Origin of the sequence: Kitasatospora sp. MAA4 (assembly GCF_029893355.1) — a bacterium.
Classification (GTDB): domain Bacteria; phylum Actinomycetota; class Actinomycetes; order Streptomycetales; family Streptomycetaceae; genus Kitasatospora.
The window spans coordinates 1-113,325 of the sequence record NZ_JARZAI010000026.1 but is presented as its reverse complement, the minus strand read 5'-3'; the positions used below and the strand labels follow the sequence as shown (position 1 = coordinate 113,325).

Genomic DNA, 113,325 nt, shown 5'->3' with positions numbered 1-113,325 from the left:
CGGCGCCCTTTTTGGGGCCCCGGCCCCGGCGGCCCCGGGTTTGGGCCCCGCTGGGAACCGCCCCCCCCTCGGGGGGGGCCCGGGGGGTTCCCCCCCCCCGGCCCCCCGCCACGTCCCGCCGTCCTGCCTAGTCCAGCGCCTGCGCGAGGTCGGCGACCAGGTCGGCGGCCGACTCGATGCCCACCGAGACCCGCACCAGGTCGGCCGGCACCTCCAGCGCCGAGCCCGCCACCGAGGCGTGGGTCATCCGGCCCGGGTGCTCGATCAGCGACTCCACGCCACCCAGCGACTCACCCAGCGTGAACAGCTTGGCGCGGTTGCAGACCTCCACCGCCGCCTCCTCGCCACCGGCGACCCGGAACGAGACCATCCCGCCGAAGGCCTTCATCTGCTTGGCGGCGATCTCGTGGTTCGGGTGCTCGGCCAGGCCCGGGTAGAACACCTGGGTGACCTTCGGGTGCCGGGTCAGCAGCGCCACGATCTCCTCGGCGTTGGAGGTGTGACGGTCCATCCGGACGCCCAGCGTCTTGATGCCGCGCATCACCAGCCACGCGTCGAACGGGCCGGAGACCGCGCCCATCGCGTTCTGGTGGTAGGCCAGTTCCTCACCGAGACCGGCGTCGGCCGCCACCAGGGCGCCGCCGACCACGTCCGAGTGGCCGCCCATGTACTTGGTGGTGGAGTGCACGACCACGTCCGCACCCAGCGCCAGCGGCTGCTGGAGGTACGGGCTGGCGAAGGTGTTGTCCACCACCAGCAGCGCGTTCGCGTCGTGCGCGATCTGCGCGACGGCGGCGATGTCGGTGATGCCGAGCAGCGGGTTGCTCGGGGTCTCCACCCAGACGGCCTTGGTGTTCGGGCGCAGCGCCTCGCGCACCTTGGCCGGGTGCTGGGTGTCGGCGACCGAGAACTCCACGCCCCACCGGCTCAGCACCTTGGCGAAGAGCCGGAAGGTGCCGCCGTAGGCGTCGTTCGGGATGACGATGTGGTCGCCGGGCTGCAGCACGGTACGCAGCAGGGTGTCCTCGGCCGCCAGACCGGAGGCGAAGGCCAGGCCGCGCCGGCCGCCCTCCAGTGCCGCGAGGCACTCCTCCAGCGCCGAGCGGGTCGGGTTGGCCGAACGGCTGTACTCGTAGCCGTCGCGCAGGCCGCCGACGCCGTCCTGCTTGTACGTGGATACCTGGTAGATCGGAGGGACGACGGCCCCGGTCCGGGGGTCTGCTTCCTGACCCGCATGGATGGCGATGGTCTCGAAGCCCTGGGGAGACTGGTGCTGGTGCTCGCTCATGGCACCTGAGCGTAGTGGCAGCACCGAATTCCGGCGCCCGGGTCGTCGGGGAACGCGACCCGCGAGCCGTGGAATCTCCCGTCGACGTGCGGTGTTGACGAAACCATGCTGTTCAACCGCCACAAGACCGAGCTCGTCACCGCCGACCAGGCCCTGCCCGGCCGGACGGCGCCCGCCTTCACGCTGACCGAGCCGCACACCGTGCTCGGCACCCCGCTCACCGGGCCGTACCCCGCCGGGCTGGAGATCGCCGACTTCGGCCTCGGCTGCTTCTGGGGCGCCGAGCGGACGTTCTGGAAGCTCCCCGGCGTCTGGACCACCCTGGTCGGCTACCAGGGCGGCCACTCGCCGAACCCGACATACGAGGAGGTGTGCAGCGGCCGGACCGGGCACACCGAGGCCGTCCGGGTGGTCTACGACCCGGCCCTGATCAGCTACGAGACCCTGCTGAAGACCTTCTGGGAGGCGCACAACCCCACCGAGGGCTTCCGCCAGGGCAACGACGTCGGCACCCAGTACCGCTCCGCCGTCTACACCCACTCCGCTGCCCAGCTGGCCGCCGCCGAAGCCACCCGCGACGCCTTCCAGCCCGCCCTCACCGCGCTGGGCCTCGGCCCGATCACCACCGAGGTCGCCCCGGCCGGCCCCTTCTTCCCCGCCGAGCCCTACCACCAGCAGTACCTGTCCGACGCCAAGAACCCCGGCGGCTACTGCGGCCTCGGCGGCACCGGCGCGAGCTGCCCGATCGGCGTCGCGAGGACGGACAGCTGACAGTCCCGTCCAGTCCCGTCAGATCCCGGTGCGCTCCACCGGGATCCACAACTGCGCGTCCGACTCCGACCAGTCCTTCGACGGCCGGGTGCGCAGGATCTCCGGCCCCGGCCGGGTGGCGTACGGGTTGGACGGGAACCACTGCGTGAACACGTCCCGCCACATCTCCTGCAAGGCCCGCGGATACGGCCCGGTGCTCTCGAAGACCGCCCAGGTGCCCGCCGGGACGGTCACCGACTCCAGGTCCTCGGGGACGTCCGCGTTGCTCACCACCGCGTGCCAGTAGTCGAGTTCGGCCCCCTCCTCACGGCTGTCGGTGACGTACACGATCGCCGAGACGATCCCCTCCGGCTCCTGGTCGGACAGCCGCGCGATCCGCCCCACGGTCTCCGGTCCGACGCTCTGGATGTGCGCGGCGATGGCCGGGTTCACCCCCTCGTGGACCTGCGGGACGCGCGCCACCTTCCCGACGACACGGAACTCTTCCTTCTCCACGATCCGGTACCTCATGGTGGTGCTCCCCTCGACGACGAGACGGAAGGACATCCGGGGCTGCGACTGCAACGCCGCACCGGTCCGCCGGGCCTCACCCGGCCCGACCCCGTGCACCGCACGGAACGCCCGCGCGAACGCCTCGCCCGACCCGTACCCGTACCGCGTCGCGACCTCCAGCAGCGTCCGCTCGCTCCCGAGCACCTCGGCCCCCGCGACGGTCAGCCGCCTGCGCCGGATGTACTCCGACAGCGGGACCCCCGCCAGCGCCGTGAACAGCCGCCGCAGGTGGTACTCGGACGTGAGGGCGATGCGGGCCAACTCGGCCGCCTCGATCTGCTGGTCGAGGTTGCGCTCGATGTGGTCCATGGCCAGGTTCAGCCGTTCCAGCACCCCGGGTCTCCTTCCCTTGTGATCACCAATCTAGGAAGGACCCACCCTGCCGCACCCGACATCCCGTGCCCACTTCTGTCGGGTGACCTAGAAAAGAAGCGTGCAGTGGACAGTTCGGCCGCGCGGTTCCTGAAGGACGACAGCGCCGGCCTGCGGCTGCTGATGGACGCCGTCGACCTGCTCGCCACCGACCCCAGGCCCGAAGGCTCCGCCCCCTACGGCTCCCCCGACCTGCGCCGCATGCACGTCGGCCCGTACCGGGTCATGTACGAGATCACCGAACACACCGTCACCATCGTCGTCCTACACCTCGGCCGCCTCGCCTAACGGGTTGCCGACGGGGGGCATGCCGCAGGGGGCGGCAGCCGTGGATCGGCTGCCGCCCCCTGCGGGGTGTCTCGCTGCTACGGCTTCGCGAAGTAGCCGAAGGCGTCGACGACGGCGTGGGTGTGGCCGCTGTGGTTGTAGACGTCGACCTGGCCGTTGGCGCCCAGGCCCGTGGTCACCAGGTTTGGAACCGTCTGACCGGCCGCGAAGTTGACGCTCGACGTACCCGGGCGGGCACCGCCGTCGGGGTAGACGGCGAGGAAGCCGGGCAGGTCGGGCTCGGTAGCCGTCACGTTCAGGACCGCACCCGTCGCGGACGCCGGGATACCGGCCGTGCCGGCCACCTGCACGGGCAGCACGCTGTCCGTACCGATCGGCGTGCCGGCGCCGTTGCGGGTGTCCACCAGGCGGCTGGGCACGATCGGGGTGAACGCGCCCTGGGCGGTGAGGTCGTAGTAGCCAACCACGTCGGCCACCGCGTCGGTGTTCCCGTTGGCGTTGCTGATCCAGACCTCGCCACCATGGATCGGCACGATCACCTGGTTGGCCGCGGTCTCGCCCGCGGCGAAGTTGAGGCTGGAGGTGTCCCGGCTGTAGTTGTTGATGGTCGCGGTGAGGAAGCTCGGCTGGTCCGCGTCGGTCGCGGTGAGGTTGAGCACCACGGCGTCGACGTTGGCGGGCAGACCGAGCTGGGCCGGGATCGGGAAGTGGACCCATCCGGCCGGGCCGATCTTGGCGGCCGTTCCCGTCCCCTGCCCGGTGCGGGTGTCCAAGACCCGGGTGGGCGTCACGGAGGTGAAGCGGTCGCGGGGGAGAGAGCTGTAGTAGCCGACGATGTCGGCGACCAGGTCGACCGTGCCGCTGTTGTTGTAGATCTTGATCGACCCGTCGGCCCCGATCGGAACGGTGACCAGGTGGGCGGCGTTCTGACCGGCGACGAAGTTGCTGTTCGAGGTAATCGGCCGGGACTGGCCCGACGGGTAGGCGCTGAGGAAGCTGGAGTCGGTCGGGTCCACCGCGGTGAGGTTGAGGACGACGGCCGTCGCCTGCCACACGGCGGGCGACGATGTGCCACCGGAGATGTTCAGGCTGAGCACGCCGCCGGGGCCGAGCCGCTTGGCCGGCGCGCCGAGCCCGATCCGGGTGTCCAGGATGCGCCCGCTGCTCGCGCTGAAGTACCCGGGCTGGTAGGCGACGGTCACCGGCTGGGTCACCGTGTTCGTCCCGCCCGCGCTGTCCTTCACGGTCGCGCTGACCTGGTAGGTACCGGGAGCGGCGTAGATGTGGGAGCAGTCGCCGAGTTGGCCGTTGCAAACCGCCGGGGCGCTGCCGTCACCGAAGTCGACCTGCCGGGAGACGATCGGCCACGAGCCGGTCGACTTGGACGGATCGGCGGTGTAGCTCAGCGGACGGCCACCATCGGTCGGCGCGACGGACAGGACGGCGTGCGGCGGGCCGGGGTCGCCTACCACCACGGTCCCGTCGTCGACGGCCGACATCCGGCTACCGAGGTTGTCGGTGACGGTCACCATCGGCTCGAAGTTGCCGCGGGACGTGTAGACGTGGGAGACCTTCGGCGAGGACGACGTCACAACCGGCGTACCGTCGCCGAAGTCGAACGCGTAGGACGTCGACGTCGGTGTCCACTGGTTGGTGGCGGAGGCCGTCAGGTTGACTGTGAGCGGGTAGGCGCCCTGAGTCTGGTCGCCGGTCAGCCCGGCCGCGGTCAGGCCCTGCCGCTCGTGCGCACCCCGGTCGCGGTATCCGCCCCCGGTGCCGGTGTTCGGCGTCTGGGGGTCGTCCACGGCGGGGGTGCCGTCGATGTCCGTGGCGAGTTCGCCTGGCGCGTTGGCGTCGGCGGAGTCGACGGCCGGCGAGCCGGCCATCAAGGCACCCCACTGGGACAGCGGGTCCGCGGTGCTGTCATGCGCGCCCTGGCCGGTGGCCTGCTGGAAGGCGGCCTGGGTCGGGTAGACCGCGTTGTTCCAGCGGTAGGGGGCTGCCCCGGCGAGCGGGTGGAAGATGTTGTAGTCGGCCGTGGTGCCGGAGACGGCCGCCGCGGCGACCGTCAGGCCGACGGTGCTGCCAGCGGAACACTTGGCGTCGGGAGCGGCGACGTTGTTCTCGACGGTGGAGCCGGTGGACACCCCCAGCAGGCTGATCCCGAGGTCGCAGCCGTTCGACATGGTGTTGCTGGTGACCACGGTGCCGGGAGCATCGGTGGCGAGCACCGCACCCTGACTCGGGGTGCTGAACTGGTTGGTGGTGATGACCGTGCCCGGGACGCCGGTGTCCACCTGGATCGCCGGACCGCTGGTGGGGTCGACATCGGAGAAGTTGTTGCGGCTCACTGTGACGCCGGACGTCGCACCGCTGAGCCCGACGGCGACGTCCGGCCCCGTGCCCTCCTGAGGGATCGAGTCGTGGTCGATGGTGACCCGCGAGGAGTCACTCACCTGGATGCCCCCGGCGCGCCCGTCGACCTCCAGGTCGCGGACCACCACGTCATGGGCACCGCTCACGGTGATCGCGGGCCCGCTGCCGGACAAGGGCTGGATGACCGAGCTAAGCTCGTCCGTTCCGGGATAGGCGCTGGTGAAGACGATCGGCTGCTGCGGTGCCCCCGATCGCGTGATGGTGACGTGCTCGTTGAACTGGCTGTTACGCATGAAGACGGTCTGACCGGGCATCACGACATTGGCCGCCGCGGAGACCGTGCAGTACGGCAGGGCGTCCGTGCCCGTTCCGGTGTCGGAGCAGGCGACGGTGTTGTCGACGAACAGGGTGGTCGCGTCCGCGGCTGCCGCGGGGACCAAGGGGAGGCCGACTCCCAGAACGGTGGCGCAGGCCACGGTGGAAACGGCGAATGGACGAAGGCGCATCTCGGTACTGTCCCCCAGGGCTTCACTGCGCCCGGGCTCCCGGACGGGAGGCTTCCGCAGCGCGAGCAGCAGTATTCCCGAACGCGTTCGAGTCCCCGCACGCACCCCCCGCCATGATCACGTTAGATCGCGCTGCCGGCATCCGACGGTGCCGCGTTTCTGCAACGAGCGTGGGAGAAACGGCGCGGAGTCGACTCGACCTCGAACTCGAAGCTGTCGCCCTCCGGGTCGTACTGGGTCTGCGCGGACTCCCAGGTGGCCTGGGTCAGTTCGACGCCGGGGACGCCGCTGAGCAGCGCAACAGCGTTGCCACCGGGGTCGACCTCGCAGCCCGGGAAGTGCCTGCGGCCTGGTGTCAGATGAGGCGGCTGGTGGCCAGTGGGCGGGCGCGTTCGGCCAGTTCTCGGACGTAGGGGTTGCGGCTGTGCGGCTGGACGGCGGAGAGCATCGCACGGAAGCGGTCGCCGGCGCGGCCGGACTGGACGTGCGGATAATCATCAAGGGCGAGCTGCCAGGACTGGACGGCTTCCTCCAGGCGCCCGGCCTCCAACTTCCCCTCGGCAATCATCCCTTAGGCGGCAGGCCGGATCTCCGCCAGGATCGCTTCCGCTCCCTGGTCGAGGAGCCGTCCCCCCACCAGCACGCCCAGATTCTCCGGCTCGGACAGCGGGCCCGAGAGGCGTGCGTCGACCTGCTTCGACCCGTCCAGCGAAGTGACCTGCGCGTGCAGGGTGAGCACCCCGTCAACCGCCTTGGCGTACGCGCCGATCGGCACCGAGCACCCGCCGTGCAGCTCGGCGAGCATCGCCCGCTCGGCCCGCACCTCGGCGTCCGTCAGCAGGTCCCCGGCGGTGGCCAGGATCTCCCTAGCCGACTCGTTGTCCGCACGGATCTGGATACCCAGCGCGCCCTGCCCCGGGCTCGGCGGGAACCGGTCGAGCGGCAGCAGCTCGCCGATCGCGTCGTCCAGGCCGAGCCGCTTGAGACCGGCCGCAGCCAGCACCACGGCGTCCAGGTTCATCGTCCTGAGCTTGTTCAGGCGGGGCGGGACGTTGCCGCGGATCGGCACGAACACCAGGTCCGGCCGCGCGTGGCGGAGTTGGGCGATGCGGCGGGCCGCCGAGGTGCCGATCCGCGCGCCGTGCGGCAGGTCGGCGAGCGTGGAGCCGCACAGTGCGTCCCGTACGTCCTCGCGGCCGGGCGGGGGCAGCAGGGCCAGGCCCGACGGGTTACTGGTCGGCAGGTCCTTCAGCGAGTGGACGATCACGTCCGCCTCGCCCCGCGCCAACGCGGCTTCCTGCTCGCTGGAGAACGCACTGCCGCCGCTGCTGGCCGACACGGTCGGCAGGGCCGACTTCCGGTCCCGGTCGCCGCCCTCCAGGATCACCTGATGGCGGAAGGTGACCTCGGGGAAGCGCTCCCGCAGCGGCGCCAAGAACTCCTTCACCTGGGCTTTCGCGAGTTGACTGGCCCGCGATCCGACGACCAACGTCCGCATTCCCCAACTCCCGGCATCTGACGAAATGTTGAGCGCATGCTACTCGAACACGACGCGCCCGCTTTCCGACCTTTTGTCGGAAACTGAGGGCATGCCAAAGGGGGCGGCAACCGACCCACGGCTGCCGCCCCCTTCCGAGTTTCTCGCTACTACGGCTTCGCGAAGTAGCCGAAGGCGTCGACGACGGCGTGGGTGTGGCCGCTGTGGTTGTAGACGTCGACCTGGCCGTTGGCGCCCAGGCCCGTGGTCACCAGGTTCGGAACCGTCTGCCCGGCCGAGAAGTTGACGCTCGACGTGCCGGGGCGGGCGCCGCCGTCGGGGTAGACGGCGAGGAAGCCGGGCAGGTCGGGCTCGGTAGCCGTGACGTTCAGGACTGCACCCGTCGCGGACGCCGGGATGCCGGCGGTGCCGGCCACCTGCACGGGCAGCGCGCTGTCCGTACCGATCGGTGTGCCGGCGCCGTTGCGGGTGTCCACCAGGCGGTTGGGGGTGATCGGGGTGAACAGGCTGTCCGCGGTGGGGTCGTAGTAGCCGACCAGGTCGGCCACCGCGTCGGTGTTCCCGTTGGCGTTGTTGATCCAGACCTCGCCGCCCTCGAGCGGCACGATCACCTGGTTGGCCGCAGTCTCGCCCGCGCGGAAGTTGAGGCTGGAGCCGCCGGCACTGGTGGCGAGAAAGCTCGCCTGGTCCGCGTCGGTCGCGGTGAGGTTGAGCACCACGGCGTCGACGTTGGCGGGGAGCCCGAGCTGGGCCGGGAGCTTGAAGTGGACCGATCCGGACGGGCCGATCTTGGCGGCCGTGCCAGTGCCCTGCCCGATACGGGTGTCCAGGACCCGGGTGGGCGTCACCGAGGTGAAGCGGTCACGGGGGACCACGGGGTAGGAGACGGGGGCGGGGGTGTAGTAGCCGACAACGTCGGCGACCAGGTCGACCGTGCCACTGTTGTTGTAGATCTTGATCGAGCCGTCGGCCCCGATCGGGACGGTGACCAGGTGGGCGGCGTCCTGTCCGGCGACAAAGTTGCTGTTCGAGGTGGTCGGCCGGGACTGGCCGGACGGGTAGGCGGTGAGGAAGCTGGAGTCGGTCGGGGCCACTGCGGTGAGGTTGAGGACGACGGCGGTGGCATCGCTCTCGATCTCCGGCGTCGTGCCGTTCGGCGCGGCGCCGGAGATGTTCAGGCTGAGTTCGCCGCCGGGGCCCAGCCGCTTGGCCGGCGCGCCGAGCCCGATTCGGGTGTCCAGGATGCGCTGCTGCCACGAGGAGTAGTAGCTCGGCTGGTAGGCGGCGGTCACGGACTGGGTCACCGTGCCGGTCCCGCCCGCGCTGTCCGTCACGGTCGCGCTGACCTGGTAGGTGCCGGGAGCGGCATAGGTGTGGGTGCAGGAGCCGGTCAGGTCGGTGCAGGTCGCCGGGGCACTGCCGTCACCGAAGTCGACGCGCTGGGAGACGATCGGCCACGAGCCCGCCGACTTGGACGGGTCGGCGGTGTAGGTCAGCGGACGGGCGCTGGACGTCGGAGTGACGGACAGGACAGCGTGCGGCGGGCCGGGGTCGCCCACTACCACGGGCCCGTGGTCTGTAGCCGACATCCGGCTACCGAGGCTGTCCGTGACGGTCACCATCGGCTCGAAACGGCCGCGCGACGTGTAGACGTGAGCGACCTTCGGCGAGGACGAGGTGACGACCGGCGTACCGTCCCCGAAGTCGAACGCGTAGGACGTCGACGTCGGCTTCCACTGGTTGGTGGCGGACGCCGTCAGGTTGACCGTCATCGGGTAGGCGCCCTGGTGCAGGTCGACGGCCAGCTGCACGTCGGTCAGGCCCTGCAGCTCGCGCGCGCCGCGGTCACGGTATCCGCTCCCGGTGCCGGTGTTCGGCTGCTGGAGGTCGTCCACGGCGGGGGTGCCGTCGATGTCCGTGGCGAGTTCACCCGGCGCGGACTCGTCGGCGGAGTCGATGGCGGGCGAGCCGGCCCCGTACCCATCCCCGCCGGGCAGGATCAGCGGGTCCGCGGTGCTGTCGTGCGTGCCCTGGCCGGTGGCCTGCTGGAACGCGGCCTGCGTCGGGTAGACCGCGTTGTTCCAGCGGTACGGCGATCCCCCGGCAAGCGGGTGGAAGACGTTGTAGTCGGCGGTGGTGCCGACCGCCGAGGCCGCGGAGACCGTCAGGCCAACGGTGCTGCCGGCCGTACAGGCACCGGTTGAACCGTCGGAGGAGGCAACGTTGTTCTCGACGGTGGAGCCGGTGGACGCCCCCTGCAGGCTGATCCCGAGGTCGCAGCCGTTGAGCACGCTGTTGCTGGTGACGATGGTGCCGGGCGCGTCGGTCGCGAGCACCGCGCCCTGACGCGGGGTGCTGATGAAGTTCGTGGTGATCACCGTGCCCGGGATGCCGGCGTCCACCTGGATCACCGGCCCGCTGGTGAGGTCGCTGTCTCCGATGATGTTGCGGCTCACCGTGACGCCGGACGTCGCACCGCTGAGCCGGACGGCGGGGTCCGTGCCGGAGCTGCTTTGAACGATGATGGTGTGGTCGATGGTGATCCGCGAGGAGTCGCTCACCTGGAGGCCCCCGTCGTACGCCGCGACGCTCAGATCGCGGATCACCACGTCGTGAGCGCCACTCACGGTGACCGCGGGCCCGGTGTGGGCGATGGTCGCGGCCGCGGGATCGACGGACGCGCCGTACTGGTCGGTCCCGGGGTAGGCGCTGGTGAAGACGATCGGCTGCTGCGGCGTTCCCGACCGGGTGATGCTGACGCGCTCGTTGTAGGAGCCGCGGCGGACGAAGACGGTCTGACCGGGCATCACGACATTGGCCGCCGCGGAGACCGTGCAGTACGGCAGGGCGTCCGCACCCGTCCCGGTGTCGGAGCAGGCGACGGTGTTGTCGACGTACAGCGTGGTCGCGTCCGCGGCTGCCGCGGGGACCAGGGGGAGGCCGACTCCCAGAACAGTGGCGCAGGCCACGGTGGATACGGCGAACGGGCGAAGGCGCATCTCGGTACTGTCCCCCCAGACTTCACGCGCCCGGGCTCCCGGACGGGAGGCTTCAGCGGCGCGAGCAGCAGTATTCCCCCACGCGCCAGAGCCCCCGCACGCACCCCCACCGAGTCGACGCCTACAGCGCGCTGCCGGCCTTCCAGTCGGCCCAGCTCAGGTTCCAGTCGCTCAGGCCGTTGGCCGGATCGACCGTGCGGTCACCGGAGTTGCGCACCTCGACCACGTCGCCGACCATCGAGCTCCGGTAGAACTTCGCGCCGTCGGTGCCCGGGTCGCCGGCGCCCTTGACGTCGCGCAGGGCTATGCAGCCGTGGCTGGTGTTGGCGTTGCCGAAGGCCGAGGCGGCGGACCAGTAGTTGCCGTGGATGAACGTGCCCGAGGCGGTCAGCCGCTGGGCGTGCGGGACGTCGGGGATGTTGTACTCGTCGCCGAGGCCGACCGTGGCGGAGTCCATCTTGGTCTGCTGGTACTGCTCGGAGATCACCATCTTCCCGGCCCAGGTGCGGTGTTCGGGCGCTCCGCCGATCACCTTGTAGGTCGCGGTGACCTGGCCGTCGGTGGTGACGGTCAGGGTGTCGGCGCTCAGGTCGGCGACGCTGGTCTGGCTGCGGCCGATGGTGAAGTCCACGTCCTTGGACTGGGTGCCGTAGACGCCCTTCGCCCCCTGGACGTCCTTCAGCCGCAGCTTGAGGGTGACCTTGGTACCCGCTGCCCAGTACTGCTCGGGGCGGAAGTCCAGCCGGGTGCTGGAGTACCAGTGGCCGACGACCTCCACGCCCGGGTCCGCCACGACGGTGATCGCCTGCTGGACCGCCTTGCGGTCGGTGACCGGGGTGTTGAAGGTGATCGAGACCGGCATCCCGACGCCGACCGTACTGCCGTCCTCCGGGGTGAAGTAGCCGACGAAGGTGTTGGCGGGGGCGGCGGTGGTGAAGCTCGTGTTCGCGTCGGCCTGGAGCTTGTCCCTGTCGGACGCGACGGCGGCGACGGTGTACCTGGTGCCGCTGCTGAGCGGCGCGGTGGAGGCCCAGCTCGTCCCGTCGGGGGCGAGCCGGCCGGCTATCTCCTGGCCGGCCGCGTCGGCGACCTTGACCGAGCCGAGCGTGCCGGACTCCACCGCGACCTGGACGGGAGCGGTGAAGGCGGCGTTCGCGGTGCCGTCGACCGGGGTGACGGTGATCTTCGCGGCGGAGGTCTTCGGGGCGGAGGCCTTCTGACCGCCGCCACCGTCGTTGCACGCGGCCAGCAACAGCACCGGCGCGCCGAGCAGTCCGGCCAACACACCGCGCCGGCTCCACATCCCATGCTGTTCCCGTGCCGTCACGTCGTGGTCTCCCGGTAGCTCGCGAAGGGGCATTACGGACAGAGGGACGCAATCTGGTGCGAAACCGGTTCCATAAAGAGGTTCAGATCGTACGAGATGATGAGAGATAGCGCCAAAAATGGACATACCGCCCAGCCGGCAGAGCGGCGGAGCGGTATGTCGAACAAGGACGGCGCGGAGACTACTCGACCTCGAACTCGAAGCTGTCGTCCTCCGGGTCGAACTCGGTCTGCGCGGACTCCCAGGTGGCCTGGGTCAGTTCGATGCCGGGGACGTCGCCGAGCAGCGCCACCGGGTCGATGAAGTGGGCGAGCGAACCCGAGGGGTCCACCTCGATCGCCTCGACGGACTGGGCGCGCTCCTCGTCGTCGAGGTACTCGTCGGCCTCGACCTGGGCGAGCGCGGCCGCCTTGAGCGCACCCTCGTCGGTGATCTCGGCGATCAGCTCGATGCTGAGGCGGACGTAGCGGGGGGCATCGGAAGCTTCGGTGCTGGTCATGGAGCGAGCGTAGGGGAGAACCACGCCGCGGCCCAACCCGGCCGGGAGCGCGTCGGCCAACGGCGAGGGCCGGTCCCGGGAACCGGGACCGGCCCTGCCCGCTCCGCCCAGCTCCCCCACCCGGGAGCCGCGGAGCCGCGCCATGACGGCGCGAGGTGCCGTGCGGGTCGTCGCACCCTGTGCACCCGGCCGGAGCCGACAGGGTCGGGACGACGACGACCCCCACGAGGGGCCCCTCCAGCGCGTCGAAGGCCTGGAGGGAACACAGTCCGCCGGTTCAGGGCCGGCGCCCGTGCGTCCGCGCGGGGGGCGGAACCGGGGAGCCGCCCCCGGTCACCGCCACCCTCACGTTCGGCGTTTCTGCCGTTGACCCCTACGATGCCCGACCGTTGTTAACCACGTGATGCCGACAGGTGACGCCGGTGTACCAGTTCGTCAGCTGACGAACGTTTCCCACCTGGCGACCACCTGGCGACCACCTGACGGGGACTCAGTGCGCGCTGCGGTCCGCCATGAAGGCGAGCAGGTCCTGCCGGGTGACGATGCCCTGCGGCTTGCCCTCGACCAGCACTACCGCGGCGTCGGCCTTCTCCAGCACGCTCACCAGACCGGTCACCGAGCCGCCCGAACCGACCACCGGCAGCGGCTTGGACATGTGCTTCTCCAGCGCGTCGGTCAGCTGGGCGCCGCCGCTGATGAGGCCGGCCAGCAGGTCGCGCTCGGCCACCGCACCGATCACCTCGCCCGCCATGATGTCCGGATGCCCGGCGCCCGGGGAGACCACCGGCATCTGCGAGACGCCGAAGTCGCGCAGCACCTGCACGGCCTCGCCGACCGTCTCGTTGGGGTGCATGTGGACGAACTGCGGGGTGCCCTCGTGCGCGATGGCGTCCTTGCGGGCCAGCACCTGGCCGATGGTCGCCTCGTCCTCGGCGGCGGGCAGGAAGCCGTAGTCGGCCATCCAGTCGTCGTTGAAGATCTTGGAGAGGTAGCCGCGGCCGCCGTCCGGGAGCAGCACCACGACGATGTCGTCCGGGCCGAGCCTGCGGGCGACCTCCAGTGCGGCCACCACGGCCATCCCGCAGGAGCCGCCGACCAGCAGGCCCTCCTCGCGGGCGAGGCGGCGGGTCATCTGGAAGGAGTCCTTGTCGGAGACCGCGATGATCTCGTCGGCCACCGTGCGGTCGTACGCGGTCGGCCAGAAGTCCTCGCCGACGCCCTCGACCAGGTACGGGCGGCCGGTGCCGCCGGAGTAGACCGAGCCCTCCGGGTCCGCGCCGATGACCTGCACCGCGCCGCCCGAGGCGTCCTTCAGGAAGCGCCCGGTGCCGGAGATGGTGCCGCCCGTGCCGACGCCCGCGACGAAGTGGGTGATCTTGCCGTCGGTCTGCTCCCAGAGCTCGGGACCGGTGGTGGCGTAGTGCGCGGCGGGGTTCTCCGGGTTGGAGTACTGGTCCGGCTTCCAGGCGTTCGGCGTCTCCTTCACCAGGCGGTCGGAGACGTTGTAGTACGAGTCCGGGTGCTCGGGGGCGACCGCGGTCGGGCAGACCACGACCTCGGCGCCGTACGCCCGCAGCGTGTTGATCTTGTCAGTGGAGACCTTGTCCGGGCAGACGAAGATGCAGTGGTAGCCCTTCTGCTGCGCGACGATCGCCAGCCCCACGCCCGTGTTGCCGGAGGTCGGCTCGACGATGGTGCCGCCGGGCTTGAGAGCGCCGGACGCCTCGGCGGCCTCGATCATGCGCATCGCGATGCGGTCCTTGGCCGAGCCACCGGGGTTGAAGTACTCCACCTTGGCCAGCACCGTGGCGGTGATCCCTTCGGTGACCTTGTTGAGCTTCACCAGCGGGGTGTTGCCGACCAGGTCGATGATCGATTCTTGGTACCGCACGGGGGTCCTCCCGGTTTGTGGCCATGCAGGGCTTTTCAGAGGGTCAAGCCTTCGGTGAGTCAAGCCTATGGCTCCGGATGGCCGATGCATCCCGATAGCGTGAAGGTGTCAGCGGGTATGCACGCAGAGAGACGGGCCCGCGCGGCGCGGGAGACCGGTCGGCTACGAAGGGGGTTGCCGGATGCCAGGGGCGCAGCATTCGAGGGCGCGGGCCGCCCGGCGGATCGCCACGGCGGCGGCGTACGGCGGCGGTGGGATCGGCCTGCTGGGGGTGGGGCTGGCCGGCGTGCTGATCACGGAGAGCCGGCTGGCGATCCGCGCGGTCGGCATCCTGGAGGGCAGTCCGCCGCGGGCGGACGGCGTGTACGGGGAGGACTTCGCCGATCCGGCCGTGCGGCAGGAGCCCCTGGTGCTGGCCTTCCTCGGCGACTCGACGGCGGCCGGACTGGGCGTGCGGCGGGTCCGCGAGACGCCGGGGGCGCTGCTCGCCGCCGGGCTGGCCTCGGTCGCCGAGCGGCCGGTGCGACTCGTCAACGTGGCGGTGTCGGGCGCTCGTTCGGACGATCTTGAGCGGCAGGTGCGGCTCGTCCTGGCAGCCCGTCCGGCGGTGGCCGTGATCATGGTCGGGGCGAACGACGTCACCCGGCACAGCCCGGCCGCGCAGTCGGTGCGCCAGCTGCGCGAGGCGGTCCAGGAGCTGCGGGCGATCGACTGCGAGGTGGTGGTCGGCACCTGCCCGGATCTGGGGACGATCAAGCCGGTGCGGCCGCCGCTGCGCTGGGTGGCCCGGCGGGTCAGCCGGCAGCTGGCGGCCGCGCAGACCATCGCGACGGTGGAGGCCGGCGGCCGTACGGTGTCGCTGGGCTCACTGCTCGGCCCGGAGTTCGCGGCACGCCCGGAGATGTTCGCCTCCGACCGGTTCCACCCCTCCGCCCAGGGCTACGCGACCGCGGCGATGGCCATGCTGCCCTCGCTCTGCGCGGCCCTGGACCTGTGGCCGGAGGCGGCCGAGCAGGAGCCGACCCGCCGCGAGGCGGTGCTGCCGATGGCGATGGCCGCTGCCCGGGCCGCCGGGCAGTCCGGCACCGAGGTGGCGGCGGCCGGCCCCGGCGGGACCGGGCGGTGGGCCCTGGTCAAGCACCGGCTGCGGCTCGCGCTGCCGTCGACCGAAACCAGCGCAGCAGACACCACCGAACCCGCACCCGAACCCACTCCCGAACCCGCATCCGGGACCGGCCCCGAGGCCGCCCGGCCGGCCGCGTCGGCGAACTCACACGCGGCGCCGGATGACGCACGGGCTACTTGGGAGTAACTTCCTCTCCGTAGCGAACCACCCCCATCCGACATCCAGGGAGCCGTCATGCCCGAAGCCGTCATCGTCAGCGCCGCCCGTTCGCCGATCGGCCGGGCCTTCAAGGGCTCGCTGAAGGACGTCCGCCCGGACGACCTGACCGCCCACATCATCGCCACCGCGCTCGCCAAGGTGCCGCAGCTGGACCCGCGCGACATCGACGACCTGATGCTGGGCTGCGGCCTGCCCGGCGGCGAGCAGGGGCACAACCTGGCCCGCATCGTCGCCGTGCAGATGGGCATGGACCACCTGCCGGGCTGCACCGTCACCCGCTACTGCTCCTCCTCGCTGCAGACCACGCGGATGGCACTGCACGCGATCAAGGCGGGCGAGGGCGACGTCTTCATCTCGGCCGGCGTCGAGACCGTGTCGCGCTCGATCAACGGCACCTCGGACGGCATGCCGGGCACCCAGAACCCGTTCTTCGCCGACGCGGTGGCCCGCACCGCCCAGCGCGCCGAGCAGGGTGGCGGGGAGTGGCACGACCCGCGCGCCGACGGCCTGGTCCCGGACGCGTACATCGCGATGGGCCAGACCGCGGAGAACCTGGCCGCCCTCAAGGGCGTCACCCGGGCCGACCAGGACGAGTTCGGCGTGCGCTCGCAGAACCTCGCCGAGGCGGCCATCAAGTCCGGCTTCTGGGAGCGCGAGATCACCCCGGTGACCACGCCGGACGGCACGGTGGTCTCGACCGACGACGGCCCGCGCGCCGGGGTGACCCTGGAGGCCGTCTCCGGCCTGAAGCCGGTCTTCCGCCCCGACGGCACGGTGACCGCGGGCAACTGCTGCCCGCTGAACGACGGCGCGGCCGCCCTGGTGATCATGTCCGACACCAAGGCCCGCGAGCTGGGCATCACGCCGCTGGCCCGGGTGGTCTCCACCGGCGTCTCCGGCCTCTCCCCCGAGATCATGGGCTACGGGCCGGTCGAGGCCTCCCGCCAGGCCCTCAAGCGGGCCGGGCTGACCATCGGCGACATCGACCTGGTCGAGATCAACGAGGCCTTCGCGGCCCAGGTCATCCCGTCCTACCGCGACCTGGGCGTCGACCTGGACAAGCTGAACGTCAACGGCGGCGCCATCGCGGTCGGCCACCCCTTCGGGATGACCGGCGCGCGGATCACCACCACACTGATCAACTCGCTTCAGTGGCACGACAAGCAGTTCGGCCTGGAGACGATGTGCGTCGGCGGCGGCCAGGGCATGGCGATGGTCATCGAGCGGCTCAGCTGAGTCACAGCAGCCGAGCCGCAGCAGAGCGGGTACGGGCGGACACGGTGGGTTGAACTCCCCTCCCCCCACCACCCGTTCGGCGTGACAGAGGGTAAATGAGGGCCGGATCACACCGCTTGGGCGATCCGGCCCTCCTCTCGTCCCCAAAAGCGGCTTTTCTCCACGCCGCGCAATCGCCCAACTGCGCAGCGTACAACAGGAGACCCGCTAGATTTTTGGACAATGACGGACGTCACAGACAATTCGGACATCTTCCTCTGCAGTCACAGCCCCCCATGCGGCAGGGTGGAGATGTTCCCCTGTTCCACTCCGCGCAAGGAGTACGTTCCGTGAGCGCCGTGTACATCGCCCTGCTGCTGGTCCTGATCGCCGTGTCGTCAGCTGTCCTCGTCCGTGTACGCGGTCTCTCCCGCCAGTTCGACGAAATCCGGACCGCCGCCGCGGTCCCCGCCGCCGCCTCCACCGTGGACGAGGCGGCGATACGCCGCGCCGTCACCGAGGCGCTCGCCGCCGACCGCGAGCGCGAGATCGTCGAGGCGCGGGCGTTCTGGGCGGAGCAGGAGGCCCGCGCGGCCGAGGACGAGCCGCTGCTCGACACGCCGTTCGCCGGCCCCGTCGAGCCGGGCGTCGACCTGGGCGGCCTCGGCAGCCTGCACGGGCTCGGCCCGGTGGAGAACTGGCCGGTCTTCTTCCCGCGCCCGATCGGCCCGGAGGACGCCGCGGACAGCGCCGGCACCATGGACCCGGAGTTCGGCGAGGCGCTGCGCTCGGCGCTGGAGGACCTGATCAGCGACAGCGGCTCGCTGGGCGCCTCCGGCGGCCACCCGGTGATGGGCGGCGGGGCACCGGTCGGCTCGGCGCCCGGCGAGACGGGCGGCGCCGGCGAGGCGCGCGCCCGCCGCGAGGCCGACCTGCTGGCCACCGGCCTGGACGCCGGGCTGCTCGACCCGGAGCCGGCCGCGGAGGCCGAGCCGGTGGTCGCGCCCGACCCGCGCCGGCACCCCTCGCACCCCGACTTCGTGCCCAGCCAGACCCCGTCCCGCGAGTGGACCGACACCAAGCTGACCGCGCTGGCCGAGGAGGGCGTCGCGCTCACCGACGTCCGCCCGGGCCCGCTGGGCACCCTGGACGTCTACGCCTTCGCGGACGGCACCACGCTCTGCGTGGCCCCCGGCGACCGGGAGGCCGCCTACCGGCTGATCGACGCGGTCCGGGCCGGCGAGGACGTCCGGCTGCTGGGCGGCTCGCGCTTCTCCGGCTCGTACTCGCTGACCTTCTCCACCGACGAGGAGGCCGTCTACGTACTGGCCGACCGCGTGGTGGCCAGCATCTGACAGGGCCTGGCCGGCCCTACCCGCAGAGTTCCCCGACGGCGCCCACCGCCGCGACCGCTCCCGCCAGGAGCTCGGCCGCGGTGGACCGGGCGCCGTCCGTCGTCGGGACCACGTTGCCGCCGGCCCTGGCGGCCAGCGCGGCCGCCAGGTCGTGGCCGGCCACCGCGAGCTGGTCGCCGACGGCGAACGGGCCGGCGGCGGGCAGCTCGCGCGGCGCCGCGTCCGCGCCCTCCTCCAGCAGCTGCGCGGCGGCCGCCAGTTCACGGGCCAGCGCCAGGCCGGCGGCGGCCCGTGAGGCGTGTCCGGGGACGGCGCCGAGCAGTCGGCTCTGCGGCATCGAGCGGAAACGATCCGCCAGGCGGTCGACGGCTTCCAGCAGGGTGGTGTCTTCGGGCATACCGCGAGGGTAACCGTCAGTCGTCGCCGCGCAGGATCGCGATCAGCCGCAGCATCTCCAGGTAGATCCAGACCAGCGACAGGGTGAGCCCGAAGGCCGCCCGCCAGGACTCGCGCTGCGGGGCACCGCCCCGGATCGCCTCCTCGATCGACGCGAAGTCGAGCGAGAGGAAGAACGCGCCGAGGCCGACCCCGACGATGCCGACCAGGATGCCCAGCGGACCCGAGTTGAGCCCCATCGAGGCACCGAACATCGAGGCCACCACGTTGAGCAGCATCAGCAGCAGGAACCCGATGGCGACCGCGCTGCCGATCCGGGTGTAGCGGGCGGTGACCCGGATCCGGCCGCTGCGGTAGGCGATCAGCATCCCCGCGAAGACCGCGGCGGTGCCCAGCACCGCCTGGATCGCGATGCCCGGCCAGACGGTGTTGAAGACGTGGGTGACGGCCCCGAGGAAGAAGCCCTCCAGGGCCGCGTAGAGCAGGATCAGCGGCGGGCTGACGCTGCGGCGGAAGCTGATCACCAGTCCGACCGCGAACGCCCCCAGCGCGGCCGCCAGGGCCACCGTGAGGCCGGCCTCCGGCAGGGCGAACCAGGCGACGGCGCCGGCGGCCAGCAGCGTGAGCAGGGTCAGGCCGGTCCGGGCGACCACGTCGTCCATCGTCATCCGGCCGGTGTCCAGCGGGCCCGCCGAGGGGGCCTGGTACAGCTGCTCCAGCTGGTCGGCGGTGAGCCGGCTGCCGTACGGGTGCTGCGCCCAGGGCTGCCGGCCGTAGCCGGCGGGCTGCTGCCGCGGTGTGCCGAAGCCGGCGTAGCCGGTCCCGCGGGTGAAGGACCCGTCCCGCGAGAAGACCGGGTTGCTGCTCCTCATGACTCTTTCCTCCCAGGGCGGCACGTCACCACCCGGGGTCCAACAGTAATGTGTTGGCAAAGGAAAGGTCGTACGCCGCGAGGATGATCCGGCGCGGGCCGAATTCGGGCAGCAGGAAACGCCGGATCGGAGAAGGTGAAATGCGGCGTGCAGCAGGTGTGGTGACGTCGCGCTGTTCAGGTGACGCGGCCCCTCGGGACCTTGGTGCCCGGAGCCGGACTCGAACCGGCACGGCCTAAGGCCAAGCAGTTTTAAGCTGCCCGTGTCTGCGTTCCACCATCCGGGCGTGAACCGCTCCACCCCCTGTGCGGGGCACCCCCGAGCCTAGTCGTCCCGGTCCCCCTTGCGCATGCTCATAGGCATGGAAGTTGTCATGTTTCCTTGCCATCTGACGAACAGTTTGCGATCTGGCCACACTGCCGCAAAGATCCGGCCACGGTAGTACATGACCGATCGATCGACCGGTGCTGACGGACCATCAAGAACCAGAAAAAGCCCCGGGCCCGATGGTCTTCCCATCGGGCCCGGGGCCGCTGTCCTGCTGCTGTACTCCGCCCGGTCGCACGGCCGGCTGAGCACCACGGAGGTCGTGGTCCGGCGACGCTGCCGGGCGGAGAGCCTCCGACTCACACCCCGGCGATCACCACCGGGGTCAGTCGCTTACTTGCTGGTGGCGAGTTCCTTGTCCGCGGCAGCCTCTGCAGGCTTGGCCTCGACCGGCTTCGGAGCGGGACCGGCGGCCTCCTGGAAGGCGCCGAACGGCTTCTCCATCTCCGAGAGGCCGACGACCTCGCGCTTGAGGAACATCGCCAGCGTCCAGTCGGTGAAGACCCGGACCTTGCGGTTCATGGTCGGCACCCGGCTGCCGTGGTACAGGCGGTGGAACCACCAGGCCGGACGGCCCTTCAGCTTGTACTTGCCGAAGAGGATCGCCACACCCTTGTGCAGGCCGAGACCGGCCACCGCACCGAGGTTCTTGTGCTTGTACTCCTTCTGCGGGAAGCCCCGCATGCCGGAGATCACGTTGTCGGCGAGCTGCACCGCCTGACGCACCGCATGCTGGGCGTTCGGCGGGCACCAGGCGCCCTCGCCGACGGCGAGGTCCGGCACCTGGGCGTTGTCGCCGGCGGACCAGACGTAGTCGAAGCCCTGGACCTGGAGGGTCGCGGCGGTGTCGACGTGGCCACGCGGGCCCAGCGGCAGGCCGAAGTGGTTCAGCACCGGGTTGGGCTTGACGCCGGCCGTCCACACGATGGTGGAGGCGTCGGCCTCGACGCCGTTCTTCAGCACGACGTGCTGGTCGACGCAGGAGTCCATCGAGGTCTCGATGTAGATCTCGATGTTGCGCTCTTCGAGCTTCTCCTTGGTCCACAGACCGAGGTCCGGGCCCATCTCCGGGAGGATCCGGTTGGCCGCCTCGACCAGGATGAACCGCATGTCATCCCGGCTGACGGTCTTGTAGATCTTCGCGGCGTCGCGCGCCATGTCCTCGACCTCGGCGATGGTCTCGACGCCGGCGAAGCCGCCGCCGATGACCACGAAGGTGAGGGCCTTGCGGCGGACGTCCTGGTCCGCCGTGGACTCGGCCTTGTCCAGCTGGGCGAGAACGTGGTTGCGGAGGCTGATCGCCTCTTCCACGGTCTTCATCCCGATGCCGTGCTCCGCCAGACCCGGGATCGGGAAGGTGCGGGAGACCGAACCGGTCGCGACGACGAGGTAGTCGAAGGGCAGTTCGTAGGAGTCGCCGGCCGGCGGCGCGATGGTGGCGACCTTGCGGGCGTGGTCCACGCCGGTCACATGACCGGTGAGCACCTCCGCCTTCTTCAGGGCGCTGCGCAGCGGCGCGACGAGGTTGCGAGGCGCGACGTTGCCGCCGGCCGCCTCGGGAAGGAAGGGCAGGTACGTCATGTACGACCGCGGGTCGACGACCGTGACGGTCGCCTCTCCGTAACGCATCTTCTTGAGGATGCGCATCGCGGCATACAGGCCGACGTAACCACCGCCGACAATGAGGATGCGAGGACGCTCCGTGGTGCTCATATCCGAAAGTATCCAGCACCCCTCGGAGCGCCCTGCGTGAGGCCCGTCACAGGCGTCTGGACACCCCGTGCTACACTACGCGGCCCCGAAACCGGGCAGCCGGACGCAGCTGCGGGTCGACCACCGACCGATGCGGATGTTTGGATTCCGGCGCCCCCGTTGAGCAGCAACGATCCATGCGGCATCAGGGTTCCCGCGCATCATTTCGATTCCACCGGCCGATCCGGAGCCTGACCTGGGATCCATCGACCGGTCTCCCTCGGTGACCTTCACTCCCGCAATCCGGACGGACCGGACAGCGGACCGCGAGAAATCCGCGCCAGTTCATGTGAAGAAATTCACGAACTTTCTCGCGGCCCCCCTCGCGGCGACCGGTCCCGAGGGCGCGAAACGCCTCTCGGGGCCGGTCGTGTAAGCACCTTGTGGCCTCAGGAGGCTGTACTCCAGGCGATGCCGTCGAGGATGTCGTGCTCACTGACGACCAGCTCGGCGGCGCCGGTCCGCTCCATGATCGAGAGCAGCACCAGGGCGCCCGCCGCGATCACGTCGACCCGCCCGGGGTGCATCACGGGGATGGCCGCGCGCTCGTCGTGCGTGGAGCTGAGCAGCCGACCGGTGACCTCGCGGACCTGCTCCAGGGTGATCCGGGCGTGGTGCACCGCCTCGGAGTCGTACGCGGGCAGCTCGAGCGCCATGGCGGCCACCGTGGTGGCCGTGCCCGCCAGGCCGACCAGCGTGGCGGCCTCGGTCAGCGGCACCACCTCGGCGGCCTGGTTCAGCGCCGCCTTGATGTCGGCCTTGGCGGCTGAGATCTGACCGAGCGTGGGGATCTCGGTCCCGGCGAAGTGCCGTTCCGTCAGGCGCACGCAGCCGATGTCCACCGAGCGGGCGGCCTGCACCTCGTCGGTGCCCAGCACGAACTCGGTCGAGCCGCCGCCCAGGTCGAAGACCAGGTACGGCGCGGCGAAGGGACCGCCGGCCAGCTCCTTGGTGGCACCGGCGAAGGAGAGCCGGGCCTCGTCGTCCCCGGTCACCACCTCGGGCTCGACGCCCAGGATCTCCTTCACGCCGCGGGTGAACTCCGCGCTGTTCTCGGCGTCCCGGGAGGCGCTGGTGGCGACGAAGCGGGTCCGCTCCGGCCCGATCCCGTGCTCGGCGATGACCGCGGCGTACTCGCGGCAGGCCGCGAAGGTGCGCTCCAGCGCCTCGGGGGCCAGCCGGCCGGTGCGGTCGACGTCCTGGCCGAGCCGGACGATCAGCATCCGCCGGTCCAGGTCGGTGATGGCACCGGTGGACGGGTCGAGCTCGGCGATCAGCAGGCGGATCGAGTTGGTCCCGCAGTCGATCGCGGCCACCCGGGTGCTCGTCACTTCTCCTCCTCCTGCTCGGCCTGCTCAGCCTGCCGCTTGGCGGCCCGCTCCTGCGCTTTGCGCTGCTTGGCGGCGATCACGGCGTCGTGGTCCACGACCTTCTCCCGCTGCCGCTCCAGCACCTCGGCGCTCGCGGCGACCTCCTCCTCGCTCACGCACGGCCCCTTGCGCCACCACTCCGGCAGCATCGCCAGCGCCTCGTCACCGAGCGGGTTGACGCCGGGTCCGGCGGCCAGCGAGTGGCCGACCAGCACGTGCAGGCACTTCACCCGGTCCGGCATCCCGCCGGCCGAGGGGAAGCCCTCCAGCACCTCGATGGCGTCGCGCCGGGCGATGTAGTCCTCGTGCGCCCGCTGGTAGCCGGCGGCCAGCTCGGGGTCCTCGGCGAGCCGGGCCGTCTGGTCCTTCATCACCCCGTCCGCCTCCAGGGTGCCGATCAGCGAGGCGGCCTTGGGGCAGGTCAGGTAGTAGAGGGTCGGGAACGGGGTGCCGTCGGGCAGCCGGGGCGCGGTCTCGACGACGTCCGGGTTGCCGCAGGGGCAGCGGTGGGCGACGGCCCGGGTGCCGCGCGGGACGCGGCCGAGCTGGGCCGCGACGGCGGCGAGGTCGCGGTCGGCGACCGGCGGGGTGGGGTCAGTGGTCATGAGGGTGCTGTCTTCTCAGGGGGCGGGGGCGGGGACGGGAGCAGGGGCCGCGGCAGCGGGCGCGGTGTCGGCCGCGTCGACGGAGTCCCAGACGACGGAGTACCAGGGCTTGGACGCCTTGGCGGCCTGCGAGCCGCCGGGAGCCGCGAGCGGCCTGGCGGCGGCCGAGGGCGACGGGTCGACGGAGACGAACGGGGTCTCGCCGGGGAGCGCGTAGTGCAGGCGCTCGCGGGCCTGCGCCTTGACGTAGCTGGGGTCCTGCCAGCGGGCCCGTTCCCTGGTCAGCTGCTCCACCTGCTGCCTGGCCTGATCGGCCTTGACGCGCTGGTCGGCGATGTCCGAGCGCTGGGAGAGGAACTGACGGGTCGGGTAGGCCAGGATCGCCACCAGCGAGCAGAGCACCAGGACGAGCACGGTGGCCCGACTGGTGAAGCGCGGCCGTACGGTCAGACCCGGGAACTTCCAGCCTGCCATCGTCTCTGGTACCCCTCCGGTCGGCCGAGCTGAGCGGGGCCGTGGTCCGCCGCAGTGCGCCGGTGCCCCGGCGTCCACCCTACGGGGTGGGCGGCGGGGCACCGGTCAGGCGTGCGCGGGAGGGGATCAGCCCTCGTGGCGGAAGCGCGGGAAGGCCGCGCGGCCCGCGTACTCGGCGGCGTCGTCGAGGATCTCCTCGATGCGCAGCAGCTGGTTGTACTTGGCGGTGCGGTCGGTGCGGGCCGGCGCGCCGGCCTTGATCTGGCCGCAGTTGGTGGCGACGGCGAGGTCGGCGATGGTGACGTCCTCGGTCTCGCCGGAGCGGTGCGACATCATGCAGCGGAAGCCGTTGCGCTGGGCCAGCTCGACGGCGTCCAGGGTCTCGGTCAGCGAACCGATCTGGTTCACCTTCACCAGCAGCGCGTTGGCGGTGCCGGTCTCGATGCCCTTGGCGAGGCGGACCGGGTTGGTGACGAACAGGTCGTCACCAACCAGCTGGACCTTGTCGCCCAGCTCGTCCGTCATGGCCTTCCAACCGTCCCAGTCCTGCTCGTCCAGCGGGTCCTCGATGGAGACCAGCGGGTACGAGGCGACCAGGTCGGCGTAGTACGCGATCAGCTCGGCCGAGGAGAGCGCCTTGCCCTCGAACTGGTAGGCGCCGTCCTTGTAGAACTCCGAGGCGGCGACGTCCAGCGCGAGCGCGACGTCCTTGCCCGGGGTGTAGCCGGCCTTCTTGATGGCCTCGACGATGAGGTCGAGCGCCTCGCGGTTGCTGTCCAGGTTCGGGGCGAAGCCGCCCTCGTCGCCCAGGCCGGTGGAGAGGCCGCGCTCCTTCAGCACGCCCTTGAGCGTGTGGTAGACCTCGGCGCCGCAGCGGACGGCCTCGGAGAAGGACTCCGCGCCGATCGGGGCGATCATGAACTCCTGGATGTCGACGTTGGAGTCGGCGTGCGACCCACCGTTGAGGATGTTCATCATCGGGACGGGCAGCACGTGCGCGTTCGGGCCGCCGAGGTAGCGGAACAGCGGCAGGTCGCTGGCCTCGGAGGCGGCGTGCGCGACGGCGAGCGAGACGCCCAGGATCGCGTTGGCGCCCAGCGAGGACTTGTCCGGGGTCGCGTCCAGGTCCAGCATCGCCTGGTCGATCAGGCGCTGCTCGGTCGCGTCGTAGCCGATCAGCTCCGGGCCGATCTGCTCGATGACGGCGAGGACGGCCTTCTCCACGCCCTTGCCGAAGTAGCGGCTCTTGTCACCGTCGCGAAGCTCCAGCGCCTCGAAGGCACCGGTGGAGGCGCCCGACGGAACGGCGGCACGGCCGGTGCTGCCGTCGTCGAGGCCGACCTCGACCTCGACCGTGGGGTTGCCACGGGAGTCGAGGATCTCGCGGGCTACGACGACATCAATGGACGGCACGAGGCATCTCCTAGGCGAAGCGGTCCTGCGGACGTGGGAAACGGGATCGTTACGACCAGAGCCTAACCGCACCCGGGGTCGGGGCCACCCGGACCCGGGGCGCGTCTCAGCACGTGGCGGCGTACTCGCCGGTAGTTCACCTTCTGCGGCGCGCCACGGGCGGGGCGATCCGGGGTCGCCCCACCCGCGATGGCGGTCCGTCAGCCGAGGTGCAGGACCTGGCCCGGGAAGATCAGGTCCGGGTTCTGGCCGACGGTGGAGTGGTTGCCGCTGTAGACCGACTGCCAGCCGCCGGCCACGTGCTGGGCCTGGGCGATGGTGGACAGGGTGTCACCGGTGCGGACCGTGTAGGCCTGGCCGACGGCGGCCGGACCGACCGGGGCCGCGGGAGCAGCCGGGGCGGGGTGGGCGATGTACTGGTCGGCCTGAGGCCTCGCCGGCCTGGCCGGCTTCGCGGGCCTGGCGGGCCTGGCCGGCTTGGAGGGCTTCGCCGCGGGAGCCGCCGGGGCTGCCGGGGCCGCCTCCGAGCTCGTGGTGTCGACCGAGGCGGGCGCGCCGCCGGAGGTCAGCCCGGCCTTGACCGAGCAGACCGGCCAGGCGCCCGGGCCCTGAGAGGACAGCACCTTCTCGGCGACGGAGATCTGCTGCGCCCGGGTGGCCTGGTTGGCCTGCCCCGCGTACTGGGTGCCGCCGTACGCGGCCCAGGTGGAGGAGGTGAACTGGAGGCCGCCGTAGAAGCCGTTGCCGGTGTTGATGGACCAGTTGCCGGAGCTCTCGCAGTCGGCAACCCTGTCCCAGGTGGAGGCCGCTGCGGCATGCGCGCCGGTGGCGGTCAGGAGCGGCAGCGCCAGTCCGACACCGGCCACGCCGGCGACGGCGATGGCCTTCTCGGTCTGGGTGCGACGGCGATGACGGCCGGTGCCTGCAAACAGCATGAAGGTGTCCCTCTCCGCACGCCTGCGAGGTGAGCTGTCGGGTTCGGACCGGGAGGTGGCCCGGCCGCGCTGGGCGCGGCTTCACCCCAAGCCGTGGGGAACGGCAGAAAAACCTGGGTCCCCCGCCCCTGCCCAGGGGTTGACTCGGTGTCCCGGTGCACGGCGGGCAGGATTCGGCGTTCCGCGCGCGGGGTTCGCAGGTGCGAACTCCACGGAGGGTAGGCAGATAGCCACACCAATCACAAGCTCATATCGCGCACATCACACCAGAATTACGGTCCGTCATTGATCGCCTACCAACGGAGGCTGTTTGTCCGAGTTGATGCGCTTTCATGCCGTCGCCCGAGCAGCTGAATTCGACACGCTCGACACGCCGTCAGGCGGTGGCCGACGCCTTTTCAGGAGTGAACTCGACCGGGAGTTCCCGCAGGCCGCGCATGATCAGACCACCGCGCCAGCGCAATTCCCCGGCGCTCGCGGAGAGCTGGATGTCCGGCAGCCGGGTGAGCAGCGTGGCGAGGGCCGCCTGCCCTTCCAGGCGGGCCAGCGGGGCGCCGATGCAGTAGTGGATCCCGTGCCCGAAGCCCAGGTGCGGATTGTCGGCGCGGGCCAGGTCGAGGGTGTTCTCGGCGGCGAACCGGGCCGGGTCGCGGTCGGCCGCGGCCAGCACCACCAGCACCGGATCACCGACCGGGATGTCCACCTCGCCGATCCGCAGCGGCGCCACCGCGAACCGCCAGGTGGCCAGCTCCACCGGACCGTCGTAGCGCAGCAGTTCCTCGACGGCGGTGGCCAGCAGGCCGCTCTCGCCGCGGGCGAGGGAGTCCTGCAGCAGCGCCCGCTGCTCGGGGTGGCGCAGCAGCGCGTACATCCCGTTGCCGATCAGGTTGACCGTCGTCTCGAAGCCGGCGAAGAGCAGGATGAAGGCCATCGCCGCGGCCTCGTTCTCGGTGAGGTGCTCGCCGTGGTCGCTGGCCCGGATCAGGCCGGAGATCAGGTCGTCGCCCAGGTCAGCCCGCTTGCGGTGGATCAGCTCCGCCAGGTACGTCCGCATCCGCTTCACCGCGCGGGCCACCCCGCCGCGCGGGCCGCCGCCGTGGCGGATCATCATGCCCGCCCAGTCCCGGAAGTCGTCCTGGTCCTCCGGCGGGACGCCCAGCAGGTCGCAGATCGCGTAGATGGGCAGCGGGAAGGCGAACTCGTGGATCAGGTCGGCCGAGCCGCGCGCGGCGAAGTCGGAGATCAGCCGGTCGGTCAGCTGCTGCACCCGGGGCTGGAACTCGGCCACCCGGCCCGGGGTGAACGCCTTCGAGACGAGTCGGCGCAGCCGGGTGTGGTCGGGCGGGTCGATGTTCAGCAGGTGCGTCATCAGGTCGGCGCTGCGCTCGCCCGGGATCCCCACCCGGCCGGTGCGGTGCGCCTGCCCGCTGTGGTGCGACGGGTTCTTGGAGAGCCGGCCGTCCGCGAGCGCCTGGCGTGCGTCGGCGTACCGGGTCACCAACCAGGCGTCGACCCCGCTCGGGAGCGTGGTGCGGTGCACCGGGGAGTGCTCGCGCAACCAGGCGTACGCCGGGTAGGGATCGGCGGCGAACTCCCAGGTGAAGAGGTCGGGCCTGGAAGGCTGCTGGTGAGTGGTCTGGGGCTGGTCCGGCATGTCCCGACCGTATCCGGTCCGCGCGAGGAGTGAGTCTGGTCACCTGGGGGGTAATCCCTGTTTGCGGAGGGTCGCGGCGCGCCTACGATCCTCCGATACGCGGACGCCGTGCGGTGGCGTCCAAGGGAGGAGCGGGCCATGCGGGTAGCCGGGGCAGTGGTGGTCATCGCGGTACTGACCGGCGGCGACGGGGCGGGACCGGCTCGCCGGTTCGTCGCCGCGGGCGCCGCGGGCCTGCTGGTCGCCGATCCGCACCCGGGGGTGGCCGAGGACCTCGCGACCGCCCTGGACCGTCCCGGCTGCCCGGTGATCGGCGTCAGCAGTGACATCCACCAGCCCAGCGACATCGCCGCGCTGGTGGACACCGCCGAGAAGCACCTCGGACCGATCGACCTGTTCTGCGTGGCCGGCCCGGACGGCGAGCGGATCGTCGCGCTGGCAGAACTGCCCGGCCACCTGCACCGGCTCGCCGAGCTGCTCGAACCGCTCAGCCAGGCGATCGCCGAGGTCCTCCCGCAGCAGCGGACGGCCTCCTCGCAGGCCGCGGTGGAGCGCAGGGCCTCCTAGGAGGCGTGGCCCTCCGCCGCGCGGACGGCGTCGCGGTAGCCGCGAGCGGCCGCGCGCAGCGCCGCGTCCGGGTCCACTCCCGCGTCGTGCGCGCGCTGCACGACGGCCAGCAGCAGCCGGCCCGCGGCGGCCTCGTCCAGCTCGGCCGGCAGCGCGTACGGGGCGTCCGGGACGGCGTCGAAGCCCGCCCGGCGCACCCGCGAGACCAGCTTGGCCGCGTACGCCAGCGCGGGCAGCCCGGCCGGCACGCCGTCGAGCACGGAGTCCCGGTCCTGCTTCTCCGCCGCCTTGAGCGTCTCCCAGTTGGCCTCCACCTCGGCGGTGGTGTCCGCTTCGGAGTCGCCGAAGACGTGCGGGTGGCGGTACATCAGCTTCTCCACGATGTCCCCGGCCACCTCGTCGATGGAGAACGGGTCCTCCGCGTGCTCCTCGGCGATCCGGGCGTGGAAGAAGACCTGGAGCAGCACGTCGCCGAGCTCCTCACGCAGCGTCTGGCGGTCGCCCTCCTCGATCGCCTCGACCAGCTCGAACGCCTCCTCCACCAGGTACTTCACCAGCGTGGCGTGGGTCTGCTCGGCGTCCCAGGGGCAGCCGCCGGGCGAGCGCAGCCGGTCCATCACCGCCACCAGGTCCAGCAGCCGGGCACCCGGCAGGTCGTAGGAGCCGGGCAGCAGTTCGATCTCGGGGACGCTGCCGGCCTGCTCGACCGCGAGGCGGGCCAGTGCGTCGGTCAGCCCCGGGTCGCCGTCCGGGCTGCCCAGCCAGAGCAGCGGCGCCCGCTCGACCAGCAGCCGGGCCAGCGCGGGCGCGGTGCCGCGCTCGATCAGCTCGACCGCCACCCCGGCCCGGGCCAGCGCAGGCAGTTGCGGGTGCCCGGGGTCGGCCGCGAGCACCAGCGGAGCGCTGCGCAGCGCCTCCCAGGCGGGCCAGCTCAGCAGGCCGGGGGCGACGCGGTGGGTGGTGGTGAGCAGGGTGAGTCCGGAGGTGTCCACGGTTCGAATTTACCGCGCGGGGGGCAGCCTCGGCCGAGCTGTCCGCGGACAGTACGGTGGCCGACATGCGGACGAGGGAGCGGACCAGGCGGTCCTGGGTGATGGGTGTGCTGTTCCTGGTCGCGGGGGCCGGCGCGCTGGCCTTCTGCCTGCACAACCTGGCGTACGAGCTGCACCTGGCCGGGAAGTCCGGCGAGTTCCACACGGTGGGCTGCCGGAGCGTCGGGAGCGGCAAGAGCAGGACCACCACCTGCTACGGCACGTTCCGCTCGGACGACGGGCGCGTGGTCGACCAGGACGCCGCGATGGACGCCCCGCTGACCTCGCGGCTGGACTTCCCCGTCCAGTGGGAAGCCCCGCGCACGTACCACGAGGTGAGCCCGACCGTGGACTCGCTGTCGCTGGGGCTGGCGCTCGAATCGGTGGCGTTCGGCACGATCGGCGTGCTGGCGATCGCCCCGTTTCCGCGAGGCGGCGTGCCCTCCCGCACCACCCGGCGCGCGGGGTGGGTGGGTGCGGTCGGCGGACTCGGCGGGCTCGGGATGTTCGGGCTCGCGCTGCTGGCGTCAGCGTGGAGTTGACCCCACCGGCTCTCAGGCGGCCGGCGCGGTCGGCGGGAGCCAGGCGGCGCTGGGCCCGTTCAGCATGGCGTGCTGGTCGTCCCAACTGCCGTAGCGCGGGTTGACGCTGACCTTCAGCTCGGTGGCGGACTGCGCCAGCAGCTGGCTCAGGGCCGCGTTGCCCTGGGGGGTGCCGAGTTGCTGGCCCGTCAGCCCGGCCAGCTTCTGCATGCCGAGCCACTGCTGGTAGAACGCGTCGATCTGCTCGGTCGGCACCTGCTGCTTCACCAGCAGCGTCTGGTCGAGCGCGGGCTCCCCGCCCAGGGCCAGGGCCTCCGCCTGGCGGGCCTGGGCGACCTCGGTGGCGGAGACCGACTGGCCGTGGGTGGCGAGCGCGTGGTCCACCACCAGGCCCATCACCATCTGCGTGACGGTGGACTGGGCCAGGTCGGCCGGCTCCTGGTACGAGGCGGCGGGCTGGGCGGCGCCCTCGCTGCGGACCTCGGCCATCCGGGCCTGCAGCGCGGAGACGGTGATCTTGTCCTGGCCGACCACGGCAGCGGCGCCCGGATGCGACACCCCGCCGCAGGCGCTGAGCACGACGGCGGCCACCAGGGCGCCGACGGCGGGGACGGTACGACGGAGGACGGAGCTGCTGCGGATCACGCGGGGCCTCCCGGGGGCGCAAACGCTGTGACGACTCGTTGCTCTGGGTATCTCCTGACGGACCTGAGGATAGGGAGGCTGACGGGTCGTTGCCCAGACCCGGGACCGAACGGGTCACCCGAACGGGTCACCCGTACGGGCGCAGCCGGGGATCGGGCCAGCTACCGGTGCGCGGGTCCAGCGGCTGCGGGCCGGTCCGGCGGTGGTGCTGGAGCTGGTCCAGGTGCTGGCGCAGCCGGCTGACGTCGGGGTGGTGCGGGCCGAGCCGGGGTTCGCGGTCGAAGAGCAGCGCCAGCAGCCACTCCCAGGCCCCGTCGGTGTCGCCGGCGCCGGCCAGCAGCAGGCCGATCCGCTCGCGCAGGTCGAAGCAGCGGGCCGGGTCGGTGTCCAGGCCCGCCTCCAGCCGGGCGGTGTGACCGGCCAGCAGCGCGCGGTACTCGGCCAGCGCCTCCGGGGCGCGGCCGAGCTGCTCCAGGCAGCCGGCGGCCTTGCGCCGGTGGTCCAGGGCCTGCGGGTCGTGCGGCCCGCCCTCGGCGGCGGCGACGGTGGCGAGCAGCTGGTACTCCGGCAGCGCGGCGCGGTACTGGCGCTCCTGGAGCAGCGTGCGGGCGTAGATCGTGCGCAGTGTGCGGACCAGCGGCGCCCGGTCGCCGTGCTCGGCCCGGGCGAGCGGAAGCAGCCGGGCGGCCAGGTCGATCACCTCGGCGTAGCGGTGCGCCGCGAGGAGGTCGGAGACCTCGCCGCAGGCCGCCGCGAGGTCGGTGGTCGCTGCGGGCCGCGGCGGTACGAGGCCGGGCGGCGGGGTGGCCGCCGGAGGGAGCGGCGGCATGGCCGGCGCGGGGACGGCGGCGTACGGCGGCGGCGCCGGCTGCGCGCTCGGTGGCGCGGGCAGCGGGTGGTGCGGGTGGCGGTAGGGCGCCGTCGGGTCCGGCAGTGGACCGGGTCGCGGCGCGCCGGAGCCGCTCGGCGGGGGCAGCAGCGGGAGCAGCCGCCGGTGCACCGCCTGGGCGTCGGCGGGCCGGTCCGCGGGCCGCTTGGCCAGCAGGTCGAGTACCAGCGCCTCCAGTACGGCCGGCACTTCGGGCCGCAACCGCCGCAGCGGCACCGGCGGTTCGTCCACCTGGCGGCGCAGCACGCCGAGCGCGGTGGGCGCCCGGAACGGCTCCTCGCCGGCGAGCATCTCGTGCAGCAGGCAGCCGAGCGCGTACAGGTCGCTGCGCGGGTCGACGGCGCCGGAGAGCGCCTGCTCGGGCGCCATGTAGGACGGGCTGCCGATCGGCACGCCGGTCATCGTCAGCCGGGTGTGCTCGCGGTCCAGCGCGGTCGCGATGCCGAGGTCCAGGACCACCACCCGGCCGTCCTCACGGACCATCACATTGCTGGGCTTCAGGTCGCGGTGGACCACCGGGACGGCGTGCACCACCGAGAGCGCGGCGCAGATCTGGGCGGCCACCGCGACCGCCCACTCGATCGGGAACGGGCTCTCCTCGGCGATCAGGTCGCCGAGGCTGACCCCGGGGACCCGCTGCATGACCAGGTAGAGCTCGCCGGCGTCCTCGCCCGCGTCGAAGACGGTGACCAGGCCCGGGTGGTCCATCGCGGCGGTGATCCGGCACTCGCGCAGGAAGCGGCGGCGCAGGTCCTCGCGGCCCTCCCGGACGTCCGCGGCTTCGGCGGCAAGCAGCAGGTCGGTGCGGAGCAGCTTGACGGCCACCCGGCGGTCGAGCCGCTCGTCGTAGCCGGCCCAGACCTGGCCCATGCCGCCGTGGCCGATCTTCTCGGCCAGCCGGTAGCGCCCGTCGATCACCCGGGCCCCGGTCATCGGCCGCCGCCGCCCTCGGCCTGCCGGCGCAGCAGCTCGCCGAGCTGCTGGAGCTCGTCGACCGGCTGTTGCGGCTGTTGCGGCTGGTAGCCCGGGTAGCCCGCCATCGGGTAGTACGGCGGCGCCACCGGCACGACCGGCGCGCCCCAGACCGCCCGACGGTCCATCAGCAGGAAGTGCACCGGCGGCACGAAGATCAGCACCACCATCGTGCCCATGCCGATGCCGTTGGCCACCACCTGCCGCTTGTCCTGGCCCGCGATCACCCCGCAGACCATCATCAGCGCGAGCAGGCACCCGAAGACGACCACGGCCGCGACGTCCACGCCCCTGCGGCGCCGCCGGGCGAGCAGCAGCGCGGGGACGAATCCGAGCAGTCCGGCGGTCACTACCGGGAGCAGACTGAGCAGCACCTTGGCCGGGACGCCGAACGGGCCCGGCGGCACCCGCGGTTGACCGGGCGGCGGCCCGAACTGCTCCGGGTAGTGGCCTGCCATGGGTTCGCGCTCCCGTGCGGGTGGTGGTGGACGAGTCGACACCGTACCGCGCCCGGGTCAACGAGGCGTCAGATCCCCCTCGGCCAGTCCGTCGGTGAGGCCCTGGGCCAGTCGGCGGCCCAGTTCGCCGGCCCGGCGCAGCTCCGTCTCGAACGCGGCGACCCGGCGGAACGCCTCGCCCAGCTCCTGCTGGCGCTCGATCGGCAGCCTGGGCAGCTGCACCCGGCGCACGTCCAGCCGGGCGGTGGTGGAGGCGTGGCTGCTGGCCCGGCGGCTGCCGGCCGTGGAGCGCAGACGGCCGGCCACGAACTCGGGGTCGAGCACGGCGGGATCGGGCCGCAGCAGGTGCAGCTGACGGCCGAGCGCCACGCCGTCGGTCCGGTCGCCGGGCCGGACCACCACGGCCACCCCAGCGCCGAGGACGGGGGTCAGCACGTCGCCGGGCCGGGTCAGCACCAGGTCCGCGGCGGGATCGGCCAGCTGGGCGGGCGGCCGGTCGGCCGTCAGCTCCTGCTCCGTCAGCACCGGGACGCCGCCCGCCGCACCGTCGTCGGCCGGCCGGGTGGCCGGGCCCTGGCCGGAGGAGTGCACCTCCAGCGCCCCGGCCCGGACCAGCTCGCCGATGGTGATCATGGGTGCAGCCGTCCGCTCGGCGGGCTCGGCGACCGGGGGCAGCGCCTCGTCCAGGCCGGCCAGCCCGGTCAGCACCTCGGCCAGCCGTCCGTGCAGGTGCTCCAGCGCGGCGGCGCCGCCGACCGGCGTGGCGGGCGGCAGGTGGCGGGCCGGGGAGAGGTCGGTCTCGTCGTCCAGCAGGTCGATGGCGTCCAGCACCCGGTGCACGCCGGGCCGGTCGGCCGGGGTCGGGCCGCCGGTCCGGGCGGCGCCGTCGAAGGCCTGCCAGGTCTCCAGGACGGTGCGGCGCAGCTCGGGCCAGCCGATCCGGTCGCGGCCCCCGGACGCCGCGGTGGCGCTCTGGGCAGCGGCCGGCTGGGTGGCGGTGGCGTCGAGCAGCAGCAGCCGCCGGGGGGCCGCCGCCTGGTCCTGCGGGTCGGGGCGGCGCAGCAGCCACAGGTGCAGCGGCACGCCGTACGGCGGCGCGACGCCGGCCGGCAGCGCGACCACCGCGCGCAGCGCGCCCGAGCGCAGCAGCTCGGCGCGCAGCCGCCGCCCGGCCCGCCGGGAGGCCACCGTGGGCGGCAGCAGCAGGGCGGTCAGGCCGCCGGGGCGGGTGTGCGCCAGGCAGTGCAGCAGCCAGGCGAGTTCGGACTCTGCGCGGGGCGGCACCTGGTCGAAGAGCCAGCGCGAGTCGTAGCGCAACTCGTCGTGGCCCCAGTCGCGTTCGTTGTACGGGGGCTGGCAGAGCACTGCGTCGGCGAGCAGCCCGGGGTGGGCGTCGGCGCGCAGGCTGTCGCCGGTGCCCAACTCCAGCGCCAGCGGTCCCGGGGTGGCCGCGGGGGTGTGCAGGGCCAGCCGGAGCAGGGCCACCGCGGCCAGCACCGGGTCCAGCTCCTGGCCATACCGGACGGTGTCGGCGGGGAGCGCCAGCAGCAGGGCGCCGAGACCGCACGCGGGGTCAAGGACACTGCGCAGGTCGCCGTGCAGGTGCGGCTCGGCAGCGGCCAGCGCGGCCAGCAGGGCGGCGGCCTCCGGTGGAGTCGGGCTGACCTGACGGGAGTTGGCCTCGGCATAGCGGGTCAGCAGCTGCTCGTAGCCGGCCGCCGCACCGTGCTCGGCGGCCAGCCGAGCGAGCACCCGGGCCAGCTCCAGCTGGGTGCTGCCGTAAAGCGTGGGCAGCGAGAGCAGGGCCGCGCCGGGCGGGCCAAGGGTCGCGGCGGACAGCTCGGCCAGGGCTCGGGGCAGCGCGAGCGCGAGCCGGGTGTCGGGCTCGTCCGCCAACTCCCTCCAGCGCTCGGGCGCGCGGTGCAGCAGGAGCAGGAAGGCCCCGGCGGGCAGCAGCAGGGCGGCGGGATGCGAGGCGGCGTCGCGCAGTGCCTCCAGCTGCTGCCAGGCCCGTTCCAGCAGCGGGAGTTCGACGATCTTGCCCTGTCCGCGCAGCCAGGACTCGACCCGGTCGAGCGCGAAGGTGGGGCTGGCCTCGGTGCCGCCGACCGGCTGCGGGAAGTCGGGGTGGCGGCGGCGCCAGTTGCTGACCGCCGCCCGTCCGACTCCGGCGAGCCTGGCGATCTCGACGGCGGTCACCTCGGGACTCTCCGACATGGACGGCTCCTCCTGTGAACGGTCTGTGACCGCACAGCATAGCCAGCCGCCCTGCCGTTCAGCGTTCACACGTGAACAGAGACGTTTCGCATTTTCCTGTTGACAGCGTTCACAGTCACTGATGTGATGGAGCCATCGCACCGGGCAGCAGCCGCCGCCCCGGGGAGCGCCAGAGAGCAAGGGATTCCGCCATGCGCATCACCACCAACCGCCGCCGCACCTCCGCGACCCTGCTGGCCGGAGCCGTGCTGATCGCCCTGGCCACCACGGCCTGCGGCCCGACCACCACCGGCTCGGTCTCCACCCAGCCCAAGCAGTCGGCCGCCGCCGGCGCGGCGGGCAGCGCGAAGCCGGCCGGTGGCGGCAGCAAGACCCCGACCGTCGCCAAGGTCGGCGACACCATCGCCCTCAAGGGGCAGGAGAGCGGCTCATCGGCCGACGTCACGGTGGTCAAGGTGGTCGACAACGCCCAGAGCTCGGACGACTACTCCAAGCCGGCCGACGGCAAGCGCTGGATCGCCATCCAGTTCCGGATCAAGGACACCGGCACCGCGGCCTACAGCGACGCCCCGGAGAACGGCACCACCGTGCTGGACGACCAGGGCCAGTCCTACAACTCGGTGGTCGCCGACACCACGGCCGGCCAGAGCTTCGCCGTCCCCGCCAACATCGCCGCCGGGGACAGCGCGCTCGGCTTCATCACCTTCGAGGTCCCGCAGGCCGCCAAGCTCGACAAGGTGCAGTTCACCCTCGACAGCGGCTTCGCCGACCAGACCGGCCAGTGGAAGCTCTCCTGAGCTACTTCCTGGCGCCGGCCCCCGCCAGCTCCTCGAACATCGTCCCGAGGAACGTCCCGCACCAGGCGAGCAGTTCGCGCCCGACCACCGGCTTGCCGCCGATCCGCGCGGTGGCCGGACGGGGCACCAGCACCTGCTGGGTGCTGCCCTTCACCTGGCTGCGCGGGTAGAGCCGGTTCAACCGCAGCTGCTGCGACTCGCGCAGGTCCACCGGCCCGAAGCGGACGTTGGCGCCCTGCAGGGTGATGTCCGAGACCCCGCAGCGGCGGGCGAAGAGACGCAGCGCCGCGACCATCAGCAGGTTCTCCACCGGCTCCGGCAACTTCCCGTAGCGGTCAGCCAGTTCGGCCCGGACCTGGTCGATGTCCGACTCCGAGTTGACCGCCGCGATCGAGCGGTAGGCCTGCAACCGCAGCCGCTCCCCCGGCGCGTAGTCGTGCGGTACGTGGGCGTCGACCGGGAGCTCGATCTTGACCTCCAGCGGCTCCTCCTCCGGCAGCCCCTCACCGGAGAGCGACTCCCGGAACTCGGCCACCGCCTCACCGACCATCCGCATGTAGAGGTCGAAGCCGACCCCCGCGATGTGCCCGGACTGCTCACCGCCGAGCAGGTTGCCCGCCCCGCGGATCTCCAGGTCCTTCATCGCGACGTACATGCCCGCACCCATCTCGGTGTGCTGGGCGATGGTGGCCAGCCGCTCGTGGGCGGTCTCGGTGAGCGGCTTCTCCGGCGGGTACAGCATGTAGGCGTAGCCGCGCTCCCGGCCACGGCCCACCCGGCCGCGCAGCTGGTGCAGTTGGGAGAGGCCGAAGGTGTCGCCGCGCTCGACGATGAGGGTGTTGGCGTTGGAGATGTCGATGCCCGACTCCACGATGGTGGTGGAGACCAGCACGTCGAACTCCTTCTCCCAGAAGTCCACCACCACCTTCTCCAGCAGGGTCTCGCCCATCTGCCCGTGCGCGGTGGCGATGCGGGCCTCGGGGACCAGCTCCTTGAGCTTGGCGGCCGCCCGGTCGATCGACTCGACCCGGTTGTGGATGTAGAACACCTGGCCCTCGCGCAGGAGTTCACGCCGGATCGCAGCCGAGATCTGCTTCTCGTCGTACGGGCCGACGAAGGTCAGCACCGGGTGCCGCTCCTCGGGCGGGGTGGTGATGGTGGACATCTCCCGGATGCCGGTGACCGCCATCTCCAGGGTGCGCGGGATCGGCGTCGCGGACATCGTCAGCACGTCCACGTTGGCCCGCAGCTTCTTCAGCTGCTCCTTGTGCTCGACGCCGAAGCGCTGCTCCTCGTCCACGATGACCAGGCCCAGATCCTTGAACCTGGTCTCGGCGGAGAAGAGCCGGTGGGTGCCGATCACCACGTCCACCGAGCCGTCCCGCAGCCCCTCCAGGACGGCCTTCGCCTCGCTGTCGCTCTGGAACCGCGACAGCGCCTTCACGATCACCGGGAAGTTGGCGTAGCGCTCGGCGAAGGTCGAGAAGTGCTGCTGCACGAGCAGCGTGGTGGGCACCAGGACGGCCACCTGCTTGCCGTCCTGGACCGCCTTGAAGGCCGCCCGCACAGCGATCTCGGTCTTGCCGTAGCCGACGTCGCCGCAGATCAGCCGGTCCATCGGGACCGACTTCTCCATGTCCGCCTTGACCTCGGCGATGGTGGTCAGCTGGTCGGGCGTCTCCGCGTACGGGAAGGCGTCCTCGAGCTCGCGCTGCCACGGGGTGTCCGCGCCGAAGGTGTGGCCGGGGGCCGCCATCCGGGCCGAGTAAAGCTTGATCAGGTCGGCGGCGATCTCGCGCACCGCCTTCTTGGCGCGCTGCTTGGTCTTCGCCCAGTCCGCGCCGCCGAGCCGGTGCAGCGTCGGGGCCTCGCCGCCGACGTACTTGGTCACCTGGTCCAGCTGGTCGGTCGGCACGAAGAGCCGGTCGCCGGGGTGGCCCTTCTTCGCGGGGGCGTACTCCAGCACCAGGTACTCGCGGGTGGCGCCCTGCACGGTGCGCTGCACCATCTCCACGTACCGGCCCACGCCGTGCGCCTCGTGGACGACGAAGTCGCCGGCCGCCAGCGCGAGCGGGTCGATCGCGTTGCGGCGGCGCGAGGGCATCCGGCGCATGTCCTTGGTGGAGGACTTCTGGCCGGACAGGTCGGTCTCGGTGATCACGGTCAGCAGGTTCGTCTCGTCGACGAAGCCGTGCTCGATCGAGCCGCAGGAGACGTAGACCACGTCCCGGGTCGGCGGTTCGGTCAGGTCCGCCACCAGCCGGGCCGGGATGCCCTCGTTGCCGAGCACCTCGGCGAGCCGGGACGCGGGCCCCTGGCCCTCCGTCACCATCACGACCCGCCAGTCGGCGGCCAGCCGCTCCTTGGCGTCCGCGATCGCCCGTGCGGTGTCGCCGCGGTAGGCCTCGACCGCGCGCATGCCCAGGGTGAGGGTGTTGGCGTCGAACTCCAGCATCGAGGTGAGTTCGGAGTCGCTGGTGGCGAACGGGCTGACCGACCACCAGGGCAGCCCGATCCCCTGCGCGTGCTCGCGCACGTCGGCGAGCGAGCGCAGCGAGGCGGCCGAGACGTCGATCTGCTCGACATCGATCGGACGGGCGCCGCCGGAGGCCGCCGCCACCCAGGAGGCGTGCAGGAACTCCTGACTGGTCGCCACCAGGTCGGCGGCCCGGGTGCGGACCCGCTCGGGGTCGCAGACCACCGCGACGCTGCCGGCCGGCAGCACGTCGAGCAGCAGCTCCATGTCGTCCACCAGCACCGGGGCGAGCGACTCCATGCCCTCGACCGCGATGCCCTGGGCGATCCTGTCCAGGATCTCGGCCAGCTCCGGGTGCTGGACGGCCAGTTCGGCGGCCCGGCCGCGCACCTCGTCGGTCAGCAGCAGCTCACGGCAGGGCGGCGCCCAGAGCCCGTGCTGGGCGATCTCCAGCGAACGCTGGTCGGCCACCTTGAAGTAGCGGATCTCCTCGACCTCGTCGCCCCAGAACTCCACCCGCAGCGGGTGCTCCTCGGTCGGCGGGAAGACGTCCAGGATGCCGCCGCGCACCGCGAACTCGCCGCGCTTCTCGACCAGTTCGACCCGCGAGTAGGCGGCCGCGGCGAGCCGCCGGGCGACCGACTCCAGGTCGTGCGTCTCGGTGCGCTGCAACGCCACCGGCTCCAGCTCGGCGAGCCCCTTGACCTGCGGCTGGAGCACCGAGCGGACCGGCGCCACGATCACCTGGACCGGCCCGGCCGCCGGGTCGTCGGCCCTGGGGTGGACGATCCGGCGCAGCACCGCGAGCCGGCGGCCCACCGTGTCGGAGCGCGGCGACAGGCGCTCGTGCGGGAGCGTCTCCCAGGCGGGGTACTCGGCGACGGCGTCCGGCGGCAGCAGCGAGCGCAGCGAGGCGGCCAGATCCTCGGCCTCCCGCCCGGTCGCGGTCACGGCCAGCACCGGGCGGCCGCGCTCGGCGCCGACGGCCGCCAGCGAACGGGCCAGCGCGGCGATGACGAACGGCCGGGCCGCGGGCGGGCCGACCAGGTCCAGGTGCGGACGGTGGCCGGTCGCCGCCGCCTCGATCGCCTCGGCGAGGGCGGCGTCCCGTGCGACGACATCGAGCAGTCCGGTCAGGCTCATGGAGTCTTCTTCGTCCCGTTGCTTCCAGGCGGAGCCCCCGGCACCGGTGGGTCGTTCAGCGGCCGGGCAGCTTGATGGGCCCGGCACGCGGTGCGAGGGGCCGGGTCAAGGTCCCAGCGTACGCCGCGCGACCCACCCGCACGCGGCCAACCACGTCCGTGCCGCCCACCCGCTCCGAGCCCGGAAGATCGATCGTCAAGAAGTGGACACACTCCTGTCACTGCCTGTCCATGGACAGCGCGCACCATGGTTCTTGTGCACGCCGCTCCAACCGTGGGGGATGGACTGGTGTGCCGATCGCGCTCCGATGGGGGTCGGGGTGCGAGGCCGGGCGACCCTGGGTGGGGGCGCCCGCCCAAGCGTCGGGAGTCGTGGCGCCCTTTTGCGGAGGGCGCCACGGGTCCTGCGCCCCGAGACTTCTTCTTCAGGTGCGGCGGCGGCCGACCGTGTTGGGCAGGCTGTCCAGCTCGGTGCCGTCGTCGATGATCACGATCTTCGGAATGATCGCCGTCGCGTCCTCGGGCGCCACCGGACGCGGGGCGTCCTGCGGCGGCGCAGGCGGCGCGGGCGGCGGGGCCACCGGGCGCGGCGGCACCTGCGGGGCGGCCGGGGCCGTAGCGGCCACCGGGCCGGGGTTCAGCAGCGCGGTCCGCGGGTCGGCGGGACGCTCGTCCTCCGGCACCGCGGCGTCCAGCAGGCCCTGCGGCAGGCGCAGCACGGTGGTCGGCGCGTCCTGCGAGCGGACCGGCACGGGCACCTCGCCGGTGTCGGCCTCCGACGCGACGGGCTCCGCGGCAACGGGCTCCGCGGCGACGGGCTCCGCCGCAGGCGCGGCGACCGGGCCGTCGATGCCCGGCTCGATCATCCCGACTGCCTTGCCGGTCAGCGAGGCCAGCGTCCCCTTGATGTGGTCCAGGTGCGTCTGCACCGTCTCCTGGCGCTTCTCGAACTCGGCGCGGTCCCGGGCGATCTCCGCGTTGATCCGCTCGACCTCCCGGCGGGCCTGGTCGAGCAGCTGGTCGGCCTTGGCCTGCGCGTCGGTGTCGGTCTGCTTGATCAGCCCCAACACGCTCTCCCGGTACTGCTCGGCCTCGCGCAGCCGGCGCTCGGCGGCCACCGAGAACGTGGCCTCCTCGGCCACCGCGGCCGCCTCCTCGACGGCGAACCGCTCGTCGGCCTCCCGGCGCAGCTCGGCCAGCCGCACCTCGGCGCGCTCGCCGGCCTCGGCGGCCTCCACCCGGATCTTGGCGGCCTCGCCGGTGGCGGCGTCCCGCAGGGCGCGGGAGTCGCGGTCGGCCTCGCCGCGCAGCTTCTCGGCCTCGGCACGGGTGCGCTCGTCGGTGCGCCGGGCGGCCAGGTCGGCCTCGGTGCGGGTGGTCTCGGCGTACTCGGTGGCGGCCTTGCCGAGCGCCTGCCCGGCCTCGTACACGGTGTCGCGGGTGTCCTCGGCGAAGCGCTCCGCCTTGTCCCGGACGGCCTGCGCCTCGTTCTCGGCCATCGCCATCAGGGCGAGCGCCTGCTCGCTGAGGACCGCGTAGTCGGGCGCGGGCGCGTCGGCAGCGCTCTGCACGGTCTCGGCGAGCTGGATCTCCAGCGCGCGGATGTGCGCGCCCAGCATGCTCAGCCGCTGCCAGGCCTCGTCACGCTGCGCGGTCAGGGACAGCAGGGCGTGGTCGACCTGCTCGGGCGCGTACCCGCGCCGGGCAGCGGTGAAGCCGTACGACGGGACGGCGTCGCTCATGGGCTCTTTTTCCCCTCAGTGGCTCTGGGCGGCTGACTCGGGCGGTGCGGGTCGCAGGGACTCGCGGGCGTTTCCCGGATTGGTCCTCTTGACCTATTTTGCGCAGATCATCTGGAAAGCCCAAGGAAGCGACACCACCCGACGCCCCCGGCGGCCCCGCGTCGGTGGACGCGGGGCCGCCGGAAATCAACGGCGGGCTACAGCAGGCCGTCCCAGAACTGTTCCAGGAGGACCGCCCACCAGGTGTCGGGCCCCTGGAGGGCAGCCGGGTCGATCGCGGCCAGCTCGGCCTGGAAGTCGGTGGTCCAACGCCCGGCCTGATCCGGGGTCAGTCCGTAGCGCAGCGGCCACATCCGACCGAGCAGGGCGAGCGACCGGACGAACTCCGGCACACCACTGTTGACGAAGCGGGGCTGCTCCCCGGTTCCGTCGAGTTCCACCGCGACCACCGCGGCTGTGCCGTACTGCACACAGAGCTGTCGGCCGTAGTCGTTGCCGAGCACGAGATAGCCGCCCGCCTCCGGCCCCGCCGGCAGGCCGCGCTCGGCCGCCAGCTCGGCCAGCGTCGGGATCGGCCGGCCCTCCTGGGCCTGCGCCCAGAAGAACGGCCCGAAGCTGATCGGCAGGCCCGCCCACATCAGGGTCTGCGCCACCACCTCGGGCACGCCCTGGCGGGAGACCGCGCGCTGCTCGTAGCGGAACACGCCCGGGCCGAAGAACTGCGCCAGCTCGGCGCCGAGCTGCTGCGGCGGGACGGCCGGCAGCTGCGGGACGGCGCCCGGCGGCGGCAGCGGCACCCGGACCGGGCGCGGGCGCTGCGGACCGGCGGCCAGCTGGTGCAGCTCGTCCAGGTGGTTCAGCAGCTGGGCCATGCCGGTCTGCCGGGCGTGGTGCTCACGGCCGTACGGCGCCGTGTGGGTGACCCGGACGTTCGGCCAGGAGGTCCGGACCAGGCGCGCGCAGTAGCCGCCGGGCAGGTCGCAGCACTCCAGCTCGGTGTGCAGCTCCAGGACCTGCTCGGGCGGCACGCCGAGCCGGCGCAGCTCCTGGAGGATCTTCCACTCCGGGTGCGGGGTGCCGGGCTCGCTGCGCTGCATCACCTTCTGCTCGGAGCCGTCCGGGGCGCGGTAGCTGAGCACCGCGAGGTAGCCCGGGCCGACGGTGGGCACCCCGGGCGGGACGGGCGCGCCCTGCGGCGGCAGCCCGGGCACCGGCGCCGCGGCACCGGGCAGACCGGGAGCGGGCTGACCGGGGACGGGCTGGCCGGGAGCGCCCGGTCCCTGCGGGATGGCGGACGCGAGCTGGGTGGCGGCCTGCGCGACCCCGGCCGCGGCCGGGCTCGGAGCCGCAGCCCCCGAACGGGAGATCACGGCCCGGCTGGTGGCGGCGTCGGCCAGGTCGGCCGCGCCCTGCGCGGGAGCCGGTGCGGCCGGCGGTGCGGCCGGGCCGCGCAGACCCGCCGGCGGCGGAGGCGGCGGGACGCTGCCCGCGCTGCGGCCCAGGCCGACCCCGTGCTGCGGGGCGTTCTCGGCGCTGTTGCCCGCGTGCAGCAGGCCGCCCGGCGGGGGCGGCGGAGCGACCGACCCGCCGCGGCCGCCGGCGACCGGCGCGGGCGGGGGCTGGCCGGGCCCGCCGCGCAGACCCGCCGGCGGCGGGGGCGGCGGGGCGCTGCCCGCGCTGCGGCCGAGGCCGACCGCAGGAGCGCCCGGACCCTGCGGCGCACCGGGCAGGCCCATCAGGCCGGGGACGCCGTCCGGGGAGGCCATCATGGTCGGCGCGTAGTCGATGGACGGCGCAGCGGCCGCGGCCTCGGCGGGCGGGGCCGGCGCAAGCGGGGCGTCCGGCGCGCCGGGCAGGCCCATCAGGCCGGGCACGCCGTCCGGCGGCGCCAGCATGGTCGGCGCGTAGCCGCCGACCGGGGCGGGCGGCGGTGGCGGTGTGGGCGACGGTGGTGCGGGCGTCGGTGCGGGCGGCGGGGTGGCCGACGGCCCGAGCGACGACACGAACGGCGGCGCGGGCGCGGCGAACTCGTCGGCCAGGTGGTAGCCCTCGGGCAGCGCCACCGTGGCGCCCTCGGGGAACACCGCGGGAGCGGGCGCGGGCGCGGCGGGCGGCGGCGCCTGCGGCGGCCAGTGCGAGGGCGGCGGCGCGAGCATGGTCGGCCCGTCACCGGCCGGCCGGTCGGAGAGCGGCGGCGCGGTGAGCTGCACTGGCTCGACGGGCGCCGGGGCAGGAGCGGGTGCGGGCGCGGGCTCGCCCAGCCGGGCCGCCTCGGCGGCGATCGCCGCGGCACCCGCCTCCTGCAACCACTGCGGCGGGCTGAGCAGGAACGAGGTCGCCTCGGCCGGAGCCGGCGCCGGCTTCGCACTCTCTGCCGGACGCCCGTACGTCTCCTCGTAGCGGCGGACCACCTCGTTGACCGGCAGCGCCGGCCAGAGCGTGCCGGCCCCGCTGTCCCGGGCGATCACCAGCTTGACCGCGCCGCCGTCCGAGGACGGTCCGCCGGCCCGGTCCTCGGCCCAGCAGACGAACCCCAGGTCGAACTCCCGTACCCGGACCTCGCGCTGCTGGAACGGCGGCACGCCGCCGTTGATCCAGTCGGTCGCCAGGTCCTGTGCCTGCGCGTACGTCACCATGCCCGGCCTGCCTCCACCGTTGAGCCGCCCTCGTCCTCTATGCCCGTCACGCCGGACCCATCACGACACCGGCACCGCACGGGCGAACCCGCCGTCGACCATCAGCTCCGCCACCGTCTCCAGCTCCGGCGGGCTGCCGGCCAGCCGGAGCAGGAAGTCGTCGAAGTCGTTCCCGCAGCGCAGCAGCAACCGCTGCACCCGGTCCGCGGGCTCCTCGGCCCCACCGGTGTCGCGCGCGTCGTCGTACAGGCAGAACCAGACCGAACCCAGGTCCGCCCCGCGCACCTTGAGCGCGACGATGCCGCCCTGCGCGTACGCGATGCCGAGGTAGTCCTTGGTCAGGTGGTCGCGCAGGCACTTGTTGGCGTAGACGAGGTCGTCGACCCCGTACTCCTCGCTGAGCGTCAGGAACGGCTGGTCGAGCAGCAGTCCGAGCTCGGTGTCCAGCGCCACGCCGACCGGTCCGCGGCCGCCGGCCAGCTTGAGGAAGGAGCGGTACTGCCCGGGCAACCGGTAGCCGAGCCGCTCCTCGGCGGCCTGCAGCAGGTCCTCGCCGACGGTGACCTGCTCGGCGCCCTCCTTGGAGAGCGAGAAGTGCACCGCCCGCCGGTCCTGCAGCGGGCGGGTGCCGCGACGGGAGTGGTCGGCGCTGGAGCGGGCCAGGCCGCCGTGGTGCCGCAGCAGGGCCTTGACCTCGACCGGCACCAGCTCCATCCGGCGCCAGCCGGGGGCCGCGCCGCCGACCGCGTGGTGCCAGGTCCAGCCGGGCGGGGTGGCCACCGCGGACTCCAGGTCGGCCCAGAGCTCGTGGCCCTGGCTGAACAGCGCGGCATTGGCCGAGACGTAGTCGGTCAACCGCAGCTCGTCCACGCCGAAGCCCTCGGGCGGATCGGCGACCTCGGCCGCGGCACGGGCGTAGGGGCCGAAGTCCGGGTGGCCCTGTTCGTCCACCCGCACCCCCGCCGGGTACATCGCCGCGCGCACCGGATCGGGAAACTGCACCACCTGGCCCGCGTAGGCCGCGTTGGGCGCGGCAGCGGCGCCGGGCCGACCTGTCGTCATCTGGGAGCCCCCACTGGCTGAAGCGGAATTGCTAGCACCAGGGTATGTGGTCGGGCCCGTCCGCGGTCCCCCCACCCGGTGGTTGACAGGGCCTCGCGCAGGGCCTCGCGCAGGGCCTCGCGCGCAGCGCCGTCCGCAAGCCGCTTCGCACGCCCGTTCGCAGGGCTAAGTGAGGAACTCCCGGCCGGAGTTGTGTACAAGCCGTGGAGTCGGCGATCCTGCTGTACACCCCCGGGTACCCCGGCTCGCCAGTTGTCCGAGTCGTTTGGCAGGCTGGCCCCGGAACCCGAGACCGAAGGAGCAGCCGTGGACATCCGTCAGCCGACCGCGCCCCCGGCCGTCCCCGCTCCCACTCCCGTCCCCCCGCCGCTGGGTGCACCGCTGCTGCGCCATCACCGGGACAGCCTGCTGCCGGCGGTGGCCGCCGCCCTCTCGCTGCGCGGCGGGGACGTCCAGACGATGGCCGGCCGCAAGGCCGACCAGCAGCCCGAGTTGCACCCGCTGATCGGCGAGTTCCTGGACCGGCTGCCGATCGAGCAGCGCGAGCGCTTCACCGGCCGGTGCCCGGAGGCCGTGCTGCTGTCGAAGTACCTGACCGAGGTGGACGCCGGGCGCTCCAAGCGCGCCGCCAAGAAGCCGCTGTCCCTGCACGACGCCCGCAAGGCCCTCAAGGGGGCCAAGTTGACGACCGTGCGGATCCGCGAGGAGGACGACCCGGCGCACGGGACGCACGCACCGCCGTGCCGCTCCTGCCTGCCGCTGCTCGACCACCTCACCGTGCAGAGCGTCGCGGTCGCCCAGCGCTCCTGACCTGCCGCTGACCGGCCGAGCGCCGACCGCACCCGCACACGTCCCGTCCCCCGAGCCCGGAGTACGTCCTGAACCCGACCGCCACCACCGCTCCCCCGCGCTCCCAGCCGCGGTTCTCCGCCGACGTGGCGGCCGCGCTCAAGCAGGCCGGCTGGCACCCGGGCCGCTGGGAGATCCGCCGGGCCGAGGAGTGGGCCGACCAGCTGGTCGCGCACGGCTCCCCGGCAGGCGTCCAGCACGCGGTCTTCCCGGCGGCCGTGGAGGCCTGGGCCGAGTTCGGCGGGCTCTCCTTCGACCTGTCCGGGGCCGGGCGCCAGGTGGCCAGGACGCCGTTCCTGCTCGACCCGCTCTGCGGGCTGCACCAGCCGCGCACGCTGGCCGACCTGGGCCGGGCGCTGGACTGCCGGGTCGCGCCGCTCGGCGAGGAGCTCTACGGCCAGGCGCTGCTGGCCATCGACGAGACGGGACGGGTCTTCAGCCTGGACCACACCGGCGAGTGGTTCCTCGGCAGCGACATCGACCAGGCGGTCAGCACCCTGCTGCTCGGCACCCTGCCCGAACGCCTGCGCACCGTCGCCGATCCGCTCTGACGGCCCCTCAAGGAGCGCTTCAGGTCAGCCGATCCGTGGAGACCGCCAGCCGGGACGGCAGCAGCGCCTCCACCCGGTAGCCGCCGTCCTGCTCGGGCCCGGCCAGGAAGCTGCCGCCCAGCGCGAGCACCCGCTCGCGCATCCCGACCAGCCCGTTGCCGCCGCTGGGCAGCTTCACCTGCTCGGCGACGCCCGGGCAGTCGTTCAGCACCGCCACCCGGAAACCGTTGGGCAGGTACGCCAGCAGCACCGAGACCCGCGCGCCGCCGGCGTGCTTGTGCGCGTTGGTCAGCCCCTCCTGGACCACCCGGTACGCGGTCTGCTCGGCGTCCCCCCGGTACGGACGCCGGGTCCCGCTGACGGTGAGCGACACGGTCATCCCGGCCGCCTTCGACTGGTCGACCAGCCGCGGCAGCTCGGCCAGCACGGACGGCGCCTCGACCGCCGGGTCCTCGTTCATCCGCAGCACCCCGAGGATCTCGCGCAGCTCGTTCAGCGCCTGCCGCCCGGTGTCGGCCATCAGCTTGGCGCTCTGCGCCGCCTTCTCCGGGTCCTTGGCGACGATCCGCTCCAGCGCGCCGGCGTGCACCACCATCAGGCTCACCCGGTGCGCCACCACGTCGTGCATCTCCCGGGCGATCCGGGTGCGCTCCTCCAGACGGGCCCGGCGGGCGCGCTCGCGGGCCTGCTCGGCGAGCAGGTCCAGCTCGGCCTCCAGCCCGTGCGCGCGGTCCTTCAGCGACTCGACCAGTCGGCGCCGGGCCCCGATGTAGAGCCCGGTGACCACCGGCGGCACGGTCAGGCCGACCGCCACCAGCACCGCGATCAGCACGAAGACCCAGGTCGCCGGCAGCGGCTCGCCGGGTTTGGGCTCGATGGTGAGCAGCGAGAAGAGCACCATCCCGAGGGTCTCCACGAAGACCACCGAGGAGAGCACCAGCACCCGCCCGCGCCGGGACGGCCAGGTCCAGGTGGCCGCCAGCGTGTAGAGCGAGACCACCAGCAGCACGATCCCGAACAGCCCGGGCACCAGGGCCATCGACACCAGCACCGGCACCGCCGGCCAGCGCCGCCGCACCAGCAGCGACCCGCCGCCCAGCGCGCCGATCACCATGGCCGGCACGACCGCCGCCGCGCCCAGGTGCAGGCGGGCGCCGAAGAACGAGGAGGCGCCCACCGCGCACTCCAGTGCGGCCAGCGCGGCCAGGACTCCGTCGAGGAGCGCGCTTCGCCGCCGCTCCCACCACCACAAGCCGCGGGCCGACGCGCCCTCCCCTGGCGACATGCTCATGGGGGACAGCCTAAGCGAGCCGCCCCTCCCGCCCCACCGAGTTCTTCCGACCGGGGCAACCCCACCCGGCCGACTTCTGTCCGGCATCCGGCCACTGCCACGGTCCAGACCACCGTCCGACCTATATTGGTCCGGTCGGACAGCGCGGTCCGTCGTTGCCGAACCCCACCTTCCCAGGGAGCCAGCCGTGACCGCTCAGGTCCCCACCTCGGCCGACCACCCGAGTGCCGATCCGGCCGCCGACAATGCCGCCCTGCGCGCCGACATCCGCAGACTCGGCGACCTGCTCGGCGAGACGCTGGTCCGCCAGGAGGGCCAGGAGCTCCTCGACCTGGTCGAACAGGTACGCCGGCTGACCCGCACGGACGGCGAGGCCGCCGCGCGGCTGCTCGCGGAGATCGACCTGGAGACCGCGGCCAAGCTCGTCCGCGCCTTCTCCACCTACTTCCACCTCGCCAACGTCACCGAACAGGTCCACCGCGGCCGCGAGTTCGCCACCCGCCGGGCCCGCGAGGGCTCGCTGCTGGCGCAGACCGCCGACCAGCTCGCCGACGCGGACCCCAAGCACCTCGCGGACACCCTGGCCAACCTGGCGGTCCGCCCGGTCTTCACCGCGCACCCCACCGAGGCGGCCCGCCGCAGCGTGCTCAACAAGCTCCGCCGGATCGGCGAGCTGCTGGAGCGCATCCACCGCGAGCACGTCGCCTCCGGCCTCTCCGTCTCCGACCCGGTGCGGCACTCCTCGGCCAAGCGCTCGGCCGACCGCCGGCTCGCCGAGGTGATCGACCTGCTCTGGCAGACCGACGAGCTGCGGATCGCCCGTCCCGAGCCCACCGACGAGGCCCGCAACGCCGTCTACTACCTGGACGAGCTCTACCGCGAGGCCGTCCCCGAGGTGCTGGAGGAGCTGCACGAGGAGCTGGCCCGGGTCGGCCTGGCGCTGCCCGACGGCGTCCGCCCGCTGACCTTCGGCAGCTGGATCGGCGGCGACCGGGACGGCAACCCCAACGTCACCCCGCAGGTCACCTGGGACGTCCTCAACCTCCAGCACGAGTACGGCATCAAGGACGCCCTGGACGCCGTCGACGACCTGCGCAACTCGCTCTCCACCTCGGTCCGCCTGGCCGGCGCCTCGGCCGAGCTGCTCAGCTCGCTGGACGCCGACCTCACGCTGCTGCCCGAACTCAGCCCGCGCTACAAGCGGATGAACGCCGAGGAGCCGTACCGCCTGAAGGCCACCTGCGTCCGGCTCAAGCTGGAGAACACCCGCGAGCGCCTCGCCAACGGCACCCCGCACGTGCCCGGCCGCGACTACCTCGGCACCCGCGGGCTGATCTCCGACCTCAAGCTCATCCAGGACTCGCTGCGCGGCCACCGCGGCGAGCTGATCGCCGACGGCCGGCTCGCCCGGGCGATCCGCACGGTCGAGGCGTTCGGCCTCCAGCTGGCCACCATGGACGTCCGCGAGCACGCCGAGGCGCACCACCACGCGCTCGGCCAGCTCTTCGACCGGCTCGGCGAGGAGGCCTGGCGCTACGCCGACATGCCGCGCGAGTACCGGCAGAAGCTGCTCGCCAAGGAGCTGCGCTCGCGCCGCCCGCTGGCGCCCACCCCGGCCCCGCTGGACGCCGCCGGCACCAAGACGCTGGGCGTCTTCAACACCATCCGCGAGGGCTTCGAGCGGTTCGGCGACGAGATCGTCGAGAGCTACATCATCTCGATGTGCCAGGGCGCGGACGACGTCTTCGCCGCCACCGTGCTGGCCCGCGAGGCCGGCCTGATCGACCTGCACGCCGGGATCGCCACCATCGGCATCGTGCCGCTGCTGGAGACCACCGACGAGCTCCAGCAGGCCGACCGGATCCTCGACGAGATGCTCTCCGACCCGTCCTACCGCCTGCTGGTCTCGCTGCGCGGGGACGTCCAGGAGGTCATGCTCGGCTACTCGGACTCCTCCAAGTTCGGCGGCATCACCACCTCCCAGTGGGAGATCCACCGCGCCCAGCGCCGACTGCGCGACGTGGCCCACCGCTACGGCATCCGGCTGCGGCTCTTCCACGGCCGCGGTGGCACGGTCGGCCGCGGCGGCGGCCCCTCGCACGAGGCGATCCTCGCCCAGCCCTGGGGCACCCTGGAGGGCGAGATCAAGGTGACCGAGCAGGGCGAGGTGATCTCCGACAAGTACCTGCTCCCCTCGCTCGCCCGGGAGAACCTGGAGCTGACCCTCTCCGCCACGCTGGCTGCCTCCGCGCTGCACACCTCGCCGCGCCAGGCCCCCGAGGAGCTGGCCCGCTGGGACGCCGCGATGGACCAGGTCTCCGAGGCGGCGCACACCGCCTACCGAGCGCTGGTCGAGCAGGAGGACCTGCCGAAGTACTTCTTCGCGGCCACCCCGGTCGACCAGCTCGCCTCGCTGCACCTGGGCTCGCGCCCGTCCCGCCGCCCGGACTCCGGCGCGGGCCTGGACGGCCTGCGGGCCATCCCGTGGGTCTTCGGCTGGACCCAGTCCCGCCAGATCGTCCCCGGCTGGTACGGCGTCGGCTCCGGCCTGGCCGCCGCCCGCGAGGCGGGCCTGGGCGACGTGATGGACGAGATGCACGGCAGCTGGCACTTCTTCCGGAACTTCCTGTCCAACGTCGCGATGACGCTGGCCAAGACCGACCTGCGGATCGCCCGGCACTACGTCGAGACCCTGGTGCCGGACGAGCTGCGCCACGTGTTCGACCAGATCACCGCCGAGCACGACCTCACCCTCAAGGAAGTGCTCCGCCTCACCGGTGAGAGCGAACTCCTGGAGTCGAACGACGTGTTGAAGCAGACCTTCACGGTCCGCGACGCCTACCTGGACCCGATCTCCTACCTCCAGGTGGCGCTGCTCCGCCGCCAGCGCGAGGACGTCGCGGCGGGCCTGCCCGAGGACCCGCTGCGCGCCCGCGCGCTGCTGCTGACCGTCAACGGCATCGCCGCCGGCCTGCGCAACACCGGCTGACCGGAAGGCGGTACGACGGTGGCGGCCCCGGGTGGGCCGCCACCGTCGTACCGCCGGTCAGAAGCCGGTCAGCAGCCGGAGAAGTCGCCCTCGCGGACGCCCGCCACGAACGCCCGCCACGCCTCGGCGCGGAACACCAGCGCCGGCCCGTGCGGATCCTTGGAATCGCGCACCGGCAGCACCCCGGCGAAGCCGTCGGCCACCTCGACGCAGTCGTTGTTGTTCCCCCCGCTGAAGCTGGACTTGCGCCACCGCGCACCACTCAGGTCGTACTGTTCAGCACCCATCTCTGTACTCCTTCGCCACCGAGCGAATCAGGGCCAGGGCCGCCTCCGGCGGCAGAGCGGCGGCCCGAGCAAGATCGTAGGCCGCTTCACAGCGCTTCACCACCGCCGGTTCGTCCAGCAGTTGGCCGCTGTCCACGCTCTCGGCATAGCCCACCGGCGGCGCGTCCTCGAAGGTCATCAGCATCAGGCTGCCGTCCATCAGGGCGTGCGCCCCGGCGGAGAACGGCAGCACCTGGATCAGCACCCGGTCCCGCTCGGCGACTTCGGCGAGATGGTCCAGCTGGCGGGCCATCGCCGCCCTGCCGCCGACCGGGCGCCGAAGCACTCCCTCGTCCAGGATCGTCCAGTACTCCGGCGCGTCCGGCCCCTGGAGCAGCCGCGCCCGCTCCAGCCGGTTGCGTACCCAGTCCTCCGTGTCCTCCGCCGACTGGAACGGCCGCGCCGCGCGGGTCACCGCCCGGGCGTACTCCTCGGTCTGCAACAGGCCCGGCACGAGCAGTGGCGAGAACTGGCAGATCGTCGACGCCCGCGCCTGCAACTCCGCAGCCTCGGCGAAGTAGGACGCGAACGGCGACTTGTTGATCAGCTCCTTGCACATCCGCCCGAGCAGCCCGCCCGTCGCCAACACCTGGTCGATCCGCTCGGCCAGGTCCAGTTGCGGCTTGCGCGAGGCGTTCTCGATCTGGCCGATGTACGCGCCGGAGCAGAACACCCGCCGCCCCAGGTCGTCCTGCGACATCCCGACGGCCTCCCGGCAGCGCTTCAGCTCCGTGCCGAAGAACTCCCAGCCGATCCTGAACCGTCCGTACCCCTTGGCCGCACCGCCGTTGCTCATGGCATGGCTCCTCTGCACCGCAGAACCGCTGCTGCCCGCTCTCGTTGCAGCGAGCGTAAGCACACCCAGCGGCCCGTGGGCACAGAACGCAACTATTCACCCGCAAAGAGTGACCCTGCGTCAGTGTGCGGCGGGCTTGCCCTTGTGGCGGCGCTTCAGCCAGAGCGCGCCGCCGCCGCCGGCGACCAGCAGGCCGCCACCGACCGCGAACAGGCCCGCGTCGCCGCCCAGGTTGCCGATGAAGCTGCCGGCGAGCACGGTGGCGGTCGGTCCACCCTGCGCGGTGGCCGAGGGCGAGACCTGCGGGGTGTCGGCCAGCTGGGCGCTGACCGCGCTCACCTCCGGGTCCGCCCGGTGCCCGCGGCCGGAGCCGCGCGAGCCGCCCGTCCCGGCCATCGCGACCCGGGTGGTGCTGGCCGAGGCGGAGGGCGAGGGCGTCGGCGAGGTGGGGCAGCCGCTGGGTTCGGCCGTGGCGGACGGCGTCGGGACGGGAGAGCCGGAGCGCGCGGCCGAGGCCGCCTCGGAGGGCGAGTCGCTCGGCGCCGGCGGGCAGGACGGCGAGGCGGTGGCCGTGGCGGACGGCGGTGGGACGGCCGGCAGCGAACCGCCGGCGGCCGGACCCCCGGGTGCATCGCTGGGACCGGGCGCCGAGGGCGGCGGCGCGGGGGCCGTGACGGTGGCCTGGCCGCCCGCGCCGGAGGGCGAGGGGCTCGCCGAGGGGAGCGCGTCGGCGGCCGCGAACGACGCTCCCGCCAGCAGGGCCCCACTGATCGTCAGCAGCCAACCCCCGGCCGTCCAGGCCGTACGCCACCGCAACTGCCCTGCGCCCACCAGCGCCCCCATCTCCCAAAGTCCGGCTTGACCGTACCCGATCCGCAGGGACCGCCGGCCATCGGATCAGGGGCTGCGGGGAAGAGTTGTACGACTGTTGTCACACCCGTCACAGGGAACGCAGAGCCTCAGGTGTTGTAGGTGCCCTGGGCCCGTTCCAGGCCCTCCGACAGCAGCGCCTCGACCGCGTCGGCCGACCGGTCCACGAACCAGTCGAGCTCCTTGCGCTCGGCCGAGGAGAAGTCCTTGAGGACAAAGTCCGCGACCTCCATCCGGCCCGGCGGACGGCCCACGCCGCAGCGCACCCGGTAGTAGCCGGGGCCGAGCGACTTGGTGATCGACTTCAGGCCGTTGTGGCCGTTGTCGCCGCCGCCGAGCTTGAGCCGCAGGGTCGCGTAGTCGATGTCCAGCTCGTCGTGGACCGCCACGATCGCGCTGGTGGGCGCCTTGTAGAAGTCGCGCAGCGCGGTCACCGGGCCGCCCGAGAGGTTCATGAAGGTCATGGGCTTTGTGAGAACCACCCGCTGCCCGGCCAACCGGCCCTCGGCGATCTGGGCCCGGCTCTTGTGGGTCTTGAACTTCGCCCCGATCCGCTGGGCCAACAGGTCGACGACCATGAACCCGATGTTGTGCCGGTTGCGGGCGTAGCCCTCCCCCGGGTTGCCCAGACCGGCGATCAGCCAGGGCCCTGTGTACTCGTCGTCACTCACGCGTCCTCCTCCTGCGGCTCACCGACATCATCCCGGACGTGCCGCTGCCCCGGCTCCCACCACAAGGGGGGAGCCGGGGCAGCGGCAGGTCACACCGGGACTCAGGCGCTCGCGGCCTCGTCCGCGGCCTCGGCGTCCGCGTCGGCCTGCGAGGCCTGGGCGCCGATGACCTGCAGCACGACGGTGTCGGCCTCGACACCCAGCTTGGTGCCCTTGGGGAGGACGATGTCACCGGCGAGGATGGAGGCACCGGCCTCCAGGCCCTGGATCGAGACCGTGACGGACTCGGGCAGGTGGGTGGCCTCGGCCTCGACCGGGAGGTTGTTCAGGACGTGCTCGACCAGGTTGCCGCCCGGGGCCAGCTCGCCCTCGGTCAGCACCGGGATCTCGACCGAGACGGTCTCGCCGCGCTTCACCAGCAGCAGGTCGACGTGCTCGATCGAACGCTTGATGGCCTCACGCTGGACGGCCTTCGGCAGGACGAACTCGTCCTTGCCCTCGATCGGGACGACCAGCAGGGCGTTCGGGGTCTTGAGCGCCATCATCAGGGCGTGGCTCGGCAGGTTCAGGTGAACCGGAGCGTGGCCGTGACCGTAGACGACACCGGGGACGAAGCCGGCGCGGCGTGCACGACGGGCGGCACCCTTGCCGAACTCGTTGCGGGGCTCGGCGGCAAGGCGGATCTCGGACACGACTGCACTCCTCGTGGGACTGACGCGGGGGTGCAGCACTCGTACGGTGGTCATACGAGGCCCGGAAAGCCAGAAGCCGCCGGGACCACACCCTCAAGAATGTTGGGGGGGTCGCTCGGCGGCGGACGACTCTGCCGACAACCGGTCGTCCCGGCTGCGGCAGCGCGTCGATCACGGAGGCTGGCACCCGAATGGGCGCACGGCTTCCCTCGCCGAGCAGTCTCACGAGTCTAACCGCACCAGTCGTCAACCGTGAAATCGGCCCCGCTCCGTACCCCCCACAGGGAGCAAGGAGCGGGGCCGATCTGACGATGGGTCAGTCGATCAGTGCACGCCCTCGAAGAGGCTGGTGACCGAGCCCTCCTCGAAGACCTCGCGGATCGCGGCGGCGATCGACGGGGCGATGGAGAGCGTGGTGACCTTGTCGAGCTGCAGCTCGGCGGGGGTCGGCAGGGTGTTGGTGAAGACGAACTCGCTCACCCGGGAGTTCTTCAGCCGGTCCGCGGCGGGGCCGGAGAGCACACCGTGGGTGGCGGCCACGATGACGTCCGCGGCGCCGTTCTCGAAGAGCGCGTCGGCGGCGGCGCAGATCGTGCCGGCCGTGTCGATCATGTCGTCGACCAGGACGCAGACCCGGCCCTTGACGTCACCGACCACCTCGGCGGAGAGGATGGTGTTGGCCTGGCTGGTGTCGCGGCGCTTGTGGATGATCGCCAGCGGCGCGTCCAGGCGGTCGCACCACTGGTCGGCGACCTTCACCCGGCCGGCGTCCGGCGAGACGATGGTCAGCTTGTCGCGGTCGACCCGCTCACCGACGTAGTCGCAGAGCATCGGCAGCGCGAACAGGTGGTCCACCGGGCCGGAGAAGAAGCCCTGGATCTGCGCGGTGTGCAGGTCCACGGCCATGATCCGGTCGGCGCCGGCCTGGGCCAGCAGGTCGGCGACCAGGCGGGCCGAGATGGGCTCGCGGCCGAGGTGCTTCTTGTCCTGCCGGGCGTACCCGTAGAAGGGCAGGATCGCGGTGATGCTCCGGGCGGAGGCCCGCTTCAGAGCATCGATCATGATCAACTGCTCCATGATCCACTGATTGATGGGAGCCGTGTGGCTCTGCATCACGAAGCAGTCCGCACCACGGGCGGAGTCCAGGAAGCGGACGTAGATCTCTCCGTTGGCGAAGTCGTACGCCTTGGTCGGGACGAGTTCGGTGCCCAGGGCCGCGGCAACCTCCTTCGCCAGCTCGGGGTGGGCACGGCCGGAGAAGAGCTTCAGTTTCTTCTCACCCGACGTCGTGATCCCGCTCACTGCACCGTCTCCTCGTGTTGCTGCCGCACGGACCCGGCGCGCCGCACCCGGGCAGCGAGGCCGCCCGGGCCGGTGGTCGACGGGGATTGGGGTACGCCTCGTCTCGCGGGCTACAGCCCCACGGCGCACGTATGTACACCAGGTTACGCGCCCGCTCGGAAAGCGTCCGTCCCGGGACCGCTGCTCGGGTGCCCCGCCGGTCGGCTCAGGCCTCCTGGGCCCCACCGAGCGCATCGGCCGCGGCCTGCGCCGACACCGTGCCGGGGCGCTTGCGCTCCACCCAGCCCTCGATGTTGCGCTGCGGCGCGCGGCTCACGCCGAGTGCGCCGGCGGGCACGTCCTGGCTGATCACCGAGCCGCCGGCGGTGTAAGCGCCGTCACCCACCGTGACCGGTGCCACCAGCATGTTGTCCACGCCGATCCGGGCGTGCGCCCCGATCACCGTGCGGTTCTTGTTCACACCGTCCCAGTTGGCGGTGACGGTGGCCGCGCCGATGTTCGCGCCCTCGCCGATCTCGGCGTCACCCATGTACGACAGGTGCGGCACCTTGGCGCCGGCGCCGATCTGCGACTTCTTGATCTCGACGAACGTCCCGACCTTCGCCTTGACCCCGACCTTCACGCCGCCGCGCAGGTAGGCGTACGGGCCCACGGTCGCGCCCTCGGCGATCTCCGCGCGGTCCGCCGTGGTGTTGGTCACATGCGCCCCGGCGCCCACCACGGTGTCGGTGAGGGTGCAGTTCGGGCCCACCTCGCAGCCCTCGCCCAGCTGGGTGGCGCCGTGCAGCTGGGTGTTCGGCAGCACCACCGCGTCCGGCCGGTAGCCGACCTCGACGTCGAACCAGGTGGTCGCCGGGTCCACCACGGTGACGCCCGCGCGCATCGCGCGCTCCACCAGGCGGGCGTTCAGCAGCCGGCGGGCCTCGGCCAGCTGGACCCGGTCGTTGATGCCCAGGATGTCGCGGTAGTCCGCGGCCACCACGGCGCCGACCCGGTGGCCGGAGGTGCGCAGGATCTCCAGGGTGTCGGTGAGGTACTCCTCGCCCTGGGCGTTGTCGGTACCGAGCCGGCCCAGCGCCTCGGCCAGCAGCTTGCCCTCGAAGGCGTAGACGCCCGAGTTGATCTCGGTGATCGCGCGCTGGGCGTCGGTGGCGTCCTTGTGCTCGACGATCGCGGTGACCGCGCCGCCCGCGGCGTCGCGCAGGATCCGGCCGTACCCGGTCGGGTCCGGCACCTCGGCGGTCAGCACGGTGACGCCGTTGCCCTCGACGGCGTGCCGCTCGGCCAGCGCGCTCAGGGTGGCGCCGGTGAGCAGCGGGGTGTCGCCGGAGGTGACGATGACCGTGCCGTCCAGCGCCGTCCCGTCGGCGGCCAGTGCCTCCAGCGCGAAGCGCACGGCGTGCCCGGTGCCGTTCTGCTCCGGCTGCACGGCGGTCAGCACGCCTGCGTTCGTCGCCGCCAGGTGCTCCACGACCAGCTCCCGCTGGTGGCCCACCACGACCACCAGGCGGCGCGGCGCCAGCTCCTCGGCGGCGCTCACCACATGGCCCAGCAGGCTCCGCCCGCAGACCGGGTGCAGCACCTTGGGCAGCGCCTTCGACTTCATCCGGGAGCCCTCACCGGCGGCGAGCACGACGACGGCGGCGGGGGAGTTGACACTCACTCGGGAGGCTCCTTGTGGGATGGCCGAAAGGCGGGGAGGGTCAGGTGCGCGGCTCCACACGCCGCACTCGGACCAGCACAGAGAATAACCGCGACGGACCTGGGCGATGACACCAAGCCGCTCCGGGAATCCGGCCGACCCGAACCCGAGCGGTGAAAGCCGGGGCTCTGACGGCCCCGGCCCCACGTGACACGCTCCGCCGGTTGGATTCGAACCAACACTGCAAGGCTTCAAAGGCCTGCGGGCTGCCGATTACCCCACGGCGGACAGCTGCTCAGACCATACCGGAGACGCACCCCGGCTGGGTATTGACTCCCGCGCCCCCGCGCGAGGCCTCTACCACCCCTGCGGCAGCTCGCCGCCTTCGCGCCGCACTTCCCATTCGGCTTGCACAGAACCTACGATGCCGTAAGTTACGCAATCGTAGGCCAGTCCGCTCTGTCCAGATTCCTCCCTCAAGGGACCCTTATGACCATGCAGGCCAGCGAAGCGCGTCCCGACGCCACACCTGTCCCCGAGTCCGTCGCCGGTTCCGTACCCGCCTCGCAGGTCTCCGCCACGCGCGGCGGGGAGAAGCAGGGTCCCGCCGAGCGGATCGCCCTCGGCCTCTTCATCGCCGTCCCGTTCCTGGCCCTGCTCGCCGCCGTCCCGGTGGCCTGGGGCTGGGGTCTCGGCTGGACCGATCTGGCGATCGCGGCGGTCATGTACTTCACCGCCTGCCACGGCATCACCGTCGGCTTCCACCGCTTCTTCACGCACCGCTCCTTCAAGACCAACCGCGCCCTGAAGATCGCCCTGGCGGTGGCCGGCAGCCTGGCCATCGAGGGCCCGCTGGTGCGCTGGGTGGCCGACCACCGCAAGCACCACAAGTTCTCCGACAAGGAGGGCGACCCGCACTCGCCCTGGCGCTACGGCGAGACGCTGCCCGCCCTGCTCAAGGGCCTGTGGTGGGCGCACATGGGGTGGCTCTTCGACGAGGAGCAGACGCCGCAGCACATCTACGCGCCCGACCTGATCAAGGACCCCGACATCCGGGCCGTCTCCCGGCTGTTCTGGCTCTGGACCACGATCTCGATGCTGCTGCCGCCGCTGGTCGGCGGGTTGGTCAGCATGTCCTGGCAGGGTGCGCTGACCGCCTTCTTCTGGGGCTCGCTGGTGCGGGTCGCGCTGCTGCACCACGTGACCTGGTCGATCAACTCGATCTGCCACGCGATGGGCGAGCGCCCCTTCAAGTCCCGCGACCGCTCGGGCAACGTGTGGTGGCTGGCGGTGCTCTCCTGCGGCGAGTCCTGGCACAACCTGCACCACGCGGACCCGACCTCGGCCCGGCACGGCGTGCTGCGCGGACAGGTGGACTCCTCGGCCCGGCTGATCCGCTGGTTCGAGCAGGCCGGGTGGGCGCGGGACGTCCGCTGGCCCGACGCCGAGCGCATCGACGCCCGCCGCACCGCATGACCCGGCGACTACAGCATGATGGAGGGGTGAACGGGAGCAACGGAGACACCGCAGACGGCCATCGCCCGCCCTCACCTACCGGGGCGGGTCCGAGCTCCGCCGCCGGCTCCGGTGCGCCCGCCGCACCGGCCCGCGGACGCACCGGCCGGGTCCGGATGACCGGCAAGCAGCGCCGCGAGCAGTTGCTGGACATCGGGCGCTCGGTCTTCGCCGAGCGGGGCTACGACGGCACCTCGGTGGAGGAGATCGCCGAGCGGGCCGGGGTCTCCAAGCCGGTGGTGTACGAGCACTTCGGCGGCAAGGAGGGGCTCTACGCGGTGGTGGTCGACCGCGAGATGCAGTTGCTGCTCGACATGGTGACGGGGGCGCTCACCGGCGGACACTCGCGGGAGCTGCTGGAGCAGGCCGCCTTCGCGCTGATGGACTACATCGACACCTCGACCGACGGCTTCAAGATCCTGGTCCGGGACTCGCCGGTCGCCCAGGCCACCGGCACCTTCGCCTCGCTGATCAGCGACATCGCCACCCAGGTCGAGGACATCCTCGGCCTGGAGTTCAAGGCCCGGGGCTTCGACGCCCGCCTCGCCCCGATGTACTCGCAGATGCTGGTCGGCATGGTGGCCCTGACCGGCCAGTGGTGGCTGGAGGTGCGCAAGCCCCAGAAGTCCGAGGTGGCGGCGCACCTGGTGAACCTGGCCTGGCACGGCCTGGAGGGCATGGAACGGCACCCGAAGCTGGTCGGCGACCGAAAGAACTGATCATTCGTTCATTCGGTCATTCGTTCTCCGAGAGTTTTCTCGATGTCAAGAGGCTTCATATCGACAGAACCACCGATACACTGATCGACATGGAGGACGAGGTCGACCGCCTGGTCGCAGCATGGCGCCGTGAGCGCCCCGACCTCGACGTGCAACCACTCCAGGTGCTCAGCCGGGTCAGCCGGCTCGCCCGCCACCTGGACCGGGCCCGCCGTGCCGCGTTCGCCGAGCACGGTCTGGAGCCCTGGGAGTTCGACGTCCTGACGGCCCTTCGACGGGCCGGCGAGCCCTATCAGCTCTCCCCCGGGCAGCTGCTCACCCAGACCCTGGTCACCTCCGGCACGATGACCAACCGGATCGACCGGCTGGCCGGCAAGGATCTGGTCCAGCGACTGCCCGACCCGGACGACCGGCGCGGCGTGCTGGTCCGCCTCACCGAGACCGGCCAGGAACGGGCCGACCAGGCGCTGGCCGGCCTGCTCGCGCACGAACGGGAGCTGCTCTCCCAGCTCACCGGCGGCCAGCAGAACGAGCTCGCGGGGCTGCTGCGGCAGCTTGTCGCACCGTTCGACAACATCCCGGGCTAGTTTTTCTGGTCGGCCGCCGGCTCCTGCGACTGCGGCTCGGCCGGGCCGATGCCCGCTCGGCGGGCCAGCGCGACGGCGGCCAGCGTGGAGTGCACGCCCAGCTTCCCCAGGACGTTCTGCATGTGGGTCCGCACGGTGTGCGGCGACAGGTACAGCCGCTCGGCCACGGCCTGCCGCCCGAGGCCGGCCACCATGCAGCGCAGCACCTGCTTCTCACGCGGGGTGAGCGTCTCGATCAGCCGCTCGCTCTCCGTCCGGTCCCGCCGTGCGGTGGTCAACTCCCGCACCACGCCGGTGAGAAGAGCCGGTGGCAAATGGGTCTCACCGCGCAGCACGCCGCGCAGCACGGCCAGCAGCCGGGTCAGCGAGCTCTCCTTGGCCACCCAGCCCGCCGCGCCCGCGTAGAGGGCGCGGACGGCCCGGCGCGGATCGTCCTCGGCCGCGAGCACCACCGCGCGCAGGCCCGGGTAGGCGTGGCAGGCGCGACCGATCAGGGCGATGCCGTCGGGCTCGCGCGGCTCGGCAGCCGACTTCGACGCCCTGCCCGCCTGCACCGGAATGGCCTGATGACTCGTCACCACTGCCGGAGCGAGCGCCCGTTGAGGCGCAAGTAAGCTACCGGACCGACGCGGCGCCGGAACCACTCCGGCGGTGCGGCGCAGCACGGACGGCGCGGCTTCGGCTTCGGCCGCCGGACGGGGCCTGCGCGCCGGACCGACGGCTGGGCCGCCGGCCCCGAGGTCCGCGTCGACCAGCAGGACGTCGAACGGGCGGCCCTCCGCGAGCGCGCGCTCCAGGGCGATCTCGGCGGCGGACACGCTCCCGGCCGCTCCGACGTCGATCTCCGGCTCGGCGGAGAGCGCCGTGGCGAGCGCCTCGGCGAAGATGCGGTGGTCGTCGACCACCAGGACGCGGATCCGTCCCATCGCGGTGTCCCCCCTGCTCCGGCACCGGCCCCCACCGCTACCCGGTTCAGGGTACGGGTAGGGCAAGTGGCAGGGCGGGGGTTTTGCCTAATTCGGCCTGTTTCGGCGTCAACCCACCCGGCGCGATCCGGCGGAGGCCTGCGCGGTGAAGCTGCGCGGCGCGACGTATCCGGCCGCCGCGAAGGCGCCCTCCACCGCCGCCGCCACCGCACTGGTCCGCTCCTGCGGGACCAGGGCGATGATCGAGCCGCCGAAGCCGCCGCCGGTCATCCGCGCCCCGAGCGCCCCCGCCTCGACGGCCACCGCGACGGCGAGGTCGGTCTCTGGGCAGGAGACGCCGTAGTCGTCGCGCAGCGAGGCGTGCCCGGCGGTCAGCACCGGGCCGAGCGCGGCGAAGTCCCCCGCGTCCAGCAGCGCCACCGCCCGCAGCACGCGGGCGTTCTCGCTCACCACGTGCCGGACCAGCGGGCCGAGTTCGGCCGGCAGCCGGTCCAGCGCGGCGGGCAGGGTGTCGGCCGTCAGCTCGCGCAGGGCGGGCAGGTCGAGCAGGGCGGCGGCCCGTTCGCAGCCGGCCCGCAGCGCGGCGTAGGCGCCGTCCCCGAGGTCGTGCTTGACCCGGGTGTCGATCACCAGCAGCCGCAGCCCCTGCGCCGCCAGGTCGAACGGGACCTGGCGCTGCGCCAGGTCCCGGGTGTCCAGGAACAGCGCCGCGCCCTCGGTGCAGCAGGCCGAGGCCATCTGGTCCATCACACCGCACGGGACGCCGACGAAGTCGTTCTCGGCCCGCTGCGCGATCAGCGCCGACTGCTGCTGGTCCAGCGGGAGTTCGTACAGGTCGCGGTAGGCCGCGATGACCGAGCACTCCAGCGCGGCGGAGGACGAGAGCCCGCCGCCGCTCGGCACGTCGCTGTCGAAGTACAGGTCGGCGCCGCCCACTTGGTGGCCCGACTCGTTCAACGCCCAGTCGTTCAATGCCCAGACCGCGCCGGCCGGATACGCCGCCCAGCCGGCCACCGCGCCGGGCTTGAGGTCGGCCACCACGAGATCGGTGACCCGCCCGTCGCCCTGCGCGCTGTACAGCCGCAGCCGACCGTCCTCGCGGCGCCGGGCGCTGGCCAGCACCACCTGCGCAAGGGCGATCGGCAGGACGAACCCGTCGTTGTAGTCGGTGTGTTCACCGATCAGGTTGACCCGACCCGGCGCCGCCCACACCCCGGTGGGGGCGGCGCCGAAGACCTGCTCGAACTCCGTTGTCACGTGGCCCTCTTCAAAGTCGCCGGGCCGTACTCGGCCCGGCCGTCGGCTACTTCGCCCTGGTGGCGAACGCCCAGGCGTCCGCCACGATGGCGTCCAGTTCGGGGCGCTTGGGCGTCCAGCCCAGCGCCTGGTGGGCGCGCTCCGCGGAGGCGACCAGCACCGCCGGGTCGCCCGGACGGCGCTCGGCGGTGACCACCGGGATCTCCCGGCCGGTCACCCGCTTGACCGACTCGATCACCTCGCGGACCGAGAAGCCGCTGCCGTTGCCCAGGTTGCAGATCAGGTGCTCGCCGGACGTCGCCGCGTCCAGCGCCAGCAGGTGGGCCTCGGCGAGGTCGGCGACGTGGATGTAGTCGCGGATGCAGGTGCCGTCGGGGGTCGGGTAGTCGTCCCCGAAGACCGAGATGTGCGGGCGCTGCCCGAGCGCGGCCTGGAAGACCAGCGGGATCAGGTGCGACTCGGGGTCGTGCCGCTCGCCGTAGGCGCCGTACGCGCCGGCCACGTTGAAGTAGCGCAGGCTGACTGCGGCCAGGCCGTGCGCGATCGCCTCGCTGGTGATCAGGTGGTCGACGGCCAGCTTGGTGGCGCCGTAGGTGTTGGTCGGGGAGGTGCGCGCGGTCTCGGCGATCGGCACCGACTCCGGCTCGCCGTAGACGGCGGCGGTGGAGGAGAAGACCAGCTTGCGCACGCCGGCCTTGCGCATCGCGCTGATCAGCTCCAGCGAGCCGGCCACGTTGTTGCGCCAGTACTTCTCCGGGTCGGCGACCGACTCGCCGACCTGCGAGGAGGCCGCGAAGTGCAGCACGCCGTCGAAGGACGCGTCCAGCACGTCGGCGGCGTCCTGGATCCGGCCGCGGACGAACTCGGCACCCGCCGGGACGCCCTCCCGGAAGCCCGTGCAGAGGTCGTCCAGCACGGTGACCTGGTGTCCCGCCTCCAACAGGTGCGCGGCGACGACACTGCCGACGTAACCGGCACCGCCGGTGACCAGGTACTTGCTCATGGTGCAACCTCCCGCAGGCGCTGCGCCGCCGCTTCGGGCGACACATCGTTGACGAACGCGTCCATGCCGGATTCGACCCCGGCCAGGAACTTCAGCTTGCCTACGGTACGACGGATCGAGAACAGCTCCAGATGCAGTGCCAGCTCCTCCCCGTCCGGCCGGGGAGCCTGGTGCCAGGCCGCGATGTACGGGGTCGGCGGGGCCTGCTCGCCGAACAGCCGGTCGAAGCGGCCCAGCAGGTCGAGGTAGAGCCCGGGGAACTCGGCGCGCTCGGCCTCGGTGAGGGCGGTCAGGTCGGCCACCCGGCGGTTCGGGTAGAGGTGCACCTCGTAGGGCCAGCGGGCCGCGTACGGCACGAACGCCGTCCAGTACTCACCGGCCGCCACCACCCGTACGGGGTCGGCCAGCTCGGCCGCCAGCAGGTCCTCGAAGAGGTTGCGCCCGGTCTCGGCCCGGTGCCGTCCCGCCTGCTCGATCATCTTGGCGGTGCGCGGGGTGACGAACGGGAAGGCGTAGATCTGGCCGTGCGGGTGGGCCAGCGTCACCCCGATCTCGACGCCGCGGTTCTCGAAGCAGAAGACCTGCCGGACGTCCGGCAGGGCCGAGAGCTCGGCCGTCCGATCCGTCCAGGCGTCCAGCACCAGGCGGGCCTTGGCCTCGGTCAGGCCGGCGAACGAGGCGTCGTGCTCGGAGGTGTAGCAGACCACCTCGCAGCGGCCCACCCCCGGCCGTCCCAGGTGCAACGGCTCGTCCAGGCCCGGGACATGGGCGGCCGCGTCGGTGGCCAGCGACGGGAAGCGGTTCTCGAAGACCACCACGTCGTAGTCGGCGGCCGGGATCTCGCTGAGCCTGCCGTCCCGGGAGGGGCAGAGCGGGCACTCGTCCGCAGGGGGGTGGTAGATCCGGCCCTGCCGGTGCGCCGCCACGGTGACCCAGTCACCGAGTACCGGGTCGCGGCGGATCTCGGCCAGGCTCGCGGCCGGCTCCAACGGGCGCCGGTCCGGCGCGTCCCGCAGCGGGACGGCCTCGTCCCGGTCGTAGTAGATCAGCTCGCGACCGTCCGCCAGCTTGGTCGTGGTCTTCCGCACAGTCTCCGCCTCCGGTGAACCGTCCGCCGTCCGCCGTGGTGTTCGTCGGGGGCAGCTTCCGACATAATCGAACATTACTCACCAGCAGTCAACAGTTTGGCACGCTCAGGAGCAGGAAAATAGGCAGCAAAAAGGGCGGATGCGTGTGCGCACCCGCCCTTGACGGCCTCCCGCGGGCCCGTGCGGCCCCCTGGGCCTGCCCGATTGCCCCCGCTCGCTCCCCCGCCCCTCCGGCTACTCGCCGGCCAGCCGGGCCAGCAGGCCGGTCCGGGCCGCCACCGCGGCCGCCTCCAGCCTGGTCCGCGCGCCCAGCTTCATCAGCACCCGCTGCACGTGCGTACGGGCCGTGCTGGGCGCTATCGCCATGCCGGCGGCGATCTCCTGGGTGTCCTGCCCCTCCGCGATCCGGGCCAGCACCTGGAGCTCACGGCGGGTGAGCACGCCGAGCAGGCGCAGCGCCTCGTCGTCGGGCTCACGCACCGGATGCAGCAACCGCTCGAAGGCGGCCTGCAGGACCTCCACCGCGACCGCCGCCTCCCCGGCCCGCGCACGGCCGATCGCCCGGTCCACCACCTCGATGCGCTCGTCACTGCGCACGTAGCCGGCCGCCCCCGCCGCGAAGGCGTTCGCCACCCCGCGCAGATCGTCCACCGGCCCCAGCACCACCACGGCGACCTCGGGACGCTCCTGCCGCAGCCTGCGCACCGGCGCGAACACCCCGGCGGCGCCGGGGCGGGCGACGCCCAGCAGGCAGACCTCCGGGCGCCGCTGCACCACCAGGTCGGCCGCCGCAGCCGCCGGGCTGCCCACCGCCAGCACCCGATGGCCGCGCACCTGCAGCGCGGCGGCCAGCGCCTCAGCCAGCAACCGGTGATCGTCGACCACCACGAGCCGCACGCCCACGGCGTCCTCCCCCGTACCCCGGCGCGGCACCTCGCCGCGCGCCGCGGACCGCGCGCCGCGTACCAGCCCTGCACCACAGCAGTATTGACGCCCCATCACAGCGCATCAGTCCCCCGCCCCGCTACCTCTGGGACCCGCCGGGGCACAACAAAAAAGACCCTCGCCGTGATGGCGAGGGTCTTTTCCAGTGGAGCCCCCATGCGGAATCGAACCGCAGACCTTCTCCTTACCATGGAGACGCTCTACCGACTGAGCTATAGGGGCGAACTGGCCGAACGAGGAAGACATTACATGGTCATCGGCCGGATTGGGAAATCGATGTCCACCGCGCGGCGCACGCCCCCCGCCCCGGCCCGCGCCTCCCCTGCTAGGTGGCGGGATCGCCGCTCACCACCGGTGCGCCGCGGCGCCCGGCACCGGCCGGCCGATCCACCGTCAGGTCCGCCCCGCAGGTCTCCGGCAGCGCGCACAGGCAGGACGCCGAGGCCACCCCGAGCACCGCCAGGTACCAGCCGACCGGCGTCGCCGTGCCGTACGTCTCGGTGATCCTGGTCGCCAGCAGCGGCGCGGTGGCGCCGCCCACCACACCCCCGAGGTTGTAGGTCAGAGCAGCCCCGGTGTACCGCACCCGGGTGGGGAAGAGCTCCGGCAGGAACGCCCCCATCGGACCGAGCAGCACGCCCAGCAGCGCGGACGACCCGAGCAGCGCGAGCAGCATCAGCGAGGCGCGCAGGCTCTCCAGCAGCGGGAACACCGCCAGCGACCAGCCCGCCGCCAGCACCGTGCCCAGCAGGACCGTACGCCGCCGCCCCCAGCGGTCCGACCAGCCCGCCGAGAGCCAGACGGCCAGCGCCCCGGACGGCGCGGCGAGCAGCTGGAGCGAGAGCATCAGCGTCCGATCCACGCCCAACTCCCCCGTGGTGTACGCGAGGGCGTAGGTGTTGCTGAGATAGAAGAGCGCGTAGCCGAAGGAGAGCGCGCCACTACCGAGCAGCACCGGGCGCCAGTGGTCGCGCAGCACCTCCAGCACCGGCACCGCCGGCCGCTCCTCCACCTCGGCGGCGCACACCGCGAACACCGGCGTCTCGGAGATCCGCAGCCGCACGAACAGACCCACCACGACCAGCAGTAGCGAGCCCAGGAACGGCAGCCGCCACCCCCAGGACGAGAACGCACTCTCACGCAGGCCGGCGGACAGCACCAGGAAGACCGTGGTCGCCAGCACGGACCCGGCACTCGGCCCGAGCTGGAGGAACCCCGCGTACCTCCCGCGCCGCCCGGGCGGCGCGTACTCCGCCAGCAGCAGCGCGGCGCCACCCCACTCACCACCCAGCCCGAGCCCCTGGCAGAACCGCAGCACCACCAGCGCGACCGGGGACCAGATCCCCCAGTGCGCGTACCCCGGCAGCAGGCCCACCGCCGCCGTGGACAGCCCCATCATCAGCAGCGACACCACCAGCACGGCCTTGCGCCCCACCCGGTCGCCGAAGTGCCCGAACAGCACCGCCCCCACCGGCCTGGCGACGAACGCCACCGCGTACACCGACAGTGCCGCCAGCAGCGCACTGGCCGCGCCGAGCACCGGGAAGAACTCCCGCCCGAAGACCAGCGCGGCCGCCATCCCGTACAGGAAGAAGTCGTAGTACTCGATCGCCGTCCCGACGAAGGCGGCGGCTGCCACCCTCCCCAGCCCCGCCTGCCGCACGCCCTCCGACCCCACGTCAATCGCCATACCCCGACCCTGCCGCCCACCCCCACCCCCGGAGAACCGCCACCCGGGTGACGGGGGCGCGCACAGAGTTCGTACACGCCCCGGGGAGTGCGACGGGCGGCGGCGTCAGTGCGACCAGTAGGGGTCGGCGTTCGCGGGATTCGGCCAGGGGCCGCTGTACATGGACGGCTCTGGGCCCTTCAGGACCGGAGGGGCTGACGGACTCAACGGTTCGAACGGATCCCCTGAAGCGCCGTACTCCACTTCGCTGACGGCGACCAGCATATCGATTTGAAACGGACTGAATTCGGCAATGTCAAGCCTGACCGAAACGCCACCGGGAGCAGTTGTCGTCCATTCCCGTGTCCGACCGGCAGGGGCATCGAGGAATGTCTCATGGACGGCGGAATAGCCGTTCTTCCTCCAGTAGTCCCTGACTGTTCCCCGGAAGCTCTCAAGTTTCCCCTGTGCGATGGGCGTCAGGACCCCTTGATCGCGCGTGAACGTAGCGCGGCCGGTGGGTGTGTAGTTGATATGGAAGTTGCTGTAATCGGGCTCGGATCCGTACCCGAAAAACGCTGGGACGATCGCCGGTCTGAGCGAGCCGAGGGTGCCGTCAGCGGCGGCATCGAGTTCCTGCCGCGCTCTCTCGGGCGCGATTCCTGGCTTGTGGTCCCCCAGGAACCACCAGCCGGCCAGTACCAGCAGCGCGAGGACCGTGCCGAACACCAGAAGGGCCCGACCGCGCGAGGTTCCCGTCCCGGACTCCCGACTCACCACCGGTCCGCCTCCGGCTGCACCTGGTCGGGACGACCGACGACGATGTTGGCGATATTGGCCAGCGACGGCCCGCCGTTCTGGGGCGTCAGATACTCGGTGTGCGTGCGGAGCCAGTGCACGGGACTCCCGTCCGCCACGGAGAACCGGTGCGCGCCGAAGGCGCTACTGGCCGGGTCCTCTCCGAACCACCTCTGATTCGGGCTGGGGGACAGCTGAGACGGTGTGTAGGTGACCGGGTCGACCATCGCCTCGCCGACCCAGATATGGCCGGGAAGTCCGAGGTCAGCGGCAGTGTTGGCCCCGGTGCCGGGACTGCCGATCAGGACCACGTCGTCGGGCGGGGTGTACGTGCCGGGCTGATGGGTCGACAGCATGGTCGCCTGGCCGACCAGGTACGAGCCGTAGCTGTGGCCGATGGAGGTGATGTGCTGCGGCTGCGCGCCCGTGTTGGTGGCCCGCAGACCCGTCAGGAAGTTCGCGTAGGCCGGAGCGCCCGCCTGGCCCCGCGCCGTCGAGGCGACGGAAGGCGTCATGGGAGGCGCGTCGTAGCCGAGCCAGACGACTGAGGCGGTCGAGCCATTTCCAGCCTCCGCCTTCTTCGCGGCGTTGTAGACATTCAGCGCATTGGTGGCCTCGTTCGCACCGGGATCGTTAATCGAATCCATGCCGAGTGAGCTCAGCTTGGTGGTCATACCGGGCACATAGGTGCTCACGTTCGTCGCCGTGTCCGGGTTGCCGAAGGAGAGGATCGCCCGCCCCTGGCCCTGGGTCCCGATGCCGAGCAGGTAGTCCCTGGGATGGCGACTGGGATCGGCAGCCTGCTGCTTGTCGTCCATGTCGAGCCGGTCCTGGATGCTGTCGAAGCCGTCGAGCTGCGACTGCAGCGCGTCGTGCTTCTTCTGCCACTCCATGTGCTCCATGGTCTCCACCGGGAACCCGCCGCTGACCACCCCGTCGAATCGCGGCGGCTCCGGGCCGAGCGCGGCGAGCTGCCCCTGGAGGTCGGTCAGGATCCGGCTCAGACCCAGCCGGTTGGCCTGGTCGCGGGCCACCGAGGGGACCCCGTCCAGGTTTCCCACCTGGTCCGGGTGGTTGTTGATCAGGTCCTGCTGCTCGGCCGGAGTGAGCCCGGCCCACCAGGCCTTGACCTGCGCCGGCGTGGATCCCTGCGCGGGGATGTTCTCGCGGCCCGCCTCGGTCCGCTGGTCGGCGCCCGCGGTCGCGCTGTCGAGGCCGGTGCCGTTGGTGGCGTTGTCGGTGAAGTGCTTCAGCCGCGCGGAGATCAACTGGTCGGCCTGGTCCGCCTCGGTGAGGGCGGCGGTGATCCTGGCGCCGATGTCGGTCGCCCTGGCGGTGGCCGAGGCGCCCGCGTAGGTCGCGGAGGTCGGATCGTTGTCCCAGGTCATGCTGCCGTCCGGCTTGACGGTGATGTTCGCGGTCCTGGCGTCGTCCAGCGCCTGCACCAACTGCGCCTGGGCCAGCGCGAACGACTTGGCCGCGTCGCCCAGGGTCCCGCCGACCAGGCTCAGTTCGTCGTGAGCGGCCTGCATCTTGCTGGTGAAGGCCGCGAGATCGGCCCGCACCTGGACGGCCGTGCTGCCGGTCCACTGCGAATCGTGCAGGCGGTCCGTCACCTTGCTCCGCCAGTCGCCGACGTGCTGGGCGAACGCCGTGGTCAGCTGGTCGTACGCGGTCTGGGCGCTCGTCAGGCCGATGGTGTCGGCGTTCCTCAGGGTCGCGATGTCCACCCTCACACCACCGGTCCGCGCGGCTCACCGGCGAGCATCGTCCCGAACGGATCGGCGGACCCGGCGGACCCGGCTGGCGACTGGTACGCCGCCGACCTGCTCGACGTCTGCACGGACCGCAGATCGGCCGCAGCCCCCTGGTCGCTCTGCTGATACCCCTGCGCCATCTGGATCAGCTTCGCGCCGTAGCCGTCCATGTCACCGGCGAGCCCGTCGAGCAGCTTCTGCCAGTCGTACGTGCAGTCGTGCAGCGCGGCGCCGGTGGTCCAGCCGGCCAAGCCGCTGGACGCCTGATCGCTCGGCGCAAGAACGTTCTTGGTCTCACCCGGAATCTGCTCGGCTAACCCCTGGGCGCTCTGCCCCGCACCCTCCAACTCGTCCGGGTTCACCTGGAAGCCACCGCCCGCGTCCGGAATCGGCACGAGTCCCCCTGCTCTCTTCTCGGCCCAGTCCCCCCGGGCCCTACGACTTGTACGGATTCACCGGCGGCACCGACGGCGGCCCCTGCTGATTCTGGCCCCCACCACCGACAGGACCCGGCCCGTACGAGGGCGGCGGAGGCGTGCTGCCGTACCCGGCCGGCGGCTGATACCCGCCCGGCGCCTGCTGCGCGTACGGGGACTGGCCGTAGGACGACTGCTCGAACGGCGGCTGCCCGTACGGCGACTGCGGCTGCCCCGGCACACCGGCCACAGCCGGCTCCTGGGAGCGGCGCTTGCGGAGGAAGAAGAACACACCGCCGACGAGAACCAGCGCCGCGACCACCCCACCGGCGACAAGCGGCAGGCTGCTGGAACCCGAGGACGCACCTGCGGACTTCGCCGGCACGGGCGCGCTGCTCGCGCCGCTACCGCCGTTGGCCGTCGTCGGCGCAGTAGCCGGCGCCGACGAAGGCGCCGCGCTCGCGGCCCCCGAGGGAGCACCCAACGGGGCGATACCGATGCCTGCGGCGACGAGCGGGTTCACATCGGCGGGGCCGGGGTCGCCTGGCTTGTTGAGCGCGGTGCGGGGGCTGATCGAACCGAAGCCGACGTGGTTGTTGCGATTGCTGCCGTCATTGGGCTTGTTGGCCGTGTTGATCAGCACGCGCAGGACCTGGTTCCCGGTCCACGTCGGGTGAACCGACCAGACGATCGCAGCTGCCGCAGCGGTGAGCGCGGTGGCGTCGGAGGTTCCGTGGCCCTTGCAGTAACCCGTCGGACCCGTGCAAACACTGTAGATATCCAGCCCTGGCGCAGTCAGAGCAATCTGAGGGCCTGACTCCGACTCCGGAGTGACCACTCCGGTGTGGTCGAAGCCAGCAATTGCAGCCACTCCGGCAGCGGCAGCCGGGTACATGACCGGATTCCCTTCCTGGCCGCTGTTTCCTGCACCGGCAACGATCAGGCTCCCCTTGCCGATCGCATAATTGACAGCAGTCTGCAATGCCGAAATGTCGGCCTGTCCGATGTCGACAGAACGGATCGCCTGAGAGATGCTGATAACCTGAGCGTTTTGGTCTGCCGCAAACGTGATGGCCTCGTCAATCTGCTTGAGTGAGGCAGCGGGCCCGATAGCCGTACTGGCATCAGAATTTGTATTGATCTTGATGGGCAGCACTTTTGCCCCGGGAGCCAGCCCGTAGTCACCTTTGCCGTCGAAGCTCTTGCCGGAGCCCGCGATAATTCCGGCCATGGAGGTGCCATGGCCCTCGGGGTCTACGTCAACTCCTCCCGGAAGACCGCTGAAGTCCTTCCCGGGAAGTACTTGACCGACCAGATCAGGAAGATCGGTTTTGACCCCACTGTCGATGATCGCAACGGTGATTCCGGCACCAGTGCTCGTCTGCCAGACCTCGGGCATATGAAGCGCGTCGAGGTGCCACTCGGCATCCCGAGGTGCGTCCGCAGCTTCAGCCGTCTGAGCGAGTCCGCCCGCCATCACAGCAGTCATAGCCAGCAGCGCAGCAGAACGCCGCACCTGGACGGCCACACCAGCTCGCCGCATCACGCACTCCTCATCGCCGTGGCTGCCCGAACACCGTGTCGGCTCGGACAGATCTGCCCGGCCACTGAGACTGACTCAGTGGCCGGGCAGCTGATCTGGTCCTTACTCAATCACGTTCGGATTGCTCTCCGGGGTTCCACCCGTCCATGTCTCCTCGTCCTCGACGAGGTAGGCCGCGCGGTTCCGCCGGTCCTTGCTCTTCTTACTCGTACCGTGGCTCCCGCCGGGCATGAAGCCCTGCTGGCCCGCGGCACCCTCCGCGCCACCCTCGGCTTCAGCACCGGCCCGAGCCCGCAGACCAGTACCGCCGGGAGTGAACTCACCGCCCGCTTCGGGACTCCGGCTTCCTCCGACCTCGCCGCCCGCAGTGGACGTCAGGCCACGACCGCGACCACCGCTGCTCGCACCCCGTCCACCGAAGCCGCCCGCACCACCGCCTGCGTGTCCGCCCATCCCCCCGGCGCCCATGCCGCCACTGGCACCGCCTGCGCCTGCGCCGCCACCGGCGGCCTCGTCGGCACCAAAAGCGTTGGCGCCGAGCTGGCTGCGTCCGGACGTGGCGCTGGGACGACCAAGGCCACCGGAGATACCGTCGTCTCCGGCCAGCGTGCCACCGATCGGACGCCCGGAAGCGCCGCTTCCCGTGTAGTTGACGGACCCGTACGCGCCCTTGCCGCCGACGGTTCCGCCACCCGCGAAGCCGCCACCCGCAAGTCCACCACCAGCACCGACGTATCCGCCGCCCGCGTAGCCGCCAGGGCCGCCGATCCCACCGCCACCGGGGGCACCGGTCGTGGGAACACCGCCGGTCGATCCGGTCTGCGGGGGAAGCGTCGGAGCCGACGGGCCGCTGTCGATCCCAGTGCTAGGCGGCGCGGACCCCGGCGCGGTCGGTGTGACCGGCGTCGGAACAACCGGGTTCGGTTCAACCGGACCGGGGGACGGGTGAGGGCCAACCGGGCGGACCGGCACCGGCTCCGGGGTGACGGGGTTGACTCGGTTGGGAGGCGGGGTACCGGGAGGCACGCCCGTCTTGCCAGGAGCGCCCGGTGTCACCTTGCTGCTGCTGCCCCCGGAGCCAGTGCGGCTTGAGGATCCGCCGGATCCCGTGCCTCCGAACGAGACGTTCTCGTCGCTGGCAACGCTCTGCGGCGGAGGCCCCATCACCGAAACCGGCGTCGGCGGGAACAGCGGTGGCGTCGCCGCGTTGATCAACGTCGTCGACTGGTCGTACGACTGCCCCAGGATGGTCATCTGGTGGATGGCCTCCTGGTGGGCGTTGTCGATGCGCGTCTGCGCGGCCGACGCCTGAAGGGACGTGACCCAGTGGGGGTTGCTGAGCTGGGTGCTGTCCGGCATGAAGTTGTTGGGCTGCGAGTTCCGCTTGTTGACCGTCTGGATGTCGGTGGTCGGCAGCGGCGGGATCCCCCCGCTCCCCTTGACCCCGGCCAGGGTGTTCCCGGCGGCCGAGATGTTGCTCCCCGCCGTGGCCGCGTACTCGCTGAGCAGGAGGGTCGATGCGGAGACCTGGTTGGCCCAGCCCTTGAAGGCGTCCCCGGCGTCCCCGGTCCAGTCCAGGTTTCCTACGTGGGTGTGCAGTTCGTCGCTGAGCGACTTCAGCGTCCCAGACGCCTCGGTGAGCGCCGCGCCCCGTCCGGTCATCACCGTGGGTTGGGCGTTCTGCACCATGGCCAGGAGCTGCTCGTGGCTCATGGCTTCGAAGTTGGTGCAGCCCGAAACGCCGGGCTCCGGTTCCTGAGCCATCATCCGCTCCCCGTGTCGATTACGTACCCCTGCGCGCTCATCCGACGCCGGTCCCGGTCCCGCTGGTGCTCGTACTCGTGCTCGTGCTCGTGGTGGTCGAGGCCGGGGTGGCGTTGGTGGCCGCCGAGGTGTCGGTCGCGGTCACGTCCGTACTCACCGGCGCCACCAAGCGGCTCGGGCCGATCGGGGTCTTGTACTGCGTGTCGGTCTGCGCCTGGATCTTCCAGAGCGCCAACCGCTGCGAGTCGTCGACGTGCTGGTAGCCCTTGCTCGAGATGTCGATGGCGATGCTCATCGCCTCGATCTGGTTGGCGAGCGTCTGCGACAGCGTCACCAGGTTGGCGTGGACGACGTCGTAGGCGCCCAGCAGTGCGGTCGACTCGCCGAAGCCGGTGCCGAGATGGTCGGACGTCAACTGCTGCTGAGAGATCTTTGGTTGGGACGCCTCGGACCCGTCCAAGGTCTGCAGCATCGCGTCGACCTTCCCCTTGAACACGGTCAGCGTCTCGACCTCGACGCTCAGGGCTTTGGCGTTCTTCGCCGCCTGCGCCTGGTAATACGCCACGCTTGCGACGGGACCGCCGGCATCGGCAATCATCATCTCCACGGCAATACACCTCCCCCGTGCACAGGCGGCTCTCACCCCCGTGCTGTCACACGTCATCACCTACGAAGTCCCGCGTACCCGCACTGCGGACACCTGCCCGCCTGGCCCAGAGGCCGAGCAGGATCCGCCATAACCATCTTAGCGAGCACCCCTGTCGAAACGGCAGGGGCCTTGGTACAGAGGCGCGTTATCGGTACGGACTTGTCATTCGACACGACGGGTGAGGGGAATCCGCAGCAGGTGTGACAGGTTGGAGGAGTAGTCCCTCGCAGAGACCAGCAGCGCCGACGATGCCGGAGACGTCCCGCAGGAAGGGCTCACGGGCGGGCATCCGGGCTCTGTTCCCTGTCCTCGACCGACCGCGCAGGGTACGCACGAAGGCTGTACGCGACATCCCCATTCTGCCAGGTGCCGGGGATGCCGGACGGGCTTCGGGCATGGGCCCGACCAACGGCGGGATCCACGCCGCCACGGCGCCACATGGGCGGCTCACCAACCAGGTGGGCGGTCCTCGACGGTTGCGGGCGGTTGCGGGCGGCCGATCATGTCTGCTGCTTCAGGCCCCAGTTGACCAGGCGCACGAGCCGAACGGTCACTTATCGCATTGTCATCTTACGTTATGATGAGCGGCTGATGCTCTGAGTCACGACTGAGATCCACGGGCCGCGAGCGCTGGGGGGAAACATGGGAAACGCGAGTGTGGGCGGAGGTGGCCCGAGCGCAGCAGGCTCGGCGCCGTCCTTCTCCGTCGATCCGAACGATCTGGACGCGGCGGCGAACACCGCCCACGACACCGGCGCAGCGGTGGCCGCCGAGGTGAAGACCATTCAACAGCCGTCCGACGCCGCCGTCGGCGGTCTGCTCGGCTGGCGCACTGCCGACTCCCTGAGCAGCTGCACTGCCGCGTGGGAGGACTGCCTGGGCGCGCTTGGCTCCGAGGTGAGCGGTGTGGGTGACAAGTTGAGCAGAACGGCGGCCAACTATCGTGCTGGCGACGGTACTGCGGCCACCGCCTTCCCCGTTCCGGGCGCCGGCCGCTCTTCCGTGGCAGGCAACTGATGGTCAGCCTCGCCGAACTGCGAGAAGCCGACCTCGCCCCGCTGGACGCGGCAGCCACCGCCTACGACAGGCTCGCCGGTAACTTCCAAGGCCACGTCGACCAGTTGAACGCCCAAGTGGTCAAGCACCTCTTCGACAGCAGGTGGATCGGCACTGCCGCCGGAGCCGCGAACGCCTCGCTACAGACCACCACCACCCGACTCGACGCTGCCCACACCGAGATGACGGCGATGGGCACCCTGCTGCGAGAGGCAGCCGACGGTTTCCGACTGGCCCAGTCCAAGGTGCAGCAAGCCTTGACGGACGCGCAGAGCGGTGGCTTCACCGTGTCGGATGACGGGACGGTCTCCTGGCCCCCGCCGGCGGCAGCCGAACGGCATGACCCGGGCTATGACGCGCCCCAGCAGGGCAGCGCCATAGCCACCCGGATCAGCGACGCCGTCAACGAGGCGACGACCGCCGACGCGCGGATCGCCCAACTGCTCGACGACCTGACCCAGCGAGCCCGTACCGGCTCGGGCCTCGACACCACACAGGCTCAGAAGGACCTGACCACGATCACCCAGGCCGGGACCGACCTGACGGCGGCCGGGTTCCCGTCCAAGGACGCGACACCCACCCAGGTTCTCTCCTGGTGGAAGGGCCTGACGCCCGATGAGCAGCAGCAACTGATCACGAACCACCCTGACCTGATCGGCAACCGCGACGGCATACCGTCGGACGTCCGTGACCAGGCCAACCGGATCAACCTGACCAATCTGACCAACGAGTACGAGCACAAGCCGAACCTGTCCGCCGATGACAAGACCAAGCTCGACGGCTTCCTCGCGATCCAGGGCAAGTTGAACGAGAACGCGGGCAAGCAGCCGCCGGCCCTGCTGCTCGGTATCGGTGACGAGGGCCAGGGCCGCGCCATCCTCTCGTACGGCAACCCGGACACCGCGCAGAACGTCAGCGCTTACGTTCCCGGGCTCGGCACCACACTCTCCAGCGTCGGAGGGAAGGACGCCGACCGCGCGCACAACGTCTGGACCGCCGCGATGAGAGCCGATCCGACCGCGACGACCGCTTCGATGGTCTGGCTCGGCTACGACCCGCCGCCGGGCCTGGACAAGGTGCTGGACGGGGACACCAGGCCGCTGGACGTGATGAGCGCGGACCGGGCCGAGAAGGGCGCGGCCTCCTACGACCAGTTCCTCGGCGGGTTGCGTGCCACCCACGACGGGCCGCCGGCACACCTCGTGGCGCTGGGCCACAGCTACGGCTCCACGACGGTGGGGCTGGCGGCGCAGCGGCCGGGCGGCACCGGGGCGGACGACGTCATCCTCGTCGGCAGCCCCGGCACCGGAGCGGACAAGGCGTCCCAGCTCAACATCGATCCGGGTCACGTTTGGGTCGGTGACGCGGAGAACGACCCGGTCAGCCACCTGCCTTCGCGCGGCGAGGTCAGCTTCGACGGCCAGGTTGCACGCTCCGGTCCCCTCCTTGCCCCCGTACTCGTACCCGGCGCCGACTGGCTCTACAATCAGGCGGATCCTCACCAGTTGTACTTCGGTACCGACCCGGCCAGTGCGCAGTTCGGCGCCAACCGGTTCGATGTCGCGGACGGGCCGGCGTTCTCCTTCGACTCGCACTCCAACTACATGACCGATCCGAACAGCTCCGCCGACGGTGCCACGAAGGACTCGATCAACAACATCGGTCAGATCGTCGCGGGCAAGTACAGCAACGTGACCAGAGAGGCTCAGCGGTGATCAACGCACGGCGAACCGCACGACGCCTCGGTGCCGTGGCCGTCGTGCTGGTGCTTACCCTGGGCGCCAGCTCCTGCTCCAGCTCCAGCTCCAGCTCCAGCTCCAGCGCAGGAGGATCCCACCAGCAGAAGGCGCTGATGACCCCCGACCAGGCCGTTCAGAAGCTTCAGGCACTGCTCGACGACGCGACCTCCGACATCAAGCCGCCGCTGCGGTACTGGGACGCCTGGCCGGACTCCACCGAGCAGGACGGCGGTTATGCGACGGCCTCGCAGGCCCGCTACATCATGACCAAGGTCTCCAAGGCCAAGTTCGGTGCCCTGCTGGGGCTGCTGGAGCGCAGCTGGAAGGCCAAGGGCTACCACATCGCGAAGGTCAACCCGAATCAGCCCGCGATGTTCGCCGACATCCCAGGCGGTGCGAGTATCGGCTTCACTATCGGGGCCGCGGACAACATCACCTTCGAGGTATCCGTCAGCCCGATCCCGGTGATCACCGGTCATGACCCGTTCGGCACGCCCACCCCCGAGCCGACCATGTCCAACGGCAACCCGGACATCATCCCGAAGTACGACGACCCGTTCTGGTCGAGCGACCAGCCGACACCGACTCCGACCCCGACTCCGAGCCCCTGAGCCGCCTGCCGGACTGACCGGCCGACAGGCGGCTGTGCTCAGGCTCAGATCAGCTCAGCTCAGACGTCCTCAGCCAGCTCCATCCAGGCGAGCTCCAGCTCCTCCTTCTCCTCCTTGACCTTGCGCAGCTGGGCATCCAGCTCCGCAACCTTGGAGAAGTCCGAGGCGTGCTCGGCCAGTTGGTCGTGCAGCTTGCGCTCCTGCTGGTCGATCTTGACGATCTGACGCTCGATCCGCTGCAGTTCCTTCTTCGCCGCCCGGGTGTCCCCGACCGGCTTCGCGGCAGCCGCGGGGACGGCCGACAGGGCAGCTGCGGCGATCTTCGCGCGCCGCTCCAGGTACTCGTCAACGCCCTTGGGCAGCATCCGCATCCGGCCGTCGCCGAGCAGCGCCTGCACGGTGTCGGTGGTCCGCTCGATGAAGAACCGGTCGTGGCTGATCACGATCATCGAGCCGGGCCAGCCGTCGAGCAGGTCCTCCAGCTGGTTGAGGGTCTCGATGTCCAGGTCGTTGGTGGGCTCGTCGAGGAAGAGCACGTTGGGCTCGTCCATCAGCAGGCGCAGCAGCTGCAGGCGGCGGCGCTCGCCACCGGAGAGGTCGCCGACCGGCGTCCACTGCTTGTCCTTGGTGAAGCCGAACTGCTCGCAGAGCTGGCCGGCGCTCATCTCCCGGCCCTTGCCGAGGTCGACCCGCCCGCGCACCTGCTCGACGGCCTGCAACACCCGCACGGCGGGGTCGAGTTCGGCGATCTCCTGGGAGAGGTAGGCGAGCCGCACGGTCTTGCCGACCTTGATCACGCCGGAGGCCGGCTGCACGTCGCCCTGCGAGTTGTACGCGGCCTGCATGGCCCGCAGCAGCGAGGTCTTGCCGGCGCCGTTGACGCCCAGCAGGCCGATCCGGTCGCCGGGGCCGAGGTTCCAGGTCAGCTGCTCCAGCAGGAGCTTGGGGCCGGCCTTGACGGTGACGTCCTCCAACTCGAAGACCGTGCGGCCCAGTCGGGCGTTGGCGAACTTCATCAGCTCGCTCTTGTCGCGCGGCTCGGGGACGTCGGCGATCAGCGCGTTGGCCGCCTCGATCCGGTAGCGCGGCTTGGCGGTACGGGCGGGGGCACCGCGGCGCAGCCAGGCGAGCTCCTTGCGGGCCAGGTTCTGCCGCTTGCTCTCCTCGGTCGCCTCGATCCGCGAGCGCTCGGCCCGGGCGAAGACGTAGTCGGAGTAGCCGCCCTCGTACTCGCGGACCTCGCCGCGCTGGACGTCCCACATCCGGGTGCAGACCTGGTCCAGGAACCACCGGTCGTGGGTGACGCAGACCAGCGCGGAGCGCCGGTTCTGCAGGTGCTGGGCGAGCCAGGCGATGCCCTCGACGTCGAGGTGGTTGGTGGGCTCGTCCAGGACGATCAGGTCGTGCTCGCCGAGCAGCAACTTGGCCAGCGCGATCCGGCGGCGCTCGCCACCGGAGAGCGGGCCGATCACGGTGTCCAGGCCCTGCGGGAAGCCGGGCAGGTCCAGGCCGCCGAACAGGCCCTGGATGATGTCGCGGATCCGGGCGTCGCCCAGCCACTGGTGGTCGGCGCGGTCGGCGATCACCTCGTGCCGGATGGTGGCCTTGGGGTCGAGCGAGTCGTGCTGCGTGAGGACGGCGAGCTGGAGGCCGCCGGAGTGCGTGATCCGGCCCTTGTCGGGCTCCTCCAGCAGGGCGAGCATCCGGATCAGGGTGGTCTTGCCGTCACCGTTGCGGCCGACGACGCCGATCCGGTCGCCTTCGCTGACGCCGAGGCTGACCCCGTCGAGAAGGGCTCGGGTGCCGTAGACCTTCGTCACGGATTCGATGGTGGCGAGGTTCACGGCCACGTGCGCTGCGCTCCTGGGATCGGTGGACTGGATCTCCCAAGAGTAGTCGGCGCCGACAGACTCCCCGGCCGCACCGGGATCGCCCCGACTCACGCCTGCGGCAGAACCTCCGCGCCCGCGACCGGCCCGTAGGTGGCGTGCGCCGCCCGGCAGGTCCCGGAGGCCCGCAGCGCGCTCGCGACCGCCTCGGCGGCTTCGGCGTCCTTGGCGAGGAAGGCGCAGGTCGGTCCGGACCCGGAGACCAGCACCCCGAGCGCCCCGGCCTCGGCACCGGCCCGCAGGGTGGCCGCCAGCGCCGGGCGCAGCGAGAGCGCGGCGGCCTGCAGGTCGTTGCCGAGCGCGGCGGCCAGCGCGACGGCGTCGCCGCCGGCCAGCGCCGCGAGCAGCGCCGGGTCGGCCTCGGGCGCGGGGACGTCGCTGTCGGCGGAGCCCGTCCCGGCCTCGTCGCGCAGGCGGTCGCACTCGTGGAAGACGGCGGGCGTGGAGAGGCCGCCGTCGGCGACCGCGAAAACCCAGTGGAAGGTGCCGTCGACCGGCACGGGGGTGAGCAGCTCGCCCCGGCCGCGGCCCAGGGCAACGCCGCCGAGCAGCGCGAACGGGACGTCCGAGCCGAGTTCCGCGGCGAGCGCCAGCAGCACCGGCAGCGGGGTGGCGAGCTCCCAGAGCGCGTCGCAGGCGACCAGCGCGGCGGCACCGTCGGCGCTGCCGCCGGCCATCCCGCCGGCCACCGGGATCTCCTTGGCGATGTGCAGCCGGACGTCCGCCTCGACGCCGTGGTGGGCGGCCAGCAGGTGGGCGGCCCGGGCGGCGAGGTTGCTGTCGTCCAGCGGGACGAGGTCGGCGTCCGGCCCGGCGCAGGTCAGCATCACGCCGCTGCCGGGGCTGCCGGGCGAGGCGGTCACCAGGTCGCCGAGGGCGACGGCGAAGAAGACGTTGGCGAGCTCGTGGAACCCGTCCGCTCGGCGGCCGCCTACGGCCAGCTGCACGTTGACCTTCGCGGGCACCCGCACCGTGACCACCGAACGAGGAGTCACAGCACCGGCGCCTTCGGCTTGTGCTCGGCGATCGCGGCGAACTGCTCCACCGTGAGCATCTCGCCGCGCAGCTTGTGGTCGATGCCGGCGGCCGCCAGGGCCTCCTCGGCGGCGGCCGGCGAGCCTGCCCAGCCGGCCAGCGCCGCACGCAGCGTCTTGCGGCGCTGGGCGAAGGCGGCGTCGACGACGGCGAAGACCTCGCGACGGGTGGCGGTGGTGACCGGCGGGTCGCGGCGGATCAGCGAGACCAGGCCGGAGTCGACGTTCGGCGCGGGCCAGAAGACGTTGCGGCCGATCGCACCTGCGCGCTTGACCTGGGCGTACCAGTTGGCCTTGACCGACGGCACGCCGTAGACCTTGTTGCCGGGCTTGGCGGCGAGCCGGTCGGCGACCTCGGACTGCACCATCACCAGCGAGCGCTCGATGCTGGGGAAGGTGGCCAGCATGTGCAGCAGCACCGGGACGGCGACGTTGTAGGGCAGGTTGGCGACCAGCGCGGTCGGCGCCGGGCCGGGCAGCTCGGTGACCTCCATCGCGTCGCTCAGGACCAGGTCGAAGTCCTTGGCGCGCGCGGGCAGCCGGGCGGCGACGGTGGTCGGCAGGTGCTGGGCGAGCAGCGGGTCGATCTCCACGGCGGTGACGTGCGCGGCGACGTCCAGCAGCGCCAGGGTCAGCGAGCCGAGCCCGGGGCCGACCTCGACCACGGCGTCCTCGGCGGTCACCTCGGCGGCACGCACGATGCGGCGCACCGTGTTGCCGTCGATCACGAAGTTCTGTCCGCGCTGCTTGGTCGGCCGGACCCCGAGGGTCGCGGCCAGCTCCCGGATGTCGGAGGCGCCCAGAAGGACAGTGTCGGGGGTGGGATCGGTGGTGCTCACCGGGTAAGGATACGGGCGCCGGGCGATCAGGCCTGCCCGTACCCGAAGGCACGCGCGGTGTTCGCCGCGACGGCGGTGGCGAGTTCGTCCTCCCCCAGGCCCAGCGACAGCGCCATCGCCCGCAGTGTGACCGGGATCAGGTATGGCGCGTTGGGGCGGCCGCGGTACGGGTGCGGGGTGAGGAACGGCGCGTCGGTCTCGACCAGCACCCGGTCCGGCGGGGTGACGGCCAACGCGTCGCGCAGCGGCTGGTTGGCCTTGAAGGTGACCGGCCCGGCGAAGGACAGGTACCAGCCGTGCTCGGCGCAGATCTTGGCCATCTCGGCGTCGCCGGAGAAGCAGTGGAAGATCGTCCGCTCGGGAGCGCCCTCGGCGAGCAGCAGCGCGATGACGTCCTCGTGGGCGTCCCGGTCGTGGATCACCAGGGCCTTGCCGTGCCGCTTGGCGATCTCGATGTGCCGGCGGAAGGACTCCTTCTGGATGTCCACGCCCTCCGGGCCGGTGCGGAAGTAGTCCAGGCCGGTCTCGCCGACGGCCCGGACCTGCGGCAGCGCCGCCAGCCGGTCGATCTCGGCCAGCGCCTCGTCCAGCGCCGACGACCCGCCGGCGGTCCTGCTCTGCCCGGACCAGCCGTCGCCGTCGCCCAGCACCAGCCGCGGCGCCTCGTTGGGGTGCAGCGCGACGGCCGCGTGCACCTGCTCGTACTCGGCGGCCAGCTCCGCGGCCCAGCGCGAGCTGGGCAGGTCGCAGCCGACCTGGACGACGGTGCTCACGCCCACCGAGGCCGCCTTGGCCAGGCTCTCGGCCGGGGTGCCGGACTGCATGTCCAGGTGGGTGTGCGAGTCGGCCACCGCCACCGCGAGCGGAGCGGGCAGCGGGGGCGGGGTTGCGCGGTCGACGTCCTTGGCAGCCATGGTCACCCAGCCTAGCGCCGCCCTCGGACCACCTGGGGTGCGAGGGCGGCGCCGACAAGGGCCGGGGCTACGGCTTCGGCAGCCAGAACTGGTACCAGTGCCCGCGCACCGCGGGCGGCGCCTGGTCGGTGATCGGGGCCGGCTCGCCGTGCGCGGCGTAGCCGGGGGCGGAGTGCGAGGAGTGCTCGGCCGAGGCGACCCGGCCGGCCCGCATGATCCGCACCGTGTGACCGCCGCACCCCGGACAGCTCGGCTGGAGCAGCGGCGAGGGCACCCGGACGCCGTTGGCGTGGTACTGGATCACCGTGTGGCCGTCGCTCGCCCGGTAGTGCTCGATGTCGTACGCCTGCTCCCAGCCGTAGGCACAGCTCAGGCAGGCGAAGGAGTAGGCCTCCCGGACCGTCTCGGCCCTCGGTCGCGGCCGCTCCGCCATGGCGGCCATGGAGGGCCGGGCCGTCGGGCCGCCGGGTCCGGGGTTGGGGGCACGGTCCTCGTCCGCGGCCTCCTTGAGGCCGGTCAGCGGCGTGCCGCCCAGAGGGCTACCGATTGTCTCGCTCATCGCGGTCTCCCAGCGCCCGCCGGACGTTCGTCCGGTGCGGGTCTTTCCATCCGATGGAATGCCCAGGCGGTCTGCGGCGATGCCCGGCTTGCCGAGACTTGGCCCGGTGTTGGGGATTCCTGTACGAAGACCCCTCGAAACCGCAGCTCAGCAGGGGTTTACGGGGGCTTCGCTTTACCTTTTCGCAGGCGCTCACGGCGCACGTCGGATCGACTCGTCACCGGCGTACGCGGGGCGGCGCCTTCCTCCCACCGTACGCGCGTGCGCCGCGAGAGGCACCGCCTCAGCCGGCGCTCTTCGCGCCGGTCTTGGCCGCCACCACCGCGTCGAAGACCTCGCGCTTGGGCAGGCCCAGGTCGGCGGCGACCGCCGCGATGGCCTCCTTGCGGCTCTCCCCGGCCTCCTCCCGTACGGTGACCCGGCGGGCCAGCTCGGCCGGGCCCAGCTCCTGCGGAGCGGCCGGCGGAGCGCCGGCGACCACCACGGTGATCTCGCCGCGCACGCCGTCGGCGGCCCAGGCGGCCAACTCGCCGATCGGGCCGCGCTTGATCTCCTCGTAGGTCTTGGTCAGCTCCCGGCAGACCGCGGCGGGGCGGTCCGCGCCGAACGCCTCCGCCATCGCGTCGAGCGCCTCGGCGATCCGGTGCGGGGCCTCGAAGAAGACCATGGTGCGCGGTTCGGCGGCGACCTCGGCGAGCTGCCGGGCCCGGTCGCCGGCCTTGCGCGGCAGGAAGCCCTCGAAGGTGAAGCGGTCCACCGGCAGCCCGGACAGGGCCAGCGCGGTGAGCACCGCGGACGGGCCGGGCACCGCGGTGACCTTGATGTCCGCGGCGACGGCGGCGGCCACCAGGCGGTAGCCGGGGTCGGAGACCGAGGGCATCCCGGCGTCCGTCACCAGCAGCACCCGGGCGCCGCCGACGAGCGCCTCGACCAGTTCTGGGGTGCGGCCGACCTCGTTGCCCTCGAAGTAGGAGAGCACCCGTCCGGTCGGCGTGACGCCGAGCGCCTGGGTGAGCCGGCGCAGCCGTCGGGTGTCCTCGGCCGCGATCACGTCCGCCGAGCCGAGTTCGGCGATCAGTCGGGGCGGGGCGTCCGAGACGTCGCCGATGGGAGTTCCTGCCAACACCAGTACACCTGTCACCCGCCCATCCTCGCAGCGCACGGAGAAAGGTCGCGAACCGGGCAGCTTCCCGGGGCGGGGTTCTGCTTTCAGGACCCGCCCCTACGATGTGCGGGTGAGTGGCGAGACGGCAGCAGAGACAGCGGTGGTGGTGGAGACCACTCCGGCCCCGGCGGCATCCGGCGTGCCGGCGCCGCGACCGGACGGCGCGTCAGAACGGCCGGTACGCGGCGGCTGGTCCGGTCGGCTGGCCGGCCTCGGCTACCGCGCGCCCGACCGGACCCCCTTCGCCGAGCGGCTGGTGCCGCCGATGCCGGACGGCCCGGGGGTGACGCCCGACGTCGTGGCGCCCTCGCTGCTGCTGGCACGGTTCGGCGTGCGGCTGCCCGCCGGGCTGTGGAGCTGGCTCTGCCGCTGGTCGGGCTGGCTGGGCCCGCTGGCGGTGGCACTGTTCGGCGGCGTGCTGCGGTTCACCAACCTGGGCGGCCCGAACGCGGTCATCTTCGACGAGACGTACTACGCCAAGGACGCCTACGCGCTCTGGCGGGGCGGCTACGAGACCAACTGGCCCGAGAACGCCAACTCCCAGCTGCTGACGCCGCATCAGCCGATCCCGTACCAGAGCGACCCGTCCTTCATCGTCCACCCGCCGGTCGGGAAGTGGATCATAGGAGTGGGTGAGCAGCTGTTCGGGATGCACCCGTTCGGCTGGCGGTTCATGCTCGCCGTGCTGGGCACCCTGTCGATCCTGATGATCGCCCGGATCGGCCGCCGGCTGTTCCGCTCCACCCTGCTGGGGTGCGTGGCCGGGCTGCTGCTCTCGGTGGACGGCCTGCACTTCGTGATGAGCCGGACCTCGCTGCTCGACCTGATCGTCATGTTCTGGATCCTGGCCGCCTTCGGCTTCCTGCTGATCGATCGCGACCACACCCGGGCCAGGATCGCCCGACTGCTCCCGGACGGCCCCGACGCGCTGCTCGCCCACACGATGCGGCTGGGCTGGCGGCCGTACCGGCTGGCCGCCGGGGTCTGCGTCGGCCTGGCCTGCTCCACCAAGTGGAGCGGGATGTACGTGGCCGCCTTCTTCGGTCTGCTGACGGTCTTCTGGGACGCGGGGGCGCGGCGACTGGCCGGCGGCCGGCGCTCGCACTGGTCGGCGGCCCTGCGCGACGGCCTGCCGGCCTTCGCCTCGATCGTGGTCGCCGCGGTGGTCGTCTACATCTCCTCCTGGGCCGGCTGGCTGGCCAGCAGCGACGTGCCCGGCAAGGGCGGGTACGGCAGGGACTGGGCGGCGCACCGGGCCGGTCTCTCGTCGGAGTTCGTCTCGCTGCCGGTGCTGGGCAAGGTACGGATGCCGTTCCAGGTGGACATGACCTGGGTGCCGGCCGCACTGCGCTCGCTCTGGCACTACCACGGCCAGATGTACGACTTCAATATCAACCTGCACAGCCCGCACATCTACCAGTCCAACCCGTGGAGCTGGCTGCTGCTCGGCCGACCCGTCTCCTTCTACTACGAGTCCCCCAAGCTCGGGATCAGCGGCTGCAAGGCCAACCAGTGCGCCGCCGAGGTGCTCGCGATCGGCACGCCGATCCTCTGGTGGGCCGGGCTCGTCGCGCTGCTCTACTGCCTCTACCGCTGGGCGCTGCGGCGCGACTGGCGGGCGGGCGCGGTGCTCTGCGGGCTCGGCGCCGGGTACCTGCCGTGGTTCGAGTACCAGCAGCGGACCATCTTCCTCTTCTACGCGGTCGCCTTCGTGCCGTTCCTGGTGCTGGCGGTGACCATGCTGATCGGGGCGATGATCGGACCCGCCACGGCGACCCGCGAGCGGCGCACGGTGGGCGGCGTGGCCGCCGGGGCGCTGGTGCTCGCGGTGATGTGGAACTTCCTGTACTTCTTCCCGCTCTACACCGGCCAGACCATCCCCTGGCAGGACTGGAACAACCGGATGTGGTTCACCAGCTGGATCTGAATCCCGCCCCCGCGGCCCGTGTACCAGCTCTGTCACGAGTGCGTGCCCTTTCGTGGGTGCACGGAATCACCCGTTTAGGCTGTCCTGACGGCCGACCGTCCGGATACCCCAGGGGGACCACCACCATGCGCAACGGCGCGAAGACTGCCATCGTCAGCTCCGTCCTGGTCGCGATGGTCGGAGCCGGCGGGTACGGCGCCTACACCCTGGTCGGCTCGGACTCCAAGAGCGGCACCAAGGGCCCCAAGGCCCGCACGGTGGTCGCCGAGGCGCCGTCCGCGGACCTCGCGGCCAGCGGGGCAGCCGCCTTCCTGGCCGACTGGGCCAAGGGCGACCTGGCCGGTGCCTCGCAGCTGACCGACGACCCGCAGAACGCGCTGACCGCGCTGACCGCCTTCCAGGACAAGGTCAAGCCGAGCGCGCTGACCCTGGTCGCCGGCGGCCCGGCCACGCCCGCCGCGTTCGCCTCGGCCACCGCCGCGCCGTCCTCCTCTGCGGCCCCGAGCGCCTCCGCGTCCCCCTCGCCCAGTGCCGCCGCCTCGGCCTCGGCCGCGCCGGCCAACCAGGTGCTGCTGAGCTACCGGTCCAAGGCCGAGTTCGCCAACACCACCAACGTCTGGCAGTACACCGGCTACCTGGGCCTGGTGAAGATGAGCGACGGCACGGCCGCCGTGCACTGGGCGCCGACGGTGATCAACCCGCAGCTGGGCGCGGGCGAGACCATCACCACCCAGCCGGTCTTCGCCCCGCCGACCAGCGTCGTCGACCGCAACGGCAAGTCGCTCGCGGCCTTCCCCTCGCTCTCCCAGATCCTGGCGAAGTACCAGCAGGGTGCGCCCACCGGCGACCCGGCCGACGCCGGCACCGCCGTGGTGATCACGGACGACAGCGGCAAGAAGGCGGCCCAGTCGCTCTTCACCGTCGCCGCCCCCAAGCCCGGCAAGCCGCTGAAGCTGACCATCGACGCCACCCTCCAGGCCGCGGCCGAGCAGGCCGTCAAGGAGCAGTACGCCAAGGGCACCCCGGCCGGGGCGGTCGCCGTCGAGCCGAGCACCGGGCACATCCTGGCCGTCGCCAACGCGCCCGCCACCGGCTTCAACACCGCCTTCCAGGGCCGCAACGCCCCCGGCTCGACGATGAAGGTGATCACCGCCACCGCGCTGCTGGAGGCCGGGATCGACCCGAACGCCACCATGCCGTGCCCGGCTACCGTGACCACCGGCCAGACGATCAAGAACGACTTCGACGGCGACCATCTGGACTTCACCTTCGCCCACGACTTCGCGATCTCCTGCAACACCGCCTTCATCAAGCAGGCGACGGCGACCCTCAAGTCCGGCACGCTGGCCTCCACCGCGCAGGACGTCTTCGGCATCGGCCCGGCCTGGAAGACCGGCTTCCCCAGCGCCGACGGCGTGGTCCCGCCGGCCGGGCAGAGCAAGGACGAGACCGCCGTCGAGTACATCGGCCAGGGCAACGTCCTGATGAACCCGCTGGCGATGGCCTCGGTCGCGGCGACCGTCCAGAACGGCACCTTCAAGCAGCCGATCCTGGTCGCCGGGCTCCCGCAGGTCGCCGCCGCCCGTCAGCTCAGCCCCGACGTGCTGGCCAAGCTGCGCACCCTGATGGCCGGGACCACCCAGGCGAGCCTGGACGGCACCGCGGTCAAGGCGATGGCCGGGCTGAGCGGCGACATCGGCGCCAAGACCGGCACCGCCGAGGTCACCGGCAAGCCCACCAACAGCTGGTTCACCGCGTTCCGCGACAACCTGGCGGTCTCCGTCGAGGTGATCGGCGGCGGCTTCGGCGCCGACTCCGCCGCGCCGGCGGCGGCCGAGGTGCTCAAGCTCGGCAACAAGGGCTGAGGCCGTAAGGGCTTATGCCTTGCCGTAGACGGCGGCGGTGTTGTCCTGGGCCGGGTGGGCCTTGCCCGCCGGGCCGGCGGCGAAGGCCCGCAGCAGGTTCTCGGTGACCTTCTGGGTGAGCGCCCCGGCCTTGGCGTCCATCGAGTGGTCCTCGCCCGACGAGCCGTCGCCGGTCGCGTCCAGCGCCTCCACCCAGCGCATGGTGCCGCTGGCGAAGACGCCGGCGCCGCTGGGGACGGTGTAGTACGCGCTGTCGCTGAAGCTCTTGCGGCCCTCGCAGGTGACCGGGGAGTGCGCCAGGATCTCGATCGGCTTGGGCGTGGGCCAGCCGGTGTTCACCCGGTCGTACTCGACGCCCACCAGGTGCGGGAAGCTGTCGCCGGCCTGCACGCCACTGCCCTCGAAGAGCCAGTGCCCGGGGTTGGTCACCACGTACGGCTCGTCCACCGGGTAGCCGTCGTAGATCACGCCGAGCAGCGAGCTCTCCGGGTCGGCGCTCGGGGCGACCCGGTAGTCGTTGGTCGGTGGGTGGCCGGCGGCGAAGCCGGGGTCGTCCTTGTAGGAGGTCTTGTAGCAGACCACCGTGCGGTCGGGACCGATCGGCGAGGGCTCGTAGCGCACCCGCCGGAAGCAGCAGTTGGCGCCGAGGATGGCCAGGTTCGTCCCGGCGTCGCGGGCGGCGGTGACGTTCGCGCGCTGCTCGGGCGACCAGTACTCGTCGTGGCCGAGCGACAGGATCGCGGCGGCGCCGTGCAGCAGGTTCGGGTCGCCGGCCAGGTCGATGTTGGTGGTGTACGCGAGCGGCAGGCCGAGCCGCTCGGCCAGGGCGATCAGCGGGGTCTCGTAGACCATGAAGAGCCCGGCGCCGCTGTACTCCTCGTACGGGCGGTCGAAGGAGGCCACCAGCGAGCGGGTCGGGTAGCCGCCGGTCGGCCCGTTGTAGAGGTTGTAGCCGCCCCAGGTGTTGTACGCCTGCCAGGTGGCGACCGCGTTGACGATGACGGTCCTGCCCTGGGTGCTCGCCGAGCGGACGGTGAGCGGGACGTAGCGCTGACCCGCGCCGCCGTCCGCGTCCAGGCGCAGCAGGTAGCTGCCCTCGGGCCAGCCCGCGGTGTCGACGGTGGTGGTCTTCGGCCAGGCGGTGGAGACCATCCGGGTCTTCTTGTCGACGGCGCCGGCCGGCTGCCTGCTGCCGGGCAGCGAGCCGGACTTCCAGACCAGGCGGGCCCGGGCGCCGCCGTACCAGCCCATCCGGTAGGCGGAGATCGTGAACCCGGGCGCGGTGGTGGAGACGTGCAGTCCGACGCTGTCGCCCGGCAGCACGCTCACCCGGTCGGCCCAGCCCTCGATGGCCCGGTCCGGTCCCGCGTTGGTGATCCGCCAGTCGGCGTTGCCGGGGCGGCTCGCCTCGCCGGTGGGGCTCGCCGAGGCGGATCCGCTGGGTGTGCCGGGGGCGCCCCCGACGCCGATCGCCGCCGAGGAGGGCGTGCGCCCGCCGGGTCCGCAGGCCGCCAGGCCGGCACCCGCGGCGGCGGCGCCGGCCAGCCCGAGGAAGCGGCGCCGACCTGGACGCCTGCCGCCGGAGGACTGCTGCTCGGCCATGCTGGACTCCTCGTCACTGCTCGGGTCGGACCTCGACGTCGAGAACTTCTTAACCCATCATCACTTAGGACACGACGGCGACCCCGGCACCTTCGTCCGCCGCCGCTCCGGCCCGCGGACGGCGGCCGGTCCAGCTGCGGGCGGCCAGCCGGGGCCAGATCGCCAGCACGGCCGGCAGCGCGAGATACCCGAACCGGCCGGCCGGCGCGAGCATGAACGCCACCGTGAGCCCGGCGGCCAGCAGGTCGGCGGCCGCCACCGCCGAGGTCGGCGGCCGCAGCACCAGCCGGACCGCCACCGCCGCGCCGCCCAGCACCAGCAGGACCAGCGAGACCGTGTGGCCGACCGGGCCCAGGTCGGCCAGCACCTTGCCGGGCAGCGGGCTGCCGGCCGGGGTCTGCACGGCCGCCAGGCCCAGCGGAAAGCGGATCACCTGGTCCTTGAGCTCCTGGGCCTGGGTGAAGAGGAAGGGCAGGATCACGGCCCCGCTCGCCAGCAGCCCGGTCAGCGCGGTGCGCGCGGCCGGACGGCGCCCGTACAGCCGCCAGACCAGCAGGACGGCGACCGGCAGGGCGGGCCAGGCGGTCCACTTCAGGGTGCAGGCGAAGGCCAGCACGAGTCCGGCGGCGATCGTCCTGTCCCGCGCGGCCAGCGCCATCGCCAGGCAGCAGACGCCGATCAGCGGCAGGTCCACCCCGCCGACCGCCAGCGTCAGCGCGATCAGCGGCGAGCCGGTGAGCACGCCCAGCGGCATCAGCGGCGAGTAGCCGCGGGCCGGTCTGAGCAGCCGCCAGCTGACGACCAGGCAGCCGAGGAAGGTGAGGGCGAACCAGATCCGCGCGTCGCCCAGCACCAGCGCCACCGGGTTGCCCGAGCCGAGCAGTGCCCGGGGCATGCCGAAGAGCGTCATGGCGGGCAGGTACGGGTTGAAGTCGGTGACCCGCACCGGGTGCGCCAGGTACGGGCTTCCGGTGTGCAGCAGCAGCCGGGCGGAGCGCTCGACCACCATCACCTCGGACTGGTGGCGGCCCTGCGCGGCCAGCACGCCCAGCGGTAGCAGGACGGCGCCGAGCAGCGCGATCCCCGCCGCCGCCCGGCCGGCGAACCGGCGCGGCAGGGTGCAGACGGCCAGACCGGCCAGCAGGTAGGCGGGGGCCGCGACCATGCCCCAGAGCTTCTGGTTCGGCAAGTTGGAGACCAGCGGGAAGGCCGCCGCCCAACCCGCGGCGATCAGACATCCGATCAGGTGAACGGCGCGCCGGTCGACGAGACCGGCGGCCCGGGCCGCGAGCCGCTCGATCAGCGGCACCCGCCCCGCCGGACGCTGCCTCTGGTCGGTGCCGTCGATGGGCCGTTGCCGCGGAATCCCCTGCAACGGGTGCCGCTCGGTCCAGGCCTCGGGCCGGTGGCCTGCCGGGTGCGCCCCGGGATGCCGTACGGACCGTCCGGAGTGCGGCAGCGCGCTGCGCCGCCGGCCGAAGCGGCCACGACGGCGGGGCGCTCCGGAGGTACGGGTGGTCACCATGGGGGAAGGTTATGGCCGCTGGGTACCCGCTGTCCTCACACTGCGGGGGCTAGCCAAGAGCGGCCGAAAGCAGCTAGGGCCTCCCGGCCGGTCCGCGACTGTCAGTGATCTTGGAGCACGGCCTGCATCACGGATTTGGCGATCGGCGCGGCCAGCCCACCGCCGGTGACGTCGGTGGCGTTACTGTCAGCGATCACCACGGCCACCGCGACCGGCGGCACGGCGGAGGATCCGGCGGGCTTCGCCCAGGAGATGAACCACGCGTACGGCGTACCGGAGTTGTCCACCCCGTGCTGGGCCGTACCGGTCTTCCCGCCGACGGTGGCACCGCTGATCCGGGCGTTGCGCCCGGTGCCGTTCTCCACCACGTCGGTCATCAGCTGCTGCACCTGGCCGGCCACCGCCGGGCTCGTCGCCTGCTTGTAGGTGCTCGGCTTCATCAGCTGGACCGTGGTGCCGTCGGCCTTGGTCAGCTTGTCCACAAGCTGTGGATACATCACCGTGCCGTTGTTGGCGACGCCCGCCGCGACCATCGCCATCACCAGCGGGGTCGCCGCGGTGTCGAACTGGCCGATCGAGGAGAGCGCGACCTGCGACTGGTTCATCCGGGTGTCGAAGTTGCTCCGGGCGGCCCGCACCGGGATGTCGAGCTTGGCGTCGTTGAAGCCGAAGTTCTCGGCCATCGCGGTCATCTTGTCCAGGCCGGTCTGCACGCCCAGATAGCCCAGCACGCTGTTGCAGGAGAGCACCATCGCGGTGTCGAGCGTCAGGCCCGAGCGGTCGCAGGCGCTGGTGTCGTTGACCAGCGTGGTGGTGGTGCCTGGCAGCACGTACGGGGACGGGGCGCCGGTGGGCGCGTTGATGTCGGTCACCGTCCCGTTCGCCAGCGCGGCCGCGGCGGTGACCACCTTGAACGTCGAGCCGGGCGGGTAGGTCTGGCGCAGCGCCCGGTTGAGCATCGGCTGGTTGGTGTCGGCCTGCAACGCGTTCCAGGCGTTCTGGTCGCCGGAGCCGGAGCCGGCGAACGAGCCGGGGTCGTAACTGGGGGTGCTGGCCAGCGCAAGGATCCGGCCGGTGCTCGGCTCGATCGCGGCCACCGCGCCCTTCTGGTTGCCCAGACCCTGCATCGCGGCCTGCTGGGCGGCCTTGCTGATGGTCGTGTAGACGTCGCCGCCGGGGTTCTGTTTGCGCGAGATCTCGTCCCAGAGCGCCCAACCGGCCAGCCGGTTGTCGGTGCCCGAGAGCAGGCTGTCCTCGGTGCCCTCCAGCTGGGTGTTGCCGTAGATCTGCGAGGAGAAGCCGGTGACGGCGGCGTACTGCGAGCCGTCGGTGTAGGTCCGCTTGAAGTCGAACCGGCCGCCGGTGGGCGCCGATCCGGTGATCGGCGTGCCGCCGACCAGGATGTTGCCGCGCGGCTGGGCGTAGCGCTGGATCGCGGTGCGCTGGTTGGCCGCGTTGTCGTCGTACGCCTTGGCCTGGAACACCTGGATCCAGGTGGCCTGGCCGATCAGCGCGAGGACCAGCAGCAGGCAGAACGTGCCGGCCCGGCGGCCGGTGGTCGAGATGCCGTGGCGTCGCTGGGGCTTGCGGGGCTTGGCCATCAGACCTCCTCGGTGGACGGCGGGCGGCGGGCGATGTCACTCATCCGGACCAGCAGGGCGATGATGATCCAGTTGGTCACCACGGAGGAGCCGCCCTGCGCGATGAACGGCAGCGTGAGGCCGGTCAGCGGGATCAGGTCCAGTACGCCGCCGGCCACCACGAAGACCTGGATGGCGATCAGCGCGGCCAGACCGATCGCCAGCAGCCGACCGAACGGGTCGCGCAGCGCGATCCCGGTCCTGACGCCGCGGGAGACCAGCAGGGCGTAGAGCAGGAAGAGGCCGGTCAGGCCGACCAGGCCGAGTTCCTCGCCGATGGTGGCCAGGATGAAGTCGGACTTGGCGGCGAACCCGATCAGGATCGAGTGCCCGAGACCCAGGCCGGTGCCCAGGATGCCGCCCGCCGCGAAGGCGAACAGCGACTGGGCGATCTGGTTGGCCCCCTGCCCGGCCGAGATGCTGGCCAGCGGGTGCAGCCAGTCGACCACCCGGCTGTGCACGTGCGGCGAGAGCCAGCCCACCGTGACGGCGCCCACCGAGGCGAGCAGCAGGCCGATGGTGATCCAGCCGCTGCGGGCGGTGGCCACGTACAGCATCACCACGAAGAGGCCGAAGAGCAGCAGCGAGGTGCCCAGGTCGGTCTCCAGCACCAGCACCCCGACGAAGGCGGCCCAGACCAGCAGCACCGGGCCGATCACCCGGCCGCGCGGCAGCTGCCAGCGCCAGATCTGCCGGCCCGTCAGCGCGAGCGCGTCGCGGTGCACGGCGAGGTAGGCGGCGAAGAAGACCGCCAGCAGGATCTTGGCGAACTCGCCCGGCTGGAAGGAGAGCGGGCCGACGGTGACCCAGATCCGCGAGCCGTAGACCGGGGGGAAGAAGATCGGCAGGATCAGCAGCACCAGCGCCGCCAGCGCGCCGATGTAGGCGTAGCGCTGGAGGATTCGGTGGTCGCGCAGCACCAGGATCACGGCCAGGCAGAGCGCCACCCCGAGGGTGGACCAGAGCAGTTGGGTGGGCGCCACGTGGCTGCTCGGAGTGGCCCGGTCCAGGCGGTAGATGACGACCAGTCCGATCCCGTTCAGCAGGATCGCGAGCGGCAGCAGCAGCGGGTCGGCGTACCGGGCCTTCCAGCGGATCACGCCGTGCGCCAGCAGGGCGAGGGCGGCCAGTGCCGCGCCGTAGGAGGCCGCGTCGGACGGCGCGCGGCCGTCGATGTTGACGCCCACCTCGACGTAGCCGAAGACCGCGATCCCTACCGCGGCGAGCACCAGGACCAGTTCGACGTTGCGTCCGGATCTGACCGGACCCGTCGGCGGGAGGCGCGGCGCGGCGGCTAGGGCAGAGGGAGTGGCCATGGGCGGGGTGGGCCGTTCTGTCGAGTCAACGTCTCCGGGCTGCGGATTATTGTACCTGAATGTCCTATTTACAATGACTTTATGTCAATAATCGCCAACGGCCCGGGCGATCCGCGGATCACCCGGGCCGTCAGCCCCACAGCAGCCGGTTCAGTAGCAGACGGCGCTCGGCCAGCGGTTCTCCAGCACCGTGCCGAGCATCGTGTGCAGCAGCTCGCGCTGACCCGGCGGCAGGCGGGCGAAGAAGACCTGCTCGGCCTCGCTGGCCACCACCTCGGCCTCGGCCATCGCCTGCCGGCCCTTCTCGGTGAGACCCAGGATGTAGCGGCGGCGGTCGGCCGGATTGCGCCGGCGCTCGACCTGGCCCGCCTGCTCCAACTCGTCGATCAGCGACACCATCGTCGTCGGGTCCAGGTTGACGGCCCGGCTAAGGTCCTGCTGCGAGAGCTCCGCCCCACCGGACAGGGCGGCCAGCACCAGGAAGGTGCGCAGCCGGAACCCTTTGGCGGAGAGCGCCAGGTCGACGTCCTCCTGGATCACCATGCCGGCCTTGGTGAGCAGGACGCCGGTGTGGTCGGCCAGCGGGAAGTCCGGGCGCGGGGTGCCCGGCATCGGGGTGGCTGCGGCGGCGGTCTCGACGGTCGCGGTGCTCTTACGGGCCATCGGGGATCTCCCATCCATCGGGAGTCCGGGGCTCCTGGCCGGTACTGCCGCAGTCCCATGAACTCTTCGAAAATCTATCATCGGCGATTTCGATGCTCAATGGAGCGGCCGACCGGATGTATACGCCCGGTCGGCCCGGTGCGGGCTCTCAGTGCCCAGCGCTCTCCGCTCCCGCCAGCGCGCTCTCGTGCAGATCGCGGGTGCGGATGAAGAGGAAGGCGACCAGCGCGCCCACCGCCGCCACCGCGCCGCCGCCCACCAGGACGTCGCCGAGCCCGTGCACGAAGGCCACCCGGGCCGCCTCCCGGACCGGGGCGGCCAGCGCGGCGGGCACCGTGGTGGCGAGCTCGTTCCCGGCGCCGGCCGCGACGGCCTTGCCGGCCTGCTGGGCCTGCGCCCCGAGCTGCGAACCGGCCGGCGACGCCGCGAAGGCCGCCGACACCCGGTGCTGGAAGAGTGCGCCGAACCCGGCGATCCCGATCGCTATGCCGACCTGCTGGAAGGTCTCGCCGATCCCGGCCGCCATCCCCGCCTTGGCGGGCTCGGCGACACCGATGGCCAGCGAGCTGCGCGGCGGGTTGAACATCCCCATCCCGAGCCCGGTGACCAGCATGCTCGGCAGCAGCGCCGTCCACGCGCTACTCGGGTGGACCAGCGTGACCAGGAAGAGCCCGGTCGAGATCAGCCCGGTCCCGATCCCCACCAGCAGCCGCTGCGGGACCCGGACGGTGAGGCCGCCGGTGACCGCGGCCGCCACGAAGAGCATCAGCGTCATCGGCAGGAAGCGCACGCCGGTGGCGAGCGGCGAGAAGCCCAGGACGTTCTGCATGTAGGAGACCTGGAGGAAGATCGCGGACATCCCGGCCGCGTTGGCCAGCAGGGTGGTCACCGAGATCCCGATGAAGGTGACGTTGCGGAAGAGCCCGAGGTCGAGCATCGCCGCCTCGCCCAACCGCCGCTCGATCAGCGTGAAGACCACCAGCAGCGCGGCCGCCGCGGCGAAGGTCCCGATGATCATCGCGCTCGCCCAGCCCTGGTTCTCACCGCGCAGGAAGCCCAGCACCAGCAGCGTCAGCGCCGCCGAGAAGACCAGCAGGCCGGCCCAGTCCACCCGGTGGGCGGACGGGTCGCGGGACTCGGTGATCCGCAGCGTGCCGAGCACCATGGCCACGATGCCGATCGGGACGTTCACCAGGAAGATCCAGCGCCAGCCGATCCCGTCGGTCAGCGCCCCGCCGATCAGCGGCCCGAAGGCGATGGCCAGGCCGGAGACCCCGCCGAAGACGCCGAACGCCATCGCCCGGTCCTTGCCCCGGAACTCCTGCCCGATCAGCGCCGGGCCGACGGCGAACAGGATCGCCGCGCCGACCCCCTGCACACCGCGCGCCACATTGAGGGCGACGATGCCCTGCGCCGCTCCGCAGGCCAGCGAGGCGGCCGTGAAGATCGCGAATCCGGCGATGTAGACGCGCTTGCGCCCGAGCCGGTCGGCGAGCGAACCGCCGGTGAGCAGGAACGCGGCGAGGGTCAGCGCGTAGGCGTCCATGACCCACTGGAGGGCGGAGAAGTCGGCACCGAGCGTGGTCCGCAGGTCGGGCAGCGCGACGTTCACCACGGTGAGGTCGAGCATCAGCATGAAGGTGGCGATCGAGACGATGCCGAGCGTCCACCAGCGACCGCGGGCGGCGGTCGCCGCCGCGGGAGGCGGGGCCGGTGCGGCGTGGACGGGCGGGTCGGCGGCGACCTTGGCTGTTGACATGGCGGAGCCCCTCAGACGATCGGGTGATTGACGATCGCATGTTCAATCGTCGAATTCTCGATTATCTAGAACGCTAGTGATCAGCTTTCGGGCTGTCAAGAGGGGGGTCGGTGGGCGAAAACCACTCGCGCCGGGAGGGGTCGGCCAGCACACTGCCCTGATGATCGAGAACTCCGGCCGCACAGTGACCGTGCTGCTCACCTGCGAGGGCGAACCGCTCGGCACCGTCGGCCCGTTCGCCGTCGAGACGCCCCGCTGGCACGACGCCGCACCGGTCGTCGCCCACCTGGAGAGCGTGCTGGGCACCTCCACCGTGGTGCTGCGCCTGCTCGACGTCGACGGCGGGGCCGACGGCATGCACGGCCACACCACGTACCACGCGGAGGCGCTGGTCCGCCCGCGCCGGACCGACGCGCTGCGCACCGACCCTGACGCACCGTGGGCGGCGCTGTCCCCGCACGCCAAGCGCGCCGACTGGGCCACGCCCACCGGCGTCCGCGAGGCCCTCGACTGGGCCGACGGCGAGCTGCGCGCCGCCGGCCGCCCGCCCGTCGGGCCGGTCCGGCAGGTGAAGACCTGGAACCTCGCCGGCCTGTTCCGGATACCCACCGCGGCGGGCCCGGCCTGGCTGAAGACCGGCCCGCGCTTCGCGCTCTGCGAGTCCACCGCCATCGCCCTCTTCGCCTCGGTGGACCGCCCGTTCGTGCCCACCGTCCTGGCGGCGGACCCGGCACGGCGCCGCGTCCTGCTCGACCACGTCCCCGGCGAGGACTGCTGGGGACCGTCGGCCGCCGTCGTCGCCACCGCGGTGCCCCGGCTCGCCCGCGCCCAGGCCGCGCTCGCCCGGCGCCACCCCGGCGCACCGGACGGACTGCCCGACCACTCGCCGCGCCGGCTGATCGAGCGCGTGCAGCACCTGCTGAACGGCCCGGTGGCCGCCGAGTTGACCGCCGACGAGCTCTCCCGCGCCCACCGCGCGGCCGAGCGGCTGCCCGCCCTGGTCGCCGACCTGGAGTCCTGCGGCCTGCCGAACACCGTGCTGCACGGCGACTTCCACCCCGGCAACTGGCGGTCGGACGGGCAGCACACCGCGATGGTCGACTTCGCCGACAGCTACTTCGGCCACCCCGCGGTGGACGGCCTGCGCCCGCGCCCCTTCACCAGCGCCGAGCGCTGGGCCCAGGCGGCCGACGTCTGGACGGCGACCTGGCGCGAGCTGGTCCCCGGCAGTGACCCGGCGCGGGCGCTGATCCTCGCGGCGCCCCTGGTCCACCTCGGCTACGCCGTCCGCTACCAGGAGTTCCTGGACGGCATCGAGCCGAGCGAGCAGCGCTACCACGCCGGTGACCCCGCCGCCGAGATCCGCGCCGCGCTCGCCGGCGGCTGAGCCCTCTGCCCTCCCCCTCCGACACGTACTCCGTTCCGCTCGTCGATGACGCGTCCTGCGGTGCTCTTCGGTTATCAACGGAAGAGCACCAAATCAGGACAAAGCGGAAACGGAGCCTCCCCGTGCCCCTGCTCACCCCCACCGCCCAGCGACTCGCCCGCGCCCTGGACGGGTCGATCCTGATCGAGGAGATCGAGGCCTACCTCGCCTCGCTCCCCGCACCGGCCCGCACCCCCGTCCCGTACGTCTGCCCGCTCGGCAGCACGGTGCAGCTCTGGAACGCCGGCTACGCCGTCCCCCGGACGACCCTGCTGGACCGGCTCGCCCGCCGCCCCGCCCGCCCGGTCCCGGTCACCGCCGCCGAACACCTGCGCCTCGCCTCCCGCTACCTCCTCAGCGCCGGCTGGCTGCAGGGCGCCCTGTGGGACGACGCCGGCCGGGTCTGCCTGCTCGGCGCCCAAGCCGCCGTCCTCGCCCACGGCTACGGCACCGCCGCCACCGTCCTGACCGCCCGCACCCAACTGATGGAGGTCCTGCACGCCACCGGCCGCCCCACCCCCTCCCCCGACGAGTACAACGACCGCCCGACCACCCGTCAGGCGGACATCCACCTCCTCCTGGACCGCGCCGCCAACCGCGCCCTCTCCCTGCACCTGTGAGAACTCGCGTCAGCGCCGCTCTGTAGCCTGAGCGGGCTCTGGCATGACCATCATTCAAAAGGACTGGGGGACCGGTGTCTCACCGCCGTCTCATAGCGACAGCGGCCGTACTCGCCGCCGGTGTCGCCTTCATCCCGGGTCCGGCCCTGGCGGCCGACCCGCCGCACGCCACCGACGGCAACCCGGTCCGAGCCACGGCTCCCACCGCCGCGATCCCTGAGCTCAGGATCTTCAGCAGCCCAGCGAGCCACGCGATCCGGCTGCCGAACCCGGCGGGCGGGGTCGCGAGCAGCCGTGCCACCGGCTCCGGCAGGACGATCTACGCAGAATCGCAGTCGACCCTGCTCTGCTCGACCGACCACGGCACGGGCACCCAGGCCAGCCCGTACTGCGACCTGCAGAACGCGGTGAACGCCGCCTCCCCGGGCGACACCGTGACGTTCGGCGGATTCTTCGCCGAGTCGGTGACGGTGAAGACCTCAGGGATCTCGATCGTCGGCGACAGCGTCCACGGCACGCGCAGCCGAATCGACGGCCTCAGGGACAAGCCGGCGCTGCTCCTCGACGGCGTCACCGGCGTCACCGTCAGCAACCTGATGGCGACCGGGTACACGACGCCCGCCGTCCAGATCACGCAGTCGTCCGGCATCACGCTGGACGCCGACAACATGCATCTGTTCGCCGGCATCGGAACGGGTGGCAGCGCCCTCGCCATCGACGGCACGTCCAGCAGCATCACGGTGAGCAGGTCCTACGCGGACACGGGCTCCTGGTCCCTGGACACCCGGGGGATCTCGATCGCCCCCGGCGCGAGCCACATCACCCTGGCGAGCAACGTGCTGGCGGACACCGGCATCACCGCCACCGGCGTGAACGGCCTGGACGTCGCGGGCAACACCATCCAGCGCGGCTGCACCTCGGCCATCGACATCGAGGGCGCGTCGTCCGGCGTCCACCTGGAGAACAACCTGCTGGAGGACGCCAACACGGGCACCCCGTTCGCGATGGGCTACCAGTCACAGTGCAGCGCCGGCGGCCCGGGCACCGCGCCCTGGGCTCCGGACATCGTGGTGGCGGCCGGGTCCGGCACGGCCACGACCGCCGACTACAACGACTTCGCCGTCTACGGCAGCGATGCCACCGCGCCCTACAGCTGGGCGGGCACGAGCTACCCGACGCTCACCGCGTTCCAGACCGGCACCGCGCAGGGCGCACACGACACGCTCGACTCCAAGGAGGCGGCACCGGTGCTGCTCGCCCCGCAAGGGGGCCTGGAGGTCGACGTCGCGCTGCAGACCGGTTCCGCCGCGATCAACTCGGCGAACCCCGACGCACCCGGCGAGGCGGCCTCGGACTTCTACGGCAGCAGCCCCTACACCAGCCGAGGCGCGACCCAGTACCTCAGCACCGACGCGGGTCTGGCGGTAGCCCTGAGCGCGCAGGACACCAGCGCGTTCGGCATCGAGCTCGCCGTGCAGCAGACGACCACCTATCAAGGAGCCGTCTGCAGCTTCGACTGGGGCGACGGCACCACGACCTCGACGGCCCTCAGCGGTGGCGCCAACCCCCCGTTCCCGCACCGGTACGCGAAGGCGGGCACGTACACCGTCACCGCCACGGTCAGCGACAACGCCGGTAACAGGATGTCCAACAACGTCTCGGTGACGACGGCGGGTTCGGAGTACACCCCGTACGGGCCGACGCGTCTGCTGGACACCCGCTACGGCATCGGCGCGCCCGCGGGGCAGGTCGGGTCGGACAAGATGGCCCGGGTGCAGATCGCCGGCAACGGCTCGATCCCGTCCCGGGTGAGTGCCGTGGTCGTCAACCTCACGGTGACCAACCCGACCGACAGCGGCTTCATCACCGCGTACGCGGACGGCGGGGTCCGTCCGTCCACGTCGAACGTGAACTTCACGGCCGGTCAGACCGTGCCGAACATGGCGATCGTGCCGGTCGGCGCGGACGGCTACATCGACCTGTTCAACAGCGGCCTGGCCTCGGTGGACCTGATCGCCGACGTCACCGGCTACTTCACCCAGGACGCCGCCAGCGGCTACACCTCGCTGCCACCCAACCGCATCGTCGACACCCGCAACGACTCCCAAGTCCCCGGCCTCGGCTCGATCGCCGCCCAGGTCGCCGGCAACGGCTCCGTACCGCCCTCCGGCGTCACGGCCGTCGCCCTCAACGTCACCGTCACCAACCCTCGCTCTGACGGCTTCCTCACCGTCTACCCCGACGGCCAGGACACGCCGAACGCCTCCAACGTCAACTACCTCTCCGGCCAGACCATCGCCAACTCGGTGGTCGTCCCGGTCGGCGCCGACGGCAAGATCCGTATCCACAACGGCGGCGGCCTGGGCGCCGACGTCGTCGTCGACGTGGTCGGCTACTACAGCCCCGACAGCAAGAGCGCCTACCTGCCGATCAAGCCCACCCGCCTGCTCGACACCCGCGACCCCAAGTGGACGCCCGGGCCGCTCGACCCCGGCAACTACATCTACATGCCGTTCAACGACGACCAGAGCAGCAGCACAGCAGTCGTCCTCAACACCACCGTCACGGACACCAAGGGCGGCGGCTTCCTCACCGTCTCCCCCGACCCCAACACCCTGACGCAGTACGACGGAACACCCGCCGCACGCCCCACCCGCCCCAACACCTCCGTCCTCAACTGGCTACCGGGCCAGACCGTCCCCAACCTGGTCCAGGCCAGCACCGGCCCCACCGCGGACGGCATCATCGACTTCTGGAACACCGGCTCCGGCACCATCAACCTCGTGGTCGACGCCTTCGGCTTCTACCAGAACTACTGACCCCCATCGGCCTGCTCCCGCTGCGGTCCCACCCCGTCCTCGACCCCGAGGACGGGGTGCCCCGGCAGGTCCCTTCTCGGGACTGTGGCCGCCGAGCGAGAACGCCTGTCCAGGTGGGGCAGGCCGAACCTGTCGCCCGTTCCGCTGCCGGTCTGGCTGAACCCCGATCACGGCCCCGCCCTGTCGGCCCTGCCCTTCGACCTGGTGTGGGCGACAACCTGGGAGGCAGAGGCGAACGCCTTCATCGCACCGATCCTGGGACTCCCGGAACTCCCGTTCATCACCTGGACCTCACCCCGAACCAGGCCGGACCCCGGGCTGTTCTGGAAGACCACGCAGATCACCTCCTGGGCGCAAGGGCGCCCGTTCGCCTGGCTGGACGACGAAATCGGCGACGCCGACCGCGCCTGGACAACCGACCACCACCCCGGCCCAGCCCTGCTCCACAAGATCGACCCCCTGCTCGGCATCCAACCGACAGACCTCGCAACACTGAACAACTGGGCCAACGGACTTCCCCCACCCCCCGGCTGAGATGGCGTCCCTCTGTTTGGTGTAGCCGATCACGGGCGAGGCCCGAAAAACACGCTGCCGCGCCGCCCGGGTCGGGCGGCGCGGCAGTCGGTGCCGATCGGGCTCAGGACGCGAAGTAGCCGTTCAGGTCGGCGACCACGTGGGCGTCACCCCAGAAGTTGGCGAAGGTCACCCGGCCGTCCACGACCGGGACCACCACCAGGTTGGCGACGGTCTGGCCGGCTGTGTAATTGAGGTTGGAGACCCCCGGCCGGTCGATTCCGTGCGGGTAGACGGTCAGGTAGCTGCTGTCGGTCGGCTCGGTGACCGTGACGTTCAGCACGACGGCGGTCACGCCGGTCGCCGGAACGCCCGCCACCCCGGACAGCTGGATGCTGACCAGGCCGCCCTGGCCGACCGTGCCGGCCCGGGCACCGATGCCCTCACGGGTGTCCAGCAGCCGGACCGGGCCGGCGGCGGAGTACGTCGACCCGGTGGCCGAGTAGTACCCGGTGACGTCGGCGACCAGGTCGACCGAACCCTGAAAGTTGCGCAGGTCGACCTTCCCGTTCACGACCGGCACGGTCACCAGGTTGGGGACGATCTCGCCGGCCGTGAAGTTGAGGTTCGAGACCCCCGGCACCGCCTGGCCGTCCGGGTAGACGGTGACGAAACCGGCGCTCGTCGGGTTCACCGCGGTCACGTTCATCACCACCGCGGTCACCCCGGTCGCCGGGATACCCTTCACACCCGCCACCTGCAACGACACCACACCGCCCTGGCCGACCGGCGCCTTCGGGGCACCAAGGCCCTCACGGGTGTCCAGGAACCGCGACGGCGTGATCGGGGTCAGCGCGGACCCGGTGCTGCCGTCGGTGTAGTAGCCGGTGACGTCGGCGACCAGGTCGACCGAACCCTGAAAGTTGCGCAGGTCGACCTTCCCGTTCACGACCGGCACGGTCACCAGGTTGGGGACGATCTCGCCGGCCGTGAAGTTGAGGTTCGAGACCCCCGGCACCGCCTGACCGTCCGGGTAGACGGTGACGAAACCGGCGCTCGTCGGGTTCACCGCGGTCACGTTCATCACCACCGCGGTCACCCCGGTCGCCGGGATACCCTTCACACCCGCCACCTGCAACGACACCACACCGCCCTGGCCGACCGGCGCCTTCGGGGCACCAAGGCCCTCACGGGTGTCCAGGAACCGCGACGGCGTGATCGGGACGAGCCGACTCTTGGCCGGGGCAGCCGCAGCCGTCACGGTGTACGCCTTCGGGAAGTAGCCCGGCGAGGGCGTCCCCTGGGTGTAGCCGACGCCGTCCAGCACCACGTCGTACATGCCCGCCGTCAGACCGTTGGTGTCGACCAGCACGTTGAGCGCGGTGCCGTCGGCGCTGACCGAGACCGGCTTCATGACCGGCTGGTTGCTGCTGTCCAAGCTGTCGCTGCGGGCCAGCTTCACCTTGGTCCCCAGGGTGAGGCCGGTGCCGTGGACGACAGCCTGGGTCAGCGTGCCGGCGGCGCCGGTCGCGGGGGTGACACCGCCCAGCTGCGGGCCCGCCTGACGAGTGCAGCCGGAGTCGCAGACACCCTGCATGCTGTACTCGACCGGCGTCGCCACCTTGGCGGCGCTCAGGATCAGGACTGCCTGGCCTGCCACGGCATTGCCGGTGGTCTGGCACAGGGCGCCGAACGTGCCGGACGAACCGCCGCACTGGTACGTGAGGTCGTCCACCCAGGCCGAGTTTCCGATCACGGTCAGGGACGGATTCTCGACGCCGGTGACGCTCGCAGTGCCGACGACGTCGAAGGCCTGGTTGGGCTTCATGTCGACCACGGCGCAGTAGGCGGTCGAGGACTCGGTCAGCACCCCGCTGCGCAGCGGGAAGCCGTCGACCGAGATCTTGTTCCCCGTGCACTCCGGCGCCCAGCCTTGCGCCGTGCCGACCTTCCAGGTGTCCACATTGGTGTGGATGGTGCTGCCGTTGTACCCGGAGGCCAGCACGATCACCACGTAGGAGGTCGATCCGGTGACCCGACAGGCGATGCCCCACTGGGTACAGACGAACGTGCCGTTGGCGTCGACGACCATGAGGAGCGTGGAGGGGTCGTAGCGCGAGCCGAGGGTCCGCGTACTGAACCAGAACCTGTCCGTGGCAGCGCCCGTGACCCGGATGCAGCGGGAGTCCAGCGCCGAGGTCAGGTCGAACGGCACGGACGGTCCGCCGACCGTCATCGAGGCCGGGGTCGGGCAGGTCGCCGTCGGCGAGAGGTCGCGGTGCACCAGCTTGTAGGTGTCCGTGGCCTGCCAGCCGGATCCCACCAGCATCGCGGTGTACGGGACACCGGCGGTGAACGCACAGCTGCCGGTGGAGCTACCGCCGATGCTCGTGCAGGTCGGCCCATCGCCCGCCGCGTCGGCGAACTGGATCGAGGCGTACGCCTGGTTCTTGGTGTTGGTGTAGTCGTACATCTCGGCGGTGGAGTGCTGGTCGGCCGGCAGGCTCAGGCAGGCCTGCTGGACGTCCGCCGTCAGCGCGATCTCCGCGCCCCACGAGCCACCGAACGTCGACTGCGGCCACGTGGTGCACCCGGCCGCCTCGCCGGTCCGGCTGATCACCAGCTGATAGGCCTTGGCCGGCGTCCCGCTCAGCACCGCGCGGAACGGAGCGGTACCGGTCAGCTTGCAGACGGCATACGAGGAGCCCCCGTTGTCGCACTGCTTGGCGCCGTTCGCGTCGTCGACCTCGACGGCGGCGCTGGTGCCGTCGGCCGGCGGCCGGTTGAGCAGGTACAGGGCCTTCCCGGCGGTGGTCGGCAGGGTCAGGCAGAGCTGCTGCCCGGGCCCGCCGAACGTGCCCTTGGCCGCGCCGGACACCAGACCGTTGTCACCGGTCGCGGTGCAGCCGCGGGTCTCCGTGGCCGAGTGGAGGGCCATGCCGAACGCACCGGCGTCGGCAACCTCCGGATCGACCGCCCAGATGTAGTCACCGGCGGCGAGGTCGCAGGATCCGATCGCGCACCCCCCGGCGGTCAGCGGCGTGCCGTCGGTCTTGAACAGCCCGCCGGAGGGGGCCGTGGCGGCCGACGCCGAGTTGAAGGAGTAGTGGGAGGCCGCCGGCACCCGCAGGGTGCGGCAGCGCGCGGTGGCCGTGAGGTCCGGCGAGTCGCCGTACGCCTGCGGCTCCACCGTCACACATCCCTCCGGCGTGGAGAGCCGTGCCGCGGTGTAGTCATAGGTCTCGGCCCCGCCGAAGACCGACTGAACGGTCAGCCGGAACGGCGCCGTGCCGGTGAGCGTGCAGTCGAAGCTGGTGCGCTGGTCGTACTGCGTGTTGCAGAGGTTCGCACCGGTCGCGTCGTAGACGGTCTGGACGACCCGGAACGAGGAGCTGTGGCTGCGCAGCACCTCGCCGGCCGCCATGTTCAGGTCGTAGCAGTCGGCCGCCATGCCGAGCGGCAGCGAGCCGTGGAAGACGGTCGGGGCCGCGAGGGTACGGTCGGCGGCGTTGACACTCTTGCAGCCGGTCGTGGAGAGCAGCGGAACGTACGAGACCGCGATGGCAGTCTGCAGGCTCTCGTTGCTCTTCACCTTCAGGGTGTAGATGCCGGCCTGGCTGGTGGGGCAGCGCAGCCAGCCGTTCGAGCTGTTGCCGGGCCTGTCGCAGGTCACGGCGGTTCCGTCCGGAGCCACCAGTGAGGGTTGGATCCAGTAGGCCGTCGAGCTGACCTGGACGAGCACCAGGTCCTTCTGCTTGAGCGTCACTGCGAAGGAGACGGTCTGGTTCGGGTCGATCGAGCAGCTGACCACGGTCTGCGGGTCAAGGGCCGCCGGGCATGGGCCGGTTGGATCGGCCTGCTGGAGCGCCCGTGCCACGGCCTCGTGCTCGGCCTTGGGGTCGAGCTTCGGCACGGCTTTCGTCTTCGGCGCGGTCTGCGGCGACGAGTCCGCGGGGGCGGCGCTCGCCGCTCCGGTCGACGGGGCCGCCGCCGCGCTGCCTGGCTGCGGCGTGCTGGTGGCCGCCGGCGGCAGCGCCGCCGCGTAGGCAGGGCTGGTCTGGCCGACCAGCGAGGCCAGGACGGTGAGCAGCAGGGCACCGGAGGCGATCGCGCCACCTCTGCCCTGTCTGTGTCGCACTCTTCTGCCGAACGGCAGCAGTTTCATGAACTTCCCCCCAGATGCAAACAGGCCCGACTCCTACGTCAATCACAGGAGTTGCCAAGCAGGCGGAGTCTAGCGAGTCGCACACGCACCGGACGCACCCAGCGCTGTCCTCGAGGTCACCCACCCCAGCGGCGCCCCCGGCATGCCCACCGCACCTCGAGCAAACCCCCGCAACGCAAAGATCCCGCCCGATCACAGGGATCGGACGGGATCTCGTGACCATTCACGAGTCAGACTCGCGAACAGTCGTTGGGACAGCTGAGGGGATTCGAACCCCTGACCCCCTCGATGCGAACTACCGGCGGGACGGTCGCTGGGGTCTCCCGCCCTGGTCACCCAGGCAACGGCGTCCGCCGGCGGTCAGCCACGGCTACCAGGGTTGCTGCACTCCACTGCTGTACAACAGCTGCCCGTTCCGACGCCCAATCAGCGGCTCTCGGCGGCCGTCCCGCCTGATGGGTCCACCACCTCGACCCCGGCTTCCAGCATCTTGGCGCGGACCAGACTGGACAGCTCGTCATCACATATCAGCACAGCCATCGGCGGATCACCCTTCTGCATCGGCATGAAGCCACCACTGCTGAGGCGCCAGAGGACGTACTGGTCCCGCTCGGTCGTCCACATGGCTTCGAACGTGCCGAGGTCAGGCTCAGGCATGAAGCACCGCCTTGCGCAGGACGGTAGCGCTCCCCCATCGGATCCGCCCCCATTTCGCGCGCCGCCGGCAGCCCCCTCCCGCAAGCGGGGTGGTCCCCCCGAGGGGGCCAAGGTATGGGGCAGAGCCCCAGCCACCGCCAGGCGCCCCTCGGTTTAGATACAGGGCAAGAGCGACAGAATCCCGCGCTCAGCTCAACAGGCGGCAGATTTACAGGCCGCTAGCGGTACCGCGTCCAACTGCTCCTGACCTGCGTGGACCCCCTCTACCCTGACTACCTCAACTGTCCCGGTCCGCCACTGGTCCCGATCAAGGTCCGACAGAACTCCAAGGGCGTAACAAGTGACCCAGCACTGCGACGCCACCAGCCTCGCTCATACGCCTCGCATCCCGACCACCAAACCCTGGAGGGCCAGCCCGCATCCTGACGCGTCCATGATTAATCTCTCTGCAGCGCCTCGGAGGGAGGCCGGCGAAACTCGGGGACTGTGATCGCAACCGGCGCGGTTGGAGTCGCGGCCAGGCGCCCACGGGAGGAAACCTGGGGCGCCTGCGAGGCGCGCCGTGGTTAGACACTCGCCACCAGAGGGCGGCAGGCTGCCACCTTGCGATCATCTGACGCAAGGTCAGTTCAACTTCGAAGGGCAGACGTTACCGCTGGCGCTTCAACACACTGCAGGCGTGCTGCATCATCTGACAGACCTATGGCCGAGCCTTGTTGCGTCAGCTAGTCTCAGCTGTCTCACCGTCAGGTAGGGAGCAACACAGATACGATGCCAGCTGTAACACCCACTGACCAGCTCCTGCTCCACATCTCAACATCAAAAAGTGCTGGCATCTCCGCATTGCCTGCCGGCGGCGGAGGGAGGCACCCATTTCCATTACCGCAGCTAATGCGCCAGGTCATCGCAGATCGCTTGCTGCTTGCAGGCGGACACTTGCGAACTGGAGATCAGCTCCTTTTTGCGAACCAATATCGCTCAGCGATTAGTCGCTACTATTATGCGATGTACCAAGCGGCACGTGCGATAGTCTTCGCAGAAGTCCGCGGCGATGATCACGAGCGACATAACATCCTCCCCAGAAATCTTCCATCAAACCTCGTGAATGCGGCAGCACGTGAGTCCGAGCTAACAGACGCCCGCCTGCTCAGAAATCAAGCAGACTACGATGTCTATCCAGTCAGTGATTCCGACTGGGAAGACGATGCTCGTGGGCTCGCCGTGATAGCCGCCGACTTCCTCCAGGCCTGCGATGATTTCGCCTCAATGAATGGTCACATCTAATGTCGGCATCAGATCACAAGGGGCTAATCGCCCGGGCGCTTCAGGAAGTTAACATCCCCCTCGTCGGCATCGACGAGCGTTCATTTCCCGGCGAGACGTGGTTTGTGGTGCTTGTCGACGAGGGATCACTCGCAGTCGCCCAAAGCCTTGCCGGGAGCATTGAGCAGCAACTCAATGGCGTCTCCAATTCCGACGGCCAGTCCTTGGTGGTTACTTTTCGGCCGCATCGAGCCGAAGAAGCGCCAACAAGTCGCATGGCGCCGAAGAACGCACTCTCCGAATCCCGTCTCGACCAGCTGATTCAACTACTGGAAGCGCGGTCGCGCACCTCTGACGCACTACCGAGCCTGAAATACATGGAGGACCCCCGGGCCAGCCTGGCAGCCATTGGCGCATCCCGACATCACCTTGTTTTCGGTCGACGAGGCGTTGGGAAAACAGCCCTCCTCCTGGAGGCGAAGAGGATTGCAGAGAGGGAAGGGCATGCCACTGCATGGGTCAACGCCCACACTCTGCGGCGCCTGAATACAGCTGCTGCATTCCTAATCGCAGCGGAGATTGTTCTTGGCTCGCTGGTTCACCATGCTGGATCTTCACAGGGCGAGGCATTCACCAAGATCAGGGAGGCCGAGGTTCGCGTCTCAACCCTGCGGAAGCAGGAATCCCTATCTGATTTCGAGCTTGGCGAGATGATTGCTGAGCTAAATCGATGCTTGCGCTCCATTCTCCGGTCCGGAATTATCCGACTCTACTTGTATGTAGATGACTTCTACCTCTATCCCGTCGAGCTTCAGCCTCACTTCCTCGACTGCATTGCGGGAATGCTGCGCGACTGTGATGGATGGATCAAGATCGCAAGTATTGAGCGTCTAACCAGGCCTTTTGAGCCATCTTCAAGGGTTGGACTGGAAGTCCCGCATGACGCGTCGAAGATTGATTTGGACGTAACTCTTGAGGATCCTTTTGCTACGCAGGAATTCCTCGAATCGGTGCTGGCCAACTACATGACCACTGTTGGTATCGCCAAGCCGTCAAGTATCGCTCGAAGCGCTGCCCTCGGCAGGCTAGTTCTTGCATCTGGTGGCGTTCCCCGGGACTACTTGAACCTGTTTGCTTCATCAATCGTCGTTGCCAGATCGCGTTCGAATGCGCGCGAGATTGGAAAAGAGGACGTTGCGGGAGCGGCTGGCAGGGCCGCGAGGGGCAAGAAGCGAGATCTCGAACAAGATGTCTCATCGGGCGACGCCGACACGCTGTTGGCAACCCAGGAGGCCCTCTCCTCTCAGGTTCGTGCCGACGGATACACGTATTTTCGGGTAGACGTGTCGCAGAAATCTCACTCATTCTATGAATTCCTGGCAAGGCTTGTCGATTTGCGCTTTGCACACCTAATCCAAGCCGCACTGTCCGATCAGCACAAGCCGGGCGTCAAGTACGAGGTATACATCCTTGATTTGAGCGAGTATTCGGATATTCGCTTGAAGCGTGGACTGAGCATCCTAGACCTAGAGGATGGAAGCTGGGTATTCAGGCGAAGCGGGGAGGCGGGAACTGCCAAGAAATTGACAGGAACGCTATTTCGCGATGAGCTCCGCCGGGCGCCTGTTGTTGATCTTGAACTTCTTGCTCAGCAGGTCAGCAGGTCTGAAGGTCAGTAATCGCTCTCGGCTTATTGGTCAGCGAGGCGGTGGAGCGGTTTTGGCCGGTGTCCTGTCTGGTCTGGGGCCGAGCATGATCGGGGGGCCGTAAGCTGTTGCGACTCGGTCAGGGCTTTTGGGCCTGACTGCAACTTGGCCGAGTGGCCCCCCGGTCTTGCTCGGCGCGGGGCCCGGTCCTGGCAGGTGGGTAAAACCGTGGAGCCGCCGGCCCCAGCCACGCGCTGCCCCGTTCTGGCGGTCGCGCCGGGACCGGGCGCCAGCCCGCACGCCCGGCGTCGGCCGCCAGGGCAGGGCAGCAGCACGCGCATGGCGCGTGCTTGTCCGTCACTCTGGACAACCCACCTACCAACGTTGGTAGGTGGCCATGGCGCGCGCATGGCGCGCGCTCTTGACCTAGTACAGCTGAATTCGGCAGTGATCCGTGATGGTGTCCGGGCTGCGAGTTCTACAGGGTGATGGTGGCGACGGCGGTGTCGTCGTGGGCCTTGCCGCGGGGCCAGCGCTTGCCGTCGGGGTCGTCGTGCTCAGCGGCGCGGACTTGGCGGATGAGTTCGGCTGGGCCGTGGTCGCGGATGAGCGTGAGGGCCTGGGACCAGTCGGCGAGGGCGAAGCGGTCGACCAGGCGGGTGGCGCCGTCGCTGAGGAGTGTGAAGCCGGTGAGGTCGGCGCGGGGGATGCTGCCGGTGAGGGCTTCGCGTGCGGCTGCCGGGTCGGCGGCGGCGACCCAGAACCCTCCGGGCTGGTTGCGGTGGGCGCGCATGGCCTCGACGTAGGCGCGGTGGGCGTCGGTATGCGCGGTGCTGCCGGTGGGCTGGGCGTCCATCAGCTGGCGGAGGGCGGCGCCGACCTGGGCTTCGCGGTCGTCGGTGACGGGCACCGGGCCCTGGCCGTCGGCTGGTTCGAGGACGAGTGTGGAGTCGGCGAGGACGAGGTACTCGACGTCGGTCTCGGTGAGCCGGACCGCGACGACGGTTGCCGACGGGGTTCCGGGATGCGCAAGGTCGCAGGTGTCGGCGTGGAGTTCGGCAGTCTGCGTGATCGCGTCGGCGAGGCAGTCCACGAGGGGCTGGCCGGGCTGGTTGGTGATGGTGGCCAGCAGGTTGACGCCGAGTCGGGAGGCGTACCAGGCCACGCCGTGGACGCAGCCGCTGTCCGAACCGGCGGGGGTGCCGGAGCCGTCCAGGAGGACGACGGCGTTCGGACTGGCGGCTACGAAGTCCTCGTTGGGGCGGTCGGGGCGGGCGGGCTCGGTAGCAATCTCTATGCGCACGCGGTCAGTGTGCCCCGTGACGGTAGAACGGGGACAGCAGGCGCACGTTGACGGGCTCGTTGTTCGCCGGGTCGTACTCCACGTTCACCAGGACGGAGAAGCGTCCGGTGCCGACCTGGGCGTAGAGGTCGGGGAGGTCGTTGACGATCAGGTGGATGACGCCGAGGGTGCCTTGTGGGTGGATGCCGGTGAGGACCATGATCAGGCCCTGGCCGTCGGGGCGGGGCAGCCGGCCGAGGTAAGCGACGTCGGAGTTGGCCACTGGGGTGGAGTCCATGCCGGAGCGGTAGGCGGTGTCGGTCTCGCGGTCTCGCAGGGTCCACGGGCCGTCGCTGGCGCGCTCGAAGCAGATGGACGGGTCCTGGGCGAGGACCCCGGCGACGTGGCTGGAGAGGCGGGGGCCGCAGATGACGATCATGTCGTCGCGGTTGAGGTCGATCTCGCCGCCGATGGGGACGTGTTCGAAGCTGGGGTCCAGCTTGTAGGAGCGGGCGAGGTCGCCCAGGCGCTGGGCGGCGGCGAAGTCCTCCGCCGCCAGCACCGGCCGGGAGTTGCCGGCCTCCTTCTTGAGCGGGGTGGCGATGATGAGGCGGGCGTTGCCCAGGAAGGCGCCCTCCGCGGACGGCGCGGACTGCTTGAGCTGGTGGATGCGCCCTCGGGTGAGCCCGGCTTCGGCGGCGATCTGGGCGTAGGACATGCCCTGGTCGTGGAGTTCGGTGATCACCCGCTGGCGCAGTCTGGAGAGTTCGGTGACTTCCTGCTGCGCTTCGGCCAGTCGCAGGGTCGCGGCTCGCAGCAGCGCGAAGGGGTCCTTGATGGCGGCGATCCGCTTTGTCTCTCCCGCCATGTCCTGCTCTCCTCCTGGGATGTGGCCCGTCAGGGCTGAGTCTAGGGGGATAGACAGGATCAGCAAACGGCAGTGGCGGGCTGTTTGCTGAGCGGGGGCGTTCATCCGGGTTCTCCTGGGGCGCTCGTGGCGGACTGTTGTCTAGGGGGCTATACACCCCGTGAAGCAGGCTTTTCTGCGCACTGCTTCGGATCTTCGTTCTGGCTGCATGTTAGTTCGGCCCACACGGTGTGGCAGTTGTCGACCTCGCTGCGCGCGCCCCAGAAGTCCGCGAGAGCGTTCACGATGGACAGGCCGCGGCCGAAGTCCTCCATCTCGTCCGCGGTGCGGAGGTTGAACGAGCTCTCCTGCGCCCCGTCGTCCGTGACGGCGATGCGGATCCAGTCGCGGCGCCGCAGGATCTCGACCCAGACATGGCCACCACGCCCCGAACGGGTGTGCAGGATGGCGTTGGTAACGAGTTCGGAGGTGATCATCTCCGCGTCGTCGGTCTTCGGGTTGTCCCCCAGGGCCTCGCGCACCATCGCGCGGGCCGCCCCTACCGTTTCCGGCCGACCGGGGAACTGGGCAATCCAAGGCATGGCTGACACCCTTCGTCGCAGTAGACGCTCAGATCAACTACTTTGAGTAAAGCTCGAATACGAGCTTGAAAGCTAGGGTTCGAGGTTGTCAAGCTGATCTGAGGAATCGTGAGATCGACGGAAGGGTGGCGGAGTTGACTCGACCGGCGTATCTGCGGCTGGCGGATGCCCTGCGCGCCGAGATCCTTTCGGGTCAGCGGCCGCCTGGCTCGCGCGTGCCGAGCATCGCTGAGCTGCACCGCGAGTACGGCATCTCCGAGCAGCCGGTGCGCCAGGCCCTGCGCGTACTGACCGCCGAGGGGCTGATCGAGGGTCGCCCCGGGTCCGGGACATACGTCCGGGAGCGCCCCACACTCGTCCGGGTGGCGCGCGGTCGCTACCGCACGCCCGGCAGTCCGTACGAAGCGGAGACCCGCGCCCGCGGCGCCGAACCGAGCTGGACGCACACCTCGCTGAAGACGCGCGCCACCAAGACCCTCGCTGGCCGTCTCGGCGTGGCCGAGGGCGATCCGCTGATGCAGACCCAGTACGTGTTCCGGGCGGACGGGGCGCCGACCCAGCTGGCGACGAGCTGGGAGCCGCTGAGTCTGAGCGGCGGCACCGCGATCGCGCTGCCCGAGTTCGGGCCGTTCGCTGGCGAGGGCGTCGTCGTGCGCTTCTCGTCGGTCGGCCTCGCCCCGACTCGGGTCACCGAGGATGTCGCGGCGCGTCAGATCCTGGAAGCCGAGGCCACTTCACTCGGGGTGCCACTGGGGACGACCGTGCTAGCCATCGAACGCACGCACTGGGCAGATGACGTGCCGGTGGAGACCGCCGACGTAGTGCTGCCCGCCGACCGATTCCGCCTGTCGTACGAGATCGAGGTGCCACCCGGGGCTGGCTCACTGCAACGACCCGCCCCATAGCTGCCTCTGATGGTCAGGCTCTACTCGACCTGCTCGGCGCCTTCGTATTCGGCGAGGAAGTCATCCAGCAGCTGGAACATGAGGTCGATGGCCTTCGATTCGGACTCATCGGGAAGGCCCGCAGCACTCTGACATCCGTCCGGAAGAGCCATGAGCCGAATCTGCGCCCACCACACCAGGTTGCTCGGCTTCCCATGTCGCATGGCGAGCCATTCGCCCAGGCCGTCCAGCAGCGGACGGCCCTCGCGCCAGGCATGAGCGTCGTAGCCGGCGACGAAGGCTGCCATCGTGTAGAAGGTCGGCCCTCCGCTCGTATACATCCCTGGGCGGCGGCGCACGAGCGCCAAGAACTCGCGGTCGGTCATCGGGTCCGTACCTGCCATGATCAGCCCTCTCGATGACACATTCGATGATCATCGTCCGCCATGCCTGACGACTCGTCAAGATCGTTGCATATACCCCTAGACAGCCAGACTGGCGATGCCCTACTTGGAATGTCCACCCCTAGACACAATACCACTGACTTAAGGATCCTTGCTGGTAGGCTGCCTGTCCAGGAGGTGCCTGGATGCCACGCCCTGGGCAGGTCAAGCCGTCGACGGACGA

The 113,325-nt window shown here is 71.5% G+C and carries 90 protein-coding genes, 3 tRNA genes, 1 pseudogene and 1 riboswitch; of the genes and pseudogenes, 26 read left to right on the top strand and 68 right to left on the bottom strand.

Annotation, left to right across the window (positions count from 1 at the left end; translation table 11 throughout):
• Window positions 1-127: 127 nt before the first annotated feature.
• On the bottom strand, window positions 128-1,288 hold the full coding sequence (locus P3T37_RS28970) for a cystathionine gamma-synthase (RefSeq protein WP_280726871.1): 1,161 nt from the start codon (window positions 1,286-1,288) through the stop codon (window positions 128-130).
• A 105-nt stretch (window positions 1,289-1,393) separates the two neighbouring features.
• Between P3T37_RS28970 and msrA the strand changes: the two genes are divergently transcribed.
• The gene (msrA, locus tag P3T37_RS28965) at window positions 1,394-2,059 is read left to right on the top strand and encodes a peptide-methionine (S)-S-oxide reductase MsrA (RefSeq protein ID WP_280726870.1); all 666 of its coding nucleotides are present in this window, start codon (window positions 1,394-1,396) and stop codon (window positions 2,057-2,059) included.
• A gap of 18 nt (window positions 2,060-2,077) precedes the next feature.
• Here the strand turns inward: msrA and P3T37_RS28960 are convergent, their stop codons facing one another.
• A complete protein-coding gene (locus tag P3T37_RS28960) occupies window positions 2,078-2,944 on the bottom strand; it encodes an AraC family transcriptional regulator (protein WP_280726869.1) in 867 nt (288 codons plus the stop codon).
• A 162-nt stretch (window positions 2,945-3,106) separates the two neighbouring features.
• Here P3T37_RS28960 and P3T37_RS28955 point away from each other — a divergent pair, with 162 nt between their 5' ends.
• Window positions 3,107-3,271, top strand: coding sequence for a type II toxin-antitoxin system RelE/ParE family toxin (locus P3T37_RS28955; protein ID WP_280726874.1), 165 nt, complete (start codon window positions 3,107-3,109; stop codon window positions 3,269-3,271).
• A 77-nt stretch (window positions 3,272-3,348) separates the two neighbouring features.
• On the opposite strand, the gene P3T37_RS28950 is transcribed toward P3T37_RS28955, so the two are convergent.
• From P3T37_RS28950 to P3T37_RS28920, 7 genes are all read right to left on the bottom strand, one after another.
• Complete coding sequence (locus tag P3T37_RS28950; protein ID WP_280726868.1) at window positions 3,349-6,153, bottom strand: PKD domain-containing protein; 2,805 nt, start codon at window positions 6,151-6,153, stop codon at window positions 3,349-3,351.
• Window positions 6,154-6,508: 355 nt separating this feature from the next.
• Window positions 6,509-6,721, bottom strand: a complete 213-nt coding sequence (locus tag P3T37_RS28945; protein WP_280726867.1) for a hypothetical protein — start codon at window positions 6,719-6,721, stop codon at window positions 6,509-6,511.
• A 3-nt stretch (window positions 6,722-6,724) separates the two neighbouring features.
• Complete coding sequence (gene hemC / locus P3T37_RS28940; RefSeq protein ID WP_280726866.1) at window positions 6,725-7,651, bottom strand: hydroxymethylbilane synthase; 927 nt, start codon at window positions 7,649-7,651, stop codon at window positions 6,725-6,727.
• A 149-nt stretch (window positions 7,652-7,800) separates the two neighbouring features.
• Window positions 7,801-10,650, bottom strand: coding sequence for a right-handed parallel beta-helix repeat-containing protein (locus P3T37_RS28935; protein ID WP_280726865.1), 2,850 nt, complete (start codon window positions 10,648-10,650; stop codon window positions 7,801-7,803).
• 121 nt (window positions 10,651-10,771) lie between these two features.
• Window positions 10,772-11,977 (bottom strand): Ig-like domain-containing protein, encoded by a 1,206-nt coding sequence (locus tag P3T37_RS28930; protein WP_280726864.1) that lies wholly within the window; start codon window positions 11,975-11,977, stop codon window positions 10,772-10,774.
• Window positions 11,978-12,158: 181 nt separating this feature from the next.
• Window positions 12,159-12,476 carry a hypothetical protein gene (locus tag P3T37_RS28925; RefSeq protein WP_280726863.1) on the bottom strand — a complete coding sequence of 106 codons (318 nt, stop codon included), beginning with the start codon at window positions 12,474-12,476 and terminating at the stop codon, window positions 12,159-12,161.
• A gap of 490 nt (window positions 12,477-12,966) precedes the next feature.
• Window positions 12,967-14,367, bottom strand: coding sequence for a cystathionine beta-synthase (locus tag P3T37_RS28920; protein ID WP_280726862.1), 1,401 nt, complete (start codon window positions 14,365-14,367; stop codon window positions 12,967-12,969).
• Window positions 14,368-14,548: 181 nt separating this feature from the next.
• On the opposite strand from P3T37_RS28920, the gene P3T37_RS28915 reads away from it, so the two are divergent.
• The 3 genes from P3T37_RS28915 (at window position 14,549) to P3T37_RS28905 (ending at window position 18,282) form a co-directional block, all read left to right on the top strand.
• Complete coding sequence (locus tag P3T37_RS28915) at window positions 14,549-15,679, top strand: SGNH/GDSL hydrolase family protein (protein WP_280726861.1); 1,131 nt, start codon at window positions 14,549-14,551, stop codon at window positions 15,677-15,679.
• A gap of 48 nt (window positions 15,680-15,727) precedes the next feature.
• Window positions 15,728-16,948 (top strand): acetyl-CoA C-acetyltransferase, encoded by a 1,221-nt coding sequence (locus P3T37_RS28910; RefSeq protein WP_280726860.1) that lies wholly within the window; start codon window positions 15,728-15,730, stop codon window positions 16,946-16,948.
• Between the two features lie 329 nt (window positions 16,949-17,277).
• Window positions 17,278-18,282: a hypothetical protein gene (locus P3T37_RS28905; protein ID WP_280726859.1), complete on the top strand. Its 1,005-nt coding sequence runs from the start codon at window positions 17,278-17,280 to the stop codon at window positions 18,280-18,282.
• A gap of 16 nt (window positions 18,283-18,298) precedes the next feature.
• Here the strand turns inward: P3T37_RS28905 and P3T37_RS28900 are convergent, their stop codons facing one another.
• The 10 genes and pseudogenes from P3T37_RS28900 to P3T37_RS28855 all read right to left on the bottom strand — a co-directional run bounded on the left by P3T37_RS28900 (window position 18,299) and on the right by P3T37_RS28855 (window position 28,080).
• Entirely contained in the window at window positions 18,299-18,679 is a 381-nt protein-coding gene (locus P3T37_RS28900; protein WP_280726858.1) for a hypothetical protein, read from the bottom strand.
• A gap of 16 nt (window positions 18,680-18,695) precedes the next feature.
• The gene (locus tag P3T37_RS28895) at window positions 18,696-19,550 is read right to left on the bottom strand and encodes a Bax inhibitor-1/YccA family protein (protein ID WP_280726857.1); all 855 of its coding nucleotides are present in this window, start codon (window positions 19,548-19,550) and stop codon (window positions 18,696-18,698) included.
• A 202-nt stretch (window positions 19,551-19,752) separates the two neighbouring features.
• Window positions 19,753-19,836 (bottom strand) — tRNA-Leu (locus P3T37_RS28890).
• A 374-nt stretch (window positions 19,837-20,210) separates the two neighbouring features.
• The gene (locus P3T37_RS28885; RefSeq protein ID WP_280726856.1) at window positions 20,211-21,590 is read right to left on the bottom strand and encodes an NAD(P)/FAD-dependent oxidoreductase; all 1,380 of its coding nucleotides are present in this window, start codon (window positions 21,588-21,590) and stop codon (window positions 20,211-20,213) included.
• 428 nt (window positions 21,591-22,018) lie between these two features.
• Window positions 22,019-22,960, bottom strand: a complete 942-nt coding sequence (locus P3T37_RS28880; protein ID WP_280726855.1) for a Ppx/GppA phosphatase family protein — start codon at window positions 22,958-22,960, stop codon at window positions 22,019-22,021.
• Window positions 22,961-23,109: 149 nt separating this feature from the next.
• Window positions 23,110-23,604, bottom strand: a pseudogene (locus tag P3T37_RS28875) (DUF501 domain-containing protein); the annotation flags it as partial.
• A gap of 15 nt (window positions 23,605-23,619) precedes the next feature.
• Window positions 23,620-24,078: a septum formation initiator family protein gene (locus P3T37_RS28870; RefSeq protein ID WP_280726854.1), complete on the bottom strand. Its 459-nt coding sequence runs from the start codon at window positions 24,076-24,078 to the stop codon at window positions 23,620-23,622.
• A gap of 126 nt (window positions 24,079-24,204) precedes the next feature.
• A complete protein-coding gene (gene eno, locus P3T37_RS28865; RefSeq protein WP_280668053.1) occupies window positions 24,205-25,491 on the bottom strand; it encodes a phosphopyruvate hydratase in 1,287 nt (428 codons plus the stop codon).
• Between the two features lie 200 nt (window positions 25,492-25,691).
• Window positions 25,692-26,426, bottom strand: coding sequence for a transglycosylase family protein (locus P3T37_RS28860; protein WP_280726853.1), 735 nt, complete (start codon window positions 26,424-26,426; stop codon window positions 25,692-25,694).
• Between the two features lie 5 nt (window positions 26,427-26,431).
• Window positions 26,432-26,581: riboswitch (cyclic di-AMP (ydaO/yuaA leader) on the bottom strand.
• A 221-nt stretch (window positions 26,582-26,802) separates the two neighbouring features.
• A complete protein-coding gene (locus P3T37_RS28855; protein WP_280726852.1) occupies window positions 26,803-28,080 on the bottom strand; it encodes a cytochrome P450 in 1,278 nt (425 codons plus the stop codon).
• Between the two features lie 138 nt (window positions 28,081-28,218).
• On the opposite strand from P3T37_RS28855, the gene P3T37_RS28850 reads away from it, so the two are divergent.
• Window positions 28,219-28,647, top strand: coding sequence for an SDR family NAD(P)-dependent oxidoreductase (locus P3T37_RS28850; RefSeq protein WP_280726851.1), 429 nt, complete (start codon window positions 28,219-28,221; stop codon window positions 28,645-28,647).
• Here the strand turns inward: P3T37_RS28850 and P3T37_RS28845 are convergent.
• Window positions 28,644-29,639: a MazG family protein gene (locus tag P3T37_RS28845; protein WP_280726850.1), complete on the bottom strand. Its 996-nt coding sequence runs from the start codon at window positions 29,637-29,639 to the stop codon at window positions 28,644-28,646. The two genes, P3T37_RS28850 and P3T37_RS28845, sit on opposite strands and share 4 nt — an antisense overlap.
• 65 nt (window positions 29,640-29,704) lie before the next feature.
• On the opposite strand from P3T37_RS28845, the gene P3T37_RS28840 reads away from it, so the two are divergent.
• Entirely contained in the window at window positions 29,705-30,220 is a 516-nt protein-coding gene (locus P3T37_RS28840) for a hypothetical protein (RefSeq protein ID WP_280726849.1), read from the top strand.
• Window positions 30,221-30,232: 12 nt separating this feature from the next.
• On the opposite strand, the gene P3T37_RS28835 is transcribed toward P3T37_RS28840, so the two are convergent.
• The 4 genes from P3T37_RS28835 to P3T37_RS28820 form a co-directional block, all read right to left on the bottom strand.
• Window positions 30,233-30,865: a hypothetical protein gene (locus tag P3T37_RS28835; RefSeq protein WP_280726848.1), complete on the bottom strand. Its 633-nt coding sequence runs from the start codon at window positions 30,863-30,865 to the stop codon at window positions 30,233-30,235.
• A 127-nt stretch (window positions 30,866-30,992) separates the two neighbouring features.
• On the bottom strand, window positions 30,993-32,687 hold the full coding sequence (locus tag P3T37_RS28830) for a serine/threonine-protein kinase (protein ID WP_280726847.1): 1,695 nt from the start codon (window positions 32,685-32,687) through the stop codon (window positions 30,993-30,995).
• Window positions 32,684-33,184 (bottom strand): hypothetical protein, encoded by a 501-nt coding sequence (locus tag P3T37_RS28825; RefSeq protein WP_280726846.1) that lies wholly within the window; start codon window positions 33,182-33,184, stop codon window positions 32,684-32,686. The genes P3T37_RS28830 and P3T37_RS28825 overlap by 4 nt, the downstream gene beginning before the upstream one ends.
• A 57-nt stretch (window positions 33,185-33,241) precedes the next feature.
• Entirely contained in the window at window positions 33,242-35,401 is a 2,160-nt protein-coding gene (locus tag P3T37_RS28820; RefSeq protein WP_280726845.1) for an N-6 DNA methylase, read from the bottom strand.
• Window positions 35,402-35,592: 191 nt separating this feature from the next.
• On the opposite strand from P3T37_RS28820, the gene P3T37_RS28815 reads away from it, so the two are divergent.
• The gene (locus P3T37_RS28815; RefSeq protein WP_280726844.1) at window positions 35,593-36,198 is read left to right on the top strand and encodes a DUF4352 domain-containing protein; all 606 of its coding nucleotides are present in this window, start codon (window positions 35,593-35,595) and stop codon (window positions 36,196-36,198) included.
• 1 nt (window position 36,199) lies between these two features.
• Here P3T37_RS28815 and mfd read toward each other — a convergent pair whose 3' ends face one another.
• The 4 genes from mfd to P3T37_RS28795 all read right to left on the bottom strand — a co-directional run bounded on the left by mfd (window position 36,200) and on the right by P3T37_RS28795 (window position 45,256).
• Entirely contained in the window at window positions 36,200-39,817 is a 3,618-nt protein-coding gene (gene mfd / locus P3T37_RS28810) for a transcription-repair coupling factor (RefSeq protein WP_280726843.1), read from the bottom strand.
• A gap of 424 nt (window positions 39,818-40,241) precedes the next feature.
• Window positions 40,242-41,558 carry a hypothetical protein gene (locus P3T37_RS28805; RefSeq protein ID WP_280726842.1) on the bottom strand — a complete coding sequence of 439 codons (1,317 nt, stop codon included), beginning with the start codon at window positions 41,556-41,558 and terminating at the stop codon, window positions 40,242-40,244.
• Between the two features lie 197 nt (window positions 41,559-41,755).
• Window positions 41,756-44,194: an SUKH-4 family immunity protein gene (locus P3T37_RS28800; protein ID WP_280726841.1), complete on the bottom strand. Its 2,439-nt coding sequence runs from the start codon at window positions 44,192-44,194 to the stop codon at window positions 41,756-41,758.
• A 60-nt stretch (window positions 44,195-44,254) separates the two neighbouring features.
• Window positions 44,255-45,256: an SMI1/KNR4 family protein gene (locus P3T37_RS28795; protein WP_280726840.1), complete on the bottom strand. Its 1,002-nt coding sequence runs from the start codon at window positions 45,254-45,256 to the stop codon at window positions 44,255-44,257.
• A gap of 369 nt (window positions 45,257-45,625) precedes the next feature.
• Between P3T37_RS28795 and P3T37_RS28790 the strand changes: the two genes are divergently transcribed.
• Both P3T37_RS28790 and P3T37_RS28785 read left to right on the top strand, forming a co-directional pair.
• Entirely contained in the window at window positions 45,626-46,066 is a 441-nt protein-coding gene (locus P3T37_RS28790; protein ID WP_348533291.1) for a YwqJ-related putative deaminase, read from the top strand.
• A gap of 125 nt (window positions 46,067-46,191) precedes the next feature.
• The gene (locus P3T37_RS28785; RefSeq protein ID WP_280726839.1) at window positions 46,192-46,656 is read left to right on the top strand and encodes an SUKH-3 domain-containing protein; all 465 of its coding nucleotides are present in this window, start codon (window positions 46,192-46,194) and stop codon (window positions 46,654-46,656) included.
• 19 nt (window positions 46,657-46,675) lie between these two features.
• On the opposite strand, the gene P3T37_RS28780 is transcribed toward P3T37_RS28785, so the two are convergent.
• Complete coding sequence (locus tag P3T37_RS28780; protein ID WP_280726838.1) at window positions 46,676-47,947, bottom strand: histidine kinase; 1,272 nt, start codon at window positions 47,945-47,947, stop codon at window positions 46,676-46,678.
• 187 nt (window positions 47,948-48,134) lie between these two features.
• Here P3T37_RS28780 and ppc point away from each other — a divergent pair, with 187 nt between their 5' ends.
• The gene (ppc, locus tag P3T37_RS28775) at window positions 48,135-50,936 is read left to right on the top strand and encodes a phosphoenolpyruvate carboxylase (protein WP_280726837.1); all 2,802 of its coding nucleotides are present in this window, start codon (window positions 48,135-48,137) and stop codon (window positions 50,934-50,936) included.
• 68 nt (window positions 50,937-51,004) lie between these two features.
• Here ppc and P3T37_RS28770 read toward each other — a convergent pair whose 3' ends face one another.
• The 8 genes from P3T37_RS28770 to P3T37_RS28735 form a co-directional block, all read right to left on the bottom strand.
• A complete protein-coding gene (locus P3T37_RS28770; RefSeq protein WP_280726836.1) occupies window positions 51,005-51,223 on the bottom strand; it encodes a DUF397 domain-containing protein in 219 nt (72 codons plus the stop codon).
• On the bottom strand, window positions 51,213-52,058 hold the full coding sequence (locus P3T37_RS28765; protein ID WP_280726835.1) for a helix-turn-helix transcriptional regulator: 846 nt from the start codon (window positions 52,056-52,058) through the stop codon (window positions 51,213-51,215). Before P3T37_RS28765 ends, P3T37_RS28770 begins: the two co-directional genes overlap by 11 nt.
• A 120-nt stretch (window positions 52,059-52,178) precedes the next feature.
• Window positions 52,179-52,901, bottom strand: a complete 723-nt coding sequence (locus tag P3T37_RS28760; RefSeq protein ID WP_280726834.1) for a hypothetical protein — start codon at window positions 52,899-52,901, stop codon at window positions 52,179-52,181.
• Between the two features lie 116 nt (window positions 52,902-53,017).
• Complete coding sequence (gene pth, locus P3T37_RS28755; protein WP_280726833.1) at window positions 53,018-53,599, bottom strand: aminoacyl-tRNA hydrolase; 582 nt, start codon at window positions 53,597-53,599, stop codon at window positions 53,018-53,020.
• A 101-nt stretch (window positions 53,600-53,700) separates the two neighbouring features.
• Window positions 53,701-54,291, bottom strand: a complete 591-nt coding sequence (locus tag P3T37_RS28750) for a 50S ribosomal protein L25/general stress protein Ctc (RefSeq protein WP_280726832.1) — start codon at window positions 54,289-54,291, stop codon at window positions 53,701-53,703.
• Window positions 54,292-54,615: 324 nt separating this feature from the next.
• Window positions 54,616-55,593 (bottom strand): ribose-phosphate diphosphokinase, encoded by a 978-nt coding sequence (locus P3T37_RS28745; protein ID WP_280726831.1) that lies wholly within the window; start codon window positions 55,591-55,593, stop codon window positions 54,616-54,618.
• 205 nt (window positions 55,594-55,798) lie between these two features.
• Window positions 55,799-57,256, bottom strand: coding sequence for a bifunctional UDP-N-acetylglucosamine diphosphorylase/glucosamine-1-phosphate N-acetyltransferase GlmU (gene glmU, locus P3T37_RS28740; RefSeq protein ID WP_280726830.1), 1,458 nt, complete (start codon window positions 57,254-57,256; stop codon window positions 55,799-55,801).
• Window positions 57,257-57,450: 194 nt separating this feature from the next.
• A tRNA-Gln gene (locus P3T37_RS28735) sits at window positions 57,451-57,523 on the bottom strand.
• A 201-nt stretch (window positions 57,524-57,724) separates the two neighbouring features.
• Here P3T37_RS28735 and P3T37_RS28730 point away from each other — a divergent pair.
• The 3 genes from P3T37_RS28730 to P3T37_RS28720 all read left to right on the top strand — a co-directional run bounded on the left by P3T37_RS28730 (window position 57,725) and on the right by P3T37_RS28720 (window position 60,056).
• Window positions 57,725-58,711 (top strand): fatty acid desaturase, encoded by a 987-nt coding sequence (locus P3T37_RS28730; RefSeq protein ID WP_280726829.1) that lies wholly within the window; start codon window positions 57,725-57,727, stop codon window positions 58,709-58,711.
• Between the two features lie 26 nt (window positions 58,712-58,737).
• Window positions 58,738-59,469 (top strand): TetR/AcrR family transcriptional regulator, encoded by a 732-nt coding sequence (locus P3T37_RS28725; RefSeq protein ID WP_280726828.1) that lies wholly within the window; start codon window positions 58,738-58,740, stop codon window positions 59,467-59,469.
• 89 nt (window positions 59,470-59,558) lie between these two features.
• Window positions 59,559-60,056 carry a MarR family transcriptional regulator gene (locus P3T37_RS28720; protein WP_280726827.1) on the top strand — a complete coding sequence of 166 codons (498 nt, stop codon included), beginning with the start codon at window positions 59,559-59,561 and terminating at the stop codon, window positions 60,054-60,056.
• Here P3T37_RS28720 and P3T37_RS28715 read toward each other — a convergent pair.
• The 13 genes from P3T37_RS28715 to P3T37_RS28655 form a co-directional block, all read right to left on the bottom strand.
• Entirely contained in the window at window positions 60,053-60,982 is a 930-nt protein-coding gene (locus P3T37_RS28715) for a response regulator transcription factor (RefSeq protein WP_280726826.1), read from the bottom strand. The two genes, P3T37_RS28720 and P3T37_RS28715, sit on opposite strands and share 4 nt — an antisense overlap.
• A gap of 108 nt (window positions 60,983-61,090) precedes the next feature.
• Window positions 61,091-62,239: a galactokinase gene (gene galK / locus P3T37_RS28710; protein ID WP_280726825.1), complete on the bottom strand. Its 1,149-nt coding sequence runs from the start codon at window positions 62,237-62,239 to the stop codon at window positions 61,091-61,093.
• A 46-nt stretch (window positions 62,240-62,285) separates the two neighbouring features.
• Window positions 62,286-63,242 carry a UDP-glucose 4-epimerase GalE gene (galE, locus tag P3T37_RS28705; protein WP_280726824.1) on the bottom strand — a complete coding sequence of 319 codons (957 nt, stop codon included), beginning with the start codon at window positions 63,240-63,242 and terminating at the stop codon, window positions 62,286-62,288.
• A complete protein-coding gene (galT, locus tag P3T37_RS28700) occupies window positions 63,239-64,330 on the bottom strand; it encodes a galactose-1-phosphate uridylyltransferase (protein ID WP_280726823.1) in 1,092 nt (363 codons plus the stop codon). The genes galE and galT overlap by 4 nt, the downstream gene beginning before the upstream one ends.
• A gap of 234 nt (window positions 64,331-64,564) precedes the next feature.
• Complete coding sequence (locus tag P3T37_RS28695) at window positions 64,565-65,233, bottom strand: response regulator transcription factor (protein ID WP_280726822.1); 669 nt, start codon at window positions 65,231-65,233, stop codon at window positions 64,565-64,567.
• 188 nt (window positions 65,234-65,421) lie between these two features.
• A tRNA-Thr gene (locus tag P3T37_RS28690) sits at window positions 65,422-65,497 on the bottom strand.
• A 103-nt stretch (window positions 65,498-65,600) separates the two neighbouring features.
• Window positions 65,601-66,965, bottom strand: coding sequence for an MFS transporter (locus P3T37_RS28685; RefSeq protein WP_280726821.1), 1,365 nt, complete (start codon window positions 66,963-66,965; stop codon window positions 65,601-65,603).
• Window positions 66,966-67,070: 105 nt separating this feature from the next.
• On the bottom strand, window positions 67,071-67,673 hold the full coding sequence (locus P3T37_RS28680; RefSeq protein WP_280726820.1) for a hypothetical protein: 603 nt from the start codon (window positions 67,671-67,673) through the stop codon (window positions 67,071-67,073).
• Window positions 67,674-67,717: 44 nt separating this feature from the next.
• Window positions 67,718-69,472, bottom strand: coding sequence for an alpha/beta hydrolase (locus tag P3T37_RS28675; protein ID WP_280726819.1), 1,755 nt, complete (start codon window positions 69,470-69,472; stop codon window positions 67,718-67,720).
• Between the two features lie 2 nt (window positions 69,473-69,474).
• A complete protein-coding gene (locus tag P3T37_RS28670) occupies window positions 69,475-69,894 on the bottom strand; it encodes a type VII secretion target (protein ID WP_280726818.1) in 420 nt (139 codons plus the stop codon).
• Between the two features lie 40 nt (window positions 69,895-69,934).
• A complete protein-coding gene (locus P3T37_RS28665) occupies window positions 69,935-71,404 on the bottom strand; it encodes a S8 family serine peptidase (RefSeq protein WP_280726817.1) in 1,470 nt (489 codons plus the stop codon).
• A 156-nt stretch (window positions 71,405-71,560) separates the two neighbouring features.
• Window positions 71,561-73,171: a hypothetical protein gene (locus P3T37_RS28660; protein WP_280726816.1), complete on the bottom strand. Its 1,611-nt coding sequence runs from the start codon at window positions 73,169-73,171 to the stop codon at window positions 71,561-71,563.
• An 88-nt stretch (window positions 73,172-73,259) separates the two neighbouring features.
• Window positions 73,260-73,787 (bottom strand): hypothetical protein, encoded by a 528-nt coding sequence (locus P3T37_RS28655; RefSeq protein ID WP_280726815.1) that lies wholly within the window; start codon window positions 73,785-73,787, stop codon window positions 73,260-73,262.
• Between the two features lie 726 nt (window positions 73,788-74,513).
• Between P3T37_RS28655 and P3T37_RS28650 the strand changes: the two genes are divergently transcribed.
• Genes P3T37_RS28650 through P3T37_RS28640 form a run of 3 tightly spaced genes read left to right on the top strand, consistent with a single transcriptional unit; the run spans window position 74,514 to window position 77,277 of the window.
• Window positions 74,514-74,888, top strand: a complete 375-nt coding sequence (locus P3T37_RS28650) for a type VII secretion target (RefSeq protein WP_280726814.1) — start codon at window positions 74,514-74,516, stop codon at window positions 74,886-74,888.
• On the top strand, window positions 74,888-76,642 hold the full coding sequence (locus tag P3T37_RS28645; RefSeq protein ID WP_280726813.1) for an alpha/beta hydrolase: 1,755 nt from the start codon (window positions 74,888-74,890) through the stop codon (window positions 76,640-76,642). Before P3T37_RS28650 ends, P3T37_RS28645 begins: the two co-directional genes overlap by 1 nt.
• 44 nt (window positions 76,643-76,686) lie before the next feature.
• Complete coding sequence (locus tag P3T37_RS28640) at window positions 76,687-77,277, top strand: hypothetical protein (RefSeq protein WP_280726812.1); 591 nt, start codon at window positions 76,687-76,689, stop codon at window positions 77,275-77,277.
• A gap of 59 nt (window positions 77,278-77,336) precedes the next feature.
• Here the strand turns inward: P3T37_RS28640 and P3T37_RS28635 are convergent, their stop codons facing one another.
• The 6 genes from P3T37_RS28635 to rsmI form a co-directional block, all read right to left on the bottom strand.
• Window positions 77,337-79,127 (bottom strand): ABC-F family ATP-binding cassette domain-containing protein, encoded by a 1,791-nt coding sequence (locus P3T37_RS28635; RefSeq protein ID WP_280726811.1) that lies wholly within the window; start codon window positions 79,125-79,127, stop codon window positions 77,337-77,339.
• Window positions 79,128-79,216: 89 nt separating this feature from the next.
• On the bottom strand, window positions 79,217-80,161 hold the full coding sequence (locus tag P3T37_RS28630; RefSeq protein ID WP_280726810.1) for a 4-(cytidine 5'-diphospho)-2-C-methyl-D-erythritol kinase: 945 nt from the start codon (window positions 80,159-80,161) through the stop codon (window positions 79,217-79,219).
• Window positions 80,158-81,039 (bottom strand): 16S rRNA (adenine(1518)-N(6)/adenine(1519)-N(6))-dimethyltransferase RsmA, encoded by an 882-nt coding sequence (gene rsmA, locus P3T37_RS28625; RefSeq protein WP_280726809.1) that lies wholly within the window; start codon window positions 81,037-81,039, stop codon window positions 80,158-80,160. The genes P3T37_RS28630 and rsmA overlap by 4 nt, the downstream gene beginning before the upstream one ends.
• 26 nt (window positions 81,040-81,065) lie before the next feature.
• Complete coding sequence (locus tag P3T37_RS28620; RefSeq protein WP_280726808.1) at window positions 81,066-81,953, bottom strand: TatD family hydrolase; 888 nt, start codon at window positions 81,951-81,953, stop codon at window positions 81,066-81,068.
• 67 nt (window positions 81,954-82,020) lie between these two features.
• The gene (locus P3T37_RS28615; RefSeq protein ID WP_280726872.1) at window positions 82,021-82,395 is read right to left on the bottom strand and encodes a hypothetical protein; all 375 of its coding nucleotides are present in this window, start codon (window positions 82,393-82,395) and stop codon (window positions 82,021-82,023) included.
• Window positions 82,396-82,795: 400 nt separating this feature from the next.
• Complete coding sequence (gene rsmI / locus P3T37_RS28610; RefSeq protein ID WP_280726807.1) at window positions 82,796-83,653, bottom strand: 16S rRNA (cytidine(1402)-2'-O)-methyltransferase; 858 nt, start codon at window positions 83,651-83,653, stop codon at window positions 82,796-82,798.
• Window positions 83,654-83,747: 94 nt separating this feature from the next.
• Here rsmI and P3T37_RS28605 point away from each other — a divergent pair, with 94 nt between their 5' ends.
• Together P3T37_RS28605 and P3T37_RS28600 are read left to right on the top strand one after the other, a co-directional pair.
• Window positions 83,748-85,604 (top strand): phospholipid carrier-dependent glycosyltransferase, encoded by a 1,857-nt coding sequence (locus P3T37_RS28605; protein ID WP_280726806.1) that lies wholly within the window; start codon window positions 83,748-83,750, stop codon window positions 85,602-85,604.
• A gap of 125 nt (window positions 85,605-85,729) precedes the next feature.
• On the top strand, window positions 85,730-87,469 hold the full coding sequence (locus P3T37_RS28600) for a penicillin-binding transpeptidase domain-containing protein (protein WP_280726805.1): 1,740 nt from the start codon (window positions 85,730-85,732) through the stop codon (window positions 87,467-87,469).
• Window positions 87,470-87,481: 12 nt separating this feature from the next.
• Here P3T37_RS28600 and P3T37_RS28595 read toward each other — a convergent pair whose 3' ends face one another.
• The 6 genes from P3T37_RS28595 to P3T37_RS28570 form a co-directional block, all read right to left on the bottom strand.
• Complete coding sequence (locus tag P3T37_RS28595; protein WP_280726804.1) at window positions 87,482-89,071, bottom strand: N,N-dimethylformamidase beta subunit family domain-containing protein; 1,590 nt, start codon at window positions 89,069-89,071, stop codon at window positions 87,482-87,484.
• A gap of 64 nt (window positions 89,072-89,135) precedes the next feature.
• Window positions 89,136-90,596 carry a glycosyltransferase 87 family protein gene (locus P3T37_RS28590; protein WP_280726803.1) on the bottom strand — a complete coding sequence of 487 codons (1,461 nt, stop codon included), beginning with the start codon at window positions 90,594-90,596 and terminating at the stop codon, window positions 89,136-89,138.
• 101 nt (window positions 90,597-90,697) lie between these two features.
• Window positions 90,698-92,197, bottom strand: a complete 1,500-nt coding sequence (locus P3T37_RS28585) for a penicillin-binding transpeptidase domain-containing protein (protein ID WP_280726802.1) — start codon at window positions 92,195-92,197, stop codon at window positions 90,698-90,700.
• Entirely contained in the window at window positions 92,197-93,552 is a 1,356-nt protein-coding gene (locus P3T37_RS28580; protein ID WP_280726801.1) for an FtsW/RodA/SpoVE family cell cycle protein, read from the bottom strand. The genes P3T37_RS28585 and P3T37_RS28580 overlap by 1 nt, the downstream gene beginning before the upstream one ends.
• A 150-nt stretch (window positions 93,553-93,702) precedes the next feature.
• Window positions 93,703-94,215: a MarR family winged helix-turn-helix transcriptional regulator gene (locus P3T37_RS28575; protein ID WP_280726800.1), complete on the bottom strand. Its 513-nt coding sequence runs from the start codon at window positions 94,213-94,215 to the stop codon at window positions 93,703-93,705.
• A gap of 148 nt (window positions 94,216-94,363) precedes the next feature.
• Window positions 94,364-95,974 carry an MFS transporter gene (locus tag P3T37_RS28570; protein ID WP_280726799.1) on the bottom strand — a complete coding sequence of 537 codons (1,611 nt, stop codon included), beginning with the start codon at window positions 95,972-95,974 and terminating at the stop codon, window positions 94,364-94,366.
• Between the two features lie 160 nt (window positions 95,975-96,134).
• Here P3T37_RS28570 and P3T37_RS28565 point away from each other — a divergent pair, with 160 nt between their 5' ends.
• From P3T37_RS28565 to P3T37_RS28550, 4 genes are all read left to right on the top strand, one after another.
• On the top strand, window positions 96,135-97,361 hold the full coding sequence (locus P3T37_RS28565; RefSeq protein WP_280726798.1) for a phosphotransferase: 1,227 nt from the start codon (window positions 96,135-96,137) through the stop codon (window positions 97,359-97,361).
• Window positions 97,362-97,483: 122 nt separating this feature from the next.
• The gene (locus P3T37_RS28560) at window positions 97,484-98,020 is read left to right on the top strand and encodes a hypothetical protein (protein WP_280726797.1); all 537 of its coding nucleotides are present in this window, start codon (window positions 97,484-97,486) and stop codon (window positions 98,018-98,020) included.
• 74 nt (window positions 98,021-98,094) lie between these two features.
• Window positions 98,095-100,839, top strand: coding sequence for a PKD domain-containing protein (locus P3T37_RS28555; protein WP_280726796.1), 2,745 nt, complete (start codon window positions 98,095-98,097; stop codon window positions 100,837-100,839).
• An 84-nt stretch (window positions 100,840-100,923) separates the two neighbouring features.
• Complete coding sequence (locus P3T37_RS28550; RefSeq protein WP_280726795.1) at window positions 100,924-101,373, top strand: hypothetical protein; 450 nt, start codon at window positions 100,924-100,926, stop codon at window positions 101,371-101,373.
• A 103-nt stretch (window positions 101,374-101,476) separates the two neighbouring features.
• Here the strand turns inward: P3T37_RS28550 and P3T37_RS28545 are convergent, their stop codons facing one another.
• Window positions 101,477-105,490 (bottom strand): hypothetical protein, encoded by a 4,014-nt coding sequence (locus tag P3T37_RS28545; protein ID WP_280726794.1) that lies wholly within the window; start codon window positions 105,488-105,490, stop codon window positions 101,477-101,479.
• A gap of 453 nt (window positions 105,491-105,943) precedes the next feature.
• A complete protein-coding gene (locus P3T37_RS28540; RefSeq protein WP_280726793.1) occupies window positions 105,944-106,174 on the bottom strand; it encodes a hypothetical protein in 231 nt (76 codons plus the stop codon).
• 771 nt (window positions 106,175-106,945) lie between these two features.
• Between P3T37_RS28540 and P3T37_RS28535 the strand changes: the two genes are divergently transcribed.
• Together P3T37_RS28535 and P3T37_RS28530 are read left to right on the top strand one after the other, a co-directional pair.
• Window positions 106,946-107,458, top strand: a complete 513-nt coding sequence (locus tag P3T37_RS28535) for a hypothetical protein (RefSeq protein WP_280726792.1) — start codon at window positions 106,946-106,948, stop codon at window positions 107,456-107,458.
• Window positions 107,458-109,116: a hypothetical protein gene (locus tag P3T37_RS28530; protein WP_280726791.1), complete on the top strand. Its 1,659-nt coding sequence runs from the start codon at window positions 107,458-107,460 to the stop codon at window positions 109,114-109,116. Before P3T37_RS28535 ends, P3T37_RS28530 begins: the two co-directional genes overlap by 1 nt.
• A gap of 445 nt (window positions 109,117-109,561) precedes the next feature.
• Here P3T37_RS28530 and P3T37_RS28525 read toward each other — a convergent pair whose 3' ends face one another.
• The 3 genes from P3T37_RS28525 to P3T37_RS28515 all read right to left on the bottom strand — a co-directional run bounded on the left by P3T37_RS28525 (window position 109,562) and on the right by P3T37_RS28515 (window position 111,814).
• Window positions 109,562-110,386, bottom strand: coding sequence for a protein phosphatase 2C domain-containing protein (locus tag P3T37_RS28525; RefSeq protein WP_280726790.1), 825 nt, complete (start codon window positions 110,384-110,386; stop codon window positions 109,562-109,564).
• A 4-nt stretch (window positions 110,387-110,390) separates the two neighbouring features.
• Entirely contained in the window at window positions 110,391-111,233 is an 843-nt protein-coding gene (locus P3T37_RS28520; RefSeq protein ID WP_280726789.1) for a sigma factor-like helix-turn-helix DNA-binding protein, read from the bottom strand.
• A gap of 149 nt (window positions 111,234-111,382) precedes the next feature.
• Window positions 111,383-111,814, bottom strand: a complete 432-nt coding sequence (locus P3T37_RS28515; protein ID WP_280726788.1) for an ATP-binding protein — start codon at window positions 111,812-111,814, stop codon at window positions 111,383-111,385.
• Between the two features lie 125 nt (window positions 111,815-111,939).
• Between P3T37_RS28515 and P3T37_RS28510 the strand changes: the two genes are divergently transcribed.
• Window positions 111,940-112,719, top strand: coding sequence for a GntR family transcriptional regulator (locus P3T37_RS28510; RefSeq protein ID WP_280726787.1), 780 nt, complete (start codon window positions 111,940-111,942; stop codon window positions 112,717-112,719).
• A 20-nt stretch (window positions 112,720-112,739) separates the two neighbouring features.
• Here the strand turns inward: P3T37_RS28510 and P3T37_RS28505 are convergent, their stop codons facing one another.
• Entirely contained in the window at window positions 112,740-113,084 is a 345-nt protein-coding gene (locus P3T37_RS28505) for a hypothetical protein (RefSeq protein WP_280726786.1), read from the bottom strand.
• Window positions 113,085-113,325 lie beyond the last annotated feature (241 nt).

What these genes read in the sequence shown, in the direction of transcription:
- P3T37_RS28970 (WP_280726871.1), bottom strand. Translation starts at nt 1,288, where the DNA reads ATGAGCGAGCACCAGCACCAGTCTCCCCAGGGCTTCGAGACCATCGCC.
- msrA (WP_280726870.1), top strand. Translation starts at nt 1,394, where the DNA reads ATGCTGTTCAACCGCCACAAGACCGAGCTCGTCACCGCCGACCAGGCC.
- P3T37_RS28955 (WP_280726874.1), top strand. Translation starts at nt 3,107, where the DNA reads ATGGACGCCGTCGACCTGCTCGCCACCGACCCCAGGCCCGAAGGCTCC.
- P3T37_RS28950 (WP_280726868.1), bottom strand. Translation starts at nt 6,153, where the DNA reads ATGCGCCTTCGTCCATTCGCCGTTTCCACCGTGGCCTGCGCCACCGTT.
- P3T37_RS28945 (WP_280726867.1), bottom strand. Translation starts at nt 6,721, where the DNA reads ATGATTGCCGAGGGGAAGTTGGAGGCCGGGCGCCTGGAGGAAGCCGTC.
- hemC (WP_280726866.1), bottom strand. Translation starts at nt 7,651, where the DNA reads ATGCGGACGTTGGTCGTCGGATCGCGGGCCAGTCAACTCGCGAAAGCC.
- P3T37_RS28935 (WP_280726865.1), bottom strand. Translation starts at nt 10,650, where the DNA reads ATGCGCCTTCGCCCGTTCGCCGTATCCACCGTGGCCTGCGCCACTGTT.
- P3T37_RS28925 (WP_280726863.1), bottom strand. Translation starts at nt 12,476, where the DNA reads ATGACCAGCACCGAAGCTTCCGATGCCCCCCGCTACGTCCGCCTCAGC.
- P3T37_RS28915 (WP_280726861.1), top strand. Translation starts at nt 14,549, where the DNA reads ATGCCAGGGGCGCAGCATTCGAGGGCGCGGGCCGCCCGGCGGATCGCC.
- P3T37_RS28910 (WP_280726860.1), top strand. Translation starts at nt 15,728, where the DNA reads ATGCCCGAAGCCGTCATCGTCAGCGCCGCCCGTTCGCCGATCGGCCGG.
- P3T37_RS28900 (WP_280726858.1), bottom strand. Translation starts at nt 18,679, where the DNA reads ATGCCCGAAGACACCACCCTGCTGGAAGCCGTCGACCGCCTGGCGGAT.
- P3T37_RS28895 (WP_280726857.1), bottom strand. Translation starts at nt 19,550, where the DNA reads ATGAGGAGCAGCAACCCGGTCTTCTCGCGGGACGGGTCCTTCACCCGC.
- P3T37_RS28885 (WP_280726856.1), bottom strand. Translation starts at nt 21,590, where the DNA reads ATGAGCACCACGGAGCGTCCTCGCATCCTCATTGTCGGCGGTGGTTAC.
- P3T37_RS28870 (WP_280726854.1), bottom strand. Translation starts at nt 24,078, where the DNA reads ATGGCAGGCTGGAAGTTCCCGGGTCTGACCGTACGGCCGCGCTTCACC.
- P3T37_RS28860 (WP_280726853.1), bottom strand. Translation starts at nt 26,426, where the DNA reads ATGCTGTTTGCAGGCACCGGCCGTCATCGCCGTCGCACCCAGACCGAG.
- P3T37_RS28855 (WP_280726852.1), bottom strand. Translation starts at nt 28,080, where the DNA reads ATGCCGGACCAGCCCCAGACCACTCACCAGCAGCCTTCCAGGCCCGAC.
- P3T37_RS28850 (WP_280726851.1), top strand. Translation starts at nt 28,219, where the DNA reads ATGCGGGTAGCCGGGGCAGTGGTGGTCATCGCGGTACTGACCGGCGGC.
- P3T37_RS28840 (WP_280726849.1), top strand. Translation starts at nt 29,705, where the DNA reads ATGCGGACGAGGGAGCGGACCAGGCGGTCCTGGGTGATGGGTGTGCTG.
- P3T37_RS28830 (WP_280726847.1), bottom strand. Translation starts at nt 32,687, where the DNA reads ATGACCGGGGCCCGGGTGATCGACGGGCGCTACCGGCTGGCCGAGAAG.
- P3T37_RS28825 (WP_280726846.1), bottom strand. Translation starts at nt 33,184, where the DNA reads ATGGCAGGCCACTACCCGGAGCAGTTCGGGCCGCCGCCCGGTCAACCG.
- P3T37_RS28820 (WP_280726845.1), bottom strand. Translation starts at nt 35,401, where the DNA reads ATGTCGGAGAGTCCCGAGGTGACCGCCGTCGAGATCGCCAGGCTCGCC.
- P3T37_RS28815 (WP_280726844.1), top strand. Translation starts at nt 35,593, where the DNA reads ATGCGCATCACCACCAACCGCCGCCGCACCTCCGCGACCCTGCTGGCC.
- mfd (WP_280726843.1), bottom strand. Translation starts at nt 39,817, where the DNA reads ATGAGCCTGACCGGACTGCTCGATGTCGTCGCACGGGACGCCGCCCTC.
- P3T37_RS28805 (WP_280726842.1), bottom strand. Translation starts at nt 41,558, where the DNA reads ATGAGCGACGCCGTCCCGTCGTACGGCTTCACCGCTGCCCGGCGCGGG.
- P3T37_RS28800 (WP_280726841.1), bottom strand. Translation starts at nt 44,194, where the DNA reads ATGGTGACGTACGCGCAGGCACAGGACCTGGCGACCGACTGGATCAAC.
- P3T37_RS28795 (WP_280726840.1), bottom strand. Translation starts at nt 45,256, where the DNA reads ATGACGACAGGTCGGCCCGGCGCCGCTGCCGCGCCCAACGCGGCCTAC.
- P3T37_RS28780 (WP_280726838.1), bottom strand. Translation starts at nt 47,947, where the DNA reads ATGAGCATGTCGCCAGGGGAGGGCGCGTCGGCCCGCGGCTTGTGGTGG.
- P3T37_RS28770 (WP_280726836.1), bottom strand. Translation starts at nt 51,223, where the DNA reads ATGGGTGCTGAACAGTACGACCTGAGTGGTGCGCGGTGGCGCAAGTCC.
- P3T37_RS28765 (WP_280726835.1), bottom strand. Translation starts at nt 52,058, where the DNA reads ATGAGCAACGGCGGTGCGGCCAAGGGGTACGGACGGTTCAGGATCGGC.
- P3T37_RS28760 (WP_280726834.1), bottom strand. Translation starts at nt 52,901, where the DNA reads ATGGGGGCGCTGGTGGGCGCAGGGCAGTTGCGGTGGCGTACGGCCTGG.
- P3T37_RS28730 (WP_280726829.1), top strand. Translation starts at nt 57,725, where the DNA reads ATGACCATGCAGGCCAGCGAAGCGCGTCCCGACGCCACACCTGTCCCC.
- P3T37_RS28720 (WP_280726827.1), top strand. Translation starts at nt 59,559, where the DNA reads ATGGAGGACGAGGTCGACCGCCTGGTCGCAGCATGGCGCCGTGAGCGC.
- P3T37_RS28715 (WP_280726826.1), bottom strand. Translation starts at nt 60,982, where the DNA reads ATGGGACGGATCCGCGTCCTGGTGGTCGACGACCACCGCATCTTCGCC.
- galE (WP_280726824.1), bottom strand. Translation starts at nt 63,242, where the DNA reads ATGAGCAAGTACCTGGTCACCGGCGGTGCCGGTTACGTCGGCAGTGTC.
- P3T37_RS28685 (WP_280726821.1), bottom strand. Translation starts at nt 66,965, where the DNA reads ATGGCGATTGACGTGGGGTCGGAGGGCGTGCGGCAGGCGGGGCTGGGG.
- P3T37_RS28665 (WP_280726817.1), bottom strand. Translation starts at nt 71,404, where the DNA reads ATGACTGCTGTGATGGCGGGCGGACTCGCTCAGACGGCTGAAGCTGCG.
- P3T37_RS28660 (WP_280726816.1), bottom strand. Translation starts at nt 73,171, where the DNA reads ATGAGCCACGAGCAGCTCCTGGCCATGGTGCAGAACGCCCAACCCACG.
- P3T37_RS28650 (WP_280726814.1), top strand. Translation starts at nt 74,514, where the DNA reads ATGGGAAACGCGAGTGTGGGCGGAGGTGGCCCGAGCGCAGCAGGCTCG.
- P3T37_RS28645 (WP_280726813.1), top strand. Translation starts at nt 74,888, where the DNA reads ATGGTCAGCCTCGCCGAACTGCGAGAAGCCGACCTCGCCCCGCTGGAC.
- P3T37_RS28620 (WP_280726808.1), bottom strand. Translation starts at nt 81,953, where the DNA reads ATGGCTGCCAAGGACGTCGACCGCGCAACCCCGCCCCCGCTGCCCGCT.
- P3T37_RS28615 (WP_280726872.1), bottom strand. Translation starts at nt 82,395, where the DNA reads ATGGCCGCCATGGCGGAGCGGCCGCGACCGAGGGCCGAGACGGTCCGG.
- P3T37_RS28600 (WP_280726805.1), top strand. Translation starts at nt 85,730, where the DNA reads ATGCGCAACGGCGCGAAGACTGCCATCGTCAGCTCCGTCCTGGTCGCG.
- P3T37_RS28595 (WP_280726804.1), bottom strand. Translation starts at nt 89,071, where the DNA reads ATGGCCGAGCAGCAGTCCTCCGGCGGCAGGCGTCCAGGTCGGCGCCGC.
- P3T37_RS28590 (WP_280726803.1), bottom strand. Translation starts at nt 90,596, where the DNA reads ATGGTGACCACCCGTACCTCCGGAGCGCCCCGCCGTCGTGGCCGCTTC.
- P3T37_RS28585 (WP_280726802.1), bottom strand. Translation starts at nt 92,197, where the DNA reads ATGGCCAAGCCCCGCAAGCCCCAGCGACGCCACGGCATCTCGACCACC.
- P3T37_RS28580 (WP_280726801.1), bottom strand. Translation starts at nt 93,552, where the DNA reads ATGGCCACTCCCTCTGCCCTAGCCGCCGCGCCGCGCCTCCCGCCGACG.
- P3T37_RS28575 (WP_280726800.1), bottom strand. Translation starts at nt 94,215, where the DNA reads ATGGCCCGTAAGAGCACCGCGACCGTCGAGACCGCCGCCGCAGCCACC.
- P3T37_RS28570 (WP_280726799.1), bottom strand. Translation starts at nt 95,974, where the DNA reads ATGTCAACAGCCAAGGTCGCCGCCGACCCGCCCGTCCACGCCGCACCG.
- P3T37_RS28565 (WP_280726798.1), top strand. Translation starts at nt 96,135, where the DNA reads ATGATCGAGAACTCCGGCCGCACAGTGACCGTGCTGCTCACCTGCGAG.
- P3T37_RS28540 (WP_280726793.1), bottom strand. Translation starts at nt 106,174, where the DNA reads ATGCCTGAGCCTGACCTCGGCACGTTCGAAGCCATGTGGACGACCGAG.
- P3T37_RS28535 (WP_280726792.1), top strand. Translation starts at nt 106,946, where the DNA reads ATGCCAGCTGTAACACCCACTGACCAGCTCCTGCTCCACATCTCAACA.
- P3T37_RS28530 (WP_280726791.1), top strand. Translation starts at nt 107,458, where the DNA reads ATGTCGGCATCAGATCACAAGGGGCTAATCGCCCGGGCGCTTCAGGAA.
- P3T37_RS28520 (WP_280726789.1), bottom strand. Translation starts at nt 111,233, where the DNA reads ATGGCGGGAGAGACAAAGCGGATCGCCGCCATCAAGGACCCCTTCGCG.
- P3T37_RS28515 (WP_280726788.1), bottom strand. Translation starts at nt 111,814, where the DNA reads ATGCCTTGGATTGCCCAGTTCCCCGGTCGGCCGGAAACGGTAGGGGCG.
- P3T37_RS28505 (WP_280726786.1), bottom strand. Translation starts at nt 113,084, where the DNA reads ATGACCGACCGCGAGTTCTTGGCGCTCGTGCGCCGCCGCCCAGGGATG.